We start from the raw sequence: 106,280 nt of genomic DNA, 5'->3' as shown, positions 1-106,280 counted from the left end.
TGGCACGCAATTATAAATCTATGATTCGTATAGCCTGTATATTTATTTGGTGCAAAGCCAAATGAGGACACACCCTAATTTATCTGGCTATGCGCGGTGATTGACAGGTTAAATACAGCTTGTTATTTTGCGCGCATTGTTCCAGATGCTGTATTCCTAAAATGCCCATCAACCCCGACTTTGTCTATTGCCCACCGCAAGAACCGTTGCATATTGTTTATGAAGATGATGATCTGGTGGTGATTGAAAAGCCGGCCGGATTATTGTCGGTTCCCGGGCGTTTAGCTGAACATCATGACAGTGCTTATTTGCGGGTTCTGGACCAGTATCCGCAGGCTAAAATCACCCATCGTCTGGATATGGCCACTTCAGGTATTTTGATGTTTGCCAAACACCGTGATGCAGAAGTGGCGGTGAGTAAAATGTTTCAGGCACGTACCGTGCATAAAAATTATGTCGCACTGGTACAAGGCAAACTTGAAGGTCAGGGCAGCGTCGAAGTGCCTTTGATGACCGACTGGGAAAACCGTCCGCGTCAGATGGTGCATTATGAACTGGGCAAAACTGCCAAAACCTTATATCAGGCAATAGAATATTTGCCCCAGCAAGACATTAGTCGGGTTTTACTCACGCCCATCACAGGCCGTTCTCATCAGTTGCGAGTACATATGCTGTATCTGGATCATCCCATTACTGGCGATAAAATCTATCATCCAGAACCACAGCGCAGTCCTTTAAATCGTATGGCTTTGCATGCCAATTATCTGGCTTTTAGCCAGCCGCTGAGTGGTGTTCCGGTTGAAATTGAAGTCGTAGTCCCGTTTTGATTTGGATCATAAAAACGATGGTATCCAGTCAAATTAGTTCTATTTTGTGTAATCATTCAAAATGGTATTTGCCCTTAAACTGAACCGCTTAAATTAAAAATTGTGAGAATTTATTTCAGTCAATGCTCTGAAAATTAATGGTTTTTCATGTTTTTTATTTGAAATCTAATACTTATGCATTGCCCAATCTTCTGTCGATGTAGAACATACCGGTGAATGCTCGCTGCATATCTTGATGATGAGTTTAGGAATTTTTATTGTCTTTATCTGCTTTTATAAGCTTGATATCTTTATTTCTATTGGTTTTTTAATTTTACTGTCATTAATTTTAAACTTTTAAATTATATCCTTTGATATAAAAAATACCGTTAGCTGTTTCAGGATCGTTTTGATTTAAGCTGCAAATCAATTCATGATGTATGACTTGCACATAAAAAATTATAGAAAAATAAAATGAATGAACGACTTAGTGGCGATTAATGGCTTTGATTATCTGGCCGAAGTGATGCAAAATCAACCGGTACTTTATAATAAATTTTTAATTTGATGTTTTAGGGCAATGCCCGGGGTTAAAGGACAGAACAATGCTCAGTATGGCTTTTTTCGTTCTCGCGAGTATTTTATTATGTGCCTTGCTCTGGAGCTTGAAGATCCAGGCTTCATTACGCAGCAATATCCGGTTTTTACAGGAAAATCTGGATCATTCACGCAGCAGACTGGCAGATTATGACGCTCAAGTCGATGAACTAAATTATGACGTGACCCAACTGCGGGTACAGCATGGCAGTTTAACGACTGCGCTGAATAAATATAAAAAATATCAGGATATCTATGATATCGAACAATATATTATCAACCGGACTTTGCAGGCCGAAAATTTTGTTGAAGTGACCAAACTGGATGCTTCGATCATGATTGATGATCTCAAGGCTTATATTGAAAGCGTGAAAGACTATCTCGCCCAGTTTCAAGCGAAAGCCTTAGTCGAAGTTGAACAGCAGGCCAGAAAAAGTTTAGCGGGTTATTATCAACAGGCCAAGCAACAGCAGCACTTAGAGGACGTAGTGAATGCCCTGGAACATAAAATCCAGGCCAAGCATTACGGTTTATGTCTGCCAGTACCGCAACTTTTACAACAGCTGATCGCAGGATATAGTGAAACGGATGCGGCTCGGCATCTGCTCGATGTACGTGAAAAAATTCAGCAGGCTATAGCAACACAGCAGATCGCCAGTTGTAATTATATCGATGACGGCCGCCGTAGAAGTATCATTGAAATCTTTAGTTTGGCCTTTAATAGCAAGGCAGATTTATATCTTGCTCAATTAAACAGAGAAAATTTGGGACAGATGTTGCAAGCCTTAAGGGATGATTATGTCCTGCTGAATTATACCGGACAGCAACTGAGTCAGGCCACGATTCAGTCATCCTATCTGGATTTACGTTTAGAGGAATTAAAGTTTGCTGCGCTGGTTGTGCACATGAAGCAAGAAGGCCGGCATCCAGAGACCGTATAGTTTTGATAGGTATCAAGCGCACTAAGTCTTGATGGTAGCTGATAACGAATAGGGTTTTAGCGAAAGATCGATATTCCCGGACGTGATAGGCTGTAAATATTTAAGAAATACCCATTTGACAGATAATTTTTATATTTATAAAAATCATATGTTTATTTATGGTTAAAAGATAATATTTTTTGTCCGGATCTCGATAATTGTCTAAAAATCAGCTAATCTTAGATGCAGAATAAAACAGCATCATAATAAGGATACTTCTATGTCACGTGATTACAATCAATTCCCTGACGATGAAAATGGCAATGTACTGTGGCAAATGCATCAGGATGGCGACGACCTGCAAGAAGCACATGAAATCGAATTTTCGCTGGTGTTTAGTGATGAAGAGCAGGCAGATCGTTGTGCCTTGTATCTCTTAAAGGAAGAACAAAAAATCAGCCTGTTTCAGGATGAAGAAAGCGCGACCCTGGAATGGATTATCACGATTTATGTCTATATGGAACCAACCTACGAGGATATTGTGGATCTGGAACAGTGGTTCAGCAAAATCGCTGCAGAATTTCAGGGTGAATATGATGGTTGGGGCTGCATGGCCTATGTCTATGATGATGAGCTGGATGAAGAAGAAAGCAGTCTACGTAATAGCTGATTGTGCCTGTATTTAAATAAAAAAACCCCGGTGCTGCCGGGTTTTTTTATCCTTTATATTTAGTTATATCGGAATGTCAGGACTTTAATACAGATACATAGTCATTATATATACCAGATTGAGGATTGCGTAAAATCAGTTCTATGGATGCTCAGCTTGGTCTGGTCAGTCTATACAAGAGAAGGGCAATATCCCTCAATAAAAATACATAATAACAATAAGGGACTAGGCAAAATGAGTTACACCCTAAAAATGCATCGAGTGTTTAGTGCACCTCCGGAGCGGGTGTATCGTGCTTTTGTTCACCCGGATGCCCTGGCAAAATGGTTGGCACCACATGGTTTTATTGCCAAGGTAGAACATGCGGAAGTCAAACCCGGCGGCAGCTATAAAACCACCTTTACCAATTTTTCCACTGGTACCCAGCACCATTTTCATGGGATTTATCATGAGGTGATTCCCAATCAGTTACTGCGTTATACCGATCAGTTTTCGACACCAGATCTGCAAGGTGAAATAGAAGTCACTGTGATCTTTGAAAAGGTTTCAGTCGGTACAGGCCTGCATATTATTCAGGTCGGCTATCCCGATTTAGTGCCGCCTGCGGTATGTCATTTGAGTTGGCAGGAATCATTCCAGCTACTTTCCTTGCTGGTGAATCCGCATATCCCGGATAATTAATGCTTGATGATTATGAGCTGGCCTTCAACGAAACTCCTGTTCAAAAGCGCATCTCTGCAAAGATGCTATACTGTGATCTTATTTGTTTCATTTATTTAATTTTTCTCTTTTTCGAGGTTCTTATGGGTCTGCCAAACTGTCCAAAATGCCAATCTGAATATACCTATGCAGATGGCGATCTACTGATCTGCCCTGAATGTGCACATGAGTGGAAAGAAGGCGAAATTACTGAAGAACAAGTGATCATTAAGGATGCTCATGGCAATGTGCTGGCGGACGGCGATAGCGTGACGGTGATTAAAGACCTGAAAATCAAAGGTTCATCTTCAGTGGTGAAAGTGGGTACCAAAGTCAAAAGTATCCGCCTATTGCCGGATGCTGCCGATGGTCATGATATCGATTGTAAAATCGAGGGAATGGGCCCGATGAAGCTAAAATCTGAATATGTAAAGAAAGCTTAAATCTGGCATCAGACTAGAATTTTAACTGGACATGAGACGGTGGATAAGTCGTCTCATTGCTAAAATTCAGCGTTTATTTTTTATGTAGTCCCAATCCTCACGTTTTTGATCCGAGATCACTCGTATGCCACATCTGCATCTGGAATATTCTGACAATCTTCAACATCTGCTCCAGACTCAGCCGCTCTTGCTGGCCATGCATCAGGCATTGTTCAATGCAGGCTATGTCAGCGATCCCGATGATTTAAAAAGTCGTGCGATTATGCAGCAGGATTATGTCATTGGACTGAGTCCACGGACAGATCAGGCCTATGCACATGCCAAAGTCTCACTATTGAGTGGACGTAGTGTCGAAGTGCGTCAGGCGATTTCTGCATTGGTGCTTGAGGTGATGCAGCAATCTATTGCTCCACAGCCCGAATTAAAAATTCAGCTCTGTGTCGAAATTATTGAAATGCCAAAGCAGACCTATCGTAAAGCCATTATCTGAATGATGGTTTTTATCTGTTGATATGACATGGATCAAATGCCTTAAAACTTTATCAATGCCATACGAAATTTATAAACAGATCGACTTGGTTTGTAATGGTCAGCTATCTTATTCAGATCTAAAATTATTTCTATTTTTAAATGACGCTTTATGTCATTTACAGGCATGCAATAAAAGTTCTAAAGTAACTTTTAATCGCTGCTGATTTTTGAATCATCCAATCTAGAAACGGCATATTCATCCTGATTGAAATAAAAATAATTTAAAAAAATAATCTTCAGGTGAGCTGAACCGAATCAGGCAGTGGGGAGAGCAAAGCGAGAATAACGCTTTAGCATAGGCAAAATAATAAGAACAAAAGATCAGAAATCCGGTGAGTTGATTGAATCCCGATTTCAGGTCTGACTTGTCCGGTTGAGGAAAATTTGATGCAGGTTTTTGGGGATAAACAATTGGCTCAGGAAGTCATGGCATTTCTTCAGCAATGGGACCATGCCATATGCAGTCTGGAGATCCAGGATATTATTCAATTATGCCGGCCAGATATCCGTCTGGTCGATGTCAGTACTGAAATAAAAGGCATAGATGCCTATCAGGCGCTCTGGCTGCAATATCGGCCTTTTATACCTGAAGGAATCCGGATAGAGCGTCAAGATATCAATATTCATGTGAGCACTGATTTAGCCTTGGTCGATGGCTATGTTCGGGTGAATTATGCGGTAATTGAGCCAATTTTTCAGTTGGGTTGGTGCCGGGTCAGTATGTGTCTCAGCAAGCAGCAGGGACGATGGCAATTGTTGCATCAACATACCTCAGTACCGGTACAGCTAGAAACCCGTAAGATGCGCAGGATCAAAAGCGTCAGTTAAGTCATAAGCTTAAAAAATTAAGTGCAATATCTTGGTAAATGATTACAGGCATGCTTTATCAGGACACCATTCAGCAAAAACTGAATATACTCAAAGACTATCGTCAGGGAGCCGGGATGTGGGACGGTGCAATTCAGACCTTTGACAGGCTAGAAAATTCGATCGATACCCCGAAGCAGGAAGCGAGGAATCCAAATGTGCAGAATGTCAAAGTGGTCGGCTGGAACCTTCCAGTGAGGAAGCCGCACTAGGCTGGCCGAATACAATTTAAGGACTAAATAATGAAACAACAATGGATAGACAGCATCAAAACAATGAGTGTCGCATTTGGTCTGGCCAGTATCAGCTCATTAAGTCTTGCTGCCATTCAGGGGCTGCATTTTTCACATAAAGATTGGGAAATGGCCTGCGACAATACCGGTACCTGCCGCGCTTCTGGTTATCAGTCGGATCAGGAGATTGATCGACCAGTTTCGGTTTTATTAACACGCGCAGCAGGAACGACCAGTGCGGTACAAGCAAAAGTCCAAATTTTACCCCTGCAAGCTGCAGCATCGACAGCTCAGCTTCAGTTACAAATCGCGGGCAAGCCCTATGGTGTTATTCGTTTAGATCAGCAAGGGATAGGTCAACTGAGTCGTACACAAACACAAGCCTTATTAAAAGCAGTTCAAGGCACGGATCCACTGATATTTAAGAATGCACAATCACGCTGGACTTTGTCGACAGCCGGAGCCAGTGCCGTTTTGCTGAAGATGGATGAATTTCAGCGCTGCCTCTCTACGCCCTCAGCCTTGATCAAGCCTGGGAAAAAATCCAGTCAAGCGGTGCTTAAAGCCGCAGCGATCCCGCAAATTATGATACCCAAATATCAGTCAGGCAAGATCACTCACGCGAAACTGAGTACGGCGGCGGGTCAGCAGATGATTCGGAAACTGCAAGCGAGCACTAACGAAGATCAATGCGATTTGCTGTTTAGCCAACATTTTATGCCGGATGATGTCATGATGATTTATCCCATCAATGCTCAAAATCAGCTGATTCAGATCCCTTGCTGGCGTGGAACCTATAATATGGGCAGCGGTTTTTGGCTGATGGATAAAAACAAGCAACCGAGACAACTGGTGACCACCTCCGGAGAAACCTTTAGCCAAGGCCAGATATTTTCCGGGCATAAAGTACGTGGTTTGGGTGATTGTCTGAGTCAGGATGAATGGGCATGGGATGGTAAAACATTTGTCAAAAGTTTCAGTAGCCTGACCGTACAATGCAAGGGCTTTGCTGGCGGTGCCTGGAATTTGCCGACCTATGTAAGCACAGTCATTCAGGGTAAATAGAAATACCCTCGAAAAATAGAAGTGATAAAAAAAGCCTGAATCATTCAGGCTTTTGAATTTAAAAAAATATTATCTTAGAAGCGCTTTGGAATTCTCTGACCATTCGGAACAGGGATGTCGGCAATTTTTAATACGCCGAACAACCAGGTCTCTGCATGCTGTACCGCCGTTTTGAGTTGATCACCCATGGCCAGGCGCCCGGCGATGAAGCTGGCCAGTGAACAACCCGAACCATGATATTCACCCTCCAGACGTGGACAGCGGGTCTCATTAATCAACTCGCCCGCGATATACAGACTGTTCTGAATATAATCCGGCGTATCTTCATGACCGCCTTTAACCAGAACTGCTTGTGCACCCATATCAAATAGTTTTTGAGTGGCCAGCTGTAGGTCTTCTTCACCTGTTAAAGCACGCAGTTCAACCGTATTCGGAGTTAGAAGGGTAGCCAATGGAATTAGTTGGGTAAATGCTTTGACCAGTGTCGCCTGATTGCCCAATGAACCGCCACTATTTGCCACCAGAACCGGATCGAGTACATACAGATAGTCCGGATGTGCAGTCAAAAACTCCGCCAGTGCTGTGATATTCTCTGTGGTGCCTAACATGCCAGATTTAATACAGCGAATTGGCAGGTCATTCACCACGGCATTGGCCTGAGCCAGCAGCAGCTCTTTAGATGTCGCTTCAAAACCAAAAACCTGCTGTGAATTTTGAATGGTGAGGGCTGTGCAGGCAATTGCTGCATGTGCACCACTTTGACCAATGGCTTCAATATCTGCCTGAAGACCGGCTCCACCTGAAGGGTCTAAACCGGAAAAGCAAAGTACGGTAGGGCGCAAAATGATGTCCTTCATTCACTAAAATTACATTAGTATAGGCAAATTTGAATGAACTCTCGATATTAATTTATATCGGTGCTGATGAGAGGGGATGGGCTGTGATTAAGAATATTTTAATTGATCTGGATGGGACATTAACTGATCCTAAAGTGGGGATCACCACGTCTGCGCGTTACGGTCTGGAAAAGGTGGGTCATCCGATTAGCGATGAGATCAATATCGACTGGATTATCGGTCCTCCCTTAAAAGCCTCGCTGGCCAAACTTTTAAATATCGAGACCGATCATATTCTGGCTGAGCAGGCGTTGATGGCTTATCGCGAACGTTTTGCAGTGAAAGGCCTATATGAAAATCACGTTTTCGAGGGTGTGGCAGAAACGTTGGCAGAACTGAAACGCCGTGGTTATCGTTTGTTTGTCGCTACGGCAAAACCGACGGTTTATGCCAAACAGATTTTAGAGCATTTTGATCTGGCTCAGTATTTTACTGAAATTTATGGCAGCGAACTCAATGGTGACAGAACCAATAAAGGTGAGCTGATTCAGTATATTTTAGAACAGCAACATTTAAAGGCCGAAGGCTGCATCATGGTCGGTGACCGTGAATACGATATTTTGGGTGCACACCGCAATGGAATCAAATCTATTGCAGTTACATATGGCTATGGCAGTGCAGATGAATTACAACGTGCACAACCTGAATATAAAATAGAAAACTTTGATGACTTGTTAGATTATTTAAAATAAATATTTATTTTTGTGGTTAAATTTATTTTAAACCCCTTAAAAAATTATTTTTTGAGGGATTTTTTAATTGAATTTGTTAATGATTATATATGGGTAGATAATATTTTAAATTTAAATATCGGCGTATATATTAATATTTAATATAATTTATAAATTTATTTTTTTACATAATCTAACAATTGTTTACATATATATTTATATTTTACAAAATCAATACGAATATTATAATTATAAAAATAATTACTATAATAATCATGTGATTATAGATTTATTTTAATTTTTGTTACATTTCATTTCTTACTTTTAGTAGGGGTTTTAAATATTATTTTCTTTTAATACAGATATTTAATGTTATTTTATAAAATTATAAACTATTAATCTATAGAGTTCTTTTCCTAAAATAATTTCAGGTAATTTTTTGCAATTATCAACTGCTCAATTTAATGCTATGTAATTTTGGTTGTTTTTGGAAATTACTTTCTTAATAAGAGTAGGAAATATAATATGATAAATATTGAAATAATATCTTCAGAAAGCGGTGGGGTGATTCAAAGCACTAATAATAGTGTTGTGAGTCTTAATCAAAGTTCTATTGTTAAGATAAATCTTAATATAGATGAAGTGGCAAGTATTTCTCGTCAAGGTAATGCAGCAGTTATCACCCTTAAAAATGGTGAAACCATAACACTAGAAAATTATTTTAATTATCCAATTGAAACCAGCCAAATTCTTTTTGAAAATGAAGGAGAATTGATCTGGGCACAATTTACGGATGCTACAGGTGCTGTTTTAGACAGTGTAAATTATATTCCTTTAAGTAATATCGCTCCCTTAGCAGGTGAGACAGTAGCGGGTGCTGCTATTTCACCTTGGTTAATTGGCGCGGGACTTGCAGCAGGCCTAGGAGTAGCAATTGCGGCAGTACAAGATGACTCTGGTAGTAAAAATACTAAAGATACAACAGCACCAGATGCGGCAATTATTAATCCGATCAATGCGACTGATCCAATTACAGGCAAGGCTGAGCCAGGTGCGAAGGTTGAAGTAACGTTCCCGGATGGCTCGAAAACAGAAGTTGAAGTTGGTGTAGATGGTAACTGGTCAGTAGACAATCCCGGTCTGGAAGATGGTGATGAAGTTAAAGTCATCGTAACTGATCCTGCAGGAAATGTTTCTGAAGAAGCCGTTGCTGTGGTAGATGGTAAAGCACCAGATGCACCAACAGATATTGTCATAAGTCAAAACGGATTAGAAGTTAAAGGACAAGCAGAACCAAATTCTATAGTGACCATCAAAGATGCTGATGGTAATGAAATTGGTAGTGCTCAAACTGATGAAAAAGGCTATTTCAAAGTCATTTTAGTGACACCTCTAGCTGATGGGGATGAAATTGAGGTAATAGCTACTGATGTTGCTGGTAACAAATCAGACTCTACAAATTATATTGTAGATTTTGGTGACTCGGACTCAGACAGCGATTCGGATTCGGACAGCGACAGCGACTCTGACTCTGATAGCGACAGCGACTCTGACTCTGATAGCGACAGTGACTCTGACTCTGATAGCGACAGTGACAGCGATTCTGACTCTGATAGCGACAGTGACTCTGATTCCGATAGCGACAGCGACTCAGACAGCGATAGCGATTCCGACTCTGATAGCGACAGCGACTCTGACTCTGATTCCGATAGCGATTCTGACTCTGATAGCGACAGCGATTCTGACTCAGACAGTGACAGCGATTCTGACTCAGATTCCGACAGCGACTCTGATAGCGACAGCGATTCTGACTCAGACAGCGATAGCGATTCCGACTCTGATAGCGATAGCGACTCTGACTCTGATAGCGACAGTGACTCTGATTCCGATAGCGACAGCGACTCAGATTCCGACAGCGACTCTGACTCTGATTCCGATAGCGATTCTGACTCTGATAGTGACAGCGATTCTGATTCTGACAGCGACAGCGACTCTGACTCTGATAGCGACAGCGATTCCGACTCTGATAGCGACAGTGACTCTGATTCCGATAGCGACAGCGACTCAGACAGCGATTCTGACTCTGATAGCGACAGTGACTCTGATTCCGATAGCGACAGCGACTCAGACAGCGATAGCGATTCCGACTCTGATAGCGACAGCGACTCTGACTCTGATTCCGATAGCGATTCTGACTCTGATAGCGACAGCGATTCTGACTCAGACAGTGACAGCGATTCTGACTCAGATTCCGACAGCGACTCTGATAGCGACAGCGATTCTGACTCAGACAGCGATAGCGATTCCGACTCTGATAGCGATAGCGACTCTGACTCTGATAGCGACAGTGACTCTGATTCCGATAGCGACAGCGACTCAGATTCCGACAGCGACTCTGACTCTGATTCCGATAGCGATTCTGACTCTGATAGTGACAGCGATTCTGATAGTGACAGCGATTCTGATTCTGACAGCGACAGCGACTCAGACAGCGATTCTGACTCTGACAGCGACAGCGACTCAGACAGCGACAGCGACTCAGACAGCGATTCTGACTCTGATAGCGACAGTGACTCTGACTCTGATAGCGACAGCGATTCTGACTCTGACAGCGATAGCGATTCCGACTCTGATAGCGACAGCGACTCTGACTCTGATAGCGACAGCGATTCTGACTCTGACAGCGATAGCGATTCCGACTCTGATAGCGACAGCGACTCTGACTCTGATTCCGATAGCGATTCTGACTCTGACAGCGACAGCGACTCAGACAGCGATTCTGACTCTGATAGCGACAGTGACTCTGACTCTGATAGCGACAGCGATTCTGACTCAGACAGCGACAGTGACTCTGATACGACGGCACCAGCTGCCCCAGTGATTGATCCAATCAATGCAACGGATCCAATTACCGGTACAGCAGAGCCAGGTTCAACTGTCACAGTAACCTTCCCGGATGACACAACAGCAACCGTTGTTGCCGATTCAAATGGTGATTGGACTGTACCGAACCCAGGTCTGACCGATGGTGATACCGTAACTGCAATCGCAACTGATCCAGCAGGCAACGACTCAACAGAAGCGACTACAACTGTCGATGGCGTGGCACCAGCTGCCCCAGTGATTGATCCAATCAATGCAACGGATCCAATTACCGGTACAGCAGAGCCAGGTTCAACTGTCACAGTAACCTTCCCGGATGACACAACAGCAACCGTTGTTGCCGATTCAAATGGTGATTGGACTGTACCGAACCCAGGTCTGACCGATGGTGATACCGTAACTGCGATTGCAACGGATGAAGCAGGCAATGCTTCAGATCTAACCACTGCAGTTGTCGTTTCACCATTGATTGCAAATGATGATATTGATGATCTAGTGCTTGATGAGCCAGTAGTGATACCAGGACAGCCAAGCATAACTCAAAATGTTGATGTCATTGGTTTACTTCAATCAAGTGATGGTACTGATGCAGCAGTTGTAGTCGTTGTTCAACCAAATAGTTTAGGTAACTTAACCGTCACCGTACAGCAAACAGCTTTACTTGCAGTAGGTGATGCTTTCCGTCTAGATCTAGTCGATGAAAATGGTGTAATTGTTTATTCAGCAGTAACACAGAATTCACTTCTAGGTGATGTTGCAGGCTTACCACTACTTGGTGTGGTGGGCAATGATGGCCTAACTGCTACAATCGAAGGATTAGCACCTGGTACATACTCTGTAATTGTGCGTAATGATCAAGGGACTGTAGATCAGTTGATTGATGGTTTAACACTTGCGGATCTTGGTGAAAATGGTGTTGTACTTGGTCAAGACAACCAAGATTTAATCTTAGATACAGTAGTGAATGCGCTCAGTGATCAATTTGGTCTTACTCAGATTGTATTGATACCATTACGTGGTGCGCTAGAGCTGGCGCTCAATGTAGTTGATGGTGTGGGCGTTGGTGTTGTAGTCAATATCCTTGTAGATACACTCAACAGCTTTGGTCTAGTATCTTATGCCAATGAAATCATTGATGCTGTTTCGGGTGCATTGTTAAGTAACTTATTAACAGTGTTGCAAGAAACCACAATTACAACTCAATTAGACGCAGTTACATTTGCTGACAACGTTCTTACAGGTGAATTAATTGTGGACGATGGTCAAGGCGCTGATGCACCAGTCAGTGGAACTACAGTTAGTCAAGTTGTATATGATGGTGATGTATTCCTCCCAGTTAATGGCGAAATTGCAGTACCAACAGAGTACGGTACCTTAGTCGTTAATGCAGCAACAGGTAGCTATGTTTATACCTTGAATGATCTTAACGGCATTGATCAAACGGAAGTATTTACGTATACAGCTGTGAATGGCGTCTATACTGATGATGCAACTTTAACAATCAATATCGGTTTGCTTGACATTACTGCACCGCAACCACCGATCATTAATGCAATTCAAGATCTTAGCCCAGCAGCTGATCTTGATATTTCTGGTAAAGCAGAACCAGGTTCAACTGTCACTGTAACTTTCCCAGATGCTTCAACAGCAACAGCTGTGACTAATGCAAACGGTGATTGGAGTGTGCCGAATCCTGATCTAAATGCTGGTGATGTTGTTACAGCTACGGCAGAAGATGCAGCAGGAAATGTTTCAGGTACAACAACAACAACAGTAACACTGCCTCTGAATGTGCAAAATGATATCGATAGCATCGATGTTGGAGAGTTCACAGTTGTTACGGGTCAGCCAGCGGTCACACAAAATGTAGATGTGATTGGTATTGGTCAATCTAGTACTGGTACGGATGCTGCCGTCCCTGTAACGCTAGGTTCGTTAAGTACTTTAACCGTTACTGTACAACAAACGTCATTACTTGCTGTAGGTGACGCATTCCGACTAGATATTGTCAATGAATTTGGTGTAACTGTTTATTCAGCAGTCACGCAAAACTCATTATTAGGCGATATTGCAAGCTTACCACTTCTTGGCGTAGTGGGTGATGATGGTTTAACAGCAACTATTCAAGGACTACCTGCTGGTAATTACTCTGTAGTGGTTCGTAATGATCAAGGTACAGTCGATGCTTTAATTGATGGCTTAACCTTAGCTGATTTAGGTAAAGATGGAGTTGTGCTTGGTCAAGACAACCAAGATCTCATCCTAGATACGGTTGTTAATGCCCTTAGTGATCAATTCGGTATCCTACCTCTTGTCCTAACTCCACTACGTGCTGCTCTAGAAGTCGCTCTAGACTTGGTTGATGGCGTCGGTGTTGGTGTTGTAGTGAATATCCTTGCAGATACACTCAACAGTTTTGGTTTAGTAAACTATGTGGATGAAATCATTGATGCTGTTTCGAATGCACTGTTAAGTAATTTATTAACGGTATTACAAGAAACAACGATTACGACTCAAATCAATAGCATTGAATTAGAAACTACAACGGTGATTGGTGACGTCATTATTGAAGATGGCGATCTAGGTGGTGATACGCCTGTTGCTGGAACAAGTGTGACTCGTGTTGAGTATGAAGGAGTGATTTACGCACCTGATGCTAATGGTGATATTACAGTCAAAACTGAGTATGGTATTTTAGTACTTGGTAGCGCCGGTCAGTATACATATACCTTGACTAATACAGACGGCTTAGGTCAAACAGAGGTATTTACTTATACAGCTGTCAATACTAATGACGGTTCTAGCGGCACTGCGACATTAACCATAAATATTGGTGATGTGAGTATTGGTGATGTAAATGGAACCTATCAAGATACTGGTTCAAGTACAACAGATACAATCACTAATGATGGTCTTGTTACCGTCACAGGTCTTGAGGCTGGTGCAACTTTACAATATCGTTTAGATGGTGGTGATTGGATTGCGGTCACAGGCAATAGCTTCGAGCTAACTGAAGGTATCTATACTTCTGTCGACGTACGCCAACTTAATGCTATTGGGCGACCAGGTACTATTGATAGTTTAGGTCCGATTACTGTAGACAAGACTGCAGATGTTAATATTGTTGGCATTTACGATACCGTAGGTGTACAGCAAGGGCATGTAGCAAATGGTGATACTACAGATGATACTACGCCATTACTGCAAGGTACGACTGAAATTGGCTCCACTGTAACTCTGTCTCTAGATGGAAGTGCTACGGTTACCATTCCAGTCAATGTTGATGGTACATGGACATATCAAGTTACCTCTCCACTAACAGTAGGGTCTCATACTTGGACAGTAACTGCGACTGATGTAGCGGGTAATGTTGCTACAGATACGCGAGTCTTAGATGTTGTTGATCCAGCCGCTGCTCCAACTGCTGCTGCTGGTACAGGTGGTCTACTTGGCTTACTTGGAGGAAATCTTTTAGGAATTATTGATTTGAGTCAACAGCAGTTTGTGGTTGGCGATGTCAATGGTGATCTTAAACAAGTACAAGTCTATTATAACAGTGGTTTAGGTGTATCACTTGGCTCAATCAACTGGGTTTACTCGCAAGCTTTAGCGAACTCTTTTGGTTACAATGTAGTCCCTACGCAAGGGGGTAATCTCCTTACTGGTTATAATATGAATCTAGTGATTACTGCTACAGATGGTTCAGCATTAGATAATCAGGAAATTATGGAGTTTTTAGGTACCGTCCGTAGTTCTACGGATCTTACAAATCTCACAGTACTCCCTACTTTAGAAATCACAGCAACAGACCTCGCCGGTCATACAAATGTTGGTGGTGGTTCTGATTTAGTGAATGTAGGATTATTAGGAGGTTTATTAAGTGGTGGCGTGCCTTCGTATCTCAAAGAAGGTACTGCTATAGCTGATATTTTAGACTTCTCAACATCAACTTCTGCGGTTCGTATCTATGGCTATGATGGTGATGATATCCTTACTGGCGGTTCAGGTAATGACATTATTCGTGGTGGCAATGGAAATGACACTTTAGTGGGTAATGCAGGTAATGATTACCTTAGCGGTGGAGCTGGAAATGATATAATCACAGGTGGTATTGGTGCAGATACAGTTGGTTTCGACTTACTTGTTGATGATGCAACTGGCGGTAATGGTACAGATACTTGGACTGACTTTAGCCTTGTACAAGGTGATAAGATTGATATTACTCAGTTATTGGATGGTACATCTGCGGATGCAACTAATCTAAGTGAGTATGTCAGCCTGAACTATAATGCAGCAACATCTACAGTAACTTTATCGATTGATCGAGATGGTTCTGGTGGTTTATATAATCAAACTGCCTTACTCAACTTAACCAATCAAACTTCAGTAATTACGCTTGAAGACTTAATTGCAAATCAACAACTCTTATTCTAATCGGTTAATTTATTTAAGATAAAAAAAGAGGCTCTTAGGAGCCTCTTTTTTTATTTGAATAATTCCTAAATATACAAAAAAAAACAAATTATACATAAAATAACATTGCCACTTAATCTCTTTCAAGTATTCTGATTTTAATGAAAAATTTTATATAAAATAGATATATACAAGTTATGGAAATTAATACGCAAACTAAATATTTCGAGTTTAAACATAAGTTAACAGAGTGGTTAAATGAAAAACTAGGTTATGAGCATCAAAAGCTTTATGTGATTTTTATTTCTTATGGTAATTCAAATAAGCGTTGTAAGATATGGAGTTCTGCTGCACCCAATACAAAAACAGCTATAAGTAGAACACTAAAATTTTTAGAAAAGCTATATGAAAAAAATAGGGGTTTACCTGAATTCTTAAAGTTTGATATTGCTGTGAATATTGAGAAAAAATCATGGCAGGATGTTAAAAACATTCTAAATACTCAATTACATAATAATCATTTTAGAAAGGGTGTGAGTTTTGATTCAAAATTTGATATTTGCTTTTTAGAGCAAGAGTTATATGGTAAAGCCTTAATCCGAGGCATTGTTTATAATGAACCAACGTTTTGGGATCAGGACAATGTTAACCGTGCTATTCATTCAAAATATCCAACCATCACTAAAACTTTCGAACTGGATAAACTCGAATATATTTGGGTATTTGATACAGTTTCAGCTCTTTATGAAAATGAAACTATATTGACGTTACAATCATTAGGACCTGTTAATGGGGTGCGTGAGCTAACTTCGGATTTAAAAGATCATGTTCGTTGTATGGTTGAAAAGAATGCAGCGTTTTTACATGGTGAAATCCAGGATGATGGGAAATTTATCTATGGATATTTCCCAGCCTATAATCGTGAAATAAAAAGCTATAATACTGTACGTCATTGCACGGCAGTGTATGCCTTACTTGAAACATTAGAAGTCGATTATAAAAAAGAATATTTAAGCAAAATTAAATTAGCGATCGAATATGCCATCAAAACCTTTTATAAAGAAATAAAAGGGCATGGTTTTATGACTGATGGTGAAAATGATAACGAAATCAAACTCGGTTCAAATGCTGCCGCTATTTTTATGTTGGCTAAATATCAGGAAATTACCTCAGATAATCAATATCAAGCTGCTGCCGAAAAATTAGCTGAAGGTATTTTGTATATGGTCGATGGTCACGGGGAGACCACCCATGTACTTGATTATCCGAGCTTAGAAATTAAAGAAAAATTTCGTATCGTTTACTATGATGGAGAGGCTGCTTTAGGCTTGCTGAGATTATATCAAATTAATCAAGATCCAAAGCTATTGCAGACCGTTAAATTAATGTTTGAGCATTTTATAGAAAAAAAATACGATAAATATCATGATCACTGGTTAAGTTACTGTACCAATGAGCTGACAAAAATTTGTCCAGAAGATAAATATTTTGAGTTTGGTCTAAACAATTACTTAAAGCATATGAAGTTTATTGCTGAACGTAAGACAGCCTATGCAACTTTCTTAGAAATGATGATGTCCGCTTACAAAATGGTAGTACGTATGCGTGAGCAAGGCTTTGACACTTTATTCGCTAAAGCAAAGTTTGAAGAATTAAAAAAATTGATTGAACAGCGTGTCGAATTTCAAAGAAGTACAGGTTATTTCTATCCTGAAGTTGCAATGTATATGGCAAAACCTGAGAAAGTTTTAAATGCGTTCTATGTACGCCATGATCGTTTTAGAACACGTATCGATGACCAAGAACATAATTTGTCTGGGTATGTGGCTTATATTAATTATTTTTCGTAGGTGATAGTCATGTATTTCTTTTTGAGTGTAGGAATTGGAAAAAATCTTACTGGAATTGAACACGCGATTTTAAAGCGTAAAAGAGTTTTCGATAATTGCAGTTTGGCACATAAAATAGTTACGCTAAACTTTAATCCAAATTATGCTGAAAATTTATCATTACATGGTATTGATTCAAGAAGCTTTTTAAACCTATATGACTGTTTTCAAAATCTTATCTTTGCTGAAGAAAAATATAATGGTTTAGATCAATTTCTTTCTAAACTGTCAGGAGATATAAGAGTAGAAATACAAGAAAAAAGTGGTGATGCAAAAATATATATTAATGAGGTTTATACTCTTTATGTCCATTTTTTTGATAATAAAAATATCTCTTATATTAATTACTTTGATGTGAATAGAGTTAAATTTAAAAGAGAAATATATAATAAAAAGGGCTATCTTTGTAAGGTTATATATTTAGAGAAAAATATACAAAAAAATGTACATTATATTGATAAAAAAAATAATCTGGTACTTGAAGAGACTTACAATGATAAAGAATTAAGTTTAATGATTTTACATTGTGATGCTAAACAATCATTTTTTTTGAATAAGAATGAGCTTATGGAATTTTGGTTTCAAAAACTAGTTTCACAATATCCAAAATCTGTCTTTTACTCTGACAAAAACAAACTTTACAATGAAACTTTAATAAGGATTAAATCCCCATCATTTAAATTAATCTCTGTATTTCATAGTGTTCATGTCAGTAATCCAAGGCAGATTGAAACTGGAAGAATTAACTCAAACTATCAGCTTTCTCTAGGAAATAAAGATAAGTTTGACGGTTTTATTTGTTCAACTGACCAACAAAAAAAAGACTTATTAGAGCGCTTTGGGAGGGATTTGAAGATATGGGTAATTCCACCTGCTTATTCAGAAACTCAAGATCATCAAGGGGAGGTTATACTAGAAAATCGATTCAGGATTATTTCTGTTGGCCGATACTATGTTGAAAAAAGGTTACATCATATTATTGAAGCGGTTGAGTTATTAAAAGAAGATTACCCAAATATTCAACTTGATCTATATGGTTTTGGTGACGCACGCGATAACTTTGTATATGAAAAAAAAATCAGACAATATGTCCTTGATCATCAACTGGAGAAAAATGTTCACTTTAAAGGCTATGTACAAAATATTTTAGACCATATCGCTGAAGCAACGGTATCTGTTGTGACAAGCACCCTTGAAGGGTTTTGTATAGGGATATTAGATAGTTTAGCTGTGGGTACCCCAGTGGTGGCTTATGACATCAAATATGGCCCTAATGAAATAATTGAAGATGAATATTCAGGGTACTTAGTAGAAGATGGGGATATTGAAGCATTAGCATTAGCGATAGAGAAGACTCTTTTAAATAATGTTATGCGAGATAATGCAAAAGAGTCTGCTAAAAAATATTCACTTGAATTAAATAAACAAAAATGGATGAACCATTTATTGGAATTAAGCAATGTTTAATGTCATTGTAAAAAAAAATGAACAAGAAACTGATTATTCGTATGCGAATAATATTGATTTTAATAACTTAAATCAGGGGTTGGGGCCACTTTTTGTACTATACATAGTCTTTGATCTACTGGAAAGTCGAAAAATCAGCATTGATGATGTTATAGAGGTTAATGATATCGCGCTGAAAGAGAAAGGTAAGGGAGTAGTTGGTTATCAAAGAACAGACATAATTAGCTTATTACAAGTCCTTAGTAATTTTAAAGTTACAGCAGGTGTAGACTCGTTATTTTTATTGGCAAACCATGTCTATATAAAAACACAAAAGAAAATGAGTGAATATTTTAATGATTTAATATTGCAATATGGCCTAAACCAAGGTTGTGCACTTAATTTATCAGGTAAATCAAACTCTAAACTAAAGCAAGTGTATAGCTTAAAAGATGTTGAAGTGATTGCAATACTCCTTACTCGTATTAATCCTTTTTATAAAAATGTACTTAGTTTAAGTAAAATATTTTATAAAGGGAAAAACTTTTTCGCAAATACCTATTTACTAGATTTAAATAAAATCACATATTTTTTTAGTTTTTTGAATGTATCAATTGCTTGGCATCAAACTAGTTTTAATACTTTTACCATCATTATAAGTCAAGGGCTTAATCAAGTATTTCAACAGGATTCTGTTATTGAGCGAATTCTACTTAATCAACCTCTAGATGTAATAGCAAATATTGAAATTAATACAGAATTGAATAAATCTAATGTTGTAATGAATATTATTGGTGATACGTATTTAGGCGAGTACTATACAGAAAGACGTCGCAAGAGACAAAATTCCTTTGATCCTTTAATTCATGGCGGTTATGATTACAGTTTTGAAAAAATAAAAGGTTTTTTAAAAAATGCAGATATTAATTTAGCGAATCATGAAGCCTGTTTTATTGATCATAATATTCAGTCACCCTTGAAAGGTTTGAAAAAATTTATTTTAGGTGCCAAAGACAAACCTACTGTAGATGCATTGAAAAAAGCCAATATTCACTACTTATCGCTTGCTAATAACCATATCGCTGACTATGGGGATCTGGGAGTTTGGCATAGTCTCAAAACCCTTAAGCAAGCAGGCATTCATGCTTGTGGTGCAGGAATGAATGAGGTAGATGCATGCAAGCCAATTCGAATAAAAATTAATGGCCGTGTTATTTCTTTTTATTCAGGTTATTGGCATCGAGCAACTAACCAAAAAATATTTAAATTCTATGCGACCCCTTCACAGCCTGGTGTGGCGACTTTAGAAAGTATGCTTAGTGAAGCAGTCCAATACGAAAAAAAGCATTATCCTGAACACATGGTTATTGTATTGGCACATTGGGGGGTAGATTTTTTGCCAACGCAACATTATCAACGTCATATCGCAAAGCAGTTATTTAATTACGGCGCAGACTTAATCATAGGTCATGGAGCTCATACCTTACAATCTATAGAGCAATTTGAAAATAAAGTTGTGCTGTATAGTATAGGGAATGGGATTTTTAATAGTGATGGAGAGTATGATGGCTATCCAAATGCTTTGCCTTTTGGAATAATTGCACAGTTGATTTTTGAACAAGATAAAATGGTATTAAGGTTGTTACCAATTCTGTCTAATAATAGAAAAAGTATGTGGCAACCTGATTTTGTACAGATCGAGGAATTCAAAGCTGTTCAAAAATTCTATGCTAATAATGAGTTTGATTATATTAATACGACAAAATGGCCTTATTATTTTGAGAAGAATATTATTTAGATTTTTGCAAGCGTTTGGTTAAATTCGTATAATATTCTAAAATTATTTTTATCTGATCAGGATTGAATCCAATATTTCGCTGACCACCGCTACCATCACATCCCCCTTTACTGGCCATCAAATTGGTAGCGTCTTTAAATTTCGCTCCTTTTATACAAACGTGGCGTAAGCCAAAAGCATGTCCCATCTCATGAGGGAGAGCGGCTTGGACATTATAGTTCAGCCGTTCCCAATCCAGCAGCACAACTGGTCTGCCACTATTGTGAAATCCCCAACTATCAGCAGCTTTAAATCCTAATTTTGAGTTATAGCCATCAAAAATAAAGACATAAATTTCTGGCACTGGTTTTTCGGAATTAAAACATTGCTGAAACTGCTGAAGAACATCCGATCGATCTACAACTTTTTGCCTCTCAAGCTCTGTTCTGAGGTCACATTGCATTTTTTCAAATTGTTTATAAGAGATATACTGATTGAGTTCAAATTTAAAAATAGGTTGTTTTTTGTCTGTCACAAAATATCGGTTTAAAATATCGACTTCTTTTTTAATTTGGTTCAAGTTGTCAAACTTTTGAGCTTTAACTTGATTCGTTGCAAATACAAAGTTCACTTTAACGACGGGTAAAGCCATAGCGTGCCCTCCAAAGAATAACAGAAGTATTATCGAAAGCATCCTAGGTTTCATAATACGGCTTCAAAGTGATTAAGCCTTAAGTTTAATTTTTATTGATAGCTATAGGGTAAATGGCTGAGGCTTTTTTGTATATTTATGCAAATGTATAGGAATTCAATAGGTTGTTGCATTAATGCTCAGGCTAGCTAAAACGTCACAAACTCATTTTCATAACCTTCTATCATACAAATTACAACATAATCCATGCAGGTTTTTTGAAGTGAGGATACATTTCCAATTAAATGCGTTTAAAGGCGCTCGAGCATTTTCATAATCGATAAATAGACTTGGCCTTTAGTCATAGGTACAGGGGAGACATTCAGTCTTTAAAACGTTGCCATCAGGATTTATTCGCTTCAGTTGATCTCGACGAAATGAGCCTGGAAGCTTTGAGGTGGCTTTAAAATGAGACTGTTTCAGGTCTAGGATACTAGAAGCACTCCACAACATTTAAAGCGTCAAAACCAGGTCGATGCAATCACCGCCATAATAATAATCACCAGCAAGATTTTGATAATCGTCATGTGATGTTGCGGTGGAAGCTCTGCTTTGGTCAGGACATTTCCTGCCTGATCAAATAGAATGACATTTGCTACATGCTTTCATAACCAAGCTCCAGTAAGACTCATTTTTCAAGTTCGGTTAAGACCGTCTTCAGGCAAGCCCATAACTTGTAGTAGTGCACTAGAACTGAATAATTTTTTCATCAAAGTTTTTGGTAAAAACTTTTTTAGTGTCACCAAGGCTGTATCAAAGTTCGCAATAATACTTCTAGGATGTGCATAAGGCACATCGGGTAGCAGGTTATGCATAATCGTACCATCCATATTTATGAGCTATATTTTATCTTTGTAGATTTGCATTCATACAGCATCTAGAAATTTTACTAATTGATCTTGTAGTATGGAAAAGTCTTATCTTGCTGATATTTGCTCCTCAACCAAGCCTTACAAATCCTGCTTCAAGATGGGATTGTTTAAGGCTTGGTGATTTGGCTGAAGCAATATATTCGTTATTTCATTGCTGGGTTCGGTCACCTATTAGATGATTGGTACAATATGCTAATTACACTGAATATTAGTAATCCTCATTAGTCAGAGGTCTAATCTCAGGGGAAAACGAGTGCCAATGTTCAGATTTGGAGCAAGAATTAGTAAATAGAACAGGCTGTTTAATAGTGGTTTAGCGGCTAAAACGGTATCAATGAAACCGGGTAATCACTGCTGAAATTACACAAAATAGTATAAAGAATCAAAACTCTTCACGGCGTGCGCAGCTAATAAGTTCGCATAGCTGTTCAGATATTTTTCAGGCCATTCAATACTTAAGTAATTTTCTTCGCCTTTAATTCAGATTGGAGTATTTTTCATCTGAGTAGAAATATTCCTTCAGCTCAATAAGAGCCACCTAAGGCTTGATAAATTTCAGTGGCTTCACTACAAAATCGATCTAATTTTTGCATAATAGTGGACGTTTTTATCAGAATAATTTTAGATTTGAGCAGTCTTTAGATCTTTAAAATAAAGCGTGATGCATCGATTTTCAATCATCCATACTTATTCAGAAAATACAGCAGAACAAGGTTCTGTAGAAATGCTGGTGATTTGTTTCCTAAGCTTATAAGTATCTTTATAACCCTCTAGAATACTAGAGAAATATGTATACAGCACAATATTGAAAAATTCAAAGAAAGACTTTTATAAATTGCTTTGATGTCAAAAAACACCTGATCACGCGGCTTAAGAAGAAAATTTCTATCCGTATTCTGATAAAGAAAATTTGAATTTACGGGTCATTAAAGATCAATCCGGTTTAAAGAATAAATAACCTGATTTGCTCCAGCAGTATATGGATTTTTCTGAGTCATATAGAGAAACAGGAACCAAAAATTATGCAGCATCGACTTCAATATTTCCCTATAAAAACCGCATTATCTTGTTTAATCACTTGTCTAACTCAGGTGCTTTATGCCGAAAATACGGTAACAGAAGTACAAAAACTTGCACCGATTATTGTGCAGGCGACCCGTACTGACCGGGAGCGTTTAAGCACACCCGCTTCAGTGTATTATCTCAATCAGGAACAACAGAACAGCCTGAATGTGAATCTTTCGGAAACCTTAAAGGGTGTTCCAGGGCTACAGCTCAATAATCGTGAAAACTATGCCCAAGATTTGCAAATTTCAATGCGTGGCTTTGGTGCCCGTTCCAGTTTTGGGGTACGCGGCGTGCGTTTATATGTCGATGGAATTCCGGCGACCATGCCGGATGGGCAGGGGCAAACCTCGAATATTGACTTGAACAGTCTGGAGCATATTGAAGTTTTAGGCGGTGCATTTTCATCGCTATATGGTAATTCTTCTGGAGGGACAATTTTAACCACCACACGGGAAGGGCAAGGTGCTGATTCGATCGAACTGGGTCATTCTGCCGGCAGTCAACATAAAGGTCAGACCAAGCTGGTTTTGCAGGGCGGTTCAGAAAATGCCAATGAGCCGAGCTATATGATCAGTTCATCCTATTTTGATACTGACGGTTTTCGGGATCATAGCGGTGCGCATAAAGTCCTGAGTAATGCCAAGCTGACTTGGGATCTGGAGGACGGCTCTAAAATTAACTGGATTAATAATTACGTTAAAATTGCTGCAGATGATCCCGGTGGTTTAACTCGCGAACAGTGGCAAGCCAATCCTAAACAGGTCGCTGCGAATGTCCTTTTATATAATGCACGTAAGGAAATTGAACAGCTGCAAACCGGGATAACCTGGAATAAACCGATCAATGATCAGCATGAACTCTACGGGATGGCCTATTGGGGACAACGGGCAGTGACCCAGTACCAGTCGATTCCTCGTACAGCGCAAGGTGGAGTCAATCATGCCGGTGGCGTGATTGATTTTGACCGTCATTTCTACGGCACTGACCTGCGTTGGACAGGTAAAGATATTTTGCCAAATACTAAATTGATTGCTGGTATTGCAGTGGATGCCATGAGCGAAGAGCGCAAAGGCTACCAAAACTTTGTCAGTGATACCTTGGGGGTAAAAGGTGAACTACGCCGAGATGAAGACAATCGCTTGTGGAATCTTGATCCTTATTTACAAACATCTTATGCATTCTTGCCCAACGGGACATTCGATGCTGGTTTGCGTTATAGCAATGTGCATTTTAAGTCTAAAGATAAATTCCTGTCCAATGGCGATAATTCCGGTAAAACCGATTATCAAAAATTATTGCCCTCTTTAGCTTTAAGCTGGCAGCTCTTACCCGAATTGATGGCTTATGCCAGTTATGCCCAAGGTTTTGAAACCCCCACATTTACCGAAATGTCTTATCCGGCAAATACTGCTGAAAACCGCAGCTTGAGTTTAAAAGCAGCAGAAAGTGAAAGCTATGAAGTCGGTTTGAAATTTGCCAATGCTTGGGGGGATTTCACCGTAGCCGCCTTTCAGACCAGAACCGAAAATGACATTGTTTCTGCGGGAAATGAGGGTGGGCGCGCAACTTTTCGTAATGCAGATAAAACCTTAAGAGAAGGTGTAGAGCTCTCCTGGAACAAAAACCTGTGGCGAGATCTGACTGCACAAGCCAGCTATAGCTATATTGATGCCACTTTTGATGCAGATATTCCTGAACTTCGGAATGATGAAGGAGAGGTTGTAGTATCTAGAGTAGCATCGGGGAACTATATTCCGGGGATTGCCAAAAATCAGGCATTTTTCAGTCTGGGCTGGAAGCCTGAAAAAGGCTTACATGCAGGACTCGATGTGCGTTACTCCGACAAGATTTATGTTAATGACTTAAATTCTGATACTGCACCAAGCTACACAGTCGCTGGTACAAATATTGGCTATAACTGGAAAATGCAGGATTGGGCAGTGAATACTTTTGCGCGTGTCGATAACCTGTTTGATAAAGATTATTCCGGTTCGGTGATTGTCAATGAAAGTAATGGTCGTTTCTATGAGCCGGCGGAAGGGCGTCATTGGAGTGCGGGGTTGAGTATGACAAAAGCATTTTAATTCAAAGCATTAAAAGTAAATTAAGTTTTTATGCGTCTAGAAAATAAAAAACGACAGGCGATTGGTATATTTTGAAATCTGGGTCAAAATATATAAAACTTGCCATTCGCCTATTGATTATTTTAGTAAGTGAATTTTTTGCTGACCTGAAATAAATAAACTAATCACTAACAGTCTTTGCTTAATTTAATAAACGCTTTATATATTGCTTAAAAAAACAACTCAAACATTACACTGTTTTTAATCTAATTCACCTATTTTATAAAGGCAAAATTAATCAATAAAACCTTAAAAGGATGCCATTATAAAAGCTATTTTAATGAAGAAGATGATTCAGTGTGCTGCAGTCAGTGGTGTATTGGTTTTTGCTGCAGGCCAAACTATGGCAATGAATCAACAATCTACGAATGCTGCTCAACAGCATTCCCAAGTGTCGAATGACAGTCGTGTGACTTTAACTGACAGTCAGGTGATTAAGGTATTAAGTACAGCGAACAACGGTGAGATTAAGCAGGCAAAAACAGCCCTGCCTAAACTGAAAATGGATGAAGCCCGCAAGTATGCTCAGATGATGATTAATGATCATTCAGCAAATGAGAAAAAAGCTCAAGCCTTGGCAAATCGTTTAAACTTAACACCACAAACCAGCACTCTCAGTACTGCATTGCAAAATGATGGTGATAAGGTGGTGGCCAAACTGAGTCAGTCATCCGTAACAGATAAGGACTATATGATGAGTCAAGTTGAAGTCCATCGTAAAGTGGTGACAATGCTCGACAAGCAGTTGATTCCAAATGCTAAAAATATAGAGTTAAAGAATATGCTGACGCGAACCCGTACTGCGGTTGCTGCACATTTGAAAAAAGCTGAACAAATCGTTGAAAAGATGAAATAATTTAATAATCATTCAATAAAAAAACCGCCATTAATGGCGGTTTTTTTATTCATAATACTTTATATATCACGTGGTATTTCTAATTACCAGCTTAACGCACCGCCAGTCTGATAATCCGTAACACGCGTCTCGAAGAAATTCTTCTCTTTACGCAAGTCCATCATCTCCGACATCCACTGGAACGGGTTATTCACACCAGCGAACTGTTCAGGCAAGCCTAACTGCGCCAGACGACGGTTGGCAATAAACTTCAGATATTCTTCCATCATGCCCGCATTCATACCCAATACACCACGTGGCATCGTGTCACGTGCATATTCGATTTCCAGCATTGTGCCTTCAAGAATCATCTGAATGATTTCTTCCTGGAACTCGGTTGTCCATAGACCCGGGTTTTCGATCTTGATCTGGTTAATCATATCAATACCGAAGTTCAGGTGCATGGATTCATCACGCAAAATGTACTGGAATTGCTCGGCAACACCATTCATCTTGTTACGCCGGCCCATCGACAGGATCTGGCTGAAACCGCAGTAGAAGAAAATCCCTTCAAGTACACAGTAGAACGCGATCAGGTTGCGCAGCAGGATTTGATCATTTTCAGGTGTACCGGTTTTGAAAGTAGGATCACTTAAAGACTGGGTGTATTTCAGACCCCACGCTGCTTTACGTGCCACTGACGGAACTTCGCGGTACATGTTGAAGACTTCGCCTTCATCCATACCGAGCGATTCGATACAATACTGGTAAGCGTGTGTATGAATCGCTTCTTCAAATGCCTGACGCAAGATGTATTGACGGCATTCAGGGTTGGTAATGTGACGGTAAATCGCCAATACCAAGTTGTTTGCAACCAGTGAATCGGCAGTCGAGAAGAAACCGAGTGAACGCATGACAATGGTACGTTCATCTTCAGTCAGGCCGTTTTCAGATTTCCAAAGTGCGATGTCATGGTTCATGTTGACTTCTTGCGGCATCCAGTGGTTGGCACAACCGTCTAGATATTTTTGCCAAGCCCATTCGTATTTGAACGGAACAAGCTGGTTCAAGTCGGCACGACAGTTGATCATCGCCTTGTCGTCAACCTGTACACGCTGTGCACCCATTTCAAGCTCTTCCAGACCTGGAGCAACATCAAGTTGTTCTAGGGAAGCAGATGCTCTTGCCAGCGAATCGGTTGGATTTGATCCTCGGTTTTGAGTGGCTCTAAGGGGTTGTGCAGTTGCCACATCCGGCGATGCGTTGCCTGCATCAGATACCATCTGTGAATTAGTCGCTTTTTGCGGCTCGACGGGCGCAGGCTGCTGTTCAGGAGCAGCCGGTTTTTGCGAATCATCTTCGAAATCGTCCCAACTTAGGATAGACATATCAATTCTCTCTACGTTGCTTTATATCTTTTATGAGACATTCAGCTTGGCTGAGATGTCTTACTATACGCTTAATTTGTGTAAGCAAAATTAAGTTTTGTCGATGAATGCTGTGAATTTATACAGCAGCACCATCCCCACTACTTATTTTGCTTACGCTGCTGGCGAAGCTTGAACCAGAAATAAGCAATTGGCGCATAAAACGTAACTGCAAAGGAAAGCAGCAATACCACAAGTCCTAACATGTAGTTGTGAGTCATATGGGGCATTGAGGTTTCCTTTGTTGTTAAATATTAAATCCTCCCCAAACCCCTCCTTTAATAAAGGAGGGGATTTCCGTGAATTCTTTTGCTTCCACAGAAGTCCCCCCTTTGGAAAAGGGGGATTTAGGGGGATTTTTATCAAGCAACTACCTGAGTAGTTGGCTTAAAGTTTTCAATATTTTGCTCATTTGTTTGGTCTGTGAAGACAAATATAACTGCTGAGCAAGGAAGCAAGCACGTATAGCAAAAGATTTGAATCTGTTTACGTATAATGCGAGCTCTCTTTTTAAAATCTTTTAACTTCTTCGACATGTTCGCTCCTAAAAGGAACCAACCATTACGAAGTAGCAAGAGTGAGTTCTTATGCTAACCACTCATAAGAATCAACCATTGCTAATTTGCAATAAAGAGATAGATCTCGGTTGATTCCTAAATTGGTTAACTTACTGACAAGCCTCACAATCAGGGTTGTCAATTGAACATGCCATTGGCACTGGTGCTGCATTGGCAAAACCTTCTTCCTCTGCAGAAACTTCAGGTTTCTTCTCTTCAACGACTGGTGCTGCAACCACAGGAGCCGCAACAGTTGCAGGTTTAACTGCATTCAATGCGCCAGTGTTAATAGTCGATTTCTCAGCAGAAGTCGCACCCAATGCACGTAGGTAATAAGTCGTCTTAAGACCACGTAACCAGGCCATCTTATAGGTGATGTCCAGTTTTTTACCATTTGCACCAGCGATGTAAAGGTTCAGAGACTGAGCCTGATCAATCCATTTTTGACGGCGTGATGCAGCATCTACGATCCAACGTGTATCTACTTCAAATGCAGTCGCGAAGATGGCTTTAAGCTCTTCAGGAATACGGGAAATCTTCTGTACAGAGCCTTCGAAATGTTTCAGGTCATTGACCATTACCGCATCCCAAAGACCACGTTCTTTCAACGCACGTACCAGGTACGGGTTAATCACGGTGAACTCGCCAGACAGATTCGATTTCACATACAGGTTCTGGAAGGTTGGCTCAATAGATTGAGACACGCCACAAATGTTAGAAATCGTAGCAGTCGGAGCAATTGCCATCACATTCGAGTTACGCATACCGTCTTTTTGAACTTTGGCACGTAAAGTGTCCCAGTCCAGACGTTGAGTGCGGTCGACTTCGAACATGCGTTCAGGACGAGTTTTCGCAACCAGATCAAGCGAGTCGATTGGCAGGATACCTTGATCCCACAATGAACCCTTGAATGTTTCGTATGTACCACGTTCAACAGCCAAATCGCTTGAGGTTGAAATCGCGTAGTACGAAATCACTTCCATCGATTCATCAGCAAACTCAACCGCCGCGTCAGAACCATACGCCAGATTCATTTCGTATAAAGCATCCTGGAAGCCCATGATACCCATACCGACTGGACGATGTTTCAGGTTTGAATTACGTGCTTGTGGAACAGCGTAGTAGTTGATGTCAATCACGTTGTCGAGCATACGCACAGCAGTTTTTACTGTACGTGCCAGTTTTTCGCGATCCAGTACACCGCCTTGCACGTGTTGAACCAGGTTGATCGAACCTAAGTTACATACCGCGATTTCTTCTTTGCTGGTGTTCAACGTAATTTCGGTACACAGGTTAGAAGAGTGCACTACACCAACGTGTTGCTGTGGTGAACGTAAGTTACATACGTCTTTGAAGGTGATCCACGGGTGACCAGTTTCAAATAACATCGACAGCATTTTGCGCCACAAATCTTTTGCACGGATTTTCTTGTGCAGCATGTTTGTTTCTTTGGCAATACCTTCGTAGTGTGCATAACGCTCAGCGAATTCTGCACCGGTCAAATCATGTAGATCTGGGGTTTCAGAAGGTGTGAACAATGTCCATTCCGCATCTTCGAATACACGTTGCATGAACAGGTCAGGAACCCAGTTCGCTGTGTTCATGTCATGGGTACGACGACGGTCATCACCGGTGTTTTTACGAAGTTCCAGGAATTCTTCAATGTCCAGGTGCCAGGTTTCAAGATATGCACAAACTGCACCTTTACGCTTGCCACCTTGGTTGACCGCAACAGCCGTATCGTTCGCGACTTTAAGGAATGGAACCACACCTTGCGACTTACCATTGGTGCCTTTGATGTAAGAGTTTAAAGCACGCACTGGTGTCCAGTCGTTACCCAAACCGCCTGCCCATTTAGACAGCATGGCGTTATCACGCATTGCGCCATAAATATCATACAGGTCATCATCAATGGTGGTTAAGTAGCAGCTCGACAATTGTGGACGAAGCGTACCTGAGTTAAACAGGGTAGGCGTCGATGCCATATAGTCGAAGCTAGACAACAAGTTATAGAACTCGATGGCACGTTCTTCACGGTTTTCTTCATTGAGCGACAAGCCCATAGAAACACGCATAAAGAACAATTGCGGCAATTCGAAACGTACGCCATCGGAATGGATGAAGTAGCGGTCAAATAAAGTCTGTAGACCTAGGTAGGTAAACTGGTTTGAGCGTTCTGGTTGAATCGCCGCTGCCAGTTTCGCCAGATCAAAGTTAAGCAGTTCTGGTGAAATAAGCTCAAGCTCAATCCCTTTTTTCAGGAAAGTTTCAAGTGCTTCACCTTCATGCGTATCCGTAGGCAGACCCAGGAATTTCAAACCAGTCGCCACCAGATCATCACGCAACAAACGTGCAGTCACATAGGTGTAGTTCGGCTCTTGCTCGATCCGGGTACGGGTGGCCATCATCATGGTGGTGGAGATGTCAGATTCTTTTACACCGTTGTACAGGTTTTTCACGGTCTCATCGACAATGGCTTGTACATCAATTCCTTCAAGGCCCTCTGCTGCTTTAGTAACATGCGCAGTTAAAGCACTTAAATCAAGTGGCTTAAGTTGGCCTTCAGCATCGGTAATTTGCAGGGTCGGGTGATGGTGTGCACCTAACTGTTTACGTGCTTCAGAACGTTGTTCACGGTAAATGACATAAGAGCGTGCAACTTTCTGTTCGCCCGTACGCATTAGCGCAAGTTCAACTTGGTCTTGAATTTCTTCGATATGAATCGTTCCGCCAGAAGGTAAACGGCGTTTAAAGGTATTCAGTACCATTTCCGTCAGTTGCTCGATACGATCATGGATCCGGCTCGAGTCAGCGCTTTGCTGGCCTTCAACCGCCAAAAACGCTTTACCAATTGCGACAGAAATTTTTTCTGCATCAAAAGCGGCAACATCACCGGTGCGTTTAATCACCTGAAGTTGACCAGGAGTTGAAGTGATTACGCTCATGTTAGCATAGCTCCATTGTCATCTATTTTTATGTTTATGGACCGTTTGAACTGGGCAAGTTTCATGCACAGTGTTTGAGGAATAAACACAAGACCTAGTGGTTTTAAAATTAATTGAACACAAGATACGGGAAAATTTAGGGTAGATCAATATTGACATTTAGCTAAATATTTTTCTTAAGTTTTGCTTTAATCCTTGTAAAAATATCGCTATTTTTATTGATTTTTGTATAAGCCTTATCAGGCAAGGCATAGCATAACAAAGTCCCGAGAAAGTGCTTATAGATAACATTGTGGATAACTAAAAAGTGCTGAATCAAGCAGTCATATTTTGTTCATGTAATAGTTGTGTAAATCACAAATCAGATCTAAATCACTGTTTCAAGCATAGTTGCCCAAAAAATGCACGATAAAATATTACAAAATGCTATCTTGATGTATCAGTTTGGTGAACGCTATCTTGTTTACAATGTAAACGTGTGTATATTGCAAGCATATTAAAAACGTATCTATTGGATTTCAAAAGGATACGCCTATAGCGTAGATCCACCAAATAAGGGGCAATACATGAGCCAAGAAGAAAAGTTACCCAAGATTTTAATTGTTGAAGATGATGAGCGTCTTGCTCGTTTAACGCAAGAATACCTCATTCGTAATGGACTTGAGGTTGGGGTGGAGCCGGATGGTAACCGTGCCATTCGCCGGATTATCGCTGAGCAGCCAGATATGGTGGTGCTGGATGTGATGTTACCAGGAGCGGATGGTTTGACCATTTGTCGTGAAGTGCGCCCGCATTATCATCAACCGATCTTGATGTTGACTGCGCGTACTGAGGACATGGATCAGGTCTTGGGTCTGGAAATGGGTGCCGATGACTATGTCGCTAAACCGGTACAACCACGTGTATTGCTGGCACGTATTCGTGCATTACTGCGTCGTACGGACAAGGTGCCTGAAGATGAAGTGGCACAGCGTATCGAATTTGATGATCTGGTCATCGACAATGGTGGTCGTTCAGTTACTTTAAATGGTGATCTGGTTGATTTTACCAGTGCGGAATATGACCTGTTGTGGTTGCTTGCATCAAATGCTGGCCGTATTCTTTCCCGCGAAGATATTTTCGAGCGTTTACGTGGCATCGAATATGATGGTCAGGATCGTTCAATCGATGTGCGTATTTCGCGTATCCGTCCAAAAATTGGTGACGATCCAGAGAATCCGAAGCGTATTAAAACCGTGCGTAGTAAAGGTTATCTATTCGTTAAAGAAACTAATGGTATTTAAGCAAATGTACGTTGTTGCTTGAACGAGCAGGATAAACTATAGGTGTTTAAACACAGTATATTTTTGCGTATATACGCAGGACTCGTCATCCTTGTCGTGTTGGTGGCTGTGTTCGGCTATCTGTTGGTACAGATTATCAACTATCAGCGTGCGCAAGAATATCGTGAGTCTCTGACTGATGGTATGGCCTATATCATCAGTGAGGGTGTCGCGCGCCAGCCAAATCTTCAGCAAAAGATGGATTGGGTTTCCGATGCTTCTGATTTGCTGGAATTGCCAATTCACTATGTAGAAGCCAGTAAGGTGGATATCACCCGTGCTGAAGGTCGCCGTATTGCAGATCGTAAAGCCGTCGTGCGCTGGGATGCCAAAACCGGCATTGCCTATATTGTGGTGGGGCTGCGCGATGACCCGAATCATTACCTGTATATAAAGGCCGACAGTATTACCGAGCGCCAGATGAAGGCGCTGCCGGTCTTTATTCTGGATTATCTGGTCTATTATCCGGGTCAGGAAAAAGAATATCTGTCCGCTATTCAGGATCATTTTTCTTATCCGGTATCGATTGAAAATGTACAGAGCTTACCTTTAGATTCCGAGCAGATCGGGCGCTTGCGTCTTGATCACAGTATTATCCTGTATCGGGATAGTGCCTCAATCCGTGGCACCACCATTTCAATTATTTCGCCAATTCCAGGTTCGACCTCACAAGTCTTGGTGATGGGGCCGGTGCCATTGTTTAACTGGATGCCATTCCAGTTAGCGACTGGTATTACTTTATTGAGCCTGTTTGTGCTGAGTCTGGGGGTGTATGGTTTGTTGGTGCCAATGCAGCGCAAGTTGCGTGAAGTCAGCTATGCCTTAAACAAAATGAAAACCGGTAATATGTCATTGCGTCTTCCTGTAGAAGGAAGTGACGAAATGGCAACGCTAGCCTCTAGCTTTAACAATATGTCTGATCATATTCAGCGCCTGATTGAAGCCCAGCGTGAATTGATGCGTGCGGTTTCACATGAACTTCGTACACCAGTGGCGCGGATTCGTTTTGGTGTGGAAATGATGGCAGATGAAGATGATTACGATTATCGTCTGCAACAGGTCGAACAGATTGATAAAGATATTGAAGCGCTGAATACCCTGATTGACGAGATCATGACCTATGCCAAGCTAGAACAGGGCATGCCTTCGATCGAGTTTGAAAAGGTCAATCTGTTTGAAGTGCTGAATCAGGTAGCTCTGGAAACTGAAGCATTAAAAACCCAGAAAATCATTGAGTTACATTCAATGCCTGATGTGGTAGTTGAGGCAGAGCGCCGTTATCTGCATCGCGTAATTCAGAATCTGGTCGGCAATGCGGTGCGTTATTGCGACAATAGGGTGCTGATCAGTGGTGGTCTGGATCAGGATGGTCAGGCTTATGTCTCTGTTGAAGATGATGGCCCGGGAATTCCGGAAGTGGATCGTGCCCGGGTCTTTGAGGCCTTTGCCCGGCTGGATGACAGCCGCACCCGTGCTTCGGGTGGTTATGGTTTGGGTTTATCCATTGTCAGCCGGATTGCGTACTGGTTTGGTGGCAAGATTCATGTGGATCAAAGTCCGAGCTTGGGTGGTGCGCGCTTTATCATGAGCTGGCCTGCACAGCGTTATGTAAAGAAGAGCAAGCGCAAGTTGGCAGAAAAGACTGAGGAAATCAGTGATCATTCAGCTTGATGTTATATAAATGCTTTTGAGTTATAAAAAAACGATGCCTGAGCATCGTTTTTTTTATTGGGGAAGAATTTTATTCCTGAATGGTGGCATCCGGCTCAATCAATGGTTTGCCTTCTTTTAGGCTATGCAGGGCTTCAGGATTGAAGTCGATCATTAGCTTGGTATTTTTTCCATCAATGCTATAGCGCTGGATCAGCCTCTGATCACCAGATAAAGTTTCGACTTTGTATTCATCGGCAATATTCATGATGCCATCCAGATTAATGCTGGAAGAGGCATGATCCTCTTGAAACAGTGCATGGATATCGCGCAAGTCAAAAGCGACCTGACTCATATTGGGGTGTTTCTGAACATAATCTTGGATATGTCGCACCAGTAACTGGGCAAATAAAAAATAATTTGGCTTATGCGAGAAGCGTAGAGACATGCAAGGACTCCTTATTGTTACTTTATTAATGTCATTATGTGGCTTAGAAATACAAATAACATATTCTGAATCAGTCTGTTGGGTGTGTTGCAAAAAGATACAATTGCTTGCCTTGAGTGAGGCTGGGCTTAAAGTGCTTTAATCCAAGTTAAAATGTGAAAATCATGTTAAATATCAAATTAAATCAAAAGCTTTATCCGCTGAAAGTTATGGATAGAATAAGTTTTTGTCTGATTTTTCTTTGCTTTGGTCGTGAAAGGGGCTATATCTAAGCCAGAGGCCAAGCAAGAATGATCTGAAATGGATTTATTTTTCAGGAATACTGTTTATAGAAAAATTAATAGAAAATTAAAACTTAATCCAATAAAACGATTAAATCGGATGTTGAGAGATCAAACGCAAATTAAATGCTGAAATGCCTAAAAAATCATCCCAAAGACTAAGGCTTATAAACTAGCAAGTGAAATCCAAAATCAGGTACAATTGGCGGGATTAATTTTGTGTTTGGTGTATTTGAAGGCCAATACATACATTCTTTGTTAACAAATAGGCCTGCCAGGAGTTATCCCCGCATGAGTGCTATTACTCCATACGAATGGGCAATTATTGCCTTCGTGATCGGCGTTACATTTTTATGCGTCTTTATGCTGACCGTCCCATTACTCCTCGGGGGTAAATCATGGGGCCGTGCCAAGCAGGAGCAGTTTGAGTCAGGTGTTGTTGGTGCAGGTGGGGCTCGTATCCGCTTGTCTGCAAAGTTCTATTTAGTTGCAATTTTCTTCGTGGTGTTTGATTTAGAAGCACTTTATCTATATGCATGGGCGGTTTCTGTTCGTGAAGTAGGTTGGATTGGTTTTGCAACTGCAGCTATCTTTATTTTAGTTTTACTTGTTGGTTTGGTTTACGAATTATCCACAGGCGCACTCAACTGGGCACCTTCAGACAAACGTAAAGCCGCAGGAATTAAAGCTAAGATTGGTTCGCCAAATATGGATCTAGCAGAAATTACGCGCTTTAACTCAATTGAAGAATTGGTAATCGACCCTACAGGTCAAATCCCAGCTCAATCCTCTGGTCGTGTGAAAAGCTCACCGGCTAAATCATCTGATAAGGAGTAAGACGGGATGAAATATACATTAACCCGTGCGAATCCGGATGCTGATCAATATCCACTTCAAGAGCGTATCCTTGTAGAAGATCCGTTACTTGAAGAAGAAGTGAATAAGAATGTATTCATGACTCGTTTAGAGGATGTGGTACATACAGCAGTCAACTGGGGTCGTAAAAACTCAGTTTGGCCGTTTAACTTTGGTACATCATGCTGCTATGTAGAGTATGCGACGACCTTAACCGGTGTGCATGACTTGTCACGTTTTGGTGCCGAGGTGATTCGTGCTTCACCGCGTCAGGCGGATTTAATGATTGTGGCGGGTACCTGCTTTGTGAAAATGGCGCCTGTCATTCAACGTTTGTATGAACAGATGCTTGAACCGAAATGGGTCATTTCAATGGGGGCATGTGCCAACTCAGGTGGGATGTACGACATTTATTCAGTGGTACAAGGTGTGGATAAAATCATCCCGGTCGATGTTTATGTTCCCGGCTGCCCACCACGTCCTGAAGCTTTGATTCAGGCATTAATGCTGTTGCAAGACCAGATTCAACTCGAGCGTCGTCCGCTTTCTGCGGTGATCGGTGATGATCTTAAGCCAGTGTATAAGCCAAAGATGATGCCGGAACGTGACCGTAAGAAAGATCAGCGTGTTGCTGTGAAGAACTTGCGCTCTATGGATGAAATTAAATAATTTAAACGACTGGTCTTTTTTGCTGCACCCGCTATGGGTGTAATTGTCGTTTAGGTTGACTGAATTTGTATTAAATAGGAAGCCAAGCCAATGGCTGAAACTGACATTGCTATGCCAGAATCAACACCAGTTGATTCACGCCCAGCATTTGCCATCATTGAAGAACTCAAAACCAAATTTGGTGAGAACTTCTATGTGCAAACGACTTTCGAGGATTTCCCGACAGTCTGGGTTGAGCGCGCACGTGTACAAGAAGTTTTAATGTTCTTGCGTACAGTATCACGTCCTTACGTGATGTTGTTCGACTTGTCTGCGGTAGATGAGCGTCTGCGTACGCACCGCGACGGTTTACCTGCGTCTGACTTCACAGTGTTCTACCACTTGTTGTCGCTCGAGCGTAATACTGACATTCGTATTAAGGTTGCCTTAGCTGAAAGTGATCTGAATCTTCCGACGGCAACCAACATCTGGCCAAATGCCAACTGGTACGAACGTGAAGCTTACGATATGTTTGGGATCAATTTCGAAGGGCATCCAATGCTCCGTCGTATCTTGTTGCCAACCTATTGGGAAGGTCATCCGCTACGTAAAGAATATTCTGCACGTGCGACTGAATATACCCCGTATTTGCAAGACAAGGCCAAGCAGGACTACGAACAGGAACATCTGCGTTTCGTGCCTGAAGATTGGGGTATGAAGCGCGGTAATGCCGATGAAGACTTCATGTTCCTGAACTTGGGGCCTAACCATCCATCTGCGCACGGTGCATTCCGTGTGATTTTGCAGTTGGACGGCGAAGAAGTGAAAGACTGTGTGCCTGATATCGGTTATCACCACCGTGGTGTGGAAAAGATGGCTGAACGTCAAACCTGGCATTCATTCATTCCGTATACAGACCGTGTCGATTACTTGGGTGGTTGTGCACAAAACATGCCTTATGTGATGGGCGTGGAGCAAATGGCGGGCATTACTGTACCGGACCGTGCGCAATGTATCCGTGTGATGATGTCGGAATTGTTCCGTATCAATAACCACTTGTTGTTTATTGGTACTGCAATTCAGGATGCCGGCGGTATGACCCCAGTATTCTATATGTTCGCTGACCGTCAAAAGATTTATGACGCGATTGAAGCGATCACGGGTTACCGTATGCACCCAGCTTGGTTCCGTATTGGCGGTACTGCGCACGACCTTCCAAACAACTGGCAGCACCTCATTCGCGAAATCCTCGACTGGATGCCGAAGCGTATGAATGAATACTACACAGCTGCATTACGCAACTCTGTATTCATGGGTCGTACCCAAGGTGTAGCGCAATATGACGCTAAATCTGCATTGGCTTGGGGTGTAACCGGTACTGGTCTTCGTGCAACAGGTATTGACTTTGATGTTCGTAAATATCGTCCATACAGTGGCTACGAAAATTACGACTTCGAGGTTCCTTTAGAGTACGAAGGCGATGCTTATGCACGTGTCATGGTTCACTTCCGTGAAATCGAAGAATCACTGAAAATCGTCAAGCAATGTCTAGACAACATGCCGTCTGGTGCGTACAAAGCAGACCATCCACTGGCTGTTCCACCACCAAAAGACAAGACATTACAAGATATTGAAACCTTGATTACGCACTTCTTAAGCGTATCTTGGGGTCCTGTAATGCCGGCAGGTGAAGCATCTGTGATGGCGGAAGTGGTGAAAGGTGCGTCGAACTACTACTTGACTTCAGACAAGTCAACCATGAGTTACCGTACCCGTATTCGTACACCAACCTTCACGCATTTACAGCAAATGCCTTCTGTGATTAACGGCAGCCTCATGTCTGACTTAATCATTTATTTAGCGACCATTGACGTCGTAATGGCTGACGTGGATCGCTAAGGGGTAAACGCATTATGATGATTTTGACTGATAAAAAGCCACGTGTGAACGTTGAAGGAATTTTGACTGCGGACGAAATTCACGATATCGAACATCACATGGGGCACTATCCATACCCACGTGCGGCATGTCTGGACGCGCTAAAGTGTGTACAACGCCGTAATGGCTGGGTAGATGATGCGCAAATGAATGCCATCGCGCAAATGCTGAGCATGAGCGTTGCAGATCTGGAAGGTGTGGCAACCTTCTATAACCGTATTTACCGTCAGCCGGTCGGTCGTCACGTAATTTTGTTATGTGATTCGATCGCGTGCTTCTTGATGGGTGCGGAAACTTTGGCAGAAGCATTCCAGCGCGAATTAGGCATTCAGTTTGGTCAAACGACTGCAGATGGTCGTTTTACCTTGCTGCCAATTTGCTGCCTGGGCAACTGTGACAAAGGTCCAACCTTAATGATTGATGAAGACACGCACGGTCTGGTTGAAGTGACTTCGGTGAAACAGCTGTTGGAGAAGTATGTATGAATACTGAACCAAAACCAATTTATGGCGACGGTAACCCGGAAACGCATCCACTCACATGGCGTTTAAGCAAACAAGCGAACGTACGTAATGCCGATGATTACGAAGCGCTCGAAGGTTATGCAGGCTTTAAAAAAGCCCTGTCGATGTCGCCTAAAGATGTATTGGACGTGGTGAAAGCGGCGACTGTTAAAGGTCGTGGTGGTGCAGGCTTCCCGGCAGGCATCAAATGGTCACTGATGGCGCCAAATGACAATTCAGGTCCACGTTACCTGATTTGTAATGCCGATGAGATGGAACCAGGTACCTTCAAAGACCGTTTGTTGATGGAAGATCTTCCACATCAACTGATCGAAGGGATGCTGATCGCGGGTTATACGCTTGAAGCAACCCATGGTTATATCTTTATCCGTGGCGAGTACATCGAAGCGGCTCAGTACTTAAATGAAGCGCTTGAGCAAGTTCGTGCCAAAGGTTACTTAGGGGATAACATCCTGGGTACCGGCTGGAACTTCGAGTTACACGTGCATACCGGTGCAGGTCGTTATATCTGTGGTGAAGAAACTGCATTGATTAACTCGCTTGAAGGCCGTCGTGCCAACCCGCGTACCAAACCGCCATTCCCGCAAGTTGCAGGTGCTTGGGGTCGTCCTACGATTGTCAACAACGTAGAGACCTACAACAACTTACCCGCCATCATGCTGCGTGGCCCTGAATGGTATATCGGCTTGTCTGCGGGCAAATCGAAAGATCCAGGTACCAAAATCTATGGTGCATCAGGTAAAGTGAAATTCCCGGGTCTATGGGAATTGCCTTTTGGTACGACTGCGCGTGAAGTGATTGAAGATCACGCGGGTGGTATGCGCGATGGCTTAACGCTGAAAGCATGGTTACCGGGTGGTGCATCAACGGACTTCCTGGCGGCAGAGCATATCGATCTTCCGATGGATGCGGAAAGCATCATGAAAGCAGGTTCTCGTTTGGGAACATGTCTGCTCATGGTGGTTGATGAAACCCAATGTATGGTTTCAGCAACACGTAACCTAGAAGAATTCTTTGCACGCGAATCATGTGGTTTCTGTACCCCTTGCCGTGATGGCTTGCCTTGGGCAGTGAAAGCGTTAAAAGCGCTGGAAAATGGCACAGGTAAACAGGAAGATATCGATCACTTACAAGAGTTAACGCGTAAGCTTTGGATCGGTAAAACTTTCTGTGCCCACGCACCGGGTGCAATGGAACCGCTCATGGGCGCACTCAAACATTTCCGTGGCGAATTTGAAGCGAAGGTGGTGAATGCCGCTGCTCAAGTTAGCTCCGTAGAACAAGCTTAAGGAATTCGACTATGGCTACAATTCATGTCGATGGCAAATCGTATGAAGTCAACGGCTCGGAAAACTTGCTACAAGCATGTTTGAGTCTTGGCATTGATATCCCATACTTTTGTTGGCATCCGTCCTTAGGTTCTGTCGGTTCTTGCCGTCAATGTGCCGTGACTCAATACGCGAATCCGGAAGATACCCGTGGTCGTTTGGTCATGTCATGTATGACGCCTGCATCTGACAATACCTACATCTCGATTGAAGACAAAGAAGCAAAAGATTTCCGTGCTTCGATTGTTGAATTCTTGATGACCAACCACCCGCACGACTGTCCGGTCTGTGAAGAGGGTGGTCACTGTCATTTACAAGATATGACCGTAATGACGCAGCATGACCGTCGTCGCTACCGTTTCACCAAACGTACCCATTACAACCAAGAGCTTGGCTCATTCATTTCTCACGAAATGAACCGTTGTATCGCCTGTTACCGTTGTGTGCGTTATTACAAAGACTATGCAGGTGGTACGGACTTCGGCGTGTATGCCAACGCATCACGTGTGTATTTCGGTCGTCCAGAATCAGGCACTTTAGAATCTGAATTCTCGGGTAACCTGACTGAAGTTTGTCCAACAGGTGTATTTACCGATAAAACTCATTCGGCACGTTATAACCGTAAATGGGACATGCAATATGCGCCAAGCGTATGCCAAGGCTGTTCTTCAGGTTGTAACATTTCTCCGGGTGAGCGTTATGGTGAACTTCGCCGTGTCGAAAACCGTTTCAATGGTGAAGTTAACCAATACTTCCTATGCGATAAAGGCCGTTTCGGTACAGGTTATGTGAACCGCGAAGACCGTCCGCGTCAGCCACAATTCCGTAAAGGTGCGACTGTAGAAACTGTTTCAGTAGATGCAGCACTTGATACGGTGATTGCAAATATCCAGGACAAAAAAGTTCTGGGGATTGGTTCACCGCGTGCATCACTTGAATCAAACTTCGCGCTGCGTGAATTGGTGGGTCAAGAGAACTTCTCAACAGGTTTATCTCAAAAAGAGCAAAATCTGGTTGAACTTGCAGCTTCAATCATGCAAACCGAGGGTGTTTACAACCCGAATATGCGTGAAATTGAAAGCTATGATGCAGTTCTGATCTTAGGTGAAGATTTAACCCAAACTGCGCCTCGTATGGCTTTATCTGTTCGCCAAGCTGCGAAAAATAAAGGCAAAGAGATGGCAGCGGAACGTCGTACCCAAGAATGGTTGGCTGAGCCGGTACAACGTATTGCTCAAGATGCGAAATCTCCGATTTACATCCTGGCTGCGACACAAACCCGTCTGTCTGATGTTGCCGAAGGCGAAGTGGTTGCTTCTCCAAACGACATTGCACGTTTAGGTTTTGCTGTTGCTGCGGGCGTGAAGGGCGAAGCAATTCTCGGTTTAGATGACGATGCGAAAGCATTTGCACAAACGATTGCCGACACCTTAAAAGCTGCGAAAAAACCATTGATCATCTCGGGTACCAGCTTACAAGATGCATCAATCATGGAAGCTGCTGCACAAGTTGCACAAAATCTGGGTAATGCAGGCTTGACCTTGACAGTTCCTGAAGTGAACTCGATGGGTATGGCAATCTTCGGTGGTCAAAGCTTAGAGCAAGCCTTTGCACAAGATTATGATGCAGTGATCGTGGTTGAAAACGATCTGTATCGTCGTCTACCTGCTGCACAAGTGGATGCTGCACTTTCAGGCAAAGACGTGATTGTTTTAGATCACTCTGAAACTGAAACAGTGAAAAAAGCCGACATCGTGCTTTCTGCTGCAAGCTTTGCTGAAGGTGATGGTACGGTGGTATCGCAAGAAGGCCGTGCACAACGTTTCTACCAAGTGTATGACCCGAGCTACTACAATCCTGAATTGGCAATCAAAGAATCTTGGCGCTGGTTACACGCTCTGGAAACAGGCGTGAAAGGCAAAGCGATTTCTTGGACGTTGCTGGATGATGTGATCGAGTCAGTTGCGAAAAATGTACCTGCTTTAGACGGTATTTTGGATGTAGCACCAGATGCGGGCTTCCGTGTCCATGGTCTTAAAGTAGCACGTGAACCACGTCGTTACTCAGGTCGTACTTCGATGCGCGCGCCATTGTCTGTCCATGAGCCAAAACAGCCAGTGGACAAAGACTCTGCATTAACCTTCTCGATGGAAGGTTATGTCGGAACTCAAACACCTTCAGCACTGGTACCATTTGCATGGTCTGCCGGCTGGAACTCGCCGCAAGCCTGGAACAAATTCCAGGACAATGTCGGTGGTCATTTGAAAGGTGGTGATTCAGGCGTTCGTTTATTCGACCGTTTGGCAAAACTTCCGGCACGTACCTTTGTTGCACCGGCACCTGTTTTGGTTAATGCTGAAAGCTTCCGCCTAGTTCCAATGCACCATATTTTTGGTTCAGGTGAATTCACCGTAAAAACACCAGCAATGGAAACACGTATTCCTGAAGCGGTATTTGCAGTGGGTGAGCAGGATGCAGCACGCTTAAATGTTCAAGATGGTCAGACAATCACGGTGAAAGCAGGTGAGACGTCAATCGTTCTTCCAGTTCAAGTGATTGAATATTTACCGACAGGTTATATTGGCTACCCAATCGGTCTGGCACCGACGGTATCTCTTGCAGAGCCTGTTTCAGTCGCGGTAGGAGTGTAATTCATGGAACAAGAATTAATCCGTCAAACGCCGCTGTGGGCTGAAAACTGGCCAATTGCCTATTCAGTCATTCAAGCGATTGTGATCTTGCTGGTTGTAGTACTGATCGCTGCGTTGATGTCTTTTATTGAACGTCGTTTACTCGGCTTGTGGCAAGACCGTTACGGTCCGAACCGTGTCGGTCCGGGCGGTATGTTCCAGATTGTTGCCGACATGCTGAAAATCATGTTCAAGGAAGACTGGACACCAAAATTTGCTGACAAACTGACTTTCCGTATGGCGCCAGCAGTTGCGATGGCAACTGCGGTGCTGTCGTTCATGGTTATTCCTGTTTCACCTTATCTAGGTGTGGCAGACATGAGCATCGGCCTGTTGTTCTTTATGGCAATGGCAGGTATTGCAGTCTATGCAGTACTGTTCGGTGGCTGGTCATCCAACAACAAATACGCCTTACTCGGTGGTTTACGTTCTGCGGCTCAGACCATTTCTTATGAAGTGTTCCTGGGGATCTCGCTGATGGGTGTGGTGGCAATTGCCGGCTCATTCAACATGCGTGAAATCGTTGAAGCACAACGTGATGTCTGGTTCGTGGTGCCTCAGTTCCTTGGCTTCCTGATCTTCGTGGTTGCGGGTGTTGCGGTGACGCATCGTCATCCATTTGACCAACCAGAAGCAGAACAAGAACTGGCTGAAGGTTATCATGTCGAATACGGCGGCATGAAGTGGGGGATGTTCTTCGTTGCGGAATACGTCAACGTAGTACTAATCTCTGCTTTAATCGTGACGTTATTCTTCGGTGGCTGGCTCGCGCCATTCAACCTTGAAATTCCGTTCCTTCCAGCAGCATTCTGGTTCATTATCAAAACAGCATTCTTTGTAATGATGTTCGTGTTGGCACGTGGTTCATTAATGCGTCCACGTTATGACCAGGTAATGAATTTTGGTTGGAAAATTTGCTTGCCATTAGCTCTAGTCAACCTGTTGGTGACTGGTGCCGTGATCTTGTGGTAAGGGCAGGGAGAACAAAATGTTTAAATTTCTAGCTGGATTTGGATCGATTGTTCGTTCGCTTTGGATGGTGTTTAGCCATGTAACGCGTAAACGTGACACCATTTTATATCCAGAAGTGCCGGCCGAAGAAATCGTGCCACCACGTTTCCGTGGTCGTATTGTATTAACGCGTGACCCTGATGGCGAAGAGCGTTGTGTCGCATGTAACCTGTGTGCGGTTGCCTGTCCGGTAGGCTGTATCTCATTACAAAAAGCAGAACGTGAAGATGGTCGCTGGTATCCGGAGTTTTTCCGTATCAACTTCTCACGTTGTATTTTCTGCGGTATGTGTGAAGAAGCCTGTCCAACCACAGCCATTCAAATGACCCCGGATTTCGAACTCGGTGAATATGTTCGTCAAGACCTGGTCTATGAAAAAGAACACTTGCTGATTTCAGGTCCTGGTAAATATCCTGACTATAACTTCTACCGTGTCACCGGTATGGCAGTTGCAGGCAAGGACAAAGGTCAAGCACAGCGTGAAAGTGCACCTGTTGATGTACGGAGTCTATTACCATGATGTGGCCATTTTATTTAATGGCCCTTGTGGCCATTGTCTCTACGGTTCGCGTGGTGACTAACGCGAATCCGGTACATGCTTTATTAAGCCTGATTGTATCCTTGCTTGCTGTTGCAGGCATGTTCATGATCGTTGGTGCGCCGTTCGCGGCTGCCCTCGAAATTATTGTCTATGCTGGCGCGATCATGGTGTTGTTCGTGTTCGTGGTGATGATGCTGAATCTGGGTGAACAAACCGTTGAACAAGAACGTAAATGGTTAACTTCATCGGCTTGGGCTTATCCGGCGCTGATGAGCTTCCTGATCGGTCTGGTACTGGTATGGGTATTAAACTCTGATTACGCACAGCCTTCACTGGTAATGGGTGTGGAAATGGTGGGCCCGAAAGCCGTGGGTCAAGCACTCTTTACGCAGTACTTGTTGTTGGTTGAAGTTGCCGCGATGTTATTGCTTGCTGCATTAGTAGCTGCATTCCATTTGGGTAAACGTGAGCCAGATGCAGAAGAGGAAAAAGAATAATGGGCAACATCCCTTTAGAGCATGGTTTGATCGTTGCATCTATTCTCTTTGCACTGGGTTTTTACGGTGTAATGGTGCGACGCAACCTACTATTTATTTTAATGAGCCTTGAAATCATGATGAACGCTGCTGCTTTGGCGTTCGTCCTGGCGGGCAGTGCATGGGCACAGCCAGATGGTCAGATCATGTTCATCCTGATCCTGACGCTTGCTGCGGCAGAGGCTTGTATTGGTCTCGCGATCGTCCTTCAGTTCTATCATCGCTTCCATCACCTGGATGTGGATGCTGCTAGTGAGATGCGCGGATGAGTTATTTATATCTAACAATTTTATTTCCGCTCATTGGTTTTGTCCTGTTAGCGGCGGGGCGCAACAAGCTTCCTGAAAATGTTGCAGCGATAATTGGTGTTGGTGCTGTTGGTTTATCGGCACTGTTTGCACTGATTGCAGGTCTGGACTTTGTTAACAATGGTAAAGAACTCTATGTTCAGCACCTGTGGACCTGGTTCAATGTCGGTGGTTTTGCACCGGGCATCAGCTTGCAGCTCGACGGTTTGTCTTTACTGATGCTGGGCATGGTGACAGGTGTGGGTTTCTTAATTCACATCTTTGCTTCATGGTACATGCGCGGTGAAGAAGACTTTGCACGTTTCTTCTCTTACTTCAACCTGTTCGTTGCAAGCATGTTGCTTCTCGTGCTTGGCGATAACTTGGCGTTATTGTTCTTAGGTTGGGAAGGTGTAGGTCTGTGTTCATACCTGCTGATTGGTTATTACTACCAGAACCCTGCAAATGGTCTGGCGGCAATCAAGGCGTTTACTGTTACCCGTATCGGTGACGTATTCCTGCTGATTGCCATGTTCCTGATCTTCCAGCAATTCGGTACTTTGAACATTCAGTACATCGTTGAAAATGCAGCGACTGTAATGACGCAAAGTTCTTCGCTGACCATCTGGACAGCATTGTTATTGTTCTTGGGTGCGGCAGGTAAATCTGCACAGATCCCATTACAAACATGGTTGGCCGATGCAATGGCAGGTCCAACACCTGTTTCTGCATTGATCCATGCTGCAACCATGGTAACGGCGGGTGTTTACCTGTGCTGCCGTCTGTTTGCAGTCTTTGAACTTGCGCCAGAAGTGATGGTGTTTATTTCGATCACAGGTGCGGTGACCTTGCTTGTAGCTGGTTTTGCTGCATTGGTTCAGACCGACATCAAACGTATTCTGGCTTACTCAACCATGAGTCAGCTCGGTTATATGTTTATGGCAGTAGGTGCTGAAGCATACCAGGCGGGTCTATTCCACATGCTGACTCACGCATTCTTCAAGGCACTCTTGTTCTTGTCGTCTGGTGCGGTGATTCTGGCTTACCATCACGAACAAAACATCTTCAAGATGGGCGGTTTGTTCTACAAGAACAAATTCCTGTTTGCATGTTTCGCGATTGGTGGCGGTGCCTTGGCAGCGATTCCATTCCTGACCATTGGTTTCTTCTCAAAAGACGCAATTCTTGCTGCAGTCTGGACGCAAAGTCATATTGCTGGTTTACCAGTGTATAACACGCTGTACTGGGTCGGTGTTGCAGGTGCTTTCTTAACCTCGATTTATACATTCCGTCTAATCTGGGTGGTATTCTTCGGCAAAGAAAACACGCCTTATCATGAAATCAAAGGTGCAACTTACTGGGCGCCACTGGCGATTCTTGCTGTCCTTTCGACAGGTCTGGCAATCGTACTGAAAGCACCCGTGATGAGCATTCTAGATGCAGCCCAAATTCCAGCCTTCATTATTCCTGAAGCGCTTGAAGCAGGTGCACATGGTGCTGAATACATCGCCATTGCTGTTGCATTGACGGGTCTTGTGGTCGGTGTGGTGCTGTTCGCTTTTGCTTACAATGCAGTCAAACGTTTTGCTGCCACTTCTGTGGGTGCGGGTCTGGTCAATATCTGCCGTAATGCATTAGGTTTCGACAAGCTTTATGACCTGATTTTCGTCAAGCCATATTTGCTGTTCGCTAAACTGTTCGGTCGTGATCCAATTGATGGCTTATGGCTGGTACTTCCTGCACTGGTCAAAAGTGGTCACAGCTTTACAAGTTCACGTCAAACCGGTTCACTGCGTGAATATGCATCTAGTATGGGGCTCGGTGTCGTTGTCCTACTGATGATCTTGATCGTGATTCAGGTCGTGGGGAAATAAAATGGAAGCTCCAAACAATATTATTTTGCCGGCTCTGATCCTCATTCCGTTCATTGCAGGTTTCATATGCTGGTTGGTCGATAAACTCGACCAACACTTGCCGCGTTATATCGCGCTGATCGGTATGCTGGTGACCTTGGTCTTGACCATAGTCCTTTGGCAGACTGGTACTTACAACTATGAATTAGGCGGTGCTACACCTTCGTGGGCTGCCGAATTCAAATTGCCTTGGATTCAAACCCTGGGCATTAACATTCACTTAGCCGTGGATGGTTTATCACTTCTTATGGTTGGTTTGACTGCACTCCTGGGTGTGCTGGCAGTCGGCTGTTCATGGGGCGAGATTCAAAAGAACGTTGGTTTCTTCCACTTGAACCTTTTATGGTCTTTAGGTGGTGTCATCGGTGTGTTTCTGGCGATTGACTTATTCCTGTTCTTCTTCTTCTGGGAGATGATGCTGGTGCCGATCTACTTCCTGATTGCCCTTTGGGGTCATAAAGGGGCAGAGGGCAAGTCACGTGTTTATGCAGCTAACAAGTTCTTCATTTACACGCAGGTTGCCGGTTTGGTGATGCTGATTGGTATCCTTGGTCTGGTGACTGTGGGCTATACCATGACTGGCGAAATCCGTTTCGACTACAACTATCTATTAGGTGTGGCGAATACGCTTGACGCTCAGGCGCCAGCGGTGGCTTATGCATTCATGATCTGTTTATTCATCGGTTTTGCGGTAAAACTTCCAGTTTTCCCATTACACGGCTGGTTACCAGATGCGCATGCGCAAGCACCAACAGCGGGTTCTGTTGACCTTGCAGGTATCTTGATTAAAACTGCGGCGTACGGTTTATTGCGTTTCGTGATTCCGTTCTTCCCGGCAGCTTCGGCTCAGTTTGCAGATATCGCGATCATTCTGGGTTTAATCGGTATCTTCTACGGTGCTTGGTGTGCTTTCCAGCAAACCGACATGAAACGCTTACTGGCGTATACATCTATTTCCCACATGGGCTTTGTTTTACTTGCGATTTACGCAGGTAACATCCTGACCTTCCAGGGTCTGATGATCATGATGTTGGCACATGGTATTTCCTCTGCTGCACTGTTCATTATGTGTGGTCAGGTATATGAGCGTGTGCATACGCGTGACATGCGTTTGATGGGGGGGATGCGTGGTCAGTTCCCGTATCTTGCATTCTTCCTGATGTTCTTTGTTGCGGCGCTTGTCGGTATTCCAGGTCTGGGTAACTTCATTGGTGAGTTCCTGATCTTGATGGGTGCTTATGCACAATTCCCGGCGTTCACTATTCTTGCGGCAATCAGTCTGGTCTTTGCAGGTCTGTACGGTCTAATCCTGATTCACAAAGCCCTGTTTGGTGTGCCAAACGAAGCGCAAAAACAGCACTATACACATCCGTTAAAAGATCTGAATGTACGTGAAATCGCGTTATTGTTGATCTGTGCGTTTGGTCTACTTTGGCTTGGTCTATACCCACAAAGCTTCCTTGATGTGTCTAACTCAAGCATGGCGTGGTTAGCGAATAGCTACATTCCAGTTCAAGAAGTGGTTGAAGTTGCTGATCAGGTAACGACTCAACTTGAAAATGTGGAGATCCAATAAGCCATGAACTTCACAATGTCTTTTTCTGAGCTTATGCCGCTCGCACCTGTGATGATCGTGTCGTTAACTGCGATCGTCGTGATGTTGCTGACGGCAATCAAGCGTAACCATAATCTTGTTGCGACGACGACTGTTGTTGGTCTGAACTTAGCAGCGTTCTATATCATTTTCGTTCTGTTGGCAGGCACATTTGCACCTGCCAATGTGATGAATCTGTTCATCGTAGATCCATTTACGATGTTGTACCAGTTTGTGATTCTGATTGCTGCACTTGCCTGTAGTACCTTGTCACACGCGTATATCGAAACTTATAAAGATAACCGTGAAGAGCTGTATATCTTGATGTTGATATCCGTCGCGGGTGCAATGTTAATGGTGGCAAGCTCGCACTATGCATCATTCTTTATTAGCCTTGAGTTGATGTCGATTCCTGTATACGGCCTGTTGGCATATACACATCAACGTTCTCAATCGCTTGAAGCAGGTGTGAAATATCTGGTGCTTTCAGCAACTGCGTCTGCAATGCTGCTGATGGGTATGGCCTATATTTATGCCTACACAGGTACTTTAAGTTTCGTTGCTGAACCGGGCAAACTGTTTACTGTATTCAGTCAGCCAGCTGTGATAATTGGTCTGGCCTTAATTGTATTTGCTGTGGCATTTAAATTATCGCTGGCACCATTCCACAAATGGACACCAGACGTCTACGCAGGTGCACCAGCACCAATCGCGACTTTCCTTGCGACTGTGGCAAAAGTGGCGATGATTGGTCTGTTTGTTCGTTATGTTTTGTCTTCAGGTTTAATCCTGGCAGACAGCTTCGTAACGATCATTTCGATTATTGCAGTATTGTCGATTCTTGCAGGTAACTTGCTGGCTGTTCGCCAAGTGAACCTGAAACGTATTCTGGCATACTCTTCAATTGCGCACTTTGGTTATTTGCTGGTTGCCATCGTCAGTTCACGTAATACCGATTTCTTACAGGTTCAAGGTTTTGCGACTTTTGAAAGTGTAAACGTGTATGTGATTACTTATGTATTAACCACGATTGGTGCTTTCGGTGTTGTGACGCTGATGTCGAGTCCGTATAACAATACGGATGAAGCGGGTAGTCTGGCTGAATACCGTGGTCTGTTCTGGCGCCGTCCAGTCCTGACTGCTGTATTAACCGTAATGATGCTGTCTCTTGCAGGTATTCCTTTAACTGCCGGCTTTATCGGTAAGTTCCTGGTGATTAAAACTGCAGTTGCAGGCGAGGCTTGGTTCCTAACTGCAATGGTGATCCTGGGTTCAGGTATTGGTTTGTACTACTACCTGCGCGTGATGGTCGTGCTGTACATGACACCACCTGAAACACCACGTCTAGATGCGGTGAATCATTGGGGTCAAAAAGTCGGCGGTATCATGGTATTACTTGCTGCACTTGCCGTACTTGTGATTGGTGTTTATCCAGATCCAGTGATTGCGATTTCTAAATATGCGTTCTTCGCAATATCACCTGAATTACAGCAATTCATTTTCACTTTGGTTCAAAGTGGTTTTAACTAATATCTGCGAAGATTGACGTTATTACAAAAAAGCCTCCATGATTGGGGGCTTTTTTATTTATACAAATCAATAAAAGCCTTTATAATAGCGGAAATTTATCTTTAACCTTTTAGGTGTTCTCCTGTGGCAATCCATGAAATCCGTCATCCGCTCATCCGACATAAGCTCGGTTTACTCCGTCGTGCAGATATCAGTACCAAAAACTTCCGCGAGTTAGCTCAAGAAGTGACCATGCTTCTGACTTATGAAGCGACTAAAGACCTGCCAATGGTTGAACATGATATTGATGGCTGGAATGGTGCTGTCACAGTTGACCGTATTGCCGGTAAAAAAATCACGGTTGTGCCGATTCTACGTGCCGGTATTGGCATGCTGGATGGTTTCTTAAATCTGATTCCAAGTGCAAAAGTATCTGTACTCGGTTTAGAGCGTGATGAAGAAACCCTGGAAGCCCGTACTTATTATAAAAAACTGGTTCCAGACGTACAAAACCGTATCGCGATGATCATTGATCCGATGTTGGCGACAGGTTCTTCTCTTGTAGCTGCAATTGATGTGCTCAAAGCCAGTGGCTGTAAAGACATTCGTGTTATGGTTCTGGTTGCCGCACCGGAAGGTATTAAGCGTGTAGAGGCTGCACATCCTGATGTGATCATGTTCACTGCATCAATCGACAGCGGTTTAAATGAAAATGGTTATATCGTTCCGGGTCTTGGTGATGCTGGCGATAAAATCTTTGGTTCAGTTCAGAAAGACTAATTTTTGAACAGGACGAAAAAAGGGGCTACTACAGCCTCTTTTTTATATAATGTAGATCGGGCATTTTCAGCATAGGACAACAGCATGAAAGATGAATTATATCAGGGCAAAATCAAACAGTACGACCCTGCAAAAGGTTTTGGTTTTATTGGTTCAGCTGAGGGAGATGTGTTCTTCCATATTTCAGACTTTCCTGCGGCAGAAGGCGAGCCAAAACGCAATGAACGCGTGAAATTTAATGTGGTAGAAAATGGCGATAAGTATAAAGCCATTAAGATTGAACGTGTTGAGGATACTTCAAAGAAAGCTAAAAAATCTAAGGTCGCTGCACATAACCAGTCAATTACTTCCGCATTACTATCAAATCTCAAGCGTTAATTAACCGTGAATTTGACTAAATGAAGAGGCATTTTCGCCTCTTTTTTATCTAAAAATTCATGAACTATAGTCTTACATCAGTTTTTGTAACTTAAAGCTTGTACTTCGTTACGCAAACAATAAAACGTCTACCAAAGCGCTACAATCATCTCTATTCCTTCTCACTTAAAATACTATCTGTTGATTTATAGGGATAAATGTCATGTTTAGGAATGGAAAAATTAAAACTTATGATTCCGAACGTGGTACAGGCAGCATTGAGTTAGCAGATGACGCTCAAGAACTAAGTTTTAGGCTACAGGACTTACCTTCACCTGAAATTGATCCTCAAATTGGAGAACTGCTTAAATTTAGAATGATTCCTCATCAGGAAACCATAATATTGGACAATATGGTACGCCTAGATGTCAAAGTACAGGACGAGTTTGTAGCGGAAGTTGTGGCATTACCATATTTGGCACCCACAATATCTGTTCCGTTAAAGCGTTCAATTCTTTTTAGTCCAATGCTATGGTTGGCACTGGTATCCGCAGTTGGTTTTATAATTTTGGGCGAAGTATAAATTTAAACCAGAAATTTTTAACTTTCTATTTTTAACTCGGTATTTCTCTATTCTTCAATTTAAAAAAAGCGCCTATAAGTGGTTTTTTGGTTTTTCTATTAAAGAATTTCATAAAAGCTTTTTGATGTATTTTTTATTACAATTATTAAAAATATCAAAGACAAGAGTGAATTATGTTTCAAGAGGGGAAAATCAAAACCTATAACGAAGATCGTGGTTTTGGTTTTATTCAGATCGAAGGGCAATCCAAAGATTTATTTTTCCATGTCAAAGACTTTCCCAATAAAAATATTCCGCCAAAAATGGGGGAAAAATTAAAGTTTTTGATTGTGGAAGATAATGGAAAGTTTAAGGCAAACCATATTATTCGCTTGGATATTAAGCAAGAAGTTCCTGTTACACAAAACAATGATCTACATGGAGATACTGAAACCAGAGCTTCTCTACGTTATGAAAAGAAAAAATCATCAACTACATCAAAAATAATCACAATATCAGGACTGGTGATTATGGTGATTCTTGCTGTTCTTGTTTATAACAAATACCAAAGCTACCAAGTTCAAAAACAGCAAAAGCTGGAAGGACTGATGGTAGAGCAGCAACGAATTGTCGCTGAACAGCGAGCAGCGCAAGGTGATCTACCTATGCAAGGATTATCTGAGCAGGGCAGGAAGAACCTGGAAAATCAAGGCACTGAGTTAAGAAGCCAAAGTAACCCAGTTAATTCGAAAACTTCAGAAACGACTTCGCCATCTGTATCTCAATTTAAATGCGATGGTCGAGAACACTGTAGTCAGATGGGTTCTTATGAGGAAGCATTATTTTTCATTCGTAACTGTCCAAATACTAAAATGGATGGTGACGGCGATGGGATACCATGTGAAAGTCAGTTTTGATGAATCCTAAAAAAAGCACCTGAAGGTGCTTCTAATATTTTAGCTTTCACAAAAATTCATAAAGGCTCTCAGGCCTGGCCCCTGATATTTCTGGCGATGTACCAGCATAAACAATGGACGCGTTAAAGACCAGAACGGAGTATTGAGAATCACCAGTTGACCTTTCTCGCGTAAAGGCTCAATCGCAAGTTTGGAAATACAGGACATGCCGATTCCGCCGGCTACGATTTTCAAAATTGCTTCATTATGGCCAAGTGTCAGACGGATATTGGCATCCGGCACATCTTTCAAAATGGCATTATCAAAGACTTCGCGAGTACCTGAACCTTCTTCGCGCAGAATCCACTCTACAGATTTGAAATCTTCCGCGGTCAGCTCACGGTTCAATTGCGCTAGGGGATGATCCGGTGCACAGCACACCGCCAGCTCATCATCGCGCCAATGGATACATTGCAGTTGTGGCAGATGACAGGAGCCTTCGATCAAGGCCAGATCCAGCTGGAACTGATTCACCGCTTCAATCATTTGACGGGTATTACCAACTTGCAGCTGTAAATGCGCTTGAGGCTGAATTTTTAGAAAATCGGCCATCAGGTCAGGAATCAGGTAATCTGAAATGGTCAGGGTTGCACCTAAACGTAAATCGATACTTTGAAGCTCACCTTTCGCAACCTGTTCAAAAGATTCGCATCGACCTAAAATTTCCAGCGCTTGAGGGAGAAGAAAGCGCCCCAAGTCATTGAGCTGTAAACGTTTGCCTAGACGGTCAAATAATGGAGCACCCAGACCATCTTCCAGATCTGCTAAAGCCATACTAGCCGCACTTTGAGTAAGTTTGACGGCATCGCTAGCCTTCGTTACGGTACCCTCTTGTGCCACTGCTACAAAAACAGCCAATTGGCGTAAAGTCATGCGCATGAGTAGAGCCTTAACATTTAAAAAATATTAATAAATTATATTGCCATGCTACCATGAGCACAGTCTTTCATGCCACGTTGAAATCATGTCAATTGAAAAATTTAGCCTAGAAAAAGTTTTATCTGTACACCGCTGGACCAATACATTATTCAGTTTCACCATGACACGCCCGGCACACTTCAAATTCACTGCGGGGCAATTTGCGCGTATTGGCCTGCAGGTGGGAGATGAACTGGTGGTTCGTGCCTATTCGGTGGTGTCATCTCCTTTTGATGAAACTCTGGAGTTTTTTTCGATTGTGGTTCCAGAAGGTAAATTTACCTCCAATTTACAGCACCTTAAAGTAGGGGATGAGCTATTTCTGGAAAAAATTCCCTATGGTTATCTGACGCTGGCCCGTTATCAGTTGCCCTTACCCAAAGACTTGTGGTTATTGGGCACTGGAACTGGTCTGGCACCGTTTCTGTGCATGTTGCAAGACTTTGAAACCTGGAGCAAATACGAAAAAATCAATCTGGTATATAGCGTGCGTAGCCGGGCTGAACTCGCTTATGTGGAACGGATTCAGGAAATTGCCGAAACCTTTGGCGAAGGACATAGCGGATTTAAATTTATTCCGATTATTACCCGTGAGCCTGATGCACCTTTGCACGATCGTTTACCGGTGCTGATTGCCAATGGTGAACTGGAAAAAGCCGTAGGTATGCAGCTCAATCCGCAAACCACCCATGTCATGCTTTGCGGTAACCCGGAAATGGTCGATGATACCAAAGAAGCCTTAAAAGCCCGTGGCCTGATCATGAACCGGCGTGGCGAAGGCAATATTGCAGTCGAGAATTATTGGTAAGTCTGAATTGCAGATAAAAAAAGCTCATCCTTGGATGAGCTTTTTTATCTGCAAGGTGAATAATGACAGCTTAGTGCAGAATCTTGTTCAGGAATTGCTGGGCACGCTCACCACGCGCTGTATTAAAGAAATCATCTTTACTGCAATCTTCCACAATTTTTCCCTGATCCATAAAGATGACCCGGTTGGCAACCTGTCGGGCAAAGCCCATTTCGTGGGTGACACACATCATGGTCATGCCTTCTTTGGCCAGACCGACCATGACATCGAGCACCTCATTAATCATTTCAGGGTCAAGCGCAGAAGTTGGTTCATCAAACAACATGGCAATCGGATCCATGCTCAGCGCACGGGCAATCGCGACACGTTGCTGTTGTCCGCCAGAAAGTTGTGCCGGGAATTTATTGGCCTGTGCACTTAAGCCGACACGATCCAGATAGGCAAGTCCTTTCTGTTTGGCTTCGGCTTCAGAACGACCCAATACCTTGATCTGGGCAATGCTCAGGTTCTCGGTAATACTGAGATGCGGGAACAATTCAAAATGCTGAAATACCATGCCCACGCGACTTCTTAGTTTATTTAAATTGGTTTTCGGATCATTAATTTTAATTCCATCGACCAGAATACTGCCTTGCTGAACAGGTTCCAGACCATTGACAGTTTTAATCAGGGTGGATTTTCCTGAACCGGAAGGACCACAAACCACCACCACTTCACCTTGCCGAATCTGGGTGGTACAGTCGGTCAGTACCTGAAAATCTTTATACCATTTACTGACATGCTGGAGGTCAATCATGACTTTGGCTTCGTTCATACAGTTAACCTCTGCTGTAATTTTTTAACAATATAGGTGGCGATCATACTGATGGTGAAATAGACCAAACCGGCAAAAAGAATATATTGGGTGAGTAAACCCATCAGGTCACCACGCACATAATTGGTGCGGAAAAAGTCCAGCAGGCCAATTGCATACACCATGGTGGAATCCTGAAACAAAATAATGGTCTGTTGTAATAATAGCGGTGTCATTTTGCGAAAGGCCTGAGGCAGTACAATCAGGCGCATGGACTGGCCATAGCTCATGCCGAGGGCAGAGGCCGCATCTGTTTGTCCCTTCGGAATAGACTGGATTCCGGCACGGACAATTTCGGAAAAATAGGCGGCTTCAAACAGCATAAAAGCCACAATACTGGACACCAGTGCCGTATCCACGGTCAGATATTTTCCAGTCACCCCAGTATAGATAAAAGGCACAGCGAAGTAGAACCACATCAGTACCAACAGCAGGGGAATTGAACGGAACAGGTTGACATAACCCTTGGCAATCCAGTTCAACACCTTGATTGAAGACAGCCGCATCAATGCCAGTAAGGTGCCAATAAAGACCCCGCCAATAGTGGCAAAAAATAAGACTTTTAAAGTAATACTCAGACCATGCCATAGGGCAGGTGCGGATAATTGTAAATCCTGAAAAAATGCAGTGAACCATTCCATTATTTAGTCCCCGCAATCAGACCGGGCACCTGAAGGCGCTTTTCCAGAAAGTTCATCAAGCCAATCAGGCAGACATTGATCAGGATAAAAATCAGGGTGACATAGGTGTAAATCTCAATGGTATTTTGCGTATATTCGCTGATGGTTTTCATCTGGGAAATGAGTTCCGCAACCCCGACCAGTGAGGCCACCGAGGTGTTCTTGACACAGTTGGTCAGCTCAGAACTTAAGGGAGGTAAGATCATGCGAAAAGACTGCGGTAAAATCACATAGCGATATAATTGTGTGGTGCTAAACCCCATAGCATAGCCGGCATTGATCTGCCCGGGTGGAATGGCTTCAATCCCGGTACGCACCTGCTCACAAACCCGCGCTGCGGTAAACAGTCCCAAACCAATACTGGCTGAAATCAGCGCCGTGGTATTGGCTCCCAGATCATTGATCCACCAGCTTTGAATGCTGTTCGGCAGAAAATTCGGAACCACATAGAACCAGATAAATAACTGGATCAGTAAAGGCACATTCCGAAAAATGGTGACATAAGCGCTACCAATCGCCCGGGCCGTTGGGCTGGGCAAGGTGCGCATGATGCCCAGCAGGCTACCCAAGAGCATGGCAATCGACCAGGCTACAATCGCAATGACCGCTAACCAGCCGAGGCCAGTCATGATCCAGTTGAGATAGGTGCTATCACCAATCCCGGTCGGTTGTAATAAGACACCCCAATTCCAGCTGTAATTCATGATCACTCCAAAATGGGCTTAAACAGGTGATGCTTAAGCAGATGAATAAGATTCAGAATCTATTGATCGCGATCATGCGGGGTGCTGATCAGGGCCTTCAAGTCATCAGACATGGCAAAGTTCAGGTTGATATTTTTCGGTGGAATTGGCGACTGGAACCATTTCTGGTACATGCTATTGATTTCACCGGAGCTATATGTGGCTTTAATCGCGTCATCTACCACCTGCTTAAATTCGGGGTCTCCCTTACGTAACATACAGCCATAGATTTCATTGATGGGCGCTGTACCTACAATGTGCCATTGTTGCGGATTTTTAGCCTTGGATTTTTCTCCCGCCAGTAAAATGTCATCCATCATAAAGGCAGCAGCACGGCCACTTTGCAGCATTAAAAAGGATTCTGCATGGTCTTTGGTCGAAATAATTTCACCAATGCCCAATTCTTTTTCATGCTGACGAATATAGCGTTCCGATGTGGTGCCGGCAGTGGTCACCAGTTTTTTGCCTTTCAGATCGCTAAAATCTTGAATACCAGAATTGGTTGCGGTTAATAGACGGGAACCTACTTGAAAAAAGCCGACAGAGAAATCGACCTGTTGCTGGCGTTCCTTATTATTCGTCGTCGAGCCACATTCCAGATCAACCGTACCGTTGGAGACCAGTGGAATCCGGTTCTGGCTGGTCACCAGGTTGTAGCGGATTTTTAAATCAGGAAGATTCAGCTTTTGTTTGACGGCTTCGACCACTTTTAATTGCAGGTCATGGGCATAGCCGACCGGCTGATTCGGATTGTCAGCGATATAAGAAAATGGAATCGAGGAGTCACGATAACCTAATACAATCGTGCCGGACTGTTTGATCTTATTGAGCGTGCCAGAAGTATTCTCGCTGCCTTGCTGATTGCTTGGTGCCTGATTATCACTACAGGCACTCAGTCCCAAGGTCAGGGCACTGGCACACAGCAGCGTAGCGAATTGAGTCTTTGTTTTCATCGTGAAACTCCATTTTTCATTTTCAATTATTATGAGTACGCCCGTTTTCAGGCGCTGCTAAGACAATATTCTGATTATTGCTATAAAGTCTAAGTATTCGTTTATATTCATCTTAGTTGATGATTCAAGCATGACTCAAGCTGAATTTATTGCTGAAATGTTACTGAATCAGAAAAGGAAATCTGTGGGATGCTCAAAGGAATGCAAATAAATAAAGAGATTGAACTACAAGCATAAGAAAGAAAAAGTCACAAAAAAACCTCCAAACTGGAGGTTTTTTTATCGGTTCAAGCTTAATGCACAAACATATCCATCGATTCACGAATTTCTTGAATGGCCGTTTCGACATCGGAACTGAGCCAGGTCGGTTCAAAGAATCCAGCGTAGTGCTCAAGACGATCCGCAGGGACGACTAAGCGTACCGGACAATCCTCTTCCAATAAACGCCATGGAATAATTGGCACTTCATTGTCAAGCCATGCTGTTACATCTCGGATATCGATAATCATTGCGTTGACACAGTCCGGGAAAGGCATCACGGAAAACTCTTCAGTACGACGACGGAAATACTCCAGGTCTTGCCAGCGCAGTGCAAAACTCGGTTTACTGAATTCGATAATCCCGATCAGATGCTGATCGCGAGTATGATGCAAAGTGCATTGGTGGGTGACATCAGTGTCAAGATCCAACGATACACTTTGTTGACGATACGCCATAGAGCTCGATGAAATAAAAAAATGAGGGACACATTATAGCCCATTTTATAGAAACTGAGCAGTGCTATTGTTTAGCGCAAATTTTAGTGTTGGTTCTGCCCTGAGGTCGCGTACTGAAGCTCTTGAATTTCAAAGGACTGCATACCACTCAGGCAACTCAAGCAAACTGGGATTGGAAAAGAATGGAGAAGCTAAACCTCATTATCAGATTGATTATAGAGCCTTTTTTTTTCTGATACGCTTTATATAGCTCTATAAGAAGGTTTAAGCGAATAGTGTTGCAATTATTCAAGCGATTAGATGTGTTGATCTGCCAGTAATTTTCTATGTCATTCACATGAGGGGAAAATGAATAGCAGGATAATACTGAGTTAAACCCATTCACCATCAACCAGTAGCGATCAGTGAATTAAAAATGAGCACGATTGCTTAAAGATTATTCTAAATATTATTCATACATATAACTTACATCCCGTCACCATCTCACCATGTTTTGTCACAGAAGCTGTTTTAACTGCTTGTTATGCTAAAAATCTACTTATGAATAACAAAGAGTGAGGATGGTTATGGTCGATGATTTCAATAAAAAACCACCTTTAGATCATCAGACAGCAGTGACGCAAAAAAAGCGTATTCCTGTTTATATCTTGATTTTGGTAGGTATCTTTTTACTGGCATTACTGTTCTATATGTTTGCTGACATGAATCCAGACGCAAATGATGCACCTGCTGGACATCCGAACCCTAATGTGCAACCTGCGACACCAAACAATACGACTCCAGTCGGTGAACCTACAGAAGCTACTGCAACGCTAGGTGATGGAACAGAAGCAACAGCAACTGCGACAGATGATGCACAGGCGGCTCGATAACTCAGACATATATCAAAAGCTCTAGTGAAACCACTGGGGCTTTTTTGCAATATATTGTGATGTTTAAGCTAATGATAGCTAGCTGGCTCAAGTCTAAAAACATCAAATCTGAAGGTGAATCCGAAAGAAGAAGGGGCTGAATGTTTCAAGGATAGGCTCCCGATTTCAGATAAATAGCTTAATAACAAAGAGGGTAAAACAACATGAATGATTATATGAGAAGTCCGCGTGGCGGCTTCGACGCCATGTATTATTGGGATCAGTTTCATCCCATTCTGAGTGCAATTGCCATATTAGTCATTGGTTGGATCATTGCATTACTGGTTTCGGCAGCAGTCAAGAAAGTCTTGCAAAAACTTGGAACCAATACACATTTAAATACGGCGACAGGCCATCGCTCTAATATCGAAAGTATTATTGCCCGGGTGGTGTTCTGGATTATTCTGATTATTGCCGTAATTGGTTCACTGAATGTACTCAACCTGACCAGTATCAGTGGTCCTTTCAGTAATATGATTCAGCAATTCCTGTTATTTATCCCGCAGTTACTAGGTGCAATTGCAGTCGGATTCATAGGATGGATTGTCGCCAACCTGGTGAAAATAGGGCTACAAAAGCTACTTGACCGAACCCAACTAGACGAAAAACTCAGTGCTGAAGTGGGTGTCAGTCCCATTAGTCAGAACATCAGTGAAATTGCTTACTGGTTAATTTTATTACTGTTCTTGCCAATCGTACTGTCTATTCTGGGACTCAACGGTCTGTTGTTACCAGTTCAGAATATGCTGACTGATGTCGTAAGCTACTTACCAAATATCTTTATTGCTGCAGTGATCATTTTTGTCGGTTATATTCTGGCAAAAATTGTTCGCGGTATTGTTGAAGGCCTATTAAACAGTCTGAATGTACAACAACAAGCTGAAAAAGTAGGTATTTTCAAAAATTCCAATGTGGCACAGGTGATTGGTTCATTCATCTTCGCTGTCGTGATCATTACTGCATTGATTATTGCTTTTGAAGCATTGGGTGTCGAAGCGATTTCTCAGCCTGCCACGGCGATGCTGTATGAAATCATGAATGCCATTCCGAATATTATTGCTGCTGCCTTAATTCTGATTCTGGCTTATGTGGTCTCTAAACTGGTCGCACGTCTGGTGGTTGAAGTGGTATCGGGTACAGGTGTTGATGAAATTCCTGCCAAACTGGATGTACAGCGTTTTTTAGGCACCACTAAACTTTCGAGTGTGGTCGGTTATCTGATCGTATTGTTCACCATGTTATTTGCAGTGTCCGAAGCAGCAGACCGTCTCGGCTTTGAACAGGTGAGCGGCCTGATTGCGATGTTTATTTACTTCGGCGCCAACATCTTGCTCGGTGCCGTGATTCTGGTGATCGGTTTCTGGCTGGCAAATATTGTCGCGAACATCGTACAACGCGGTGAATATAACAGCTCACGCTGGTTAGCGAATCTGGTGCGTGTCCTGATTATGGGCTTGGTCGTTGCCATGGGTCTACGTGCCATGGGTATTGCCGACTCGATTGTGAACCTGGCATTTGGTTTAACGCTGGGTGCTGTCGCAGTAGCATTTGCTCTGGCTTTTGGTCTGGGTGGTCGTCAGCCTGCGGAGCGAGTTTTAACAGATCTGATTGATAAAGCAAAACGCGAAGCCAAAGAACCGAATCCAGTCAAAGATCAAGCTGAAAACAGCATATTTTCAGGATTAGGTACTCAGAGTACTTCAAGTACAACGGACATGGCAGGCACGACAGGTGCAGCGATGGGGATGGGTTCTACAGATACATCAATGGGACAATACTCCGACCGTTCACAAAACATGACCGGTACTACTGATTCTTCAACCACTACGCCAGGAGCAGGTATTGTGCCAAATCAAGATTCAGACGCAGAGGGTACTACGCCAATGAGTACGGACTTATCGCATACCACACCGGCAATCCTCACCACTGCACCGCAGGATGATGAATCATTGGGTATTGATCCGGTCAATCCGGATGCGGATCAAGCCGTACCTGATTCAGTAAAAGTCGATCCGACTCATCCGCCAGTCAATAATCCATTTGGTTCAACCGGAGAAAAAGAACCAAATGTCGATATTGATCGTTCCACTCAGAAAAAAGATGACCTGAAATAACCTGTCATTTTTAACCAAAATCGGCCACGCTCATGTGGTCGATTTTTTTCAGTCACGAGGAAAAATAAATGAATAGCAAGAAACCCAACAAAGTTCTGGCTCCTTTGGTTATCGCGGGAATTACCATTGGCTTTTTTACCGCGGCCTATCGATTTATTTTTGTGAAGAGCAAACAGGACGAGCAGTCAGAGCGAGCGCTGGATAGGAAAATACCTGATACAGACGAATTTAACTGAAAGAATTCTGCTGAATAACAAACAATAGAATTTGGCCTTTAAGAAATATATAATATTCAGGTGAATACCAAAATGATTTTGGTATTCTTCTTGCATTAAAAATATAAAAAAGGGAGATCAACATCATGTGGCAAACACTATCATATACATTCAAGAACACTTCAGCAGATGAAGCACCGCTATATTTGCGAGAAGCCACTCGAAAAATGCAGCTGACGATTGACCGTTTAGGAAATACGGCCAATCTCAAGCTGTTTAAGACAGATTATCTGGAATGAACTAAATATCAGTCTTGATGATCTATTGATTAAATATATTCCGATGCGGCATGCGCAGATGACCATGCCCATTGGAAATTATAGCCGCCCAAATGTCCGGTAACATCCAGCACCTCACCAATAAAATACAGGCCTTTCTGCTTTTGACTTTCCATGGTTTTTGAAGAAACCTCGCTGGTATCCACACCGCCCAAAGTCACTTCCGCAGTACGGTAGCCTTCTGTTCCGGATGGTTTCACTTCAAAACCATGCAGCCGTGTCGCAATCTGCTCCAGTTGATTATCACTGATATTACCAATTACGGTTTCTGCGACCTCAGCCCAGATCAGGCTCTGTAATTCAGCCACGACACTTTTCGGTAAAAATTCATTGACTAAGGTGCGTAATAACACTTTGGGCTGGCTTTGTTTTTTGCTTTTAAAGAAATCCAGTAAATCTGCACTTGGTAAGAAATCGACCTTAAAACTCTGACCAACATTCCAGTAATTGGACAATTGCAGGGAGCTTGGGCCACTTAAACCGCGATGGGTAAATAGCAGCGCTTCGGTAAAACTGTTGAGCTCATTGGAAAGGGTCGCTTCTACGGCATTCCCGCTTAAACGAGTGGTCACTTCCTTAAATCCATCAGAGAAAGTGAAGGGCACCAAACCGGCACGGGTCGGATAAACATGATGTCCAAACTGTTTTGCGATTTCATAGCCAATGCCCGAACCGCCCAGCGTCGGAATGGACAAGCCGCCGGATGCCACTACTACAGATTCAACCTCAAAATATCCAAGTGATGTAGCGACTTGAAAGCCTTGATCATCGACCGGATTGACTGCCTTTACTTCGCAGCTGGTTTTAAGATCGACCAGACCGGTCTTGTCACATTCTGCCAATAGCATTGACAGAATATCTTTTGCACCATTGAGGGTAAACAGTTGTCCATGTTTGCGCTCTTCATAAGCAATACCATATTCACAGACCAGGCCAATAAAGTCCCAATTGCTATAACGCGTTAATGCTGAAATCACGAAATGTGGATTATGCGAAATATAATGGCTTGGTTCGATCTCCAGATTGGTAAAATTACATTTACCGCCGCCAGACATCAGGATTTTTTTGCCAACTTTATTGGCTTTTTCCACCACTACGACTTTACGCCCACGTTGTGCAGCCATATACGCCGTCATTAAACCTGAAGCACCGGCACCTATGACGAGAACATCGTATTGCTTGGAAGACATAAAACACTCGAGGGAGAACAAAAGGAAAGCATTATAGACAATTTTATTTCCGCTTTCTCTATTCCTGAACAATCAACAGGCTGATTGCCGATTCGTATTAGAGTTTAAACATAAAATATTTGTAAGTCGGCTTAAAATCATGCATAGTTTTTGTACAGTTTTACAAAAATCACAATAATAAGGCAGGGCTTATGGCAACGTCAGAGGATCTAAAACAATACAACCTGATCAGTTATATTCTTTATATTCTGGGGTTTTTTCTGGGTGTGACCCCATTTATAGCCATTATCATGAACTATATTAAACGTGATGAAATGCGCGGCACCTGGCTGGAAAGTCATGTGGACTGGCAGATTAAAACCTTCTGGGTCAGTTTGCTGGGTTATATTGTTGGTGGCTTATTAACTATGATCTTGATCGGATTTCTAATCATCTTTCTGGTCTTTATCTGGCATATCTACCGCTTGGTCAAAGGGATGATTGCGCTGAATAATAATCAACCGATTCAGGCTTAAGCAATTGTAGAAATAGTATCCATGTTACGGCCTTGCAACCCGCCGCTATGAATCACCAGCAGTCTAGATCCTGCTGGGAAATAATCTTTTTCAATCAAATCAAAGATGCCCATCAACATTTTAGCGGTATAGACCTGCTCTAGTGGAATGGCAAATTCGGTTTCAAAATCCCGAATAAACTGTATAAGGGCTGTGCTGGTTTTGGCATAGCCGCCACAGCAATAATCATCCAGAATAGTCCAGTTGGTTTTGCTGGTTAGTTGCGCGACTTCATCTTTTAAAAATGAGCCTTGCAGCGCTGAAAATCCTAAAACCTGCTGATGCGCCTGACTGGCTTCGATCAGACCAGTGATGGTTCCACCAGTGCCTACTGCGCAGCAAACCACATCAAATTGAGCATCTTGCGGGCTTAAAATTTCCTGACAGCCCTGAATGGCCAAAGCGTTGGTTCCACCTTCAGGAATGAGATAATGCTCAGGAAATTGTTGTGCGATTTCGGCCAGATACTCAGGCTGTTGCTTGCGACGATAGTGTTCACGACTGACAAAATGTAGCTGCATCCCCAACTGCCGTGCGGTGGCTAAAGTCGGATTGAGTGGCCGATGGGCCAGCTCCTCACCCCGAATAATCCCCACACTTTGAAAACCAAACTGCTGTGCGGCAAATGCAGTGGCCGCAATATGATTGGAATACGCACCACCAAAGCTGAGAATCTGCCGATAACCCTGTCTTTGTGCTTCCAGAAAATTGTATTTCAGTTTAAAAAACTTGTTGCCTGAAATTTGCGGATGTACCAGATCCAGACGACGTATTGTTAAAATAATATCGTGAAAATTAATCTGTTGATCGGGAATATTTTGGGCAATCTCTGCAAACATAAAAATTAACACAGTCAGTTATTCGGCCATTATAGCGAAAGCAGTAAAGATCAGGGATTGAGAATAAGTCATTTTCAGGCATGAGATAAAAATTGACGCAGAATGTCACAAATATTCTGCTGATTATTTAAGCAGGGATGCTAATCTAAATACAGGAAACCCTGAGGAGGGTAGAATAATGAAAATATTGTCCTATGCTGTTTTGGTCGGCGTAATGCTCAGTTTGTCGGGTTGTGATGATGCGATGAATAAACCTAAAACAGAGACCCGTACCATGATTATTGGCGGTGTACCGGTACATGATCAGGATTACCAACTGTTAGGCACGCAATTCATTGCTCAGGATCAGTTAAAACAGTAAGCCATTACAGTAACTAAAATTCCTGACCAATACTGAAATTTTTAAAGCAAATCATCCGGTTTTTGCTTAAAATAATCCTTCAATTTTTAAGTCAGGTTATCTCGTGGAATCATTCTGGATTTTAGGCTCAATTGCTGTTGCCCTGATGTTAGGTGCAATGAGTCCCGGGCCGACTTCTATTTATGTGGCAAAAAATTCAATTGCGATTTCACGTAAACATGGTTTATTTACTGCACTGGGAACTGGTCTAGGTGCAGCAATTTTCGGTTTGCTGGCAGTACTGGGTTTGCAGGCATTTTTGCTGGCTGTGCCTTCGGCTTATCTGGCCTTAAAAATTTGTGGGGGGCTATATTTACTTTGGCTGGCTTTTAAAATTATTAAGCATGCCAAAGATCCGATTGAGGCAGATTCGAGCATTACCAAACAGATGTCTTTACGTCGCGCTTTTACCACAGGTTTAATCACGCAGTTGTCGAATCCAAAAATTGCGATTGTGCTGGCCAGTATTTTTACCGCCTTATTACCAAAAGAAATTCCGAACTATTTCTACTTTGCTTTGCCCATTTTATGTTTCTTTATTGATGCTGGCTGGTGCTCACTCGTGGCTGTCGCACTTTCTGCTGAAAAGCCGCGCCGTGTGTATTTAAAGTTTAAGGCATTGTTTGACCGGGCAGCAGGTGCGGTGATGACCGTGCTCGGACTAAAACTTATTTTCGGAATGAAATAGTTTCAACACTTGAAGTCCTCATCCTTGGAAAGTGATCATTCTTGCTAGCTTTCCAAGGGACAGCTGATCATTTGAAATTAATCTTTAAAATGCAAGGGGATCCATTGGTAGCTTTTAGCATCTTTAGAATAGACATGCCCAATCCCCGGAAATGGTAAATGTGGTGCTGCCACCGTCTGGCCATTCTTTGCATATTCCGCAAAATACTTTAAGCGGGTTTCAACCGCTTTTTTCGGATCGATATCAAAATCTATAGCGGTCTGTGGACGGTCAAACTGAATGGTATGGGAGTGTACAATATCCCCAATAAATATCATTTCCTGACCTTGTGATTTTAAGCTAAAACCAAAATGTCCCGGTGTATGCCCAGCTGAACTGATCACATCAAAACCATGGATTTTATCGCCAGCTTTAAAGGTCTTTAACTGACCTTTGGCCTGATAAGGTGCGATGGCTTTCTTGATTTTATCGACTGTACCCAAAAAACCGGCCTGTTTTGCTTTTGGTAATTTTTCTACACTTTTAGGATTCATCCAGAAATCCAGTTCGGCTCGCGATACATAAATATTCGCATTGGCAAAATTGGCAACGCCGTTATTACTGATGCCGCAAACATGATCAGGATGTAAATGCGTTAATAAGATTGAATTGACTTGCTCAGGCTTTTGTCCAGATGCCTGTAAATTTGAATAAATAGACCCAAAGTTTGGCCCATTACAGCTAGAAGCACCGCTATCCACCAAGACCAGTTCTTTGCCTGTATTTACCAGGAAAGCATTGACGGAGGTCTGGATGCCTTTGCTTTGGTCAACATAATATTTTTTTAAAATCTGATTCACTTCTGCTTCAGGAATATCCTTAAACAAGGCTTTGGCTAAATAATTGGTGCCATCCAGCAGGGCAGTAATCTGGTAATCTCCAAAGCTGTATTGATAATATCCGGGAACCTGTTTTTGTTGTTCTAAAGTGGAAGGCGTTTGTGCGTGTGTTGGGGAAATACCTGCCAATGAACCTAAAGCAAGGAGTGATCCGACAAGATAAGAGCTGAGGTATTTCATGGCTATTCTTATGTAATTAAAGTCAACTCTATGTATTAGCATGGATATTGATAAAAAAGAATATGAATATATTTACTATTTTTTTAAATCGAAATGGCGATTTAGCATCTGTACTAAAAATTCAGTGTGAATCTGTATATTGATTTTTTGAAAGTAAAGAATGTGTTTTTTGTAAAAATATTATTATAAATAAAATGCTTAGATGTATTTCACTTTTTATTAAAAGCTCGTTAACATAGGGTATTACGAACAAGCTTTGGGTGTCGCGATGAGTTTTTGGAAAAGAAAAAACAATGCCAGCTTTGTATTTTTCATTATTACCTTATATTCACTACTTGGTTTTGGACTGGGCTATGTGATTTGGGAATTTGTGTTGCAAGGCTAAGTGACCCAGCAATAAAAAAGCCTCTAGAGATAGAGGCTTTTTTATGATCGTATGAAGGTTTTATTATGAGATTTTCTAGAAAAAACATTAATAACCATCAAAGTATATTTCCTATTTACTTTTGTCAGGGCAAAAGTAACAAAATCCTTCTTTTCGTTAGAGGCCACGCCCATTTACCCCTAACAAACGGGCGACATTCATGTCGCAGAGCAATTGAATCAATATTCATCTTCTTCAAACTCGATCGATGAAAAATATATTTTAGGGTCGTATCCTTCACAGTAATCATATGGAATATTTTTAATTAGTTCATATTTTTCAATGAAGTTGTTCTCAATCCATTTTTTACCAAATCTTGAGATAATATTAAAAAAGAGAATATATAATTCAGGGTTAGAAAGCTGAGCGCGTAGTATTTTTATTAAATTTTTCTTTTCTTCTAGAGTTAAAATATCGCTTTCATCGATCATTTTTATTGCATTATACATATTTCTAAAATAAGAGCTTAGGTATGTTTGATTTGCTCTCACTAGTTTTTTATCAATTTTCTGATTAAGTTTTTGTTGGATTTCCTTAAGTGTAACTGAATTAATAAAATGATACTTTTTGCATTTATTAAGAATGAATGTAGTCCACGAGCCCTCTAAGCCGTAATAAAAAATAATATAACTGATGTCAACTAAGTCATCTTGTGTATAGTTAATATTTCTATGATCTAATGTAGCCTGGGTAATTTCCAATATGTTTTTAAACTGAATTTTAAATTGTATAAAAGCCCTTTTTCCCTCAACCATTCCTTTTTCAGCATTTAGATGAGGAATGCATATGTAATTCAAATGTTGATTGTGATAATCAAGCATTTTAAAAAAATTATTCTCTAAATTATTTTTTTGCGTTTCAATTTTTTGGTGGAATATTGTGTAAATTAAAAGAAATACACTAGACGCACTAAGTATAGTTCCAATTAGTCCACCATATAAATTACCGAATTGAGCAGATAAATTAGCATCAATTATCTTAGAGCTTCCAAAATTGAATGTTTGGTTGGAAAAAATAAAAATTGATCCTAAAATACTAATTCCTATAAGAATTAAAGGAATGTATAGGCATAAGTATTTAATAAAGTTATTCATATTTTTTTTAAAGTAATTAAATTTAACGCAATATATCAGTACTTGATAATAGTGTCTAAATTTACCTCTCCCTGACCCTCTCCTAAAAGGAGAGGGAACATCCTGAAATTTATTTAGTAATGAAAACTCCTTCTCCCTCTGGGAGAAGGCAAGGATGAGGGAAATATAGTCCAATAAAAAAGCCTCTACATCAGTAGAGGCTTTCTTTGCTTAAAATGGAAACCTTAAGACACTTTATCACCCGGTTTAGCACCAGATTCAGGTGAAATCACCCAAACCCCTTCGCCATTACCCGCAGCTAAAACCATACCGTTCGAAATACCAAAACGCATCTTGCGTGGCGCAAGGTTAGCCACCATCACCACCAATTTACCTTTTAGGTCTTCTGGTTTATAGAACTCACGAATACCACTGAACACATTACGTGGCTCAGCTTCACCGACATTTAAAGTCAATTGAAGAAGTTTGTCAGAACCTTCAACCGTTGCAGCTTCCAAAACCTCAGCCACACGCAGGTCAACTTTCATAAAATCATCAATATTAATAATTTCAGCTTCGCCGACTTTAGCTTCAGGCTTCGTCGATGCTTTCTTCTCTTTTTTCTTTTCCGTTTTTGCTGTTTCAGCAGGGGCAGCCAAAGAATCTTTAGACGCATCGACCATTGCGGCAACCGCTTTTGGATCTACACGTTGCATCAATGGTTGGAACAATGCAATTTCATGACCCAGCAGAATCGTTTCACGAGAAGCGAAGTTGAAAGATTCTAATTGCAAGAAATCTTGAACTTGTTGCGCCAGTGTTGGCAACACCGGAGCCAAATAAACAGCCAATTGACGGAACAAGTTAATACCGACAGAACATACGTCATGTACTTGTTGTTCCTGACCTTCCTGCTTCGCCAGCGCCCAAGGCTTTTTCTCATCGATATATTGGTTCGCTTTATCTGCAAGTGCCATGATTTCACGAATCGCAGCAGAGAATTCACGTGACTCATATTGTGCTGCGATTGAATCACCCGCATCAATGAAGCTTTGAACCAATTCAGGCTCTGCACAGTTTGCACTTAACTTGTTATCAAATTTAGTATTGATGAACTTCGCACAACGGCTGGCAATGTTGACCACTTTACCAACCAAGTCAGAATTTACTTTTTGAACGAAATCATCCAGATTCAAGTCAGAATCTTCAACTTTGTCTGAAAGTTTCGACGCGAAGTAGTAGCGTAAATATTCAGGGTTTAAATGCTCTAAATAGGTTTCCGCTTTAATAAATGTGCCGCGAGATTTCGACATTTTCTGACCATTTACAGTCAAGAAACCGTTTACAAATAACCCTGATGGCGTACGGTAGTTAGCACCTTCTAGCATTGCCGGCCAGAACAGCGCATGGAAATACACAATGTCTTTACCAATGAAGTGATACACCTCATTTTTAGAATCTTTTTTCCAGTAGTCATCAAAGCTTAAATCAGGACGTTTGGTTTTGATATAGTTTTCAAAACTCGACATGTAGCCAATTGGCGCATCGACCCACACGTAAAAGTATTTGTTGGGTGCGTCTGGAATTTCAAAACCGAAATATGGCGCATCACGCGAGATATCCCAATCGTTCAGGCCATTTTCAAACCATTCATCTAATTTGTTGGCAATCGAGACCGGTAAGCGGCCTTCATCACGTGTCCATTTTTGCAGGTATTCACCAAAATTCGGCAACTTAAAGAAGTAATGGTCAGATGATTTTTCGACAGGTGTTGCACCGCTTAAAGTCGAATGTGGGTTCAATAATTCGGTTGCATTATAAGTTGCACCGCAAACTTCACATGAATCGCCATATTGATCTTCTACTTTACATTTCGGGCAGGTGCCTTTAATGAAACGGTCGGAGAGGAACATGCCTTTTTCAGGATCGAAAAGCTGGGTGACAGGACGAACCGCGATATTGCCGGCATCACGGTTTTTGAGATAGATTTCAGATGCACGTGCGCGGTTGGTATCGCTATGGGTAGAATCATAATGATCGAAGTGCACCGCAAAACCGTCAAAATCACGGATATGTTCTTTTTGCACGTTGGCAATTTGTGCTTCCGGTGAAATTCCGTTGGCTTCAGCACGTAACATGATGGCTGTGCCGTGAGCATCGTCCGCGCAGACATAAGTCACATCATGACCCATTGCACGCATCGCACGTACCCAAATATCAGCTTGGATATAACCGAGTAGGTGACCCATATGAATCGGGCCATTGGCGTATGGAAGGGCGTTAGTGACTAAGATATTACGCACGGATATGACTCTCTCATTCGTATATTATGCAAGGTGGATGATTTTACCTGATGCAGGTCCGAATACAAAGCAATCCTTTAAGCGAATCAATTCCATTTCACCGCTAATTCGTGTCGAAAGGTCTTTGTATTTACAGAATGTCTTGGAAATGTAGATTTCTCTATATTGCGTTGCCAATAACAGTGATAATAGGCCATTGATCTAAAAGCTTTGAGCTAGAAAACCATGATTGACGAAGATGATTTTGATTTTGACCAACCTGTCACGCGTATTAAACAAAATGCAGCGAGTCAAAAACAGTTGGGCAGTCAGATTTTAAAAGATGCAGAAGCTTATCTTGAAGACATCTCGGCAGATGAACATACACTTTTAATCAAAAACTTATCGGGTTTAGTCGCGCAAGATGCTTATTTCCAAGTGCTGGCAGATCAGCTCGATCAACCGATTGGCGCAAAGTTTGCCAATGATGCTTTAAATTTGATGCATTTTTGGCCGGCCACTCACCAGTTTGAAGATATTGAGCAATTTAAGCTACTCGATATGATCAATAGCGAATATTTCCAAACTGAAATGCTGAAAGCCTTTGATGCCTTAGAGATTGATGAAGACATCAAAGCCAAGCGCCGTTTGGTGCTGCTTGAAAGCTTGAAAATGTACAAACTTGGCTTTTACAGCGGTTGTATTCCAAATGTTTATGCGCAGCTCGAAGGTATTTTGACAGATATCCTGATCAAAGCAGGTTTCCTCAAGCAAAATGGCACCAAGTTTGTCGATGTCTATAAAATCGTACCGGGTTTAAAAGGCAATGAAATTAAAAGCCTGTGGCATAAGTCTAAAATTGCGATTGAACTGAATCCGTATTTTGCTGAACTTGCTGCCTATAAAATGGATTCAAGCTCGAATGTGACCATGAGCCGTCATAACATGCTACATGGCACAGATGTCGACAACTTCAATCAAGCACGCAGCTTCATTCTGTTGATCTGGTTGTTCTCTGCGGTCAGCTTTATGAGCACCTTGCGTGTCTGACTTGAAATAATATCTCCTGATGCATTTGCATCCTATAAACATCTGATGTGAATTGGCAACACTGACTCTTTGGCTTTGGACATTATGCTATGACGGCATTTGAATTGGGCAGCCAAAGAAAATGTGCTGACAGGCTTACCAAGCCAGACTTTGTCGAAACCCCAAGTAATCGATTGACTTGAATCGCCAGAATCCAAAAGAGTTGGATTATTGATCTTTGCAATACTGATTGGGCGCAGCTCATGCTACAGACTGCAAACAATAGCAACAACATGTACAGGCTTTGTTGCAGTTTGCTTACTGCGCCCGATTTGCCCCACGCTTTGTGCTAAAAAATGGCTGATTGTTTATATGATATGCCTAAGGAGGGTACCTCATGACTCAGCAGAACCAGAGCAATAGTTCAAAGCAAAATCAAGACAAAGAACAACATGAGAAACAATTAAATCAGAAAGCCAAAGAAGAGCAAAAGCAAAACCAGAATGACCAGAAGCACAATCAGTCGCATGATACACAAGATACAAAGCCACACCAGACTGATGAAAATTCTGATAGCAAACAAAACTCTAAAGATACAGGTACTGACTCGGAATCGAAGGATAAAGACTCTAAAGAGCAGCCATCTGATCAAAAAGATGATTCAAAAAATGAGCAATCAGATAACAAAACTGAAAGCTTTAAGATGGATGATTTAAAAGCGAAGGCAATTGCGATTGGTGAGGAGCTATTACAAAAAGGCGAAAAACTTCTGAATGAGCTAAAACATGGCAAGTCCAACGGTCAGAAAAATGATGATCAAGGTTCAGATGACGCAAAAAAGGCAAAAGCTGATCATAGCACTGAAGATAAATCATCGAATCAGTCAGATAAACAAAATGCTAAAGAAGCTCAGACCGATCAACAGGCAAGCATGGCCAATTTAAAAGATGAGGCTGTACATAAGTTTGAAGATACAAAACAGAAGATTACTGAGTTAGTCAGTGAAGCCTCTACCAAGCTGGGTGAGCTGAAACAGATGGCGGCTGATAGCATGAATAAAATGAAAGAAAATCAATCTCAGGGCAATGATTCTGATCAGCAAAAAGATGCCAAAGCTCAAAATTCAGAATCGAAATCAGGTCAGTCTGACAAGAGTGAATCTAAAGAAGATCAGGATAAAAATGCCAAGGATCAGCAGCACAAGTCTGAAAATAATAAAAATCATAAATAGACTGTGATTATTGTAGAGCCACTTTAATCAAAGAAGGTTAAAGTGGCTTGCTACACCTAAAATCAATAAAAATTCTTTTCACATCAAAAAGAATCCAGTTGGCTTTACTTTGATTGATTCACTTTTAGCATGCCTATCCGCTACAATCCAACAAAACCAAGTAAAATGGTTGGAAATTGCAGATATCTCCTCGATCTTCTCGGCAGAGTGCTTAACCTTAAGCGAAAACCCCGTTAAACTATGCCATTCGGATATCTATCTATAGTTTTGGAGTAACCTATGTCGTGGCTTTCTTCGCTCAAATCGGTCTTTTCACCTTCGCAGGAGGTGAACGAAGAAGCTGTGCAAAAAGTATTGCAAAACTATCTGTTGCCAAATTCAAATGATCCGCTCAAACAGCGTATTACTCAGGTCAATGTTCAAGCTGAGATCCTACAAATCACCTTAAATACTTATCCTGAAGAAAAACAAGATCTGCAACAAATCCATGATGAACTGGCGCAAGCTTTGCAAAAATGTGGTATTCAAGAACTGAATATGCATGTGATTCAGCAAAAAACTGGGCCTAAAAGTCATAAATCGGATGGCTGCGGGCATAAGCATGCCAAAGGTGAAAGCTGTTCCAGTCAGCCTAAAGCAGAAGCAAAACCCAATCTTCCCCCTGTGGTGGATGCCTCCGCCCAGCCTGCAAAACAAGAAGAAGCTGATCCCAATAATCCACCGATTCAAAAAGCTGCACCTCAGCAACGTGATGTACCAAAACATCCACGTATTCAAAATGTGATTCTGGTGTCATCCGGCAAGGGCGGTGTAGGTAAATCGACGACTACAGTGAATCTGGCACTGGCTCTGCAAAAATTAGGCTTAAAGGTCGGTGTGCTGGATGCCGATATTTATGGTCCGAGTATTCCGACCATGCTCGGTAATGCGGGCAAAACGCCGATGATCGAAGCGGAACAGTTTGTCCCTATCGAAGCCTATGGAATGGCAGTGTTATCGATTGGCCATTTAACTGGTGATCACAATACTCCAGTGGCTTGGCGTGGACCGAAAGCCACCGGTGCATTGATGCAATTATTTAACCAGACCTTATGGCCAGATCTTGATGTTCTGATGATTGATATGCCACCCGGTACAGGGGATATCCAGTTGACGTTGGCACAGCGCATTCCGGTAACCGGGGCAGTGATTGTCACTACACCACAAAACGTGGCCCTACTCGATGCGACCAAAGGCATTGAACTGTTTAACCGTGTGCAAATTCCGATCATGGGCGTGATTGAAAATATGTCGACCCATATCTGTTCAAATTGTGGTTTTGAAGAACAGATTTTTGGCACAGGCGGTGGAGATAAACTGTCTGAGCAATATCATATTCCATTATTGGGTCGCTTACCTTTAGATGCTGAAATTCGTGAAAATGCCGATGCTGGCACACCTTCAGTCATTGCCGGAGATGATGCAGCCGAAAGCTATATGCTGATTGCAGAAAAAATTGCAGCGCAGCTACCTAAGGCCGAAAAAGATCAGAGCCGAATTTTCTAATTGACCCATTAAATAGAGAGTTCACATATTTAAGCCCTAATTCAAGTTAGGGCTTTTTTATTAATAATTCACGGAAATAAACAGCTTTAAATTAAGAAAATTGACTGAAATGACTGTTGCGTATTGGTTCCCAAAATGGTTTCAAGTGATTGAATTAAATTGATTTAATTCAGTGTGAATTCTGATTATATGTTCTCTTACAATTATTTTTTTGCAGCATTGACCGAACTATTCTATGCTACGCGGATTAGAGCGAGGTCAAACTATGATTTCATGGTTTTTTATTGGTTTAGTGGCAACCATTCTTTTAACACCAGGCCCAACCAATACCTTATTGGCATCTTCAGGCATACAGGCCGGATTTAAAAAAACATTTCGTTTAATTCCTGCTGAAGCCTTTGGCTATCTGATTGCCATTAGCTTTTGGGGCATTCTGATCGGAAAAATTTCCGTTCATCTTCCGCTTTTGCCGACCATTCTCAAGCTGTTTAGTGCCGGCTATATCCTTTTTCTGGCTGTGAAATTATGGCGCACGGCAGAACTCAGTGAAAATTTTGAAAATGTCTCGATTCGTGTACGAGAACTATTTCTGGCAACCTTGTTAAATCCTAAAGCACTTTTATTTGCTTCAGCGATCTTTCCGGTGATTGTCTGGAAAAGCAGTCAGCACTATGTGACTCATATGTTAGTATTCCTGGTTTTGCTGATTCCGATTGCATTCTTCTGGACTTTCCTCGGCTCAATACTGGCCAGAAAAAACAGTCGCTGGCTCAATCAAAAAAACCTGCAAAAAACCGCATCACTGGTGTTAATGAGCTTTTCGATTCCTTTAAGCTATTCTGCACTTTTAAGTTTATAAGCTGATATCTATCAGCAATTTTTTATCCACTGTGGCTGCAAGCGCTTCACTTATTTTCATTGGGGGCAATTTCAGTTAAAGTACGTCGCAATAACTTGTTCTTAAGATTTTTGGATTATATCAATGGCAATTAAGTCTGATCGTTGGATTCGCGAAATGAGCGAAAAACACGGCATGATTGAACCGTATGCAGAAAACCAGGTACGTTTGGATGAAAATGGTCAAAAGCTGATTTCGTATGGCGTATCGAGCTATGGTTATGACGTGCGTTGTGCACGGGAATTTAAAGTATTTACCAATGTGCATTCTGCAATTGTCGATCCGAAGAACTTTGATGAACGCAGCTTTATTGATATTGAATCGGATGTTTGTATTATTCCACCGAACTCATTTGCATTGGCCCGTACCATCGAGTATTTCCGTATTCCACGTAATGTACTGACGGTTTGCCTGGGCAAGTCGACTTATGCGCGTTGCGGTATCATTGTCAACGTCACTCCGCTTGAGCCAGAGTGGGAAGGTCATGTAACTTTAGAGTTCTCAAATACCACCAACCTTCCTGCGCGTATTTATGCAGGGGAAGGTGTCGCACAAATGCTATTTTTTGAGTCTGATGAAGTGTGTGAAACGTCATATAAAGATCGTGGCGGAAAATATCAAGGCCAAACTGGCGTTACTTTGCCGAAGACCTAAGCAGTTTAAAATATTGAATAACGGGACTACATGTCCCGTTTATTTTTTTGAGATTTTCATTCATCGGAAACTCAGGTTTTTACTTCAATTGACTTTGGCATCTGTATTAAAAGTCAGCATAATAGATTCCGAATAACCATAAAAAAGATGCAATGCATCATAAAAAACAAAATGTAGCGGCTGGGAAGCTGAAACATAAAGATGCGGAGCATCGGATAAAAAGGAAAGAGTGAGATGACTCAGATAAAAGATCTATTTAAATTTCGCAAAAATTATTTAGCAATGACAATTGGTTTAATCCTGTTGCCTTCTGCGCATGCGATGCAGGAATTATCAGATTCTTCTCTTTCTGACACCACGGGTGAGGGGGTTGCGCTCGTACTTGATGATTTTAAAATGGTGTTTCAAGGCCCTAAAGATATTTCTGCTGGTTCCAGTTATGCCAGAGGTATTGAAAATCCGGGACAGGCGGATACGGGTTTTATTCGCATTATTCCAACTGGTGAAAACTATGAAAAGCTAGGGGAGCGTTTATACGATAAAGTTTATAGCAATACTTACCATAATGCTTATCTAGCTGAACGTGCGAGAATCTATAACCATGTATATGGAGATACGTATGCATCAAGCCGAGATGCTTATATTACAGACAATCGCACCCGCGTAGCGAGTGAAATTACAGCTGAATATGCTGCTAGCTATCGTGGTAGTCTAGTCCAACAATATCTCGATTCACCAATTATGAAACAGTATTATGATCAGCGTTATGCTGATTATTATAATGGTAGTTCAGCTGGCTTGAATTTTGTAAATGATGGTACAACAAAAGAGTCAATTACCCCATGGTTAACTGATCGGTCGAAAGCAGCTGCACTTAAAAATACTCTGGAAATGATTGAATTGTTATACGGAAATAATTATGCAGCGAATCTTCCAAATTCACCTTTTTACCAAAGTTTTAAACAGCAGTTTCCAAGCTATGTTCGTGCAAATGTCATTAAAAATACAGTAGATAGTCAGCTTGCAGCCAAGACCACTGAAATGCTAAATCAGTTGGCTGCAGATTATGCGAAAGAACAGGCAACAACAGCCAGTAATACCGTGCATGATGAAGTTGTACGAAATGCAATAAATATGGCAAAAGCTGCTGCACAAAATGCCAATATTGGAAGCCTGCGTACCAAGGCAGATGTTTTCATTTATGGTCTGGCATTATCAAAAAGTGATGACTCGCTGAGCACGCGATACAGTAATCAGGGTTTTAGTTGGGGATCTGCAGATAATCCTTGGTTATTCCGGGCAGGAACTGAAAGCGTCAAACAGTTTAAGGACGCTGCTAAAGATGTAGGCTATATTGCTCTAGAAGCGCCTCTTGCCAAGATTGCTCCAGATGAAAGTGATAATAATATTAAATTGGGGTTTTGGAGTGATATTTTTGCACGTGAGCTTAATTCCTCTAATGTTGTCGATCCTATAACAGGTGGGCCCACTTCAGGGCTTGATACAAATTACCGATTAAGAACGCAATTTGTTGCCAATGGTCTCAGTTTAAATGGTTCGCAAGTTCGGTTATTCCAAACCTTGGAATCGGATAATAAGGACTATAATCAAACTTTAGGAATGGCAAGTATCGTTCGTTTAAATACCAATGATCGGCCAGAAACTCTAAGCAGTAGCGATAGCAATCTTAACAGTAAAGGTATTCGTCTAAGTACCGCAGCAAAAACAGATGCACTTGATGGTAATGTCCCGACCCCAGCCTTAAACGGAAGTGCTGCTCCCATATTTCATGATTCTGAGGGTTTATATTTATATAGTCCAAATATTAACCTGGTGCTCGGTAATATGTATCAGCCTTTTGTGGTCGGTTCAGAAGGCAATAATATTATTTTAGAAGTGACACGTATTCCAAATATTCCTGCTATCTATAATCAAATTTATCAGAATTATGGGGGTGGACTAGGAGAATCTGATTTAAAAGGTTCAACCTGTAATGTCTATAGTTGTGGTACGCCGATTAAAAATAATGCTTCAGATGCGACCGTGCTTTATCAAGGCCGTAACGCCACTCACAGTAGTATTTCAATAGGGACTACAGAGCGTATCCCAGGAACAAATTTGCTGCGCGCCAAAGATGGCCCCAACTCCACGGGAGTCGTATTCAAGAGTACTGATGGTATAAGTAAGAATTTTGGGTCTGCAGTCATTGATGGCGTACTGATTCAGCATTTAAAAATTAGAACAACTGGTCTGTAAGGGAGTATAAAAATGTCCAAATTATTGACCCTCTGCGCATTGATATGTACCTCTATGCTCAGTCAAGCCGGATTGGAAGTCCTTAATCAGCAAGAGTTAACTGAGACAGTAGGACAGGGCGGAGCAGACCTTAACTGGACTTTATCCTTAAATCATATTTACGCCACAGATTTAACCAAAGATACAATTTCTCGACTTGATGGAAATGATAATCCACTAGAAGTATTTTATGTTTTAGATCCGACAACATGTGGTGCAACAAAACAGTTTTGCCGTTTGGCAATAGCCCCAAATAATCATGTCGATGCCAATGGGAATAAAAAATGGTTAGTATTTAAAGGTATTCAGGGCACGATTCAGATTGACAAGTTTTCTATCGATGGAACAACCATCATTAATCATCGTAATGAACCGCAAACAGCGATGAAAGTCAGCTTTTATGATGACAAACCTTTGAAAATCAGAAACTTGGGTTTCAGTACAGTGTCGATTGAAACGGGTACAGGGGGTGGTGCACTAGAAGGTTATGCCAATACAGGTACTTATGACACTTATACAGCACGCACCTATAATACCGAAGGCGGTTTTTCTACCTCGACACAAGATGTGCCTTCATTTGATAAGGGGGCCGAAAAAGGTTTTATGGGATTGAATGTTCATGGAAATCTGCATATGTCCGGTAATTTGAAAATATTTGGTTATAACTGTACAGGTGGGGCACAAAGTCGTTGTTAATCGCAGCGTCAAGTACAGCATAAGGATATAAAAATGAAAAAAACAACAATAAAGTTGAAGTTACTAACGGTATGCATGTGTCTTATACAGCAAGCTTATGCACTTGAAACCATTGAAGAGCAGGAATTGAGCGAAGTCACTGGACAAGATGGTATGGTGATTACTCATGAAATTTCTAAAGCCAACATTGCTCAAGTCAATTGGTATGATCCCAATCCAACTGCCAGTACTAAAATGGGTTTAGGTCTACATAATGTTGAAATTATTGGAAAAGATAATAAGCCAATTATTAGTCAACTTGAAATAGATGTAGGTGCTACTTCACAAGGGGCAGGACTTAGGCTTGCTGCAAGTGTTTCACCATTTCAAGCCACTGCAGATTTAAAACTGGTAAAGACAGCCTGTACGACCAATCCATGTAGCCAGTCTGCGAATAGTATTCGGACTGCTGGCGTACAATCTAGTCAAAGTCTAGGTGCATTAGGGATTAGTACCTCTACGCCGCTTAGTGTTCTATTACAAACTACTGCAGGTTTATTTAATAAAGAAGCAATTGCCAGTATCGATTTTCAACTTAAAAATGCCACCATTAGTCATAAACTAGGTGAAAATAGCCTGATTTTAAATGACTTTAACTTTAATTTTGCGGGTCAGGGCTATATGTACATTGACCCCAATGAAGGTGTTGTACTCACTACCCGAAATGGCAATCAAGACCATTACGTGGATTTAAAACGTGTTGAGGATACCACTGATATTGCTATTGGCCGGGTTAATCCGACCAATCCTGGCGTTAATATTGACTTGCGTTATAACACGCCAAATAACGAACGTAAAAATATTATGCGTCTTGGGGCTTCAGGTGCGGTGACCAATGCCAGATTATCCATGAATGCCGATCAAACCCAGATTGGTACTTTTGATGTAAGTAACAAGTTAAATGGTGTTTTACAGCGTCAAGACAAAACTGCAGCAGGATATAGCGATCTGGTGGGTGAAGGGGGTTTGCATCTGGGCTTATCTGCCGACTTTACTGGTGCTGCTAGTGGTCACCCAAGCAACATCGCGCCTACCGTGCTTGAAATTGGTCATACTGGCCATGGAAGCTATGCAGTCCAATTCTCCAATATTAGGCCCCTGACAACACGGAATGCTGATGGAAATTTACATGGTAAAAATGCCTATATCGATTTTGGTGATATTTATATAAATACTATTACGGCTAAAAGTCTCGATTTTATCATCAATGAAAATATGCGAAAAACCTTGGGGCATAGTAGTGATGTACTGAAACAGACACTGAGTACAGCAGGAGATGGAGAGGATTTTGCTTTTATTGCAGTACGAGGAATGGACTTTCAGGCAATTGCTGCGAAAGCACGTTTTATTTCAGATAATTCCTTGACAGAACTTGGTGGGGATGGCGGTTCATGGGGAATCGGTATTCCTATTTATAATTTAAATGCCAATGTCGCGTTGTCTGGAACAACTTATGGAACAGATAATAAGCAGGCAATTGCTTATAACATCATGGCTTCTACTGAAGGATACGGGGTCGACAAGAAAACCGGTCTGCCAAGTACAACTTCAATTATATTGATTGATGGTCAGGACGGTGTACAGGGTGAAGCTGTTAACTATTATGCAGGCTTTAGAAATATCGATGCTTTAATTAAATCTGAAGGGATTATTGGCTATGAAGATGAAGGGATTTATATTCGTGCCGATAAATTACTGATTGCAGCAAAAGCAGAGCTCGCAATGGGGCAATTACCAGGATCTAAATATAACTGTAGCACTGCATCAGTCAGTAAATGCGGAGGCTATGTGCCTCACGATAATTTTTCTAAACGTGATGATGTACTGACCAATATTGCCTTTAAGCTCGATGGAAATGGTGAGCTTCTGATTATTCCTGGGGTAGATCCAACCGCAAGTTCACCAGATACCAACTTTTTGTCATTTGATGCAAACTTTAAATTTAGGCCACTCACATCAGAAGAAAGTGCAGATAAAGCTAATCTGGGTAGCTACTTCAGTATCTCCAATGAAGATATTGATTTAACAACAGGAGCATTAAACGTTTCTTCGATCAACTTTAACCGGATGGAAGGTCATTTGGGTGTTAATGGGAAAGTTCGTGTCAGTGCTGATACCGTAACGTTGGATAATCAGGTCAAACTCAATTATGAAAATAATATCGCGACACCATTTAAAACCAATTTTGCGATGGCGACCAATGGCAATATGCAAAACATGGCAAGTATTGCACTGACTGGTGGCACTATTCGTAGCACGCTGGGAATCACACCACGCTAAATTCAGGATGAGAAAAATGAAAAAAATAATATTAAAGAGTCTAGTTGCGGCGATGGTGGGATTGAGTGGTCATGTATCTGCATTAACCTCATTAGAAGATCAGGAGCTTTCAAATATTAATGGACAAGCTTTATTGTCAATGGAGGTTCAGGCCGGATTTAACCAAGTTGATAATTTGGGAGAGGCATATGACCAGAGAAATATCTCATTTTATAAATTGGGTCTAGAAGCTGAAATGGAAATTAATGCCAATATTAAAAAACTGCAACTTGGTTGTGGAGGAATTAATGGTGCAACTGGTTGTGATATTGATATTGATCATATTTCCTTAAGTGGTAATTCTGCAAATGGAATGGATCGTGCTGCGACCTCTGCCTTGATTACTAATCCTTTTGTTCAATTTGCTATAAAAAATCCAAATCAGGCATCTACACGTGAAGTTTTGGGTTTCCGTTTAAGTGCAGAAAAGATTTCAGGTCTACTGACTATGGGTACAGAAAATACGGCCACACCAAATGGTATTAATAGTTTTAGTGGATATATGAAGACTAAAGAAGCCAAAGGAACAGCTGTAACTAATCCAAGAACAATGACCTATGCATCAACTGGCAATAAATATATTGAAGGTGCTGTTACGGGAACAATATTGGGGCAGGATCTGGAACTTCATTATAAATCGAATGATTATACTTTTAATTTAACAAGTACCAATGCGCCATTTGTGATTCCAGCCACTATAGTTTCAGGAACACGAATGAGTGAAGTTAAATTAAAGGGGACTGGTACAGTTGACAGAATTGATTTTAGTGGCCCATTAAAGGCCATTTTAAAGCCACTGGATTTATTTGAGCTTACACTGGATAAACAAATTACAGGCTATATGACAGGCCTTAGAACAGATATTACAGTGGATCAAGATCTTGGCTTAATCCATGCATTGTATTTGAATAACCCAGCATCTTTATCATTACAATCGCAAAAAATACTTTGGCCGGGTGCTGCCGTTGCTGCTAATCAAGGTTGGTGGATGGCAATCGAGGATGAGGTAAATCTTGGTGATATTAGTCCAAATAAAGGTGTGGATATTACTAATGCGGTATTAGCACAAACCATTGCAGGGATTAATCATGATTTAACATCAAAACCCAGAGCATGTGGAAGTCTTTTGAATTGTGTATTTGATGGAGCTTTAGATGTGAAAGAAATTAAAAACCCGGCACTTCTTGATTTTCCTTTGAAAAATTTAGAGCTTAAAGGCCAGAACTTTCAACCGAACTGCTTCGGTGGACATAAATTCTGTTAAGTTAAAAAGAATAAAAAATCCCGTACTTGACGGGATTTTTTTATTAAGAAAGCAAAATTATTTAGCGATTTTAGCCAACAACTCTTCTTTGGAAATATTTACAGATTCAGCATCACGGCGACCTTTATATTCAAAAGTACCTGCATCCAAGCCTTTTTCACCAATCACAATACGGTGTGGAATACCGGTCAACTCAAGGTCAGAAAATTTAACGCCTGGACGTTCGTTACGATCATCTAGAATTACGTCATAACCCGCAGCAGTGAGTTCAGCATAAAGCGCTTCAGCTGCTTCTACTGTGCGTGGTGATTTATGTGCATTCATCGGTACAATGGCCACTTCAAACGGGGCAATGGCAGTTGGCCAAATAATGCCTTTCTCGTCAAAGTTTTGTTCAATGGCAGACGCAACCACACGTGTTACCCCAATACCATAGCAACCCATGGTCACAGTGAATGGTTTGCCATCTTCACCCAAGACTTTACAGCCCAATGCTTCAGAGTATTTCTGACCCAACTGGAAGATATGACCCACTTCGATACCACGTTTGATTTGCAGTGTACCTTTGCCATCTGGAGAAGGGTCACCTTCAACTACATTACGCAAGTCATAAACTTCAGTGAACTGTGCATCACGTTCCCAGTTTATGCCGGTTGCATGCTTGTCAGCTGTATTAGCACCTGCAACAAAGTCAGACAATACTGATGCTGCACGGTCAACAATGACGGTGACACCTTTTTCAACCAGACCTTGTGGGCCTACAAAACCAGCTGTCAAGCCAAGTGCTGCGATTTGCTCTTCGGTTGCAAAAGTGAGTGGAGCTGCAATTTGTGCATGCTTCTCGGCTTTAATTTCATTCAGTTCGTGATCGCCACGAAGGAATAAAGCAACCACAGGAACAGAACCATCCTCTTTTGCAATGCCTTGAACAAGCAATGCTTTTACTGAGTGAGCTGGATCCGTGCCCAAGAAGGCAGATACATCCGCAATGGTTTTTTGATTTGGCGTATCAACCAGTTTAAGTTCTTGAGTTGGTGCCGCACGTTCGCCGACCAGAACGGCTTCAGCCATTTCAATATTGGCGGCGTAGTCTGATTCGGTCGAAAATGCGATATCATCTTCACCGCTTGAAGCCAGTACATGGAATTCGTGTGAACCTGAACCACCAATCGAACCGGTATCTGCTTGAACCGGACGGAAATCTAAACCAAGACGAGTAAAGATTTTGCAGTAGGCTGCATACATGTCGTCGTAGGTTTGTTGCAATGATTCCTGATTGGCATGGAAAGAGTAGGCATCTTTCATGATGAATTCACGTGAACGCATTACCCCAAAACGCGGACGAATTTCGTCACGGAATTTGGTTTGCACCTGATAGAAGTTGGCAGGGAGCTGCTTATAACTTTTTAGTTCATTGCGTGCTAAATCAGTGATGACTTCTTCATGGGTTGGACCCAAAACAAACGGGTTACCGTGGCGGTCATTGAAACGTAACAGTTCAGGACCGTATTGTACATAACGACCTGATTCTTCCCATAAAGACGCAGGTTGAGTCACCGGCATATAGACCTGAAGTGAACCGACCTTGTCCATTTCTTCGCGAACGATCGCTTCAACTTTATTTAATACGCGAACGCCCATCGGCAGCCAGGTGTACAGACCTGAAGCCAACTTACGAATCATACCGGCACGAAGCATCAACTGATGGGAAATAACCTCAGCATCGTTCGGGGTTTCTCTTAACGTTGCAAATAAAAAGCGACTCGCGCGCATGGAAACTGTCCTAAAAAATTAAGCGTTAAAGCAGAGATTATACAATAAAAAATGAGATGAGCATTTGGGAATGTCACCTCATTGTGTTGCATTAAATTATGCCATGATTTTACGCATCTGACGCAGCATAAAATTCTTAAAGTCATCCAGGTAGGTAAAGATCACGGGGACAACCACCAAAGTGAGCAGGGTTGAGGTGATTACCCCGCCAATCACGGCATGGGCCATCGGCGCACTTTGTTCACCGCCTTCACCCAGCCCTAAGGATAAGGGCACCATACCCATGACCATGGCGCTGGTGGTCATTAAAATGGGACGCAGTCGGGTTTTCCCCGCGGCAATAATCGCATCATAACGCTCTTCACCGCGATCCATGGCTTTTTTAATAAAGTCGATCAGCAGAATCGCATTCTTGGTCACCAGTCCCATTAGCATGATAATCCCGATAATCGAAAACAGGTTCATGGTGGAATTAAACAGGAACAGCGCCAGGAACACACCAATCAAGGATAATGGCAAGGAGGCCATAATCGCCGCAGGATGGATAAAGCTATTAAACTGTGAACCCAGCACAATGTAGATAAACACAATCGACAGGGTGATGGCGGTCAGGGCATAGCCTGCGGATTCTGCCATATCGGCATTTGAACCTTGGGTATCAAAACTATAACCTGGCGGCATATCAAAATTGGCTTGTAGCCGGCTGATATCCGTGCCGATATCTCCTGTAGGACGACCAGCGGTATTGGCTTCTATCAGAACTTCACGTGCCAGATCACGGCGGTTAATTTGTGAAGCACCGAGTTTTTCTTCAAACTTGGCCACACTCGAAAGTGGAATCAGAATCGGCTGATGATTGGCATCGGTTTTATTTGAAGTGATATACATGTTCTGTAAATCACGTGGCAAGCTGCGCTGGTCTTCCGTCAGGCGCAAATTCACATCATAAGTTTCGCCTTTTTCATCCTGCCAGGTGGTGACATCATCACCGGCAATCAGTGGACGAACCACATTGGCAATCTGATTCACGGATAATCCTAAATCACTGGCCAAGACACGATTGATCTGCACGCCGAGTGTCGGCTTGGGTTCTTTCAGTGAGGTTTCCAAATCGACAATACCGTCAATCTTGGCAATCTCTGTCATAAAACGATCGGAAATTTTTTGCAGTTCATCCAGATCGGGGCCTTTGATCGAGATCATAATTGGCTTTTGACCACCCGAAACGGTTTCATCGGCAGATGCAACCGAGGTAATACTGATCCCGGCAACCGATTGCAGGCGTTGTCGAAACTCATTGTTGAGCTCGGTCAGGCTTTTTTCGCGTTCGATCCGTGGTGTCACGGTCACTCGCAGGCTGACGTGGTTTTTACCACGGTCAGTTACACCATTAATCACGCCATAAGTTGCTTTAACATCAGGGTGTTGACGGATAATATGATCGACTTGTTTCAGTTTGGCTTGTGAGTATTCAAGCGAAGAATCTACCGGTGTTTCAAACTTAATGCGGATTTCGCCTTTGTCAGGAACCGGTACAAATTCGGTGCCAATCAGTTTCGATAATCCTAAGGCACCAAATAATGAAGCTACGGCAATCATTAAGGTAATGAATCTGAAGCGCAGCGCCAGTTTGAGCAGCTTTTCATAGACATGGCTTAAATTGTCCAGCTTGCCAGAAATCCAGCTAAAGAAACGTTTCACCCGTCCGGGTCTTTTATTTGGATCTTTTTTCTTTTCGGCCCAATGTGCAGAAAGCATCGGATCTAAAGTAAAACTAACAAACATCGAAATCAGCACAGCCACACTAACTGTAACCCCGAACTGATAAAAGAAACGACCAATAATCCCGCCCATAAAGGCCACCGGCAGAAATACGGCGACAATGGTCAGGGTAGTGGCCAGAACAGCTAAACCAATTTCTTTAGTGCCATCCAGTGCGGCAGTCACATGATCTTTACCCATGTCGGCATGCCGGACAATATTCTCACGGACCACAATCGCATCATCAATCAACAGGCCAATACTCAAGGATAGCGCCAGCAAGGTCATCATATTGATACTGAAGCCAAAGGCCCAGATGAAGGTCAAAGTACCTAATAAGGCGATCGGCAGGGTTAAACCGGTAATCACAGTGGAGCGAAATGAACCAAGGAATAGCAGAACAATCAGCACGGCAAGTACCGCACCTTCAATAATGGTGCGGGCTACATCGCCAATGGTGCCGCGGATACTTTTGGAAGAATCCACCACCACTTGCAAGGTCGTCCCCTGAGGAAGCTGGGTCTCGATATTTTCTAAAATTTTGTAAGTTCTATCGACGACCTCAATCACGTTAGAGTCCGAGCTACGCAGGATATCAATCGCAACTGCGGTTTTGCCATTTAAAAAGGCGGCAGATTCTAGTTCTGCCTGACTGTCTTGGATCTCTGCGACTTGTCTCAGGAAAATTGGTACGCTATTTTTATTGGCAATGATGAGATCGCCGAAGGCCAAGGGATGCAGCACTTTAGAATTGATCTCAATCACCAGTTCCGAGTTGCCAGATTTGAGTGTGCCGCCTGGAACTTCAATATTTTCAGCCTTTAAGGTATTGATGACACTGTCTACACCAAGGCTAAAAGCTTGCAGTTTTTGCGGTTCTACCTGAATCCGGATCTGGCGCTGTGCATCGCCGAGTAAATTCACCGTTCCCACGCCGGCAACGGTGCGCAGTTGGGGTACAATCCGCTGATCCAGATAAGAACTGAGTGCTTTGATATCCATGTTATTGGATTCAAATACGATCGACATGACCGCATTGGCGGTTGGATCATAACGTTCGACAATCGGATCCTGAATTTCATCACGAAATTCAGCAGTTACCGAGGCAATTTTATCCCGTACATCCTGAGCGGCCGTGGTAGAAGGTACGTCCAGATTAAACTCAGTGGTGATCATCGACAGGCCTTCACTGGACTGTGAAATCACCTGTTTTAAACCAGAAATGGTATTGATCTGATCTTCGAGTTTCTTGGTTATTTCTGACTCGACCGTTTCTGGAGAAGCGCCCGGGTAGTTGGTATACACCACCACAAAGGGAAAATCGACATCGGGAAATTCTTCAACGCCCATCCGCTGCCAGGAAGCCAGTCCCAATACCATCAGACAGAACATCATCATGATGGTGAAAACTGGATACTTCACACTAATTCGGGTAAACCACATGTCAATGATCCTGTGTGAGGCGCTTTAGTTCGAGCGAAGTGTGACAGTTTTTTGTAGATCGGCTTCGCTAAATTTAATTCGGCTGACCCGATCGGTGCTTTCCAATCCTTTGACCACCGCAATATTGTCGTTATAGCGCTGTTCCAGTACCTGCACATTGACCTTGATAAGTTTATTCTGGCGAATCACCCAGACATAGGGTTTGTTCTGGATATCCTGCAGCGTATCTAAGGGAATAATCTGCCCACTGATTTGGCGTGAACTCAAAATATTGCCTTCTACAAAGGAACCGATACTTAAAGAAGGAATCGTTTCATTCGGTGTAGCAAAGAATTCGATCTGGCGACTGGCCTGATCGGCGATCGGGGAAATCCGGCTCATCACTGCAGTGAGCCGATTGGGATTGCCTTGAATGCTGTATTCGACTTGACTGCCTAGCCTTAAGTTTGATTGTAGGTCACTAGGCACGCGTGCCTGAATTTCCAGCTGTTTAGGATCAACAATTTCAAACAGGGTTTGTCCAATCGACACGGTCTGGCCAGGTTCCACCTGACGCTGGGTAATCACGCCACTGATCGGACTGGTCATGGTTCCGTCACGATCTGCTTTCTCGGCAATATCGACATTGGCTTGCTGGGCACGTACATTTTCCAGCTGTGCCTGATAATCGACCTGACTCTGTTCATATTCTACTTTTGAAATAAAGCCCTGATCGAGCAGACGCTTTTTACGTTGCATCATGTTTCGAGCCTGATTGACCTGAGTTTGAGTAGAGGCCAGATTGGCACGTGCCTGTGCCAGTCGGGCAGCATTGTCCTGATTGTTTAGCCGTACCAGCACCTGACCTTTGGAAACGGTCTGACCGACTTGGGCATTGACACTGGTGGCGGTGGCAGACACCTGCGCCTGAATACTGCTTTGATTGACAGCCCGAATCGTGCCGGTAAACGCAGTTTTTTGAACTGAGTTGCCGGACTGTACTGCAATCAGGTCTTGAGGAATCAGTTCAATGGATGTGGGTGTTTCGGCTTGCTGTACGGGTTCATTTTTATCACAAGCCACTAACAACATATTTAAGCAAAGTGCACTCATGATCAGGAGAGAGCGCGGAGAAGGCATATTTAAACCATGAGCATGTGGTGCAGTTTGCATAAGAGTCCTTGTAGCTTACTGTGGTTTAAAACCAACACAAGCTATCTGTATTTATTCAAGTGCTTTTAAACGGGCGATAATTTTGTCGTATTCTGCTTCCAGATTTCGATAGCGACTTTGTAAAGATTGAATATTTTCTTTTTGGGAAATGAGATTTTTATGATTATTCTCAAGTGTGGTTTTCAGGTGTGCCGGTGGAGCCTTACCTTTACGTAAATATTCACGTTCTTGGCGTACAAACATCACTCGATCTTTTTGCAATTGCTTCATTTGTTCTTGCTGAAAATCAATTTGCTTTTTTAACTGTAGCAGACTGTCATTTTTTTTCTGTAAGGCGGTCTGACTATTGTTGTACGCTCGCTTCAGTCTATTGTCTTCAGCGATCCGCTTGGCCTGTTGAGCACGTTGGGGAGCCTGTCTGATATCGGCTTCGGCATTATAAGGACGAGCACGTTTAATGACCTGCATATTCTGGTCAAGCGCTTCATAACCGTAACGGATATGATTGGGCGTCACATTAGTGCTGATATTGGCCACGCCTTTACTATCATAATAGCGGTACCAAGTGGCCTTTTGCTGGATTTGGTTATTGTTGGCACAAGCTAAGGTCACCTGTAATAGTAACAGCACAGCAACAATGAATTGACCAGTCATTTTATTTTTATCAATGACAGCAAGTTTTTCTGAAAACTGACCCATCATTGGCTCCCTAAATTTAAAGTTGACTAAATTACTTATTTTAAAGTAATAATCTTGTTATATTAGACTTAAATTTACGAATTAAAAACTACCGTTAGTCAAAAAAAAAACATCGGCGTGGGTAAAATGTGAAGCTGTTGTTAAAAATAACTGATTTTGTCTACTTGTGTAGAAAATGTTCATTGATAATACAAGTGACTTTATGTTAAAAATGTTTATCGATCGTAATAAAATAATCCTATGAGCCTTATGGCATAATAGTTTCTAAAATGGGAAGGGTTAAACAAATGGACGATAAATTCCAAAATCTAAAAGTTATGGTTATTGATGACTCAAAGACCATTCGTCGTACCGCGGAAACTCTTCTTCAGCGCGAAGGTTATGAAGTGATTACTGCCGTCGACGGATTTGAAGCTTTGTCAAAAATTGCCGAAGCAAATCCAGATATCGTGTTTGTAGACATCATGATGCCGCGTCTAGATGGCTATCAAACTTGCGCGTTAATTAAAAATTCTCAGAATTACCAGAATATTCCTGTGATTATGCTATCAAGTAAAGATGGTTTATTTGATCAGGCCAAAGGTCGTGTTGTGGGTTCAGATGAATACCTGACCAAACCTTTTAGTAAAGATGAATTGCTGAACGCAATCCGTAACCATATTAGTGCTTAATATTTGATTTTTTTTTTTGGGGAATTGGCATGGCACGTATCCTAATTGTGGATGACTCACCGACAGAAACTTTTCGCTTTAGAGAAATTCTTTCTAAACATGGCTTTGAGGTGATTGAAGCAGCCAATGGGGCCGATGGCGTCACCATGGCACAGGCTGAATTGCCTGATCTGGTCCTGATGGACGTTGTGATGCCGGGCGTAAACGGATTCCAGGCGACCCGTCAGATTGCGCGTGGGGCGACCACCAAACACATTCCAATTGTGATTGTCAGTACCAAAGATCAGGCCACTGACCGCGTGTGGGGCAAGCGTCAGGGTGCAGCAGACTATCTAACAAAACCAGTAGATGAAAAACAATTAATAGAAGTAATTAAGCAACACCTCAATGCAGGATAAGCTCTATGGCAGCAAATGGATTTATCGAATTGCTTCGCATTGCGAAACGGGGAAATAAAAACTACGTTTCCAATGACAATGAAGTGAACCGATGGTCGGGCATTGCTTTTGAGATGATGGGGCAATATTTTGTTGCTCCGCTGGGGGAAGTATCAGAAGTGATTTATCCCCCAAAATATACGCCGGTACCCAAGACACAAGCATGGGTGTTGGGTCTGGCGAATATCCGGGGAAGACTGTTATCCGTTTCTGATCTCACTCAATACGTATCAGGGCATAGCAGTCAGTTTTCACCGACTCAAAAAGTATTGTGCATCAACCATAATGACCAGTATGTCGGTTTGGTCGTAGATCAAGTTTTGGGTATACAACATTTCAATAAGAAAAGTTTCTTTTCGAAGAAATCTGAATTAGATGAAAACTTACAAGAATACTGTCAAGGATTTTTTCATCAGCACAACCAGCAGTGGCATGTGTTCTTATTCAGTCGTCTGTTGCAAAATCCAAATTTTATGAACGCATCTATAAAATTTATAAATTAAATGTCGCGCACGAAAGTGATCAAGGCGTCAACCGGGGAGAGGCTGCATGGGCTTTAAACTTAAAAAGAAAAATACAGGTGAAAGCACTGGCCGCAAAGGCGGTAATGCTTTTTTCACTAAGATTCAATCGCAAATAGATCAATTATCACGTGTATTTGGTGATAGTGAAAAGTCAAAACCGCTGATCTATGGGGCAGCAGGCTGTCTTTTAGCCGCACTGATCACTTTATTATATCTTTTTTATAGTGTGCCACGTAGCAACGAACTCACTCAAAGTCTGGGTGATTTACGTCTCCTCTCGCAAACGATTTCGCGCCAAGCAACTGAAGCAACCGCTTCGGGTACACCGGAGTCAATGAAAAACCTAACTGACTCGCAAAAATCTTTTGCTGAGAACCTTGAAACAGTTAAAAATATTCATTCAGATAATGAGGCGCTACAAGCTGTTGATAAACAGTGGACAGAAGTTTCTAGCGGTATTGATCTGATTACCTCGCAACAAAAAATCATTAACCAGTTATACGACACCAACATTGCCATTGGTGAAGCAATTCCCGGGATTCAGGCGGAATATAACTTGATGGTTGACCAGATGGCGCGTCAAGATATGCCATCGAGCCAGGTGGTGATTGCCAAGAACCAGGTATTTATTGCAGAACGTATTTTACGTTCCATCAGTCTGGTATTGACGGGTAGTGATGGCTCTCGTGAATCGGCAGATGACTTTAGTGCCGATACCGAAACTTTCGGCTCTTATTTAAATGCACAATTGAATGGTTCTGTTGAACTGGGCGTACAGCGTATTGCTGATCCAGCAATGCGTGAATCTCTAGAAGGTATTAAGGCTGAATATGATGAAGTACTCGAATCAGCATCAGCAATTATTCTGAAGAACTCGACTGAAATTGTAAAAGTTCGTCAGGCCGCTGCATCTATTTTTGCCCAGTCTGATGTGCTTTTAGATAACCTGAACAAATTATCAGGTAACTCAGGTCTTAAAACCGTTATTCCAGCCATCCTGTTGATTGCCTTGTTACTTGGTTTCTTGCTTTGTGTATTCAAATTGCTTTCTTTGCGTGGTGTATCGGATAAGCAGCGTGTAGGCCGTTTACAAGAAGAATATGACCGTAACCAGAATGCGATTTTACGTTTACTGGATGAAATCGCCGATCTTGCAGATGGTGATTTACGTTCATACGCAACAGTATCGGAAGACTTTACCGGTGCGATTGCCGACTCGATTAACTTTGCAATCGACCAGTTACGTGACCTGGTATCGCGTATTACTGAAACTTCACAAGAAGTTGCGCAATATACCGCAACCACACAGGGCATTACCAACCAGTTGGCTGAAGCTTCTGAACATCAGGCTCAGGAAATTGCCGGTGCTTCTGCGGCAATTAACGAAATGGCCATGTCGATTGATCAGGTATCTGCCAACGCCGATGAATCTGCTGTGGTAGCAGACCGTTCGGTACAAATTGCTGCAAATGGTGCGGATGTCGTACAACGCTCGATTGAGGGGATGGACACGATTCGTGAACAGATTCAGGAAACCTCAAAACGTATTAAACGTCTGGGTGAATCTTCTCAGGAAATTGGTAACATCGTTGCCTTGATTAACGATATTGCCGACCAAACCAACATTTTGGCATTGAACGCAGCCATTCAGGCGTCGATGGCGGGTGAAGCCGGTCGTGGTTTCGCAGTTGTAGCTGATGAAGTACAGCGTCTTGCAGAACGTTCTGCGTCTGCAACCAAGCAGATTGAAGGCCTGGTAAAAACCATTCAGACCGATACCAACGAAGCGGTTATTTCGATGGAGCAAACTACAGCCGAGGTTGTGCGTGGTGCGAACTTGTCTAAAGATGCCGGTGTGGCACTGGATGAGATTCAAACCGTATCGAATAACCTGGCGAAACTGATTGCGAACATTTCCGATGCAGCGAAACTGCAGTCTGCATCTGCAGGTCATATTGCGACCACGATGAATGTCGTACAGGAAATTACTTCGCAAACCACCAGTGCCACCTTCGATACAGCACGTTCGGTATCTGAACTGGCAAATATGGCCGATGCATTACGTGAATCTGTAGCTGACTTTAAACTACCAGAATAAAGTTAGAGATGATGGGGAGAATGTGCCTTGATTACGATTGAGGCACATTCAAAAAATACAGATAAAGCCTCGACAAGATGTACTTAACCTCAAACGTTAGGTATTGCGTGACGGTCACAATTAAGTTTGAGCGCCCTTCTTGGCGGCATAACGTAAGAAGCATAAGCTATGAAAGAAATATTAAAAAATTTAGTTGAAACGACAACGCTTCCTGAAGATAGTTATCTTGATCAAGATGCAGAAATTCTTGAAATTTTTGTTGAGGAAATCGAAGAAATCTTCGTTGAGTTAAATGCTTTATTTCCAGAATGGCTGGTCAATCCAGATCATCAGGAAAACCTGAAGACCATTCGCCGTCATTTTCATACCCTGAAAGGTTCAGGTCGTATGGTGGGGGCAAAATCGGCAGGGGAAATGGCCTGGGCAGTTGAAGATACCCTAAACCGGGTCTTGTCCGGTTCAATTCAGCTGACAGCGACGGTGCAAAAATTTGCCCAAGCGGTACTGAATGTCTATCAATATGCTTTATATCCAAAATTTAAACATGTACAGGAATTGGATCTCGACCTGCGTCCAATGCTGCTGTTGGGACAACAATTACAACAAAACCTTTCACCTGAACCTGCGTTAGAAGAATTATTAGCATTGGCCGATCATTTGACTGCCGAAGGTCAGACCACAGGGCTGGAAATTGCAGATCATGACCTAAGTGAATCTGCTGCTATTATCGAAACAGCGCCGGTAGAAGTAGCGGTTCGCAATGATATTGAAGAAACCGTGGCCATCTTCATTGAAGAAGCCGAAGAGCATTTGGAAACGATTGCCACCTTCCTGCGTACTGAAGATGAAAAATCACAAGATTATAATGCTCTGATTCGTGCCATTCATACCTTGCGTGGCAGTTCATCGATGGCGCAGATTGAACAGATTTTTGAAGCCAGCTCTAAAGTTGAACAGTTATTTAAAACCTTGCTACAAGATGAAATAGTCTCGACCTCAAAAGAAACAGCCTTACTGATTCAATATGCCGAATTTATCAGTGACTATGTGCATTTATTAGGTCAGGGGGATACCGAAAAACTAGATGCGGTCTATGCCACTTTTGAAGCAGTCTGGAGTGATTATGGCTTTGCGGTCACTGAAACAGATGCGGTTCAAACCCAAGGTCTGGTGTCCAAACTGGTTGAGCTGGATATTGACCTGTTGCTCGATGCTGAGTTTGAATTCGATAAACGCGCACAAGTCGATTATCCGGAATATATCCAGGCACTGAGTCAACAGGCTGCAGAATTACTGGCGCATACTGATAGCCGCGCGGCCAAAGGAATTCATGAATTCACGGCAGATCTGAAATCGGCTTATGATGCCCTGCTTAAAAAGCCGGTGCTGTTAAACAGCAATTATGCTTATGAACTGTTTGCACAGGCACATCAGGAATTTATTCATTTATTTGATACCCTGGCCGCAGGACAGCGCGTCATTCTGAATGATGACATTCAAAAAACTTTAAGTGAACTGTCGGCATTTGTACAACAGGATCTTGAGATCTTTGCGGAAGAGACTGAAAAGTCAGGCCTTGAGCCGACCACAGATACTCTCCCAACGGCTGACACCTTAAGCACAGGCAGCGTGGATTTCGCTGCCTTGAGCCAGCGTATTGCAGCCGATCGTCAACAGCGCGAGAGTGCTGAAACCAACCGTGATTTCGATGAAGAACTGTTAGGTATCTTTCTGGAAGAAGCTGATGAATTGCTGGCAGGTATTGATGAAGATCTGAATACCTGGAGCAAAAAACAGGATGATACGACTTCACTGAACAATCTGATGCGTCATTTGCATACCTTAAAAGGTGGTGCAAACATGATTGCGGCTTCGCATATCGGTTTGATTGCCCATGAACTGGAAAGTATTTATGAACGGGTGATCCGTCAACAGATTGCCGTAACACCTGCTTTAATCCAGATTATCCGTTTGGTACAGGATAACGTGTCCGACCGTATTCAGTCCATTCGAGATGATGGCATTGATTATCCGGCGACAGAAGCGGTGGCAATTTTACAAAATATTCAGGCACTACTTTCTGGGCAAACGCTGGCTGCTGTTGAAAGCACAACTGCTGCATTCAACGTGACCGCGTTAGAGATGCTATCGACTCCTAAAGTGCCATTCGAAGAATTAGTGGCGACAGAGCAGCCTGCAACTGATCTGGCTGAAACAGAAAAATTAGTTGAAACTGTTGAAACCCCTGGATTTACTGAAAATCAAGTTGAACGCTCTGAAGAAGATGAGCTGAAATCAATCGTTGAAGAAACCTTCCTCGAAGAGTCTGAAGAAATTCTGGCCAATGCAGAGAAGCTGCTCAATCAATGGTTCGATCAGCGTAGTGACCGTAGTTTATTACTTCAGTTACAACGTGCTGCCCACAGTATTAAAGGTGGTGCACGCATGATTGAAACTGAAGAGGTGGCCAGCATTGCCTATGAACTGGAAACCACTTTCGAGCAGTTTGCAGTTTATCAATTCAACTCGAATGCCTATGATGGCTTATTGCAGAAAACACTGGCCTGGTTAAAACAGGCAATTTTCCAGCGCGACTATAGCGGTTTTGAGCAGCTTCAAAGCAGTCTGAAAAAGATTGCTTATGTGGACGTCACTGCGCAATTGCCTGAGCGTCTGGCAAAAACAGAACATCTGGTGGTCAGCACCGACTTTGGTTTTGTTGAGGGTGATGGTACTGAACCGCCACAGATGATGGGTGAGTGGGCGAATACAGGCAGTAGCGATAGCAATAACGAGATGATTCGTATCTCTGCTGATCTGGTCGAGAAGATGATTGACCTGTCGGGTGAGAACTCGATTAACCGTTCGCGGATCGAGATGGATCTGGGTCAGCTCGGCAATACCCTGAACGAGATGGAACTGGCGATCAAACGACTTGCCGACCAGTTGCGTCGAATGGAAGGCGAGCTGGAATCACAGATTATTGCCAAGCATGGTTCAGAAAATTCGCGCTATGCCGACTTCGATCCGCTGGAAATGGACCAGTATTCATCGTTGAACCAGTTATCTAAATCTCTGGCAGAATCGGCATCGGATCTGGTCGATTTCAAGAGCACCTTGGCCGACAAGATTCGTGAAACTGAAGGTTTATTATTACAACAATCGCGTATTCAGGCCGAGATTCAGGAAAGCCTGATGCGTACCCGTCTGGTGCCGTTTGACCGGATGTTGCCGCGTTTACAACGTATTGTGCGTCAAACCTCAACCACCTTGAACCGTCCTGCCGAACTGATTGTGCAGAATACTGAAGGTGAATTGGATCGTAATATTCTGGAACGTCTGGTTACGCCATTTGAACATATGTTGCGTAATGCGATTGACCACGGTCTGGAAGATACCGCAGATCGTCTGGCATTGAACAAGCCGGAAGTGGGTTCTATTGTATTGAACATCAGCCGCCAAGGAACCGATGTCATCGTTTCTTTCAGTGATGATGGCAAGGGGATCGATGCGGAGAAAATTCGTGAGAAAGCCCTCAGTCTGGATCTGATCAAAGCCGACCAGCCGATTGATCAGGATGAAATACTACAATATATCTTCCATCCTGGTTTCACTACCGCAAAAGCAGTCACCCAGATTTCTGGTCGTGGCGTTGGTCTGGACGTGGTACAAAGTGAAATCAAGTTGCTCGGCGGTCATGTTTCGGTCAGCTCGGAACTGGGTAAGGGCACGGTCTTTACGATTCGCGTACCGACGACAGTGGCCGTCAGTGATGCCTTGATGGTGAAAGCGGGCGATCAGCAATATGCAATTTCTCTGGCGCAGATTGACCGAATCGTGCGGATTGCGCCGACCACATTGGAAACTTACTTTAACAGTAAAGACGATTACTTCAAGATTGATGGTGAAAACTACAAGCTGCGTTATCTGTCGGAATTTGTCGGTACTCAGCCGATTCCACGTCTGAATAATGTCGGTCATTCATTGCCGGTGCTTCTGATTAAAGGCAACAGTGGCCAAACCATTGCCTTGCTGGTCGATCAACTGGTGGGTTCACGTGCACAGATTGTGGTGAAACCGATTGGACAGCAGTTTGCCAACATCGGGGTAGTGGCGGGTGCTACGATTCTGGGTGATGGTCAGGTCTGTCTGATTCTCGATGGCCAGAATATTGCGCGTCAGATTCAGGCGACACAGCGTGTGAAACAGATGCATGATCAGCGTGATGGTTCGCGTCATTCTAACGCACGCCGTCTGGTGATGATTGTCGATGACTCGGTGACAGTACGTAAGGTAACTTCGCGTCTGCTTGAACGTCAGGGCTATGACATTGTGACCGCCAAAGATGGTGTAGATGCGATCGAGCAGCTAGAAAATGTCAGACCGGATCTGATGCTGCTGGATATCGAAATGCCACGTATGGATGGTTTTGAAGTCACCAACCTGGTTCGTCACCATGATATTCACCGTGACTTGCCGATTATCATGATTACGTCGCGTACTGGTGAGAAACATCGTGAACGTGCATTCAGTCTGGGCGTGACCCACTATATGGGTAAACCGTTCCAGGAAGCTGAACTGCTGGCCAATATTCAACAATTAATTGCCGAAAAACAGGGGTAATCGATGAGTCAGAGCAATTCGACGAGCAAGATGGCTGATCAGATTAGCCAGCAGGAACTTCAGCATCTGATTACGGTATCGACCGGATTTATTGATGCTTATATTATTGACTGTCATGGCAAAGATCCGATGTTATTGCCACAAAACATTGTGCTGTCAGCGCTGGACAGCAATACCCAGGTCAAGACAGTGGAATGGCATGAAGCACAATTGCCAGTCTATGCCATCAATGAGCCTTCACGTCAACATGGCGTGGCATTGGTGATTGAAGGTGATGAGATCAATCAGCGTTTTGCCCTAATGTGCAATGAAATGCCGAAAACCATCCGGATTCGTATTTCTGAAGTGGTCGATGTCGATCAGCCGGTGAATGATCCTGCCATCTTTCAATATGTACGAATGAATGAACAGCTGTTTCATATTCCGAATATGACGAATATTCAGGCTACAATCGGGCTGTAATGCAAACTATTAAATATCAAAAAGGAACTCCATGGAGTTCCTTTTTTATTGCGTTATGAATTTACTTAATTGGCAAGTAAATTTACCAAAATCTGCTCATAAATTTCAGCCAGTGGCTCCAGATCGGCAATATCAACATGCTCATTGATCTGGTGGATGGTGGCATTCAATACGCCAAGTTCCAGTACCTGTGCGCCTGTAGGTGCAATAAAGCGGCCATCCGAGGTTCCACCAGAAGTAGAAAGCTCGGTTTCAGTACCGGTGACATTTAGAATAGCGGTTTTAGCTGCATTGACCAGCTCGCCGACCGGGGTCAGAAATGGCAAGCCCGACAAAGTCCAGGAAATGTCATAGTCCACACCGTGACGATCCAGAATTTCCACAGTACGTGCTTTAAGTTCTTCGGCGGTCACTTCAGTTGAATAACGGAAGTTAAATAGCAGATTCATGTTACCCGGAACAACATTGGTTGCGCCTGTACCTGAATTGATATTGGAAATCTGGAAAGTGGTTGCCGGGAAATATTCATTGCCATGGTCCCAGACGGTGTCACACAGCTCGGCAATCGCTTTAGAGGCGCTATGAATCGGGTTTACTGCCAGATGCGGATATGCCACATGGCCTTGTTTGCCTGTTACCGTGAGATTGGCATTTAAAGAACCGCGACGGCCATTCTTGACAATATCCCCCAGTTTATGGGTACTTGACGGTTCACCGACCAGACACCAGGTAATTTTTTCATTACGCGCTTCCAGGGTTTCAATGACCTTGACTGTACCATTAATTGATGGGCCTTCCTCATCTGACGTAATCAGGTAAGCAATTGAACCTTTATGATTTGGGTATTTTTCTACAAAACGTTCTGTCGCTACGATCATAGCTGCCAAAGCCGTTTTCATGTCGGCACTGCCACGACCATAAAGTTTACCTTCACGGATTTCGGGTAAAAATGGATCTGAGTTCCAGTCATCCAGGTTGCCCGTTGGCACCACATCGGTATGGCCAGCGAAACAGAAGACCGGACCTTCTGTGCCTTTGCGTGCCCAGATATTATCGACATCTTCAAAACGCATGGATTCAATATTGAAACCAATCTTTTTTAAACGTTCCGCCATAATATTCTGGCAGTCATGATCAATGGGGGTGACAGAAGGCTGACGTAATAGTTGCAGGCTTAAATCGAGAGTAGCGGAAGAGCTCATGCGGTTTTCAACAGTCGATAATTTTCTCGGCTCTATAATAGGCGAATATCGGCTTGAATGTGAACGATCGATATAAAAAAACCCTATCTGAGATAGGGTTCTATGAGCATTTAAGAAAAAACTAGTTTTGACGGATTTCGTCAGAGGTTTTTTCAGCAGTATTGGTTACCGCATCGCCCGCCTTAGACACGTCTTTGCCCATACCTTTTACGGTGTTACAGCCAGTTAATACAAAAGCCATCATTAATGAAGCAGCAAGAATTTTTTTCATCATCATCTCCGTATAATCAATAATAAAATTATTATGATGTGGAACTTAGAGTAGAAAATATACGCACTAAAAAATATGTGGTTTTCATAGTGCTTCGGTTAATAAATGTAATGCTTTATAGGGGCTTATGTGATGGATATTGAGTTAGTACCGGTTGGCGATACATATAGAAGTCATTGCGATCTATTTTTTTATAGAGACCATCCGTCCACCAGGTCGCAGTCAAACTGCTTGGCTGGGCTTGCGGATAAATCCATTCATGCCGTTGCAGGCGATAGAACGCGTCTTGTGCAGCAGGAATATGCTGCCCCCATAGACCTAGGCGACGCTCGGTATTGATCCAGGTGGGAATAGGCTGGTCAGCATGATGGGTCGGCAGATACAACTGTCCCTTCATCACACAAAAACGTTTTTGAATAGAATGTGCTAAAGCTTCATCAAATTGGAACTGTTTTTGTGTGAAATGGTTCATTTTTCTGATTAAGGTATCGGTGCGGTTCAAACCGTACCAATGCGGCAGACTAAAATCTGCTTCGGCCAGATAATATTTCAGGGCAATTTCCCAGTGTTCAACCAGTCCGGTATCGGTATTAAGGACTAGGAAATCCAGTTCACCCAAGGTTTTTGCACCCTCAATTTGCTGAATACTATGACCGAGTAGCTGATAGGGATGATAAGCATCGTCGAGTAACCAGAACCAGACCAGCATTTCAAAGCGCAGCCCCAAACGCGTGCTTTTCAGTTGCTGCACAAATTCGATTAATTCTTCTGGATGCTGATCGAGAAATTCCAAACGTGGATGATACTGGCTAAGATATTGCTGCCAGGTCTGGCTGTCATGCAGCTCAAAGCGATGTATGAGTTCAAGCTCCTCGGGAATACCGGACAGGATATTCGGACTGCCGACAGCAAATGCCAGTTGCCGTACCAGAGGATGTTGATAACGATGCCATGCTTCTACAAGATTTTGGTTTAAACTGGAAAAAGACATGGTACAACCTGTGAAAAGTGCAGAAATACAACGGACAGTATCGGAAAACGCTTTATACTACCTGAATTCTGCGGTTAGGGTTGATGTATGAAAGTGTTGTTTTGGCGGAGTCTGGTGGTGCTGTTTGTGATCCTGGGCTTTATCGGTGCAATCCTGCCGGGTATGCCAACAACGGTCTTTTTGATTCTGGCTGCTTGGGCGGCATCTAAAGGTTGGCCACAAATGGATAACTGGTTATTGAACCATCCCAAATATGGCTCGACTTTAAGAGATTGGCGGGCACATGGTACTGTACCGCGTAAGGCCAAATGGCTGGCCAGTATCATGATGCTGATCAGCGGGATTATCATGCTGTTTACTACCGCACCCTTGGCAGTAAAAGCCTTTACCAATATCACCATGCTGATTGTGGCCATCTGGTTATGGCGACGTCCTGAACCGGATCAGGTGATGCTTCATCAAGAAACGATTCATATTGAAAAAACAGAGATAAAGTTAAAGAAAACAGAGTCAAATAAAGTAGATTCAGAGAATAACAAGTCATGAGTACCTTGCATCTGGATCAAGCAGATATCCTGATTGATCTCGCCCAACAAAAGCTGTATTTGCCACGTCTAAACAAGCAATATCTGATTTCCACTGGTAAAAATGGCATTGGTGAAACTGAAAATAGTGGCAAGACCCCACGTGGCTGGCACAAGATCGCTGAAAAGTTTGGTCAGAATGCACCTTTAAACAGTGTATTTATTGCACGTCAGGCGACGGGTGAAATTTATGCTGCTGAACTGGCAGCAGAGTTTCCGCAACGTGACTGGATCTTGACCCGTATTTTATGGTTGAGTGGGCTTGAAGCCGGTTTTAATCAAGGCGAGGGCTGCGATACCTATCAACGTTATATCTATATTCATGGCACGCCAGAAACAGAAATGATGGGAGAGCCGCTTTCTCATGGCTGTATTCGTATGCGGAATCTGGAGGTCGCTGAACTCTTTGACCTGGTGGGTGAGAATGCCTTGGTGTATATCTCGGAACATGCATTAGATTCAAAAATGCTGAAGGGTGTGCATACTGAATAATGAATCGATCTTTAATGTCATGTGAAAATGATTTTGTTTTTACGGGCGGGATGAGATGATTTAATACAGTTTAAGACATTTATTAATCTGATCCAGATCCTATTTTTACAGCATGAAACGGGTTGAATCATCGTCTAAAGCTAAACTTTATCGCTATTTTTCACATAAAAATAAATGACAGTTGAAAGATTACATGAACACAACGCCGAGTAATTTTAAAGCTTTGTATAATTCTTGATCGGAACTAAAGCATACTGCCTGAGTGAGTCTGAAATCTCGCAAGAGAAGACAGGAAATTTTGTTGTGATTTTCATTTTGGAAATTAAAAAATTTCGGTAGAGACTTAAAAAATAAACAAAAAGTGTTGTTTTTTTTAACAAACAACCTATTTTTTAATCACTCACACCTAAAAAGTGGAAAACATTCCGAAAAGCGTTTGACAGGCTGTGCAGATTCTCTATAATGCACCCATCAAACGATGATAGACGTTTAGAAAGGGCGCTTAGCTCAGTTGGTAGAGCGTCTGCCTTACAAGCAGAATGTCGGCGGTTCGATCCCGTCAGCGCCCACCATATCTTTCTTGCCTAAACACTGAACATTTCATAGAATTTGAAGTCTATAATAATTTGAAGGTTTCATGACGATGAGAAATCCATATCAGCGCAAGGCAGCGACCAAATCTCAAACTACATACGACCCTCAACACCTTTATAAACAATATATTGAATCGATTGTCGCGAATGCCGGCATTTTTGCGCTTTATCAGGATGGCTGGGCTTTGTGTGCGACCCCTACTGGACAGCGTGCATTTGCTTGCTGGCACAGTAAAGGTCTGGCTCGTCTGCTGATTAAAGACAATTGGGTGAATTACGATATTCAGGAAATTGGTCTCAAGGATTTTGTAGAGAAAGTGATTCCGTTTTTACGTCAGGAAAGTACCATTGTGTCTCTTGATCTGACGCCAGAAGGGCAGAATATTCTGGTGGCACCGGAAAAATTATTACTGGATATCAAAAATTATCTGTATCAGATCTATGTGCAAAAGCCGGAACTTTTTAAAAATCCGGATATGCCTTTGCCAAGACACATTCGTTTAAATTAATTTTCTTGTTGTTAAATAGCTTGTTTATTGGAACAGTGAATATTCATTCAGCAGCCAGCCATTAATCAACGCAAAATATTCACGTAGCCATGAATGGTAGCGAGCATTCTGAGGAGTGCGGGCACTCAGACTGATCACTTGCTGATAGCCCTGATGTCTGGCAATGGCACGGGCACGCGGGCTATGAAAATCGTTGGTCACAATCACAATAGGCTCATTTCGATCAATATTCTGTTGTTGCAAGATCGCCTGAGAATATTGCAGGTTCTGTTGGGTGCTTCTGCTTTGATCTTCTAAGCGAATCGGGTTTTTGAGCTGCGGATAGGTCATATGAATATAATGTTGCATGACTTCAGCTTCGCTTTGTCTTTCCCGGAAATTTCGTCCCCCGGTCATAATCATCAACGTATCTGGATATTGTTCTGCATATTTTGCTGCAGTATCCAGACGATTTTTTAAGATGGGTGAGGGTTGACCCTGGTTAATCCCACTACCTAATACCAGAATCGCTGTAGCCGGTTGTGCAGGAATATTTGAGTTAATCGACATCTGGATATAAGCGAAGAAAGCCGCGACACTGATGATCCAGAATAAAAATCCGCCCCAGAGACTGTTCCAGAACAATGTTCTGAGTCGAGAATTTTGTTTCCAGCGCTGAATAGATGAAAAAAGCAGGGCATACAGGATCAGTGCCACAGCAATGATGATAGACAGCATGATACCAAAATGCCTTTGATCCTGATTCAGTAACCAGACGCTATTGATACAGAGGATCAAGCCAAAGATCAGACTGAGACTTCGTTTAAGTTGATTGAACATCCAAGTTTCCTTTTTTCTTATTCATATTTTTATTATTACTTTTGTATTTTCAAAAACCGGGCTATTGCGCCCGGTTTTTAGTATATCAGTTCATCTTAATATACATCACGGCGATAACGGCCATCCAGACGTAATTGATCGAGCAGCGTTTCACCAAGTATCTCGGTCAGGGCCTGATCGACATCACTGGCCATGCCATTGATGCTACCACAGACATAAATCACTGCGCCTTGGGCAACCCAGGTTTTCAGCTCTTCAGCCTGTTCCCGTAATTTATGATGCACATAGACTTTTTCCTGCTGGTCACGAGAGAACGCAAGATCCAGCCGTTTCAGGGTTCCCATTTGCAACCAGGCCTGAATGGTTTCTGCAAAGAAAAAATCATGTTCACGCTGACGTTCACCGAAGATCAGCCAGTTTTGGGTGTATTCCTGACGGTTACGGGAGCTGAGCAGACTCATTAAACCAGCAATACCGGTACCATTCCCAATACAAATGATCGGACGGTTATCATCAATCAGATGGAACGATTCGTTGCTGCGAATGCGTAGCGCAATCGGTGCATTGAGTGCGGCATGCTGGGTTAACCAGCCTGAACCCAGACCTAGATTTCCATTCGCATCAGCTTGCTGACGTACCACCAGACGCAGGACTTGCTGACTTGGAATGCTGGCAATCGAGTATTCACGTGATGCCAAAGCCGGTAATTGCTTGAGGAGCTGATCCATTGAATCAAAAGGTTCTGCCTGAGTCAGATCACGATCCCAAAGCGCGCGCTCAATGCTTTGCTGCATAGAAGGCACTTGTGTGCCGGCAGCAATATTGTGTTGTTGCATAAATGCCTGAATACGTTCCGGACTGTTAGCTGGCTGAATCTCGGCAATATCACCTGCTTGCCAGATTGCTTCATGCTCAGGAATCAGTTCGATATTAAAGGCAGGAGCACCCAGACTACCTGGATTGAGGATTTCACGTTGAGTCAGTGTCCACTGATCAAAGGTTTTATCGATACCCATGGCTTGCAGTTCAAGGCGAGTTACTTGTGCCAGTGCAGTATTCCATTGCTGGATGTGCTCATTATTGGCATTATCCACTTCAATGGTAGTGAATAACTGCTGGGCACCATTTTGCTGCAACCACTGGTCAATACGGTGACCAAAACTGCAATAGCTATCCGGATATTCTTGAGAACCGAGCGCCAACACCGCATAATTTAAATGCCGCAAATCAGCTTTGCCAGACAGGATTTTTTTCTCAAAAGAAGAGGCCAGATCAGGTGCTTCACCTGTGCCATAAGTACTGGCAACAAATAATACCTGCTCAGTTTGCTGTAAATCGGCAAGCGTCAGTTGTTGTACCGCTTTTACTGTTGCCGGTTGACGTGCTTCCTGCAGGGCAGTTGCTGTACGCCAAGCCAGTTGTTCTGAGACACCTGTTTGTGATGCATAAGCAATCAGCCAAGGTTTGGCATTTTCATCTAAGTCAACTGGAGTGACACCCTGACGCGCTGCCAGCGTTAAGCGCTTCTGTTTACGACGTTTCAGATACAGCATCCAGCCTGTCACAAAGAATAATGGCATTAACAAGGCTGCGACCATGGCAAAGAACTGGTAGATCGGGCCGAAGAAGCTGCCACGATGCACCGGTAACATGCTGCTCATGATCTTTTCATTGAGCTTTTTATCTTCATAGAGCTCAACTTCTGTAAATTCGGCTGTCTGGTAATTATAAGTGGCACTGTTCCGCGCACGTTCATGTTGGGCAACCGGATCGACAAAGCTGAGCTGCATGCTGCCGTCGGGTTTTTTGGGAAGATTAAAGGTTACTGTGGAATATTTATCTGAAAATTCAGTATTAAAGCCAGTCCAGCTCAAATCTAGCGCGCGGCTAATCTGTTCTGGATTCATGCCTTCTTCGCGTCCTTCACCACGTGGGCCGCGTTCGCCACCTTGACGTCCTTCACCACGATTATTGCCCGCATTGGCTTGCATGGTAGGCTGTGGACGTTCAACGCCGAGAACTTTAAACATCCCGCTACGCCACCAGTCATAGGACCAGTACAGACCAGTACAAGCCAGAATCAGGTAGAAAATCACCACCCAGGTTCCCACAACAGCATGCAGATCCCAGATAAAATTACGGCCTTTCAGCTTGGGTTTTACAAAGAACCATTGCTTGATCGAATGACGTTTTGGCCAGCGCAGGTAAAGACCGGACAAGACGAAAAAAATCAGCATTAAAGTACAAGCACCGGTAATCTGTTTGCCGACCGGGCCAACCGTTAAATTACGATGCAGTTGCTGAATAAACTGGAAAAATTCTCGACCCTTAATCTCAGGCAAAACTTCGGCAGTATAGGGATTGATCAGGATGTTATGACCACGCCGTGCTCCCT

At 42.6% G+C, this 106,280-nt stretch carries 88 protein-coding genes and 1 tRNA gene (1 of these 89 cut by a window edge); 62 read left to right on the top strand and 27 right to left on the bottom strand.

The features are described from left to right. Positions 1-161: 161 nt before the first annotated feature. The 9 genes from GVV58_RS05925 (at position 162) to GVV58_RS05885 (ending at position 6,831) form a co-directional block, all read left to right on the top strand. Complete coding sequence (locus tag GVV58_RS05925) at positions 162-827, top strand: pseudouridine synthase (RefSeq protein WP_159516159.1); 666 nt, start codon at positions 162-164, stop codon at positions 825-827. Positions 828-1,411: 584 nt separating this feature from the next. Beyond that, positions 1,412-2,344 carry a DUF4041 domain-containing protein gene (locus tag GVV58_RS05920; protein WP_159516158.1) on the top strand — a complete coding sequence of 311 codons (933 nt, stop codon included), beginning with the start codon at positions 1,412-1,414 and terminating at the stop codon, positions 2,342-2,344. Positions 2,345-2,603: 259 nt separating this feature from the next. Beyond that, on the top strand, positions 2,604-2,993 hold the full coding sequence (locus GVV58_RS05915; protein WP_005097967.1) for a ribonuclease E inhibitor RraB: 390 nt from the start codon (positions 2,604-2,606) through the stop codon (positions 2,991-2,993). Between the two features lie 234 nt (positions 2,994-3,227). Then, positions 3,228-3,674 carry an SRPBCC domain-containing protein gene (locus tag GVV58_RS05910; protein WP_005169565.1) on the top strand — a complete coding sequence of 149 codons (447 nt, stop codon included), beginning with the start codon at positions 3,228-3,230 and terminating at the stop codon, positions 3,672-3,674. Between the two features lie 122 nt (positions 3,675-3,796). Continuing rightward, a complete protein-coding gene (locus GVV58_RS05905; protein WP_005097964.1) occupies positions 3,797-4,135 on the top strand; it encodes a zinc ribbon domain-containing protein YjdM in 339 nt (112 codons plus the stop codon). 124 nt (positions 4,136-4,259) lie between these two features. Then, the gene (locus GVV58_RS05900) at positions 4,260-4,625 is read left to right on the top strand and encodes a 5-carboxymethyl-2-hydroxymuconate isomerase (protein WP_159516157.1); all 366 of its coding nucleotides are present in this window, start codon (positions 4,260-4,262) and stop codon (positions 4,623-4,625) included. 428 nt (positions 4,626-5,053) lie between these two features. Then, on the top strand, positions 5,054-5,494 hold the full coding sequence (locus GVV58_RS05895; RefSeq protein WP_159516156.1) for a nuclear transport factor 2 family protein: 441 nt from the start codon (positions 5,054-5,056) through the stop codon (positions 5,492-5,494). 50 nt (positions 5,495-5,544) lie between these two features. Then, positions 5,545-5,745, top strand: coding sequence for a hypothetical protein (locus tag GVV58_RS05890; protein WP_244881220.1), 201 nt, complete (start codon positions 5,545-5,547; stop codon positions 5,743-5,745). A 30-nt stretch (positions 5,746-5,775) separates the two neighbouring features. Beyond that, positions 5,776-6,831 (top strand): DUF1176 domain-containing protein, encoded by a 1,056-nt coding sequence (locus GVV58_RS05885; RefSeq protein ID WP_159516155.1) that lies wholly within the window; start codon positions 5,776-5,778, stop codon positions 6,829-6,831. Positions 6,832-6,905: 74 nt separating this feature from the next. On the opposite strand, the gene GVV58_RS05880 is transcribed toward GVV58_RS05885, so the two are convergent. Beyond that, on the bottom strand, positions 6,906-7,673 hold the full coding sequence (locus tag GVV58_RS05880; protein WP_159516154.1) for a hydroxymethylpyrimidine/phosphomethylpyrimidine kinase: 768 nt from the start codon (positions 7,671-7,673) through the stop codon (positions 6,906-6,908). A gap of 98 nt (positions 7,674-7,771) precedes the next feature. Here GVV58_RS05880 and GVV58_RS05875 point away from each other — a divergent pair, with 98 nt between their 5' ends. The 5 genes from GVV58_RS05875 to GVV58_RS05855 all read left to right on the top strand — a co-directional run bounded on the left by GVV58_RS05875 (position 7,772) and on the right by GVV58_RS05855 (position 20,827). Further along, on the top strand, positions 7,772-8,419 hold the full coding sequence (locus GVV58_RS05875) for an HAD family hydrolase (RefSeq protein WP_159516153.1): 648 nt from the start codon (positions 7,772-7,774) through the stop codon (positions 8,417-8,419). 504 nt (positions 8,420-8,923) lie between these two features. Beyond that, complete coding sequence (locus GVV58_RS05870; RefSeq protein WP_216070544.1) at positions 8,924-15,715, top strand: Ig-like domain-containing protein; 6,792 nt, start codon at positions 8,924-8,926, stop codon at positions 15,713-15,715. A 176-nt stretch (positions 15,716-15,891) separates the two neighbouring features. After that, complete coding sequence (locus GVV58_RS05865; RefSeq protein ID WP_159516151.1) at positions 15,892-17,544, top strand: poly alpha-glucosyltransferase; 1,653 nt, start codon at positions 15,892-15,894, stop codon at positions 17,542-17,544. 9 nt (positions 17,545-17,553) lie between these two features. Beyond that, positions 17,554-19,050: a glycosyltransferase gene (locus GVV58_RS05860; protein ID WP_159516150.1), complete on the top strand. Its 1,497-nt coding sequence runs from the start codon at positions 17,554-17,556 to the stop codon at positions 19,048-19,050. Next, positions 19,043-20,827, top strand: a complete 1,785-nt coding sequence (locus tag GVV58_RS05855) for a CapA family protein (protein WP_159516149.1) — start codon at positions 19,043-19,045, stop codon at positions 20,825-20,827. Before GVV58_RS05860 ends, GVV58_RS05855 begins: the two co-directional genes overlap by 8 nt. Here GVV58_RS05855 and GVV58_RS05850 read toward each other — a convergent pair. After that, positions 20,820-21,458, bottom strand: a complete 639-nt coding sequence (locus GVV58_RS05850; protein WP_252721258.1) for a metalloprotease — start codon at positions 21,456-21,458, stop codon at positions 20,820-20,822. The genes GVV58_RS05855 and GVV58_RS05850 overlap by 8 nt on opposite strands. Before the next feature lie 674 nt (positions 21,459-22,132). After that, the gene (locus tag GVV58_RS15610; RefSeq protein WP_252721257.1) at positions 22,133-22,312 is read right to left on the bottom strand and encodes a hypothetical protein; all 180 of its coding nucleotides are present in this window, start codon (positions 22,310-22,312) and stop codon (positions 22,133-22,135) included. Between the two features lie 1,079 nt (positions 22,313-23,391). Here GVV58_RS15610 and GVV58_RS05840 point away from each other — a divergent pair. Together GVV58_RS05840 and GVV58_RS05835 are read left to right on the top strand one after the other, a co-directional pair. Further along, on the top strand, positions 23,392-25,521 hold the full coding sequence (locus tag GVV58_RS05840; protein WP_159516147.1) for a TonB-dependent receptor: 2,130 nt from the start codon (positions 23,392-23,394) through the stop codon (positions 25,519-25,521). A gap of 304 nt (positions 25,522-25,825) precedes the next feature. Next, complete coding sequence (locus GVV58_RS05835; protein WP_171502633.1) at positions 25,826-26,416, top strand: DUF4142 domain-containing protein; 591 nt, start codon at positions 25,826-25,828, stop codon at positions 26,414-26,416. 83 nt (positions 26,417-26,499) lie between these two features. Here the strand turns inward: GVV58_RS05835 and GVV58_RS05830 are convergent, their stop codons facing one another. The 3 genes from GVV58_RS05830 to GVV58_RS05825 form a co-directional block, all read right to left on the bottom strand. Then, the gene (locus GVV58_RS05830; protein WP_005169603.1) at positions 26,500-27,783 is read right to left on the bottom strand and encodes a ribonucleotide-diphosphate reductase subunit beta; all 1,284 of its coding nucleotides are present in this window, start codon (positions 27,781-27,783) and stop codon (positions 26,500-26,502) included. A 140-nt stretch (positions 27,784-27,923) separates the two neighbouring features. After that, positions 27,924-28,052 carry a hypothetical protein gene (locus GVV58_RS15735; protein WP_257223985.1) on the bottom strand — a complete coding sequence of 43 codons (129 nt, stop codon included), beginning with the start codon at positions 28,050-28,052 and terminating at the stop codon, positions 27,924-27,926. Positions 28,053-28,489: 437 nt separating this feature from the next. Beyond that, positions 28,490-31,324, bottom strand: coding sequence for a ribonucleoside-diphosphate reductase subunit alpha (locus tag GVV58_RS05825; RefSeq protein ID WP_159516146.1), 2,835 nt, complete (start codon positions 31,322-31,324; stop codon positions 28,490-28,492). A 566-nt stretch (positions 31,325-31,890) separates the two neighbouring features. Between GVV58_RS05825 and bfmR the strand changes: the two genes are divergently transcribed. Together bfmR and bfmS are read left to right on the top strand one after the other, a co-directional pair. After that, complete coding sequence (gene bfmR / locus GVV58_RS05820) at positions 31,891-32,607, top strand: response regulator transcription factor BfmR (RefSeq protein WP_005097931.1); 717 nt, start codon at positions 31,891-31,893, stop codon at positions 32,605-32,607. A gap of 42 nt (positions 32,608-32,649) precedes the next feature. Further along, on the top strand, positions 32,650-34,317 hold the full coding sequence (gene bfmS, locus GVV58_RS05815) for a sensor histidine kinase BfmS (protein ID WP_159516145.1): 1,668 nt from the start codon (positions 32,650-32,652) through the stop codon (positions 34,315-34,317). A gap of 70 nt (positions 34,318-34,387) precedes the next feature. On the opposite strand, the gene GVV58_RS05810 is transcribed toward bfmS, so the two are convergent. Then, positions 34,388-34,744, bottom strand: a complete 357-nt coding sequence (locus GVV58_RS05810; RefSeq protein ID WP_159516144.1) for a hypothetical protein — start codon at positions 34,742-34,744, stop codon at positions 34,388-34,390. A 572-nt stretch (positions 34,745-35,316) separates the two neighbouring features. On the opposite strand from GVV58_RS05810, the gene ndhC reads away from it, so the two are divergent. From ndhC to GVV58_RS05725, 17 genes are all read left to right on the top strand, one after another. Next, the gene (ndhC, locus tag GVV58_RS05805; protein WP_005097926.1) at positions 35,317-35,862 is read left to right on the top strand and encodes an NADH-quinone oxidoreductase subunit A; all 546 of its coding nucleotides are present in this window, start codon (positions 35,317-35,319) and stop codon (positions 35,860-35,862) included. A 6-nt stretch (positions 35,863-35,868) separates the two neighbouring features. Then, positions 35,869-36,549 carry an NADH-quinone oxidoreductase subunit B gene (locus GVV58_RS05800; protein ID WP_005097925.1) on the top strand — a complete coding sequence of 227 codons (681 nt, stop codon included), beginning with the start codon at positions 35,869-35,871 and terminating at the stop codon, positions 36,547-36,549. A gap of 90 nt (positions 36,550-36,639) precedes the next feature. Continuing rightward, positions 36,640-38,427: an NADH-quinone oxidoreductase subunit C/D gene (nuoC, locus tag GVV58_RS05795; protein WP_005097924.1), complete on the top strand. Its 1,788-nt coding sequence runs from the start codon at positions 36,640-36,642 to the stop codon at positions 38,425-38,427. Positions 38,428-38,441: 14 nt separating this feature from the next. Continuing rightward, positions 38,442-38,951, top strand: coding sequence for an NADH-quinone oxidoreductase subunit NuoE (nuoE, locus tag GVV58_RS05790; protein ID WP_004280775.1), 510 nt, complete (start codon positions 38,442-38,444; stop codon positions 38,949-38,951). Next, a complete protein-coding gene (nuoF, locus tag GVV58_RS05785) occupies positions 38,948-40,279 on the top strand; it encodes an NADH-quinone oxidoreductase subunit NuoF (protein WP_005097923.1) in 1,332 nt (443 codons plus the stop codon). Before nuoE ends, nuoF begins: the two co-directional genes overlap by 4 nt. 11 nt (positions 40,280-40,290) lie before the next feature. Next, positions 40,291-42,969: an NADH-quinone oxidoreductase subunit NuoG gene (nuoG, locus tag GVV58_RS05780; protein WP_159516143.1), complete on the top strand. Its 2,679-nt coding sequence runs from the start codon at positions 40,291-40,293 to the stop codon at positions 42,967-42,969. Between the two features lie 3 nt (positions 42,970-42,972). After that, on the top strand, positions 42,973-43,980 hold the full coding sequence (gene nuoH / locus GVV58_RS05775; protein WP_005097920.1) for an NADH-quinone oxidoreductase subunit NuoH: 1,008 nt from the start codon (positions 42,973-42,975) through the stop codon (positions 43,978-43,980). A 16-nt stretch (positions 43,981-43,996) separates the two neighbouring features. Continuing rightward, positions 43,997-44,539 (top strand): NADH-quinone oxidoreductase subunit NuoI, encoded by a 543-nt coding sequence (gene nuoI, locus GVV58_RS05770; RefSeq protein ID WP_005097919.1) that lies wholly within the window; start codon positions 43,997-43,999, stop codon positions 44,537-44,539. Continuing rightward, entirely contained in the window at positions 44,539-45,057 is a 519-nt protein-coding gene (nuoJ, locus tag GVV58_RS05765; protein WP_171063341.1) for an NADH-quinone oxidoreductase subunit J, read from the top strand. Before nuoI ends, nuoJ begins: the two co-directional genes overlap by 1 nt. Continuing rightward, positions 45,057-45,365 carry an NADH-quinone oxidoreductase subunit NuoK gene (gene nuoK / locus GVV58_RS05760; RefSeq protein ID WP_004280769.1) on the top strand — a complete coding sequence of 103 codons (309 nt, stop codon included), beginning with the start codon at positions 45,057-45,059 and terminating at the stop codon, positions 45,363-45,365. The genes nuoJ and nuoK overlap by 1 nt, the downstream gene beginning before the upstream one ends. Further along, positions 45,362-47,257: an NADH-quinone oxidoreductase subunit L gene (gene nuoL / locus GVV58_RS05755; protein WP_005097915.1), complete on the top strand. Its 1,896-nt coding sequence runs from the start codon at positions 45,362-45,364 to the stop codon at positions 47,255-47,257. Before nuoK ends, nuoL begins: the two co-directional genes overlap by 4 nt. Position 47,258: 1 nt before the next feature. Then, positions 47,259-48,872 carry an NADH-quinone oxidoreductase subunit M gene (nuoM, locus tag GVV58_RS05750; RefSeq protein ID WP_159516142.1) on the top strand — a complete coding sequence of 538 codons (1,614 nt, stop codon included), beginning with the start codon at positions 47,259-47,261 and terminating at the stop codon, positions 48,870-48,872. Positions 48,873-48,875: 3 nt separating this feature from the next. Next, positions 48,876-50,420 (top strand): NADH-quinone oxidoreductase subunit NuoN, encoded by a 1,545-nt coding sequence (gene nuoN, locus GVV58_RS05745; RefSeq protein ID WP_074383461.1) that lies wholly within the window; start codon positions 48,876-48,878, stop codon positions 50,418-50,420. A 123-nt stretch (positions 50,421-50,543) separates the two neighbouring features. Continuing rightward, on the top strand, positions 50,544-51,179 hold the full coding sequence (gene upp / locus GVV58_RS05740) for a uracil phosphoribosyltransferase (RefSeq protein WP_005097912.1): 636 nt from the start codon (positions 50,544-50,546) through the stop codon (positions 51,177-51,179). A gap of 84 nt (positions 51,180-51,263) precedes the next feature. After that, on the top strand, positions 51,264-51,557 hold the full coding sequence (locus GVV58_RS05735) for a cold shock domain-containing protein (protein ID WP_005097911.1): 294 nt from the start codon (positions 51,264-51,266) through the stop codon (positions 51,555-51,557). Positions 51,558-51,759: 202 nt separating this feature from the next. Beyond that, a complete protein-coding gene (locus GVV58_RS05730) occupies positions 51,760-52,119 on the top strand; it encodes a hypothetical protein (RefSeq protein WP_100358014.1) in 360 nt (119 codons plus the stop codon). 173 nt (positions 52,120-52,292) lie between these two features. Further along, positions 52,293-53,015, top strand: a complete 723-nt coding sequence (locus GVV58_RS05725) for a cold shock domain-containing protein (RefSeq protein WP_044111069.1) — start codon at positions 52,293-52,295, stop codon at positions 53,013-53,015. Positions 53,016-53,054: 39 nt separating this feature from the next. On the opposite strand, the gene gigC is transcribed toward GVV58_RS05725, so the two are convergent. After that, positions 53,055-53,933 (bottom strand): LysR family transcriptional regulator GigC, encoded by an 879-nt coding sequence (gene gigC / locus GVV58_RS05720; protein WP_159516141.1) that lies wholly within the window; start codon positions 53,931-53,933, stop codon positions 53,055-53,057. An 85-nt stretch (positions 53,934-54,018) separates the two neighbouring features. On the opposite strand from gigC, the gene GVV58_RS05715 reads away from it, so the two are divergent. Continuing rightward, on the top strand, positions 54,019-54,780 hold the full coding sequence (locus GVV58_RS05715; RefSeq protein ID WP_100355586.1) for a ferredoxin--NADP reductase: 762 nt from the start codon (positions 54,019-54,021) through the stop codon (positions 54,778-54,780). Positions 54,781-54,850: 70 nt separating this feature from the next. Here the strand turns inward: GVV58_RS05715 and GVV58_RS05710 are convergent, their stop codons facing one another. The 5 genes from GVV58_RS05710 to GVV58_RS05690 form a co-directional block, all read right to left on the bottom strand. After that, positions 54,851-55,576: an amino acid ABC transporter ATP-binding protein gene (locus tag GVV58_RS05710; RefSeq protein WP_171063342.1), complete on the bottom strand. Its 726-nt coding sequence runs from the start codon at positions 55,574-55,576 to the stop codon at positions 54,851-54,853. A gap of 14 nt (positions 55,577-55,590) precedes the next feature. Beyond that, positions 55,591-56,274 carry an ABC transporter permease subunit gene (locus GVV58_RS05705; RefSeq protein ID WP_159516140.1) on the bottom strand — a complete coding sequence of 228 codons (684 nt, stop codon included), beginning with the start codon at positions 56,272-56,274 and terminating at the stop codon, positions 55,591-55,593. Further along, positions 56,274-57,017, bottom strand: coding sequence for an amino acid ABC transporter permease (locus tag GVV58_RS05700; RefSeq protein WP_074383457.1), 744 nt, complete (start codon positions 57,015-57,017; stop codon positions 56,274-56,276). Before GVV58_RS05700 ends, GVV58_RS05705 begins: the two co-directional genes overlap by 1 nt. 59 nt (positions 57,018-57,076) lie before the next feature. Then, a complete protein-coding gene (locus GVV58_RS05695; protein WP_005169644.1) occupies positions 57,077-58,009 on the bottom strand; it encodes a transporter substrate-binding domain-containing protein in 933 nt (310 codons plus the stop codon). Between the two features lie 293 nt (positions 58,010-58,302). After that, the gene (locus tag GVV58_RS05690; RefSeq protein WP_005097893.1) at positions 58,303-58,725 is read right to left on the bottom strand and encodes a hypothetical protein; all 423 of its coding nucleotides are present in this window, start codon (positions 58,723-58,725) and stop codon (positions 58,303-58,305) included. Positions 58,726-59,291: 566 nt separating this feature from the next. Between GVV58_RS05690 and GVV58_RS05685 the strand changes: the two genes are divergently transcribed. The 4 genes from GVV58_RS05685 (at position 59,292) to GVV58_RS15445 (ending at position 62,264) form a co-directional block, all read left to right on the top strand. Beyond that, positions 59,292-59,597: a hypothetical protein gene (locus tag GVV58_RS05685; RefSeq protein ID WP_005097890.1), complete on the top strand. Its 306-nt coding sequence runs from the start codon at positions 59,292-59,294 to the stop codon at positions 59,595-59,597. Positions 59,598-59,800: 203 nt separating this feature from the next. Further along, the gene (locus GVV58_RS05680) at positions 59,801-61,750 is read left to right on the top strand and encodes a mechanosensitive ion channel (RefSeq protein WP_074383455.1); all 1,950 of its coding nucleotides are present in this window, start codon (positions 59,801-59,803) and stop codon (positions 61,748-61,750) included. Between the two features lie 68 nt (positions 61,751-61,818). Continuing rightward, positions 61,819-61,986, top strand: coding sequence for a hypothetical protein (locus GVV58_RS15450; protein WP_005097883.1), 168 nt, complete (start codon positions 61,819-61,821; stop codon positions 61,984-61,986). 125 nt (positions 61,987-62,111) lie between these two features. Continuing rightward, positions 62,112-62,264: a hypothetical protein gene (locus GVV58_RS15445; RefSeq protein ID WP_167381268.1), complete on the top strand. Its 153-nt coding sequence runs from the start codon at positions 62,112-62,114 to the stop codon at positions 62,262-62,264. Positions 62,265-62,293: 29 nt separating this feature from the next. Here the strand turns inward: GVV58_RS15445 and GVV58_RS05675 are convergent, their stop codons facing one another. Then, the gene (locus tag GVV58_RS05675) at positions 62,294-63,493 is read right to left on the bottom strand and encodes an NAD(P)/FAD-dependent oxidoreductase (RefSeq protein ID WP_159516139.1); all 1,200 of its coding nucleotides are present in this window, start codon (positions 63,491-63,493) and stop codon (positions 62,294-62,296) included. Between the two features lie 191 nt (positions 63,494-63,684). Here GVV58_RS05675 and GVV58_RS05670 point away from each other — a divergent pair, with 191 nt between their 5' ends. Beyond that, positions 63,685-64,008, top strand: coding sequence for a hypothetical protein (locus GVV58_RS05670; RefSeq protein WP_005169649.1), 324 nt, complete (start codon positions 63,685-63,687; stop codon positions 64,006-64,008). Here the strand turns inward: GVV58_RS05670 and GVV58_RS05665 are convergent. After that, positions 64,005-64,886 (bottom strand): pyridoxal-phosphate dependent enzyme, encoded by an 882-nt coding sequence (locus GVV58_RS05665; RefSeq protein WP_005169651.1) that lies wholly within the window; start codon positions 64,884-64,886, stop codon positions 64,005-64,007. The genes GVV58_RS05670 and GVV58_RS05665 overlap by 4 nt on opposite strands. A 178-nt stretch (positions 64,887-65,064) precedes the next feature. On the opposite strand from GVV58_RS05665, the gene GVV58_RS05660 reads away from it, so the two are divergent. Both GVV58_RS05660 and GVV58_RS05655 read left to right on the top strand, forming a co-directional pair. Beyond that, positions 65,065-65,247: an NF038215 family lipoprotein gene (locus GVV58_RS05660; RefSeq protein WP_159516138.1), complete on the top strand. Its 183-nt coding sequence runs from the start codon at positions 65,065-65,067 to the stop codon at positions 65,245-65,247. Positions 65,248-65,350: 103 nt separating this feature from the next. Next, the gene (locus GVV58_RS05655; RefSeq protein WP_005097872.1) at positions 65,351-65,974 is read left to right on the top strand and encodes a LysE family translocator; all 624 of its coding nucleotides are present in this window, start codon (positions 65,351-65,353) and stop codon (positions 65,972-65,974) included. A gap of 77 nt (positions 65,975-66,051) precedes the next feature. Here the strand turns inward: GVV58_RS05655 and GVV58_RS05650 are convergent, their stop codons facing one another. The 3 genes from GVV58_RS05650 to metG all read right to left on the bottom strand — a co-directional run bounded on the left by GVV58_RS05650 (position 66,052) and on the right by metG (position 70,832). Continuing rightward, positions 66,052-67,032 carry an MBL fold metallo-hydrolase gene (locus GVV58_RS05650; protein WP_159516137.1) on the bottom strand — a complete coding sequence of 327 codons (981 nt, stop codon included), beginning with the start codon at positions 67,030-67,032 and terminating at the stop codon, positions 66,052-66,054. Positions 67,033-67,635: 603 nt separating this feature from the next. Then, positions 67,636-68,550: a putative phage abortive infection protein gene (locus GVV58_RS05645; protein WP_159516136.1), complete on the bottom strand. Its 915-nt coding sequence runs from the start codon at positions 68,548-68,550 to the stop codon at positions 67,636-67,638. A gap of 224 nt (positions 68,551-68,774) precedes the next feature. Next, positions 68,775-70,832 carry a methionine--tRNA ligase gene (gene metG, locus GVV58_RS05640; RefSeq protein WP_159516135.1) on the bottom strand — a complete coding sequence of 686 codons (2,058 nt, stop codon included), beginning with the start codon at positions 70,830-70,832 and terminating at the stop codon, positions 68,775-68,777. A 225-nt stretch (positions 70,833-71,057) separates the two neighbouring features. Here metG and GVV58_RS05635 point away from each other — a divergent pair, with 225 nt between their 5' ends. From GVV58_RS05635 to GVV58_RS05595, 9 genes are all read left to right on the top strand, one after another. After that, the gene (locus tag GVV58_RS05635) at positions 71,058-71,861 is read left to right on the top strand and encodes a hypothetical protein (protein ID WP_159516134.1); all 804 of its coding nucleotides are present in this window, start codon (positions 71,058-71,060) and stop codon (positions 71,859-71,861) included. A 376-nt stretch (positions 71,862-72,237) separates the two neighbouring features. Then, positions 72,238-73,071 carry a hypothetical protein gene (locus tag GVV58_RS05630; RefSeq protein ID WP_159516133.1) on the top strand — a complete coding sequence of 278 codons (834 nt, stop codon included), beginning with the start codon at positions 72,238-72,240 and terminating at the stop codon, positions 73,069-73,071. Between the two features lie 279 nt (positions 73,072-73,350). Continuing rightward, entirely contained in the window at positions 73,351-74,616 is a 1,266-nt protein-coding gene (gene apbC / locus GVV58_RS05625; protein WP_074383443.1) for an iron-sulfur cluster carrier protein ApbC, read from the top strand. Between the two features lie 265 nt (positions 74,617-74,881). Then, positions 74,882-75,475, top strand: coding sequence for a LysE family translocator (locus GVV58_RS05620; protein WP_159516132.1), 594 nt, complete (start codon positions 74,882-74,884; stop codon positions 75,473-75,475). Between the two features lie 123 nt (positions 75,476-75,598). After that, entirely contained in the window at positions 75,599-76,168 is a 570-nt protein-coding gene (gene dcd / locus GVV58_RS05615; protein WP_004280726.1) for a dCTP deaminase, read from the top strand. 234 nt (positions 76,169-76,402) lie between these two features. Continuing rightward, on the top strand, positions 76,403-78,424 hold the full coding sequence (locus GVV58_RS05610; protein ID WP_159138282.1) for a hypothetical protein: 2,022 nt from the start codon (positions 76,403-76,405) through the stop codon (positions 78,422-78,424). A 12-nt stretch (positions 78,425-78,436) separates the two neighbouring features. Further along, positions 78,437-79,159: a hypothetical protein gene (locus GVV58_RS05605; protein ID WP_005097859.1), complete on the top strand. Its 723-nt coding sequence runs from the start codon at positions 78,437-78,439 to the stop codon at positions 79,157-79,159. A 33-nt stretch (positions 79,160-79,192) separates the two neighbouring features. Beyond that, complete coding sequence (locus tag GVV58_RS05600) at positions 79,193-81,478, top strand: DUF6160 family protein (RefSeq protein ID WP_159516131.1); 2,286 nt, start codon at positions 79,193-79,195, stop codon at positions 81,476-81,478. A gap of 16 nt (positions 81,479-81,494) precedes the next feature. Then, positions 81,495-82,781 carry a hypothetical protein gene (locus tag GVV58_RS05595; protein ID WP_159516130.1) on the top strand — a complete coding sequence of 429 codons (1,287 nt, stop codon included), beginning with the start codon at positions 81,495-81,497 and terminating at the stop codon, positions 82,779-82,781. Positions 82,782-82,838: 57 nt separating this feature from the next. Here GVV58_RS05595 and GVV58_RS05590 read toward each other — a convergent pair whose 3' ends face one another. The 4 genes from GVV58_RS05590 to GVV58_RS05575 all read right to left on the bottom strand — a co-directional run bounded on the left by GVV58_RS05590 (position 82,839) and on the right by GVV58_RS05575 (position 89,609). After that, complete coding sequence (locus GVV58_RS05590) at positions 82,839-84,554, bottom strand: proline--tRNA ligase (protein ID WP_159138278.1); 1,716 nt, start codon at positions 84,552-84,554, stop codon at positions 82,839-82,841. 96 nt (positions 84,555-84,650) lie between these two features. After that, complete coding sequence (locus GVV58_RS05585; protein ID WP_159516129.1) at positions 84,651-87,758, bottom strand: efflux RND transporter permease subunit; 3,108 nt, start codon at positions 87,756-87,758, stop codon at positions 84,651-84,653. 24 nt (positions 87,759-87,782) lie between these two features. Then, positions 87,783-88,910 carry an efflux RND transporter periplasmic adaptor subunit gene (locus GVV58_RS05580; RefSeq protein WP_159516128.1) on the bottom strand — a complete coding sequence of 376 codons (1,128 nt, stop codon included), beginning with the start codon at positions 88,908-88,910 and terminating at the stop codon, positions 87,783-87,785. Between the two features lie 51 nt (positions 88,911-88,961). Further along, positions 88,962-89,609 (bottom strand): hypothetical protein, encoded by a 648-nt coding sequence (locus tag GVV58_RS05575; RefSeq protein WP_005097852.1) that lies wholly within the window; start codon positions 89,607-89,609, stop codon positions 88,962-88,964. A 287-nt stretch (positions 89,610-89,896) separates the two neighbouring features. Here GVV58_RS05575 and pilG point away from each other — a divergent pair, with 287 nt between their 5' ends. The 6 genes from pilG (at position 89,897) to GVV58_RS05545 (ending at position 98,424) form a co-directional block, all read left to right on the top strand. After that, on the top strand, positions 89,897-90,280 hold the full coding sequence (pilG, locus tag GVV58_RS05570) for a twitching motility response regulator PilG (protein WP_005097851.1): 384 nt from the start codon (positions 89,897-89,899) through the stop codon (positions 90,278-90,280). Between the two features lie 29 nt (positions 90,281-90,309). Continuing rightward, positions 90,310-90,678, top strand: a complete 369-nt coding sequence (locus GVV58_RS05565) for a response regulator (protein WP_005097847.1) — start codon at positions 90,310-90,312, stop codon at positions 90,676-90,678. A gap of 5 nt (positions 90,679-90,683) precedes the next feature. Further along, the gene (locus tag GVV58_RS05560; RefSeq protein ID WP_005097846.1) at positions 90,684-91,220 is read left to right on the top strand and encodes a chemotaxis protein CheW; all 537 of its coding nucleotides are present in this window, start codon (positions 90,684-90,686) and stop codon (positions 91,218-91,220) included. 46 nt (positions 91,221-91,266) lie between these two features. Then, positions 91,267-93,339, top strand: a complete 2,073-nt coding sequence (locus tag GVV58_RS05555) for a methyl-accepting chemotaxis protein (RefSeq protein ID WP_005169698.1) — start codon at positions 91,267-91,269, stop codon at positions 93,337-93,339. A gap of 168 nt (positions 93,340-93,507) precedes the next feature. Beyond that, entirely contained in the window at positions 93,508-97,962 is a 4,455-nt protein-coding gene (locus tag GVV58_RS05550; protein WP_159516127.1) for an Hpt domain-containing protein, read from the top strand. Positions 97,963-97,965: 3 nt separating this feature from the next. Continuing rightward, positions 97,966-98,424, top strand: a complete 459-nt coding sequence (locus GVV58_RS05545; protein WP_005097843.1) for a hypothetical protein — start codon at positions 97,966-97,968, stop codon at positions 98,422-98,424. A gap of 65 nt (positions 98,425-98,489) precedes the next feature. On the opposite strand, the gene dapE is transcribed toward GVV58_RS05545, so the two are convergent. The 3 genes from dapE to GVV58_RS05530 form a co-directional block, all read right to left on the bottom strand. Then, positions 98,490-99,626 carry a succinyl-diaminopimelate desuccinylase gene (dapE, locus tag GVV58_RS05540; protein WP_005097842.1) on the bottom strand — a complete coding sequence of 379 codons (1,137 nt, stop codon included), beginning with the start codon at positions 99,624-99,626 and terminating at the stop codon, positions 98,490-98,492. A 121-nt stretch (positions 99,627-99,747) separates the two neighbouring features. Continuing rightward, positions 99,748-99,900, bottom strand: a complete 153-nt coding sequence (locus GVV58_RS05535; RefSeq protein ID WP_004280704.1) for an entericidin A/B family lipoprotein — start codon at positions 99,898-99,900, stop codon at positions 99,748-99,750. Positions 99,901-100,012: 112 nt separating this feature from the next. Further along, positions 100,013-100,888: a DUF1853 family protein gene (locus GVV58_RS05530; protein ID WP_159516126.1), complete on the bottom strand. Its 876-nt coding sequence runs from the start codon at positions 100,886-100,888 to the stop codon at positions 100,013-100,015. A gap of 87 nt (positions 100,889-100,975) precedes the next feature. Here GVV58_RS05530 and GVV58_RS05525 point away from each other — a divergent pair, with 87 nt between their 5' ends. From GVV58_RS05525 to GVV58_RS05510, 4 genes are all read left to right on the top strand, one after another. Continuing rightward, positions 100,976-101,434, top strand: coding sequence for a YbaN family protein (locus tag GVV58_RS05525; protein WP_005097835.1), 459 nt, complete (start codon positions 100,976-100,978; stop codon positions 101,432-101,434). Beyond that, positions 101,431-101,964, top strand: coding sequence for a cell wall-recycling L,D-carboxypeptidase ElsL (gene elsL / locus GVV58_RS05520; RefSeq protein ID WP_159516125.1), 534 nt, complete (start codon positions 101,431-101,433; stop codon positions 101,962-101,964). Before GVV58_RS05525 ends, elsL begins: the two co-directional genes overlap by 4 nt. A gap of 496 nt (positions 101,965-102,460) precedes the next feature. Next, positions 102,461-102,536 (top strand) — tRNA-Val (locus GVV58_RS05515). 71 nt (positions 102,537-102,607) lie between these two features. Next, a complete protein-coding gene (locus GVV58_RS05510; RefSeq protein ID WP_005097833.1) occupies positions 102,608-103,066 on the top strand; it encodes a DUF2750 domain-containing protein in 459 nt (152 codons plus the stop codon). 24 nt (positions 103,067-103,090) lie between these two features. On the opposite strand, the gene GVV58_RS05505 is transcribed toward GVV58_RS05510, so the two are convergent. Beyond that, positions 103,091-103,885, bottom strand: a complete 795-nt coding sequence (locus GVV58_RS05505) for a YdcF family protein (protein ID WP_159138272.1) — start codon at positions 103,883-103,885, stop codon at positions 103,091-103,093. Between the two features lie 95 nt (positions 103,886-103,980). Further along, positions 103,981-106,280: the 3' portion of a sulfite reductase flavoprotein subunit alpha gene (locus GVV58_RS05500; RefSeq protein ID WP_179999743.1), read on the bottom strand. It continues 280 nt past the right edge of the window; 2,300 of the gene's 2,580 nt are visible here — the last part of the coding sequence; its start codon lies off the right edge, out of view — the gene reads right to left on this strand; the stop codon is at positions 103,981-103,983.

The sequence above is a fragment of the Acinetobacter sp. 18QD2AZ41W genome, assembly GCF_009829025.1.
Taxonomy (GTDB): Bacteria; Pseudomonadota; Gammaproteobacteria; order Pseudomonadales; family Moraxellaceae; genus Acinetobacter; species Acinetobacter pseudolwoffii.
The sequence above is the reverse complement of the archived record's forward strand: the minus strand, read 5'-3'. Positions and strand labels throughout refer to the sequence as shown.

Coding starts and splice junctions, on each gene's coding strand:
- GVV58_RS05830 (WP_005169603.1), bottom strand. CDS start 27,783: ATGTCTATCCTAAGTTGGGACGATTTCGAAGATGATTCGCAAAAACCG.
- GVV58_RS05680 (WP_074383455.1), top strand. CDS start 59,801: ATGAATGATTATATGAGAAGTCCGCGTGGCGGCTTCGACGCCATGTAT.
- GVV58_RS05700 (WP_074383457.1), bottom strand. CDS start 57,017: ATGAATTACAGCTGGAATTGGGGTGTCTTATTACAACCGACCGGGATT.
- nuoF (WP_005097923.1), top strand. CDS start 38,948: ATGAATACTGAACCAAAACCAATTTATGGCGACGGTAACCCGGAAACG.
- elsL (WP_159516125.1), top strand. CDS start 101,431: ATGAGTACCTTGCATCTGGATCAAGCAGATATCCTGATTGATCTCGCC.
- ndhC (WP_005097926.1), top strand. CDS start 35,317: ATGAGTGCTATTACTCCATACGAATGGGCAATTATTGCCTTCGTGATC.
- nuoG (WP_159516143.1), top strand. CDS start 40,291: ATGGCTACAATTCATGTCGATGGCAAATCGTATGAAGTCAACGGCTCG.
- GVV58_RS05590 (WP_159138278.1), bottom strand. CDS start 84,554: ATGCGCGCGAGTCGCTTTTTATTTGCAACGTTAAGAGAAACCCCGAAC.
- nuoM (WP_159516142.1), top strand. CDS start 47,259: ATGGAAGCTCCAAACAATATTATTTTGCCGGCTCTGATCCTCATTCCG.
- GVV58_RS05675 (WP_159516139.1), bottom strand. CDS start 63,493: ATGTCTTCCAAGCAATACGATGTTCTCGTCATAGGTGCCGGTGCTTCA.
- GVV58_RS05730 (WP_100358014.1), top strand. CDS start 51,760: ATGTTTAGGAATGGAAAAATTAAAACTTATGATTCCGAACGTGGTACA.
- GVV58_RS05620 (WP_159516132.1), top strand. CDS start 74,882: ATGATTTCATGGTTTTTTATTGGTTTAGTGGCAACCATTCTTTTAACA.
- GVV58_RS05870 (WP_216070544.1), top strand. CDS start 8,924: ATGATAAATATTGAAATAATATCTTCAGAAAGCGGTGGGGTGATTCAA.
- GVV58_RS05905 (WP_005097964.1), top strand. CDS start 3,797: ATGGGTCTGCCAAACTGTCCAAAATGCCAATCTGAATATACCTATGCA.
- GVV58_RS05660 (WP_159516138.1), top strand. CDS start 65,065: ATGAAAATATTGTCCTATGCTGTTTTGGTCGGCGTAATGCTCAGTTTG.
- GVV58_RS05800 (WP_005097925.1), top strand. CDS start 35,869: ATGAAATATACATTAACCCGTGCGAATCCGGATGCTGATCAATATCCA.
- GVV58_RS05900 (WP_159516157.1), top strand. CDS start 4,260: ATGCCACATCTGCATCTGGAATATTCTGACAATCTTCAACATCTGCTC.
- GVV58_RS05690 (WP_005097893.1), bottom strand. CDS start 58,725: ATGGCGTATCGTCAACAAAGTGTATCGTTGGATCTTGACACTGATGTC.
- GVV58_RS05670 (WP_005169649.1), top strand. CDS start 63,685: ATGGCAACGTCAGAGGATCTAAAACAATACAACCTGATCAGTTATATT.
- GVV58_RS05565 (WP_005097847.1), top strand. CDS start 90,310: ATGGCACGTATCCTAATTGTGGATGACTCACCGACAGAAACTTTTCGC.
- GVV58_RS05850 (WP_252721258.1), bottom strand. CDS start 21,458: ATGGCTTTACCCGTCGTTAAAGTGAACTTTGTATTTGCAACGAATCAA.
- GVV58_RS15735 (WP_257223985.1), bottom strand. CDS start 28,052: ATGCCCCATATGACTCACAACTACATGTTAGGACTTGTGGTATTGCTG.
- nuoK (WP_004280769.1), top strand. CDS start 45,057: ATGGGCAACATCCCTTTAGAGCATGGTTTGATCGTTGCATCTATTCTC.
- GVV58_RS05865 (WP_159516151.1), top strand. CDS start 15,892: ATGGAAATTAATACGCAAACTAAATATTTCGAGTTTAAACATAAGTTA.
- GVV58_RS05510 (WP_005097833.1), top strand. CDS start 102,608: ATGAGAAATCCATATCAGCGCAAGGCAGCGACCAAATCTCAAACTACA.
- GVV58_RS05810 (WP_159516144.1), bottom strand. CDS start 34,744: ATGTCTCTACGCTTCTCGCATAAGCCAAATTATTTTTTATTTGCCCAG.
- GVV58_RS05685 (WP_005097890.1), top strand. CDS start 59,292: ATGGTCGATGATTTCAATAAAAAACCACCTTTAGATCATCAGACAGCA.
- pilG (WP_005097851.1), top strand. CDS start 89,897: ATGGACGATAAATTCCAAAATCTAAAAGTTATGGTTATTGATGACTCA.
- GVV58_RS05705 (WP_159516140.1), bottom strand. CDS start 56,274: ATGGAATGGTTCACTGCATTTTTTCAGGATTTACAATTATCCGCACCT.
- GVV58_RS05885 (WP_159516155.1), top strand. CDS start 5,776: ATGAAACAACAATGGATAGACAGCATCAAAACAATGAGTGTCGCATTT.
- GVV58_RS05535 (WP_004280704.1), bottom strand. CDS start 99,900: ATGATGAAAAAAATTCTTGCTGCTTCATTAATGATGGCTTTTGTATTA.
- GVV58_RS05580 (WP_159516128.1), bottom strand. CDS start 88,910: ATGCAAACTGCACCACATGCTCATGGTTTAAATATGCCTTCTCCGCGC.
- GVV58_RS05635 (WP_159516134.1), top strand. CDS start 71,058: ATGATTGACGAAGATGATTTTGATTTTGACCAACCTGTCACGCGTATT.
- nuoN (WP_074383461.1), top strand. CDS start 48,876: ATGAACTTCACAATGTCTTTTTCTGAGCTTATGCCGCTCGCACCTGTG.
- GVV58_RS05860 (WP_159516150.1), top strand. CDS start 17,554: ATGTATTTCTTTTTGAGTGTAGGAATTGGAAAAAATCTTACTGGAATT.
- dcd (WP_004280726.1), top strand. CDS start 75,599: ATGGCAATTAAGTCTGATCGTTGGATTCGCGAAATGAGCGAAAAACAC.
- GVV58_RS15610 (WP_252721257.1), bottom strand. CDS start 22,312: ATGCATAACCTGCTACCCGATGTGCCTTATGCACATCCTAGAAGTATT.
- GVV58_RS05530 (WP_159516126.1), bottom strand. CDS start 100,888: ATGTCTTTTTCCAGTTTAAACCAAAATCTTGTAGAAGCATGGCATCGT.
- apbC (WP_074383443.1), top strand. CDS start 73,351: ATGTCGTGGCTTTCTTCGCTCAAATCGGTCTTTTCACCTTCGCAGGAG.
- GVV58_RS05545 (WP_005097843.1), top strand. CDS start 97,966: ATGAGTCAGAGCAATTCGACGAGCAAGATGGCTGATCAGATTAGCCAG.
- GVV58_RS05910 (WP_005169565.1), top strand. CDS start 3,228: ATGAGTTACACCCTAAAAATGCATCGAGTGTTTAGTGCACCTCCGGAG.
- GVV58_RS05920 (WP_159516158.1), top strand. CDS start 1,412: ATGCTCAGTATGGCTTTTTTCGTTCTCGCGAGTATTTTATTATGTGCC.
- dapE (WP_005097842.1), bottom strand. CDS start 99,626: ATGAGCTCTTCCGCTACTCTCGATTTAAGCCTGCAACTATTACGTCAG.
- GVV58_RS05600 (WP_159516131.1), top strand. CDS start 79,193: ATGAAAAAAACAACAATAAAGTTGAAGTTACTAACGGTATGCATGTGT.
- nuoC (WP_005097924.1), top strand. CDS start 36,640: ATGGCTGAAACTGACATTGCTATGCCAGAATCAACACCAGTTGATTCA.
- GVV58_RS05890 (WP_244881220.1), top strand. CDS start 5,545: ATGCTTTATCAGGACACCATTCAGCAAAAACTGAATATACTCAAAGAC.
- GVV58_RS05915 (WP_005097967.1), top strand. CDS start 2,604: ATGTCACGTGATTACAATCAATTCCCTGACGATGAAAATGGCAATGTA.
- GVV58_RS05585 (WP_159516129.1), bottom strand. CDS start 87,758: ATGTGGTTTACCCGAATTAGTGTGAAGTATCCAGTTTTCACCATCATG.
- GVV58_RS05505 (WP_159138272.1), bottom strand. CDS start 103,885: ATGTTCAATCAACTTAAACGAAGTCTCAGTCTGATCTTTGGCTTGATC.
- bfmR (WP_005097931.1), top strand. CDS start 31,891: ATGAGCCAAGAAGAAAAGTTACCCAAGATTTTAATTGTTGAAGATGAT.
- GVV58_RS05555 (WP_005169698.1), top strand. CDS start 91,267: ATGGGCTTTAAACTTAAAAAGAAAAATACAGGTGAAAGCACTGGCCGC.
- GVV58_RS15450 (WP_005097883.1), top strand. CDS start 61,819: ATGAATAGCAAGAAACCCAACAAAGTTCTGGCTCCTTTGGTTATCGCG.
- GVV58_RS05610 (WP_159138282.1), top strand. CDS start 76,403: ATGACTCAGATAAAAGATCTATTTAAATTTCGCAAAAATTATTTAGCA.
- GVV58_RS05605 (WP_005097859.1), top strand. CDS start 78,437: ATGTCCAAATTATTGACCCTCTGCGCATTGATATGTACCTCTATGCTC.
- GVV58_RS05645 (WP_159516136.1), bottom strand. CDS start 68,550: ATGAATAACTTTATTAAATACTTATGCCTATACATTCCTTTAATTCTT.
- GVV58_RS05695 (WP_005169644.1), bottom strand. CDS start 58,009: ATGAAAACAAAGACTCAATTCGCTACGCTGCTGTGTGCCAGTGCCCTG.
- GVV58_RS05550 (WP_159516127.1), top strand. CDS start 93,508: ATGAAAGAAATATTAAAAAATTTAGTTGAAACGACAACGCTTCCTGAA.
- GVV58_RS05525 (WP_005097835.1), top strand. CDS start 100,976: ATGAAAGTGTTGTTTTGGCGGAGTCTGGTGGTGCTGTTTGTGATCCTG.
- GVV58_RS05630 (WP_159516133.1), top strand. CDS start 72,238: ATGACTCAGCAGAACCAGAGCAATAGTTCAAAGCAAAATCAAGACAAA.
- GVV58_RS05595 (WP_159516130.1), top strand. CDS start 81,495: ATGAAAAAAATAATATTAAAGAGTCTAGTTGCGGCGATGGTGGGATTG.
- GVV58_RS05650 (WP_159516137.1), bottom strand. CDS start 67,032: ATGAAATACCTCAGCTCTTATCTTGTCGGATCACTCCTTGCTTTAGGT.
- GVV58_RS05710 (WP_171063342.1), bottom strand. CDS start 55,576: ATGATTGACCTCCAGCATGTCAGTAAATGGTATAAAGATTTTCAGGTA.
- GVV58_RS05665 (WP_005169651.1), bottom strand. CDS start 64,886: ATGTTTGCAGAGATTGCCCAAAATATTCCCGATCAACAGATTAATTTT.
- gigC (WP_159516141.1), bottom strand. CDS start 53,933: ATGCGCATGACTTTACGCCAATTGGCTGTTTTTGTAGCAGTGGCACAA.
- GVV58_RS05725 (WP_044111069.1), top strand. CDS start 52,293: ATGTTTCAAGAGGGGAAAATCAAAACCTATAACGAAGATCGTGGTTTT.
- nuoI (WP_005097919.1), top strand. CDS start 43,997: ATGTTTAAATTTCTAGCTGGATTTGGATCGATTGTTCGTTCGCTTTGG.
- nuoJ (WP_171063341.1), top strand. CDS start 44,539: ATGTGGCCATTTTATTTAATGGCCCTTGTGGCCATTGTCTCTACGGTT.
- GVV58_RS05825 (WP_159516146.1), bottom strand. CDS start 31,324: ATGAGCGTAATCACTTCAACTCCTGGTCAACTTCAGGTGATTAAACGC.
- GVV58_RS05560 (WP_005097846.1), top strand. CDS start 90,684: ATGGCAGCAAATGGATTTATCGAATTGCTTCGCATTGCGAAACGGGGA.
- nuoH (WP_005097920.1), top strand. CDS start 42,973: ATGGAACAAGAATTAATCCGTCAAACGCCGCTGTGGGCTGAAAACTGG.
- nuoE (WP_004280775.1), top strand. CDS start 38,442: ATGATGATTTTGACTGATAAAAAGCCACGTGTGAACGTTGAAGGAATT.
- GVV58_RS05895 (WP_159516156.1), top strand. CDS start 5,054: ATGCAGGTTTTTGGGGATAAACAATTGGCTCAGGAAGTCATGGCATTT.
- GVV58_RS05855 (WP_159516149.1), top strand. CDS start 19,043: ATGTTTAATGTCATTGTAAAAAAAAATGAACAAGAAACTGATTATTCG.
- GVV58_RS15445 (WP_167381268.1), top strand. CDS start 62,112: ATGTGGCAAACACTATCATATACATTCAAGAACACTTCAGCAGATGAA.
- GVV58_RS05735 (WP_005097911.1), top strand. CDS start 51,264: ATGAAAGATGAATTATATCAGGGCAAAATCAAACAGTACGACCCTGCA.
- GVV58_RS05925 (WP_159516159.1), top strand. CDS start 162: ATGCCCATCAACCCCGACTTTGTCTATTGCCCACCGCAAGAACCGTTG.
- GVV58_RS05575 (WP_005097852.1), bottom strand. CDS start 89,609: ATGGGTCAGTTTTCAGAAAAACTTGCTGTCATTGATAAAAATAAAATG.
- GVV58_RS05840 (WP_159516147.1), top strand. CDS start 23,392: ATGCAGCATCGACTTCAATATTTCCCTATAAAAACCGCATTATCTTGT.
- nuoL (WP_005097915.1), top strand. CDS start 45,362: ATGAGTTATTTATATCTAACAATTTTATTTCCGCTCATTGGTTTTGTC.
- GVV58_RS05715 (WP_100355586.1), top strand. CDS start 54,019: ATGTCAATTGAAAAATTTAGCCTAGAAAAAGTTTTATCTGTACACCGC.